Annotated in this window: 96 protein-coding genes, 5 tRNA genes and 1 pseudogene (1 of these 102 cut by a window edge); 57 read left to right on the forward strand and 45 right to left on the reverse strand. The window is 70.2% G+C overall.

Annotation, left to right across the window (positions count from 1 at the left end):
* The coding region (locus H0B54_RS19185; RefSeq protein WP_425490056.1) for a calcium-binding protein at positions 1–462 on the forward strand (462 nt) is incomplete at its 5' end.
* Between the two features lie 163 nt (positions 463–625).
* Here the strand turns inward: H0B54_RS19185 and H0B54_RS19190 are convergent.
* From H0B54_RS19190 to H0B54_RS19210, 5 genes are all read right to left on the reverse strand, one after another.
* The gene (locus H0B54_RS19190) at positions 626–1,789 is read right to left on the reverse strand and encodes an acyl-CoA dehydrogenase family protein (protein ID WP_188261668.1); all 1,164 of its coding nucleotides are present in this window, start codon (positions 1,787–1,789) and stop codon (positions 626–628) included.
* Positions 1,790–1,825: 36 nt separating this feature from the next.
* Positions 1,826–2,689 carry an HpcH/HpaI aldolase/citrate lyase family protein gene (locus tag H0B54_RS19195; protein WP_188261669.1) on the reverse strand — a complete coding sequence of 288 codons (864 nt, stop codon included), beginning with the start codon at positions 2,687–2,689 and terminating at the stop codon, positions 1,826–1,828.
* Between the two features lie 37 nt (positions 2,690–2,726).
* Entirely contained in the window at positions 2,727–3,572 is an 846-nt protein-coding gene (locus tag H0B54_RS19200) for an HTD2 family dehydratase (RefSeq protein WP_246472625.1), read from the reverse strand.
* On the reverse strand, positions 3,569–4,738 hold the full coding sequence (locus H0B54_RS19205) for a CaiB/BaiF CoA transferase family protein (RefSeq protein WP_188261670.1): 1,170 nt from the start codon (positions 4,736–4,738) through the stop codon (positions 3,569–3,571). The genes H0B54_RS19200 and H0B54_RS19205 overlap by 4 nt, the downstream gene beginning before the upstream one ends.
* Before the next feature lie 126 nt (positions 4,739–4,864).
* Entirely contained in the window at positions 4,865–5,803 is a 939-nt protein-coding gene (locus H0B54_RS19210; RefSeq protein ID WP_188261671.1) for a LysR family transcriptional regulator, read from the reverse strand.
* Positions 5,804–6,130: 327 nt separating this feature from the next.
* Between H0B54_RS19210 and paoA the strand changes: the two genes are divergently transcribed.
* From paoA to H0B54_RS19240, 6 genes are all read left to right on the forward strand, one after another.
* Positions 6,131–6,814, forward strand: a complete 684-nt coding sequence (gene paoA / locus H0B54_RS19215) for an aldehyde dehydrogenase iron-sulfur subunit PaoA (protein ID WP_188261672.1) — start codon at positions 6,131–6,133, stop codon at positions 6,812–6,814.
* A complete protein-coding gene (locus H0B54_RS19220; protein WP_188261673.1) occupies positions 6,811–7,788 on the forward strand; it encodes an FAD binding domain-containing protein in 978 nt (325 codons plus the stop codon). Before paoA ends, H0B54_RS19220 begins: the two co-directional genes overlap by 4 nt.
* A complete protein-coding gene (gene paoC / locus H0B54_RS19225; RefSeq protein ID WP_188261674.1) occupies positions 7,785–9,977 on the forward strand; it encodes an aldehyde oxidoreductase molybdenum-binding subunit PaoC in 2,193 nt (730 codons plus the stop codon). The genes H0B54_RS19220 and paoC overlap by 4 nt, the downstream gene beginning before the upstream one ends.
* 238 nt (positions 9,978–10,215) lie before the next feature.
* Positions 10,216–11,007, forward strand: coding sequence for an HNH endonuclease family protein (locus tag H0B54_RS19230; RefSeq protein WP_188261675.1), 792 nt, complete (start codon positions 10,216–10,218; stop codon positions 11,005–11,007).
* A 145-nt stretch (positions 11,008–11,152) separates the two neighbouring features.
* A complete protein-coding gene (locus H0B54_RS19235) occupies positions 11,153–12,838 on the forward strand; it encodes a GGDEF domain-containing protein (RefSeq protein ID WP_188261676.1) in 1,686 nt (561 codons plus the stop codon).
* A gap of 155 nt (positions 12,839–12,993) precedes the next feature.
* A complete protein-coding gene (locus tag H0B54_RS19240; RefSeq protein ID WP_094305106.1) occupies positions 12,994–13,254 on the forward strand; it encodes a hypothetical protein in 261 nt (86 codons plus the stop codon).
* A 17-nt stretch (positions 13,255–13,271) separates the two neighbouring features.
* Here the strand turns inward: H0B54_RS19240 and H0B54_RS19245 are convergent, their stop codons facing one another.
* The 3 genes from H0B54_RS19245 to H0B54_RS19255 form a co-directional block, all read right to left on the reverse strand.
* Positions 13,272–13,487, reverse strand: coding sequence for a SlyX family protein (locus H0B54_RS19245; RefSeq protein WP_188261677.1), 216 nt, complete (start codon positions 13,485–13,487; stop codon positions 13,272–13,274).
* Positions 13,488–13,583: 96 nt separating this feature from the next.
* On the reverse strand, positions 13,584–13,835 hold the full coding sequence (locus H0B54_RS19250; protein ID WP_094305104.1) for a hypothetical protein: 252 nt from the start codon (positions 13,833–13,835) through the stop codon (positions 13,584–13,586).
* A complete protein-coding gene (locus tag H0B54_RS19255) occupies positions 13,835–14,263 on the reverse strand; it encodes a Fur family transcriptional regulator (RefSeq protein WP_035677391.1) in 429 nt (142 codons plus the stop codon). Before H0B54_RS19255 ends, H0B54_RS19250 begins: the two co-directional genes overlap by 1 nt.
* Positions 14,264–14,701: 438 nt before the next feature.
* Here H0B54_RS19255 and H0B54_RS19260 point away from each other — a divergent pair, with 438 nt between their 5' ends.
* From H0B54_RS19260 to H0B54_RS19275, 4 genes are all read left to right on the forward strand, one after another.
* Positions 14,702–15,883, forward strand: coding sequence for a GNAT family N-acetyltransferase (locus H0B54_RS19260; RefSeq protein ID WP_246472626.1), 1,182 nt, complete (start codon positions 14,702–14,704; stop codon positions 15,881–15,883).
* Between the two features lie 62 nt (positions 15,884–15,945).
* Positions 15,946–17,151, forward strand: coding sequence for a carboxylate--amine ligase (locus H0B54_RS19265; RefSeq protein WP_188261679.1), 1,206 nt, complete (start codon positions 15,946–15,948; stop codon positions 17,149–17,151).
* Positions 17,152–17,164: 13 nt separating this feature from the next.
* Entirely contained in the window at positions 17,165–17,986 is an 822-nt protein-coding gene (locus H0B54_RS19270; protein WP_188261680.1) for a metallophosphoesterase family protein, read from the forward strand.
* A 335-nt stretch (positions 17,987–18,321) separates the two neighbouring features.
* Complete coding sequence (locus H0B54_RS19275) at positions 18,322–20,025, forward strand: methyl-accepting chemotaxis protein (protein WP_188261681.1); 1,704 nt, start codon at positions 18,322–18,324, stop codon at positions 20,023–20,025.
* A 183-nt stretch (positions 20,026–20,208) separates the two neighbouring features.
* Here H0B54_RS19275 and H0B54_RS19280 read toward each other — a convergent pair whose 3' ends face one another.
* Both H0B54_RS19280 and H0B54_RS19285 read right to left on the reverse strand, forming a co-directional pair.
* Entirely contained in the window at positions 20,209–20,385 is a 177-nt protein-coding gene (locus tag H0B54_RS19280) for a YqaE/Pmp3 family membrane protein (RefSeq protein ID WP_014197684.1), read from the reverse strand.
* A gap of 53 nt (positions 20,386–20,438) precedes the next feature.
* Positions 20,439–23,228 carry a carbohydrate-binding domain-containing protein gene (locus tag H0B54_RS19285; protein WP_188261682.1) on the reverse strand — a complete coding sequence of 930 codons (2,790 nt, stop codon included), beginning with the start codon at positions 23,226–23,228 and terminating at the stop codon, positions 20,439–20,441.
* A gap of 236 nt (positions 23,229–23,464) precedes the next feature.
* Between H0B54_RS19285 and H0B54_RS19290 the strand changes: the two genes are divergently transcribed.
* On the forward strand, positions 23,465–23,938 hold the full coding sequence (locus H0B54_RS19290) for an RT0821/Lpp0805 family surface protein (protein ID WP_137141514.1): 474 nt from the start codon (positions 23,465–23,467) through the stop codon (positions 23,936–23,938).
* Here the strand turns inward: H0B54_RS19290 and H0B54_RS19295 are convergent.
* Positions 23,935–25,344 (reverse strand): class I SAM-dependent methyltransferase, encoded by a 1,410-nt coding sequence (locus H0B54_RS19295; RefSeq protein WP_343068980.1) that lies wholly within the window; start codon positions 25,342–25,344, stop codon positions 23,935–23,937. The two genes, H0B54_RS19290 and H0B54_RS19295, sit on opposite strands and share 4 nt — an antisense overlap.
* A 176-nt stretch (positions 25,345–25,520) precedes the next feature.
* On the opposite strand from H0B54_RS19295, the gene H0B54_RS19300 reads away from it, so the two are divergent.
* From H0B54_RS19300 to H0B54_RS19320, 5 genes are all read left to right on the forward strand, one after another.
* Positions 25,521–25,595 (forward strand) — tRNA-Thr (locus H0B54_RS19300).
* A gap of 1 nt (position 25,596) precedes the next feature.
* Positions 25,597–25,672: transfer RNA gene (locus H0B54_RS19305), tRNA-Ala, on the forward strand.
* A gap of 99 nt (positions 25,673–25,771) precedes the next feature.
* Positions 25,772–25,848, forward strand: a tRNA-Asp gene (locus H0B54_RS19310).
* A 34-nt stretch (positions 25,849–25,882) separates the two neighbouring features.
* Positions 25,883–25,957 (forward strand) — tRNA-Val (locus H0B54_RS19315).
* A gap of 1 nt (position 25,958) precedes the next feature.
* A tRNA-Gln gene (locus H0B54_RS19320) sits at positions 25,959–26,032 on the forward strand.
* 137 nt (positions 26,033–26,169) lie between these two features.
* Here the strand turns inward: H0B54_RS19320 and H0B54_RS19325 are convergent.
* The 4 genes from H0B54_RS19325 to H0B54_RS19340 all read right to left on the reverse strand — a co-directional run bounded on the left by H0B54_RS19325 (position 26,170) and on the right by H0B54_RS19340 (position 32,318).
* On the reverse strand, positions 26,170–28,722 hold the full coding sequence (locus tag H0B54_RS19325) for an ABC transporter ATP-binding protein/permease (protein ID WP_211109451.1): 2,553 nt from the start codon (positions 28,720–28,722) through the stop codon (positions 26,170–26,172).
* A gap of 25 nt (positions 28,723–28,747) precedes the next feature.
* Positions 28,748–29,695 carry an ABC transporter permease subunit gene (locus tag H0B54_RS19330; protein WP_188261683.1) on the reverse strand — a complete coding sequence of 316 codons (948 nt, stop codon included), beginning with the start codon at positions 29,693–29,695 and terminating at the stop codon, positions 28,748–28,750.
* 10 nt (positions 29,696–29,705) lie between these two features.
* A complete protein-coding gene (locus tag H0B54_RS19335) occupies positions 29,706–31,277 on the reverse strand; it encodes an ABC transporter substrate-binding protein (RefSeq protein WP_188261684.1) in 1,572 nt (523 codons plus the stop codon).
* A 102-nt stretch (positions 31,278–31,379) separates the two neighbouring features.
* Positions 31,380–32,318, reverse strand: a complete 939-nt coding sequence (locus tag H0B54_RS19340) for a LysR family transcriptional regulator (protein ID WP_343068981.1) — start codon at positions 32,316–32,318, stop codon at positions 31,380–31,382.
* Between the two features lie 82 nt (positions 32,319–32,400).
* On the opposite strand from H0B54_RS19340, the gene H0B54_RS19345 reads away from it, so the two are divergent.
* A complete protein-coding gene (locus tag H0B54_RS19345; protein ID WP_211109452.1) occupies positions 32,401–33,828 on the forward strand; it encodes an MFS transporter in 1,428 nt (475 codons plus the stop codon).
* Between the two features lie 20 nt (positions 33,829–33,848).
* Here H0B54_RS19345 and H0B54_RS19350 read toward each other — a convergent pair whose 3' ends face one another.
* Positions 33,849–34,328, reverse strand: coding sequence for a VOC family protein (locus tag H0B54_RS19350; protein ID WP_188261686.1), 480 nt, complete (start codon positions 34,326–34,328; stop codon positions 33,849–33,851).
* Between the two features lie 99 nt (positions 34,329–34,427).
* Here H0B54_RS19350 and H0B54_RS19355 point away from each other — a divergent pair, with 99 nt between their 5' ends.
* Positions 34,428–34,604, forward strand: coding sequence for a hypothetical protein (locus tag H0B54_RS19355; protein ID WP_188261687.1), 177 nt, complete (start codon positions 34,428–34,430; stop codon positions 34,602–34,604).
* Positions 34,605–34,626: 22 nt separating this feature from the next.
* On the opposite strand, the gene H0B54_RS30290 is transcribed toward H0B54_RS19355, so the two are convergent.
* Positions 34,627–35,301 carry a GntR family transcriptional regulator gene (locus H0B54_RS30290; RefSeq protein ID WP_211109453.1) on the reverse strand — a complete coding sequence of 225 codons (675 nt, stop codon included), beginning with the start codon at positions 35,299–35,301 and terminating at the stop codon, positions 34,627–34,629.
* 157 nt (positions 35,302–35,458) lie between these two features.
* Here H0B54_RS30290 and H0B54_RS29915 point away from each other — a divergent pair, with 157 nt between their 5' ends.
* The 7 genes from H0B54_RS29915 to H0B54_RS19395 all read left to right on the forward strand — a co-directional run bounded on the left by H0B54_RS29915 (position 35,459) and on the right by H0B54_RS19395 (position 44,031).
* Positions 35,459–36,280, forward strand: coding sequence for an ABC transporter permease subunit (locus H0B54_RS29915; RefSeq protein WP_188261688.1), 822 nt, complete (start codon positions 35,459–35,461; stop codon positions 36,278–36,280).
* Between the two features lie 65 nt (positions 36,281–36,345).
* On the forward strand, positions 36,346–37,350 hold the full coding sequence (locus H0B54_RS19370) for an ABC transporter substrate-binding protein (protein WP_188261689.1): 1,005 nt from the start codon (positions 36,346–36,348) through the stop codon (positions 37,348–37,350).
* Between the two features lie 91 nt (positions 37,351–37,441).
* Positions 37,442–38,212 (forward strand): ABC transporter ATP-binding protein, encoded by a 771-nt coding sequence (locus H0B54_RS19375; RefSeq protein ID WP_014197869.1) that lies wholly within the window; start codon positions 37,442–37,444, stop codon positions 38,210–38,212.
* A gap of 35 nt (positions 38,213–38,247) precedes the next feature.
* Entirely contained in the window at positions 38,248–39,096 is an 849-nt protein-coding gene (locus H0B54_RS19380; protein ID WP_188261690.1) for an alpha/beta hydrolase fold domain-containing protein, read from the forward strand.
* The gene (locus H0B54_RS19385) at positions 39,093–40,079 is read left to right on the forward strand and encodes an ornithine cyclodeaminase family protein (RefSeq protein WP_188261691.1); all 987 of its coding nucleotides are present in this window, start codon (positions 39,093–39,095) and stop codon (positions 40,077–40,079) included. The genes H0B54_RS19380 and H0B54_RS19385 overlap by 4 nt, the downstream gene beginning before the upstream one ends.
* A 28-nt stretch (positions 40,080–40,107) precedes the next feature.
* The gene (locus H0B54_RS19390) at positions 40,108–41,802 is read left to right on the forward strand and encodes a methyl-accepting chemotaxis protein (protein ID WP_188261692.1); all 1,695 of its coding nucleotides are present in this window, start codon (positions 40,108–40,110) and stop codon (positions 41,800–41,802) included.
* 144 nt (positions 41,803–41,946) lie between these two features.
* A complete protein-coding gene (locus H0B54_RS19395) occupies positions 41,947–44,031 on the forward strand; it encodes an NAD(+) synthase (protein WP_211109454.1) in 2,085 nt (694 codons plus the stop codon).
* A 20-nt stretch (positions 44,032–44,051) separates the two neighbouring features.
* Here H0B54_RS19395 and H0B54_RS19400 read toward each other — a convergent pair whose 3' ends face one another.
* Genes H0B54_RS19400 through H0B54_RS19410 form a run of 3 tightly spaced genes read right to left on the reverse strand, consistent with a single transcriptional unit; the run spans position 44,052 to position 46,401 of the window.
* Positions 44,052–44,555: a hypothetical protein gene (locus H0B54_RS19400; RefSeq protein ID WP_188261693.1), complete on the reverse strand. Its 504-nt coding sequence runs from the start codon at positions 44,553–44,555 to the stop codon at positions 44,052–44,054.
* Positions 44,552–46,045 (reverse strand): carbon-nitrogen hydrolase family protein, encoded by a 1,494-nt coding sequence (locus H0B54_RS19405; RefSeq protein ID WP_188261694.1) that lies wholly within the window; start codon positions 46,043–46,045, stop codon positions 44,552–44,554. The genes H0B54_RS19400 and H0B54_RS19405 overlap by 4 nt, the downstream gene beginning before the upstream one ends.
* On the reverse strand, positions 45,970–46,401 hold the full coding sequence (locus tag H0B54_RS19410) for a hypothetical protein (RefSeq protein ID WP_188261695.1): 432 nt from the start codon (positions 46,399–46,401) through the stop codon (positions 45,970–45,972). The genes H0B54_RS19405 and H0B54_RS19410 overlap by 76 nt, the downstream gene beginning before the upstream one ends.
* 108 nt (positions 46,402–46,509) lie before the next feature.
* Here H0B54_RS19410 and H0B54_RS19415 point away from each other — a divergent pair, with 108 nt between their 5' ends.
* A complete protein-coding gene (locus tag H0B54_RS19415) occupies positions 46,510–47,265 on the forward strand; it encodes an SGNH/GDSL hydrolase family protein (RefSeq protein ID WP_188261696.1) in 756 nt (251 codons plus the stop codon).
* A 171-nt stretch (positions 47,266–47,436) separates the two neighbouring features.
* On the opposite strand, the gene H0B54_RS19420 is transcribed toward H0B54_RS19415, so the two are convergent.
* The 5 genes from H0B54_RS19420 to H0B54_RS19440 all read right to left on the reverse strand — a co-directional run bounded on the left by H0B54_RS19420 (position 47,437) and on the right by H0B54_RS19440 (position 51,102).
* Positions 47,437–48,171: an amino acid ABC transporter ATP-binding protein gene (locus tag H0B54_RS19420; RefSeq protein WP_188261697.1), complete on the reverse strand. Its 735-nt coding sequence runs from the start codon at positions 48,169–48,171 to the stop codon at positions 47,437–47,439.
* Complete coding sequence (locus tag H0B54_RS19425; protein WP_094305082.1) at positions 48,149–48,808, reverse strand: amino acid ABC transporter permease; 660 nt, start codon at positions 48,806–48,808, stop codon at positions 48,149–48,151. The genes H0B54_RS19420 and H0B54_RS19425 overlap by 23 nt, the downstream gene beginning before the upstream one ends.
* Positions 48,805–49,476: an amino acid ABC transporter permease gene (locus H0B54_RS19430; protein WP_188261698.1), complete on the reverse strand. Its 672-nt coding sequence runs from the start codon at positions 49,474–49,476 to the stop codon at positions 48,805–48,807. The genes H0B54_RS19425 and H0B54_RS19430 overlap by 4 nt, the downstream gene beginning before the upstream one ends.
* 94 nt (positions 49,477–49,570) lie before the next feature.
* A complete protein-coding gene (locus tag H0B54_RS19435; RefSeq protein WP_188261699.1) occupies positions 49,571–50,362 on the reverse strand; it encodes a transporter substrate-binding domain-containing protein in 792 nt (263 codons plus the stop codon).
* Between the two features lie 47 nt (positions 50,363–50,409).
* Complete coding sequence (locus H0B54_RS19440; RefSeq protein ID WP_188261700.1) at positions 50,410–51,102, reverse strand: GntR family transcriptional regulator; 693 nt, start codon at positions 51,100–51,102, stop codon at positions 50,410–50,412.
* Between the two features lie 267 nt (positions 51,103–51,369).
* On the opposite strand from H0B54_RS19440, the gene H0B54_RS19445 reads away from it, so the two are divergent.
* The 3 genes from H0B54_RS19445 (at position 51,370) to H0B54_RS19455 (ending at position 53,930) form a co-directional block, all read left to right on the forward strand.
* The gene (locus H0B54_RS19445; RefSeq protein ID WP_188261701.1) at positions 51,370–52,161 is read left to right on the forward strand and encodes an SDR family NAD(P)-dependent oxidoreductase; all 792 of its coding nucleotides are present in this window, start codon (positions 51,370–51,372) and stop codon (positions 52,159–52,161) included.
* A 63-nt stretch (positions 52,162–52,224) separates the two neighbouring features.
* Positions 52,225–53,397, forward strand: coding sequence for a zinc-dependent alcohol dehydrogenase (locus tag H0B54_RS19450; protein WP_188261702.1), 1,173 nt, complete (start codon positions 52,225–52,227; stop codon positions 53,395–53,397).
* A gap of 14 nt (positions 53,398–53,411) precedes the next feature.
* On the forward strand, positions 53,412–53,930 hold the full coding sequence (locus H0B54_RS19455) for a cyclase dehydrase (RefSeq protein ID WP_188261703.1): 519 nt from the start codon (positions 53,412–53,414) through the stop codon (positions 53,928–53,930).
* Between the two features lie 146 nt (positions 53,931–54,076).
* Here H0B54_RS19455 and H0B54_RS19460 read toward each other — a convergent pair whose 3' ends face one another.
* The 7 genes from H0B54_RS19460 to H0B54_RS19490 form a co-directional block, all read right to left on the reverse strand.
* Complete coding sequence (locus H0B54_RS19460) at positions 54,077–54,280, reverse strand: YbdD/YjiX family protein (RefSeq protein WP_014197888.1); 204 nt, start codon at positions 54,278–54,280, stop codon at positions 54,077–54,079.
* A 62-nt stretch (positions 54,281–54,342) separates the two neighbouring features.
* Positions 54,343–56,409, reverse strand: coding sequence for a carbon starvation CstA family protein (locus tag H0B54_RS19465; protein WP_188261704.1), 2,067 nt, complete (start codon positions 56,407–56,409; stop codon positions 54,343–54,345).
* A 144-nt stretch (positions 56,410–56,553) separates the two neighbouring features.
* Complete coding sequence (locus tag H0B54_RS19470; protein ID WP_188261705.1) at positions 56,554–56,841, reverse strand: DUF3325 domain-containing protein; 288 nt, start codon at positions 56,839–56,841, stop codon at positions 56,554–56,556.
* Positions 56,842–56,843: 2 nt separating this feature from the next.
* Positions 56,844–58,478 (reverse strand): PepSY-associated TM helix domain-containing protein, encoded by a 1,635-nt coding sequence (locus H0B54_RS19475; protein ID WP_343068982.1) that lies wholly within the window; start codon positions 58,476–58,478, stop codon positions 56,844–56,846.
* A 13-nt stretch (positions 58,479–58,491) separates the two neighbouring features.
* Positions 58,492–58,773 carry a DUF3649 domain-containing protein gene (locus H0B54_RS19480; RefSeq protein WP_188261706.1) on the reverse strand — a complete coding sequence of 94 codons (282 nt, stop codon included), beginning with the start codon at positions 58,771–58,773 and terminating at the stop codon, positions 58,492–58,494.
* The gene (locus H0B54_RS19485; protein ID WP_188261707.1) at positions 58,770–59,510 is read right to left on the reverse strand and encodes a cobalt ABC transporter substrate-binding protein; all 741 of its coding nucleotides are present in this window, start codon (positions 59,508–59,510) and stop codon (positions 58,770–58,772) included. Before H0B54_RS19485 ends, H0B54_RS19480 begins: the two co-directional genes overlap by 4 nt.
* Before the next feature lie 30 nt (positions 59,511–59,540).
* On the reverse strand, positions 59,541–62,033 hold the full coding sequence (locus H0B54_RS19490) for a TonB-dependent receptor (RefSeq protein WP_188261708.1): 2,493 nt from the start codon (positions 62,031–62,033) through the stop codon (positions 59,541–59,543).
* 593 nt (positions 62,034–62,626) lie between these two features.
* On the opposite strand from H0B54_RS19490, the gene H0B54_RS19495 reads away from it, so the two are divergent.
* The 20 genes from H0B54_RS19495 to H0B54_RS19590 all read left to right on the forward strand — a co-directional run bounded on the left by H0B54_RS19495 (position 62,627) and on the right by H0B54_RS19590 (position 93,961).
* The gene (locus tag H0B54_RS19495) at positions 62,627–70,384 is read left to right on the forward strand and encodes a hypothetical protein (RefSeq protein ID WP_188261753.1); all 7,758 of its coding nucleotides are present in this window, start codon (positions 62,627–62,629) and stop codon (positions 70,382–70,384) included.
* Between the two features lie 197 nt (positions 70,385–70,581).
* A complete protein-coding gene (locus tag H0B54_RS19500) occupies positions 70,582–71,916 on the forward strand; it encodes a TolC family protein (protein ID WP_246472629.1) in 1,335 nt (444 codons plus the stop codon).
* Positions 71,913–73,595, forward strand: a complete 1,683-nt coding sequence (locus H0B54_RS19505) for an ATP-binding cassette domain-containing protein (protein ID WP_188261709.1) — start codon at positions 71,913–71,915, stop codon at positions 73,593–73,595. The genes H0B54_RS19500 and H0B54_RS19505 overlap by 4 nt, the downstream gene beginning before the upstream one ends.
* Entirely contained in the window at positions 73,592–74,968 is a 1,377-nt protein-coding gene (locus H0B54_RS19510) for an HlyD family type I secretion periplasmic adaptor subunit (RefSeq protein WP_188261710.1), read from the forward strand. Before H0B54_RS19505 ends, H0B54_RS19510 begins: the two co-directional genes overlap by 4 nt.
* Before the next feature lie 262 nt (positions 74,969–75,230).
* On the forward strand, positions 75,231–78,314 hold the full coding sequence (locus tag H0B54_RS19515; protein ID WP_188261711.1) for an ABC transporter substrate-binding protein: 3,084 nt from the start codon (positions 75,231–75,233) through the stop codon (positions 78,312–78,314).
* Between the two features lie 14 nt (positions 78,315–78,328).
* Complete coding sequence (locus H0B54_RS19520) at positions 78,329–78,703, forward strand: hypothetical protein (protein WP_188261754.1); 375 nt, start codon at positions 78,329–78,331, stop codon at positions 78,701–78,703.
* A 1-nt stretch (position 78,704) separates the two neighbouring features.
* A complete protein-coding gene (locus H0B54_RS19525; protein WP_188261712.1) occupies positions 78,705–79,169 on the forward strand; it encodes a hypothetical protein in 465 nt (154 codons plus the stop codon).
* Entirely contained in the window at positions 79,166–79,894 is a 729-nt protein-coding gene (locus H0B54_RS19530; protein WP_188261713.1) for a hypothetical protein, read from the forward strand. The genes H0B54_RS19525 and H0B54_RS19530 overlap by 4 nt, the downstream gene beginning before the upstream one ends.
* Positions 79,882–83,154: a type VI secretion system protein gene (locus H0B54_RS19535; protein ID WP_246472630.1), complete on the forward strand. Its 3,273-nt coding sequence runs from the start codon at positions 79,882–79,884 to the stop codon at positions 83,152–83,154. The genes H0B54_RS19530 and H0B54_RS19535 overlap by 13 nt, the downstream gene beginning before the upstream one ends.
* 381 nt (positions 83,155–83,535) lie before the next feature.
* Entirely contained in the window at positions 83,536–84,051 is a 516-nt protein-coding gene (locus tag H0B54_RS19540; protein ID WP_014197918.1) for a YcjF family protein, read from the forward strand.
* Between the two features lie 42 nt (positions 84,052–84,093).
* Entirely contained in the window at positions 84,094–84,264 is a 171-nt protein-coding gene (locus H0B54_RS19545) for a hypothetical protein (protein ID WP_172428501.1), read from the forward strand.
* Positions 84,261–85,022 (forward strand): substrate-binding periplasmic protein, encoded by a 762-nt coding sequence (locus H0B54_RS19550; protein WP_188261714.1) that lies wholly within the window; start codon positions 84,261–84,263, stop codon positions 85,020–85,022. Before H0B54_RS19545 ends, H0B54_RS19550 begins: the two co-directional genes overlap by 4 nt.
* Before the next feature lie 9 nt (positions 85,023–85,031).
* The gene (locus tag H0B54_RS19555; RefSeq protein ID WP_188261715.1) at positions 85,032–86,756 is read left to right on the forward strand and encodes an ATP-binding cassette domain-containing protein; all 1,725 of its coding nucleotides are present in this window, start codon (positions 85,032–85,034) and stop codon (positions 86,754–86,756) included.
* 1 nt (position 86,757) lies between these two features.
* A complete protein-coding gene (locus tag H0B54_RS19560) occupies positions 86,758–88,074 on the forward strand; it encodes a prohibitin family protein (RefSeq protein ID WP_188261716.1) in 1,317 nt (438 codons plus the stop codon).
* A 7-nt stretch (positions 88,075–88,081) separates the two neighbouring features.
* Positions 88,082–89,746, forward strand: a complete 1,665-nt coding sequence (locus H0B54_RS19565) for an ATP-binding cassette domain-containing protein (RefSeq protein WP_188261717.1) — start codon at positions 88,082–88,084, stop codon at positions 89,744–89,746.
* An 82-nt stretch (positions 89,747–89,828) separates the two neighbouring features.
* On the forward strand, positions 89,829–90,995 hold the full coding sequence (locus H0B54_RS19570) for an SDR family oxidoreductase (RefSeq protein WP_188261718.1): 1,167 nt from the start codon (positions 89,829–89,831) through the stop codon (positions 90,993–90,995).
* Positions 90,996–91,019: 24 nt separating this feature from the next.
* Positions 91,020–91,439 carry an SET domain-containing protein gene (locus H0B54_RS19575; protein ID WP_188261719.1) on the forward strand — a complete coding sequence of 140 codons (420 nt, stop codon included), beginning with the start codon at positions 91,020–91,022 and terminating at the stop codon, positions 91,437–91,439.
* The gene (locus tag H0B54_RS19580) at positions 91,436–92,170 is read left to right on the forward strand and encodes a hypothetical protein (RefSeq protein WP_188261720.1); all 735 of its coding nucleotides are present in this window, start codon (positions 91,436–91,438) and stop codon (positions 92,168–92,170) included. The genes H0B54_RS19575 and H0B54_RS19580 overlap by 4 nt, the downstream gene beginning before the upstream one ends.
* A 43-nt stretch (positions 92,171–92,213) precedes the next feature.
* Positions 92,214–93,398, forward strand: a complete 1,185-nt coding sequence (locus H0B54_RS19585; protein WP_246472631.1) for a porin — start codon at positions 92,214–92,216, stop codon at positions 93,396–93,398.
* 140 nt (positions 93,399–93,538) lie between these two features.
* Positions 93,539–93,961: a VOC family protein gene (locus H0B54_RS19590; RefSeq protein WP_149166111.1), complete on the forward strand. Its 423-nt coding sequence runs from the start codon at positions 93,539–93,541 to the stop codon at positions 93,959–93,961.
* A gap of 16 nt (positions 93,962–93,977) precedes the next feature.
* On the opposite strand, the gene mnhG is transcribed toward H0B54_RS19590, so the two are convergent.
* The 9 genes from mnhG to H0B54_RS19635 form a co-directional block, all read right to left on the reverse strand.
* Positions 93,978–94,370: a monovalent cation/H(+) antiporter subunit G gene (gene mnhG / locus H0B54_RS19595; protein ID WP_188261721.1), complete on the reverse strand. Its 393-nt coding sequence runs from the start codon at positions 94,368–94,370 to the stop codon at positions 93,978–93,980.
* Complete coding sequence (locus H0B54_RS19600; RefSeq protein WP_094305054.1) at positions 94,367–94,648, reverse strand: K+/H+ antiporter subunit F; 282 nt, start codon at positions 94,646–94,648, stop codon at positions 94,367–94,369. The genes mnhG and H0B54_RS19600 overlap by 4 nt, the downstream gene beginning before the upstream one ends.
* Positions 94,645–95,133: a Na+/H+ antiporter subunit E gene (locus tag H0B54_RS19605; protein ID WP_188261722.1), complete on the reverse strand. Its 489-nt coding sequence runs from the start codon at positions 95,131–95,133 to the stop codon at positions 94,645–94,647. The genes H0B54_RS19600 and H0B54_RS19605 overlap by 4 nt, the downstream gene beginning before the upstream one ends.
* The gene (locus H0B54_RS19610; RefSeq protein ID WP_211109457.1) at positions 95,130–96,749 is read right to left on the reverse strand and encodes a monovalent cation/H+ antiporter subunit D; all 1,620 of its coding nucleotides are present in this window, start codon (positions 96,747–96,749) and stop codon (positions 95,130–95,132) included. Before H0B54_RS19610 ends, H0B54_RS19605 begins: the two co-directional genes overlap by 4 nt.
* 23 nt (positions 96,750–96,772) lie before the next feature.
* Positions 96,773–97,117 carry a Na+/H+ antiporter subunit C gene (locus H0B54_RS19615; RefSeq protein ID WP_014197933.1) on the reverse strand — a complete coding sequence of 115 codons (345 nt, stop codon included), beginning with the start codon at positions 97,115–97,117 and terminating at the stop codon, positions 96,773–96,775.
* Positions 97,117–100,083: a monovalent cation/H+ antiporter subunit A gene (locus tag H0B54_RS19620; protein ID WP_188261751.1), complete on the reverse strand. Its 2,967-nt coding sequence runs from the start codon at positions 100,081–100,083 to the stop codon at positions 97,117–97,119. Before H0B54_RS19620 ends, H0B54_RS19615 begins: the two co-directional genes overlap by 1 nt.
* A 115-nt stretch (positions 100,084–100,198) precedes the next feature.
* A complete protein-coding gene (locus tag H0B54_RS19625) occupies positions 100,199–100,687 on the reverse strand; it encodes a PTS sugar transporter subunit IIA (protein WP_188261724.1) in 489 nt (162 codons plus the stop codon).
* A 509-nt stretch (positions 100,688–101,196) separates the two neighbouring features.
* A complete protein-coding gene (locus H0B54_RS19630) occupies positions 101,197–102,141 on the reverse strand; it encodes a D-2-hydroxyacid dehydrogenase family protein (protein WP_188261725.1) in 945 nt (314 codons plus the stop codon).
* A complete protein-coding gene (locus tag H0B54_RS19635) occupies positions 102,141–103,124 on the reverse strand; it encodes a phosphoribosylaminoimidazolesuccinocarboxamide synthase (RefSeq protein WP_094305049.1) in 984 nt (327 codons plus the stop codon). Before H0B54_RS19635 ends, H0B54_RS19630 begins: the two co-directional genes overlap by 1 nt.
* Before the next feature lie 96 nt (positions 103,125–103,220).
* On the opposite strand from H0B54_RS19635, the gene H0B54_RS19640 reads away from it, so the two are divergent.
* Positions 103,221–103,934 carry a 4'-phosphopantetheinyl transferase family protein gene (locus H0B54_RS19640; RefSeq protein WP_188261726.1) on the forward strand — a complete coding sequence of 238 codons (714 nt, stop codon included), beginning with the start codon at positions 103,221–103,223 and terminating at the stop codon, positions 103,932–103,934.
* On the opposite strand, the gene H0B54_RS19645 is transcribed toward H0B54_RS19640, so the two are convergent.
* Positions 103,924–105,798 (reverse strand): FHA domain-containing protein, encoded by a 1,875-nt coding sequence (locus H0B54_RS19645; RefSeq protein ID WP_188261727.1) that lies wholly within the window; start codon positions 105,796–105,798, stop codon positions 103,924–103,926. The two genes, H0B54_RS19640 and H0B54_RS19645, sit on opposite strands and share 11 nt — an antisense overlap.
* Positions 105,799–105,941: 143 nt before the next feature.
* Here H0B54_RS19645 and H0B54_RS19650 point away from each other — a divergent pair, with 143 nt between their 5' ends.
* The 4 genes from H0B54_RS19650 (at position 105,942) to H0B54_RS19665 (ending at position 109,992) form a co-directional block, all read left to right on the forward strand.
* Positions 105,942–107,420, forward strand: a complete 1,479-nt coding sequence (locus tag H0B54_RS19650; RefSeq protein ID WP_188261728.1) for a D-alanyl-D-alanine carboxypeptidase/D-alanyl-D-alanine-endopeptidase — start codon at positions 105,942–105,944, stop codon at positions 107,418–107,420.
* Positions 107,421–107,513: 93 nt separating this feature from the next.
* Positions 107,514–108,146: a chemotaxis protein gene (locus tag H0B54_RS19655; protein WP_188261729.1), complete on the forward strand. Its 633-nt coding sequence runs from the start codon at positions 107,514–107,516 to the stop codon at positions 108,144–108,146.
* Positions 108,147–108,151: 5 nt separating this feature from the next.
* Positions 108,152–108,973 carry a class I SAM-dependent methyltransferase gene (locus tag H0B54_RS19660; protein ID WP_188261730.1) on the forward strand — a complete coding sequence of 274 codons (822 nt, stop codon included), beginning with the start codon at positions 108,152–108,154 and terminating at the stop codon, positions 108,971–108,973.
* A complete protein-coding gene (locus tag H0B54_RS19665; RefSeq protein WP_188261731.1) occupies positions 108,970–109,992 on the forward strand; it encodes an endonuclease/exonuclease/phosphatase family protein in 1,023 nt (340 codons plus the stop codon). The genes H0B54_RS19660 and H0B54_RS19665 overlap by 4 nt, the downstream gene beginning before the upstream one ends.
* Here H0B54_RS19665 and H0B54_RS19670 read toward each other — a convergent pair.
* From H0B54_RS19670 to panD, 3 genes and pseudogenes are all read right to left on the reverse strand, one after another.
* Positions 109,947–110,540 (reverse strand): hypothetical protein, encoded by a 594-nt coding sequence (locus H0B54_RS19670; protein ID WP_188261732.1) that lies wholly within the window; start codon positions 110,538–110,540, stop codon positions 109,947–109,949. The two genes, H0B54_RS19665 and H0B54_RS19670, sit on opposite strands and share 46 nt — an antisense overlap.
* 70 nt (positions 110,541–110,610) lie before the next feature.
* Entirely contained in the window at positions 110,611–110,853 is a 243-nt protein-coding gene (locus tag H0B54_RS19675; protein ID WP_172428500.1) for a hypothetical protein, read from the reverse strand.
* A gap of 217 nt (positions 110,854–111,070) precedes the next feature.
* Positions 111,071–111,469 (reverse strand): annotated as a pseudogene (gene panD / locus H0B54_RS19680) (aspartate 1-decarboxylase); the annotation flags it as partial.
* 308 nt (positions 111,470–111,777) lie between these two features.
* On the opposite strand from panD, the gene H0B54_RS19685 reads away from it, so the two are divergent.
* Positions 111,778–112,320 carry a chemotaxis protein CheW gene (locus H0B54_RS19685; protein ID WP_188261733.1) on the forward strand — a complete coding sequence of 181 codons (543 nt, stop codon included), beginning with the start codon at positions 111,778–111,780 and terminating at the stop codon, positions 112,318–112,320.
* On the forward strand, positions 112,317–113,725 hold the 5' portion of the coding sequence (locus tag H0B54_RS19690) for a CheR family methyltransferase (protein WP_188261734.1). Its footprint extends 40 nt past the window's final position; the window shows 1,409 of its 1,449 coding nt (coding positions 1–1,409); it begins with the start codon at positions 112,317–112,319; its stop codon lies beyond the right edge, outside the window. The genes H0B54_RS19685 and H0B54_RS19690 overlap by 4 nt, the downstream gene beginning before the upstream one ends.

Genomic DNA, 113,725 nt, shown 5'->3' on the forward strand with positions numbered 1-113,725 from the left:
GACGACACGCTCAGCGGCGGGGCGGGCAACGACACGGCGCTGGGCGGGGCGGGGCGCGACCTGATCGGGCTGGGCGCGGGCCATGACCTAGCCACCGGCGGGGCGGGCAACGACACGCTGTTCGGCGAGGAGGGCGACGACACGCTGTTCGGCGGGGCGGGCGATGACGTGCTGCACGGCGGGGCGGGCAACGACCTTCTGTTCGCCGACGGCGGGGCGGACACGCTGTGGGGCGGGGCCGGGGTGGACGTCTTCGCCTTCGGGCGGGCCTCGGGCGGGTCGGTGGTGATGGACTTCGAGGTTGGGGTGGACCGCCTGGCCTTCCACGAGGCCGGCATCGACCTGGGCGCGGTGATCCGCTCGGCGCGGGTGGAGGGCGGCAACACCACGCTCGACGTCGGCGGGGGCAACCGCATCACCATCCTCGGCCAGACCGGCAACGCCGCCGCCTGGTTCGGCTGAGCGGCGTCGCAGCGCGCTCCGCAAACGAAAGGCGGGTGCCGGAACCTTCGGGCTCCGGCACACGCCTTTTTCTTTGCGGGCGGTGGGTCAGCTCAAACCCGGAGGCGGCTTTCAGGCCACCTCCGGCACCGCTGGGGAATTGAGCCCGGGAAGACCGGTCCGGTCAGTAGGACTTCGGCAGGTCCAGGACGTGCTCGGCGACGTAGGCCAGGATCAGGTTGGTGGAGACGGGGGCCACCTGATACAGCCGGGTCTCGCGGAACTTGCGCTCCACGTCATACTCGCTGGCGAAGCCGAAACCGCCATGGAACTGCAGGCAGGCGTTCGCCGCTTCCCACGACGCCTTGGCGGCGAGGTACTTCGCCATGTTGGCCTGGGCGCCGCAGGGCTCCCCGGCGTCGTAGAGGCGGCAGGCCTCGAAGCGCATCAGGTTGGCGGCCTCGACCTCGATGAAGCTCTCGGCGATGGGAAACTGCACGCCCTGGTTCTGGGCGATCGGGCGGCCGAACACCTGACGGTCGCGGGTGTAGTCGCAGACCTTGTCGACGAACCAATAGCCGTCGCCGATGCATTCCGCCGCGATCAGCACCCGCTCGGCGTTGAGGCCGGTCAGGATGTACTTGAAGCCCTGCCCTTCCTCGCCGATCAGGTTCTCCTCGGGGATTTCCAGATTGTCGAAGAACAGCTCGTTGGTCTCATGGTTGACCATGTTGCGGATGGGCCGGACGGTCATGCCGTTGGCCATCGCCTCCTTGATGTCGACAATGAAGATCGACATGCCTTCCGACTTCTTGCGCACCTGATCGAGCGGCGTGGTGCGGGCCAGCAGGATCATCAGGTCGGAATGCTGGACGCGGGAGATCCACACCTTCTGCCCGTTGATGACGTAGCGGTCTCCCTTCTTCTCCGCCCGGGTCTTGATGCGGGTGGTGTCGGTGCCGGTGGTCGGTTCGGTGACGCCCATCGACTGGAGGCGCAGTTCGCCCGCCGCGATCTTCGGCAGATAGCGGCGGCGCTGCTCCTCCGAGCCGTGCCGGATCAGCGTGTTCATGTTGTACATCTGGCCGTGGCAGGCGCCGGAATTGCCGCCCGAGCGGTTGATCTCCTCCATGATGACGGAGGCTTCGGTCAGGCCGAGGCCTGAACCGCCATACTCCTCCGGGATCAGGGCGGCCATCCAGCCCGCCTTGGTCAGCGCGTCCACGAATTCCTCGGGATAGCCGCGCTCCTCGTCGATGCGGCGGTGGTACTCGCTGGGGAATTCGGCGCAGAGAGCGCGCACGGCGTCGCGGATCTCGTCGAAGCCCTGACCGATGCTGGTCTTCATGTCTCGTCACCCTGCTTTTTTGATTGTTGCCGCGTTTCAGGCCGTGGCGGCGCTGCGCGCCAGGATGGCCTTCGCCCGCTCGGCGACGGGACGGTCGACCATGCGCCCGTCCACCGACACGGCGCCGCGCCCCGCCGCCTGGGCCTCGTCCCACGCCGCGACCACCCGCCCGGCCCAGGCCACGTCGGCGGCGGAGGGGGCGAAGACGTCGCGGACGACGGGCAGCTGGGCCGGATGGATGCACAGCGCGCCGGTCATTCCGATGGCCCGCGCCTGCGCCACCATGGCGCGGTAGGCGCCGAGGTCCCGGAACTCGGCCAGCGAGCCGGGCAGGCCGATCGCCGCGAGACCGCGGGCGGCGGCAGCCAGCGCGATCTGGCGGCACGGCAGGGCGAGCAGCGCCTCGGTCGGCTCCACCCCCAAAGTCAGGGCGAAATCCTCGCTGCCCAGCGCCAGGGCCGCCACGCGCGGGACGGCGGCGATCCCGGCCAGCCGCTCCAGCCCCAGCGGACTCTCGATGAGGGCGACGAGGCCGATGGCGCCCGGCGTCAGGCCGCGCTCCACCTCCCACTCCGCGATCATGGCGGAGAGGACGCGCAGCGCCCCGGCGTCCTCGGCCTTGGGCACCACCAGGGCGGCCACGCCGGGGCGCACGGCGGCCTCCAGATCGGCGACGGCGTCGCGCCAGCCGCTGTTGATCCGCACGAGGACCGGCACGCCCAGCCCGTGCAGCCGGTCGATCGGCACGGACAGCCCGCGCCGGGCCTCCGGCTTGCCGGCGGGCAGGACCGCGTCCTCGAGGTCGAGGATGAGGGCGTCCGCCCCGCGCTGGTGGGCCTTTTCCAGCAGCTTGGCGTTGTCGGCGGGGACGAAGAGATAGGATTGATACGGCAGGGACATCAGACGTTTCCTCCAACCGTGTCGCGATGCGCCGACGTCATGACCGTTCGGCGTCCAGCTCGGCGGACATGGCGACGAAGCCCTCGTGGTCGGTCACCCACAGCGTGGCGCCGGTGGCGGTCGGCGCACCGCACAGGGTCAGCGGATGGATGTCGAACAGGGGCCGCTTCGCCCGGAAGCGGAAGCCGGTCACCCGAGCGCCCGGATTCTCGCGCAGGAACAGGTCCATCAGCATGGTGGCGCTGAGCGGGCCGTGGAACACCAGCCCCGGATAGCCCTCGACGTCGCGGCAATAGTCGCGGTCGTAATGGATGCGGTGGCCGTTGAAGGTCAGGGCGGAGTAGCGGAACAGCAGCACCGGATCGGGCTGGATGCGCCGCTGCCACACCGCCTCGCCCGACGGGCGCTCGCCGGGGACGGGGGCGTCGCCGGGCTTGGCGGCCTCGCGGTAGACGATGTCGTGGAATTCGGTGATGGCGACGCCGGCGGCGGTGCTGATCTCGTGCCGGACCTTCACGAAGACCATCCGGCCCGAGCGGCCCTCCTTCGGGGTGACCTCCTCGATGGTCGAGCGGCGGGTGATCGCCTCGCCGCTGCGGATCGGCCGGTGGAAGGTCAGCGTGTCGCCGGCCCACATGCGGCGGGGCAGTTCCACCGGCGGCAGGAAGCCGCCCTTGTGCGGATGGCCGTCCTCGGCGATGTCGCGCTGCAGAGCCTTCGGCAGGAAATACAGCCAATGCCCCAGCGGCGGCACCTCGCCCGCCGGCCAGGGCGGATTGTCGTGGTCGAGCGTCGCGGCCAGTCCGGTCAGCGCCACCGGCGACGCGACGTCCTCGGCGCTTTCCGACCGGCCGATCCAGTCGCGCAGATGGTCCATGCTCATGCTCCCCCCTTATTGTTCGACGGTTTGACGCCGGACGGCGTCGGTTCGAAGACTTCACGCCGGACGGCATCGGTGTGCTGGCCCAGCGCCGGAACGGCGCCGGAGGCGTAGGGTCGGCCGCGCACCTGCACCGGCGGCGCCACCACGTCGACCGGTCCGCCCGGCGTCTCGGCGGTCACGCGGCGCAACTGCGCGTGGGTGGACAGGTCGGCCACCTCGTTCAGCGAGCCGAAGGCGGTGCGCGCGCGATTCAGCCGGCGCACCGCCTCGGCGTGGTCCATGGTCCGGAAGATGGCGGCGACGAGCGCGTCCAGCTCCGGCCGGTTGGCGACGCGGCGGTTGTTGGTCGAGAAGCGCTCGTCGGTCGCCAGCTCCGGCCGCAGCAGCACGTCGGCGCAGAAGGCGGCCCATTCGCGCTCGTTCTGGATCGACAGCACCACCTGCCGGCCGTCGGCCAGGGCGAAGGCGGAATAGGGGGCGATGCTCGGGTGCATCAGCCCGACCCGTCCCGGCGCCTTGCCGCCATGGTCGTGGTGCATCAGCGGCACCATCATCCACTCCGCCAGCGAATCGAACAGGGAGACGGCGACCGCCGACCCCTCGCCGCTGCGCTCGCGCTCCAGAAGCGCCTGGAGGATGCCGGTGTAGGCGTTCATGCCGCAGGCGATGTCGGCCACCGACACGCCGACGCGCCCCGGCTGGTCCGGCGATCCGGTGATGGAGGCCAGCCCGGTCTCGCTCTGCACCAGCAGGTCGTAGGCCTTCATGTCGCGGTAGGGGCCGTCGTCGCCGTAGCCGGAGATGTCGCAGGTGATCAGCCGGGGATGGCGCCGCCGCAGCGCGTCCGAACCGAAGCCGGCCCGCTCCGCCGCGCCCGGCGCCAGATTCTGCACGAAGACGTCGGCGCGGGCGATCAGCCGCTCCAGCAGCTCGGCGTCCTCGGGCGTCTTGATGTCGAGGACGACCGACTCCTTGCCGCGGTTGAGCCAGACGAAATAGGAGCTCTGCCCGTGGACCACGGCGTCGTAGCCGCGGGCGAAGTCGCCCTCCGGCCGTTCGATCTTGATCACCCGCGCCCCGGCGTCGGCGAGGCGCGACGTGCAGAGCGGTGCCGCCACCGCCTGCTCCAGAGAGACGACGAGCAGTCCCGACAGAGGTAAAGTCATTGTGCGAAGCCTCCGCTGTGGGCCAGGGCCGATCGTCCGTGGCCGCGATGGTAAACAGCCGGACCGGCCCCGATCCAATACAGATGGGGCATGCATCGCATAACGAAGCGCTATGAGATCGAACCGCTAGGACGCCGCCGCTTCCTCGTCCAGCAGAAGGGTGCCGGGCCAGTCGCCGCCGCCGACCAGATCGCGCACCACCCGCAGGAAGGTCTCGCGCACCGCCGCCGCGGCCTCGGTCACCGGGGCGCCGCGGGGCCGGCAGAGATGGACCGAGCGGCGCAGGGACGGCGCAACAATCAGCCGGGCGGAGACCTGGCCCGCCCGCCATTCCTCCATCACCGCCGAGATCGGCAGGACCGAATAGCCCACCCCCTTGGCGACCAGCGTCTTGATCTGGGGAAGCCCGTTGATCTCCACCACCACGGTGACGACCGTGCAGGTCTCGCGCGCCACCCGTTCGATGCGGTCGCGCAGATTGTGCGGGCGGCTCGGCAGGATCAGGTCCTTGCCGGCCAGCTCGTCGAAGGCGATGTCGCCGCCCTCGCCGCCCGGCGGCCCGATCAGGTAGAGATCCTCGCGCACCAGCGATTCGGCCAGCAGGGTGCGCGACCGCGTCACGTCATAGATGCAGCCGAAATCCAGCCGGTCGTCGTTCAGCCATTCCAGGATCGTCCCGCTGAAGGATTCGACCACCCGCAGCGACACCTGCGGCAGCTCGGCGCGGACCGCCTGCACCAGGGGAACCGCCGCCACCAGCGCCACCGACGAGGTGAAGCCGACGGTCACCAGCCCGCTCGGCGTGCCCGAGCAGTTCCGCACCTGCTCGGTCGCTTGGGCGACGTGGCGCAGGATGATCTCCGCATGCTCGTACAGCCGGGTGCCGGCGGCGGTCGGCTTGACCCCATGGACGCCGCGGGTCAGCAGCTTGACCCCGAGGCCCGCCTCCAGATTGCGGATGTTGTGGCTGAGGGCCGGTTGGGCGACGTTCAGCTTCTGAGCCGCGGCCGTGAAGGAGCCTTCATCGACGATGCCGATGAAATACCGCAACTGACGCAGATCCAACGCTCACCTTCCTTTGCTCGGCCCTTTGCCAGCGGGAGCGATGAGCCTCCCGCGCCGGCCAATCATGTCGGTGCGCCGCAAGCGGATCAAGGCGAGTGGATGAAAGAAGGCGGCGCAAAGGGCGCCGGGCAAACCCGGTTCAACCATCCGCAGGGCCGCTGCGTTCCATTGATCCGTTTCATAAGCTTTATCAGGGACCGGCGGGTAATCCCCGGATCGGCACGGCCTAGCTTCTCCCCATCCGCACAAGCGGATGAACCGTCCGCACGCCTGCGCCCTGTCCCACGGGGCCGCGAGCACAGCCAGGAAGGGAAGAGGAATTCAAACATGCACCATTCCGGCGACCTCGACATGACGCGGCGCGGCCTCCTGCTTGGGACCGCCGCCACCGCCGCGCTGACGGCGGCGCCGTTCCGGGCGCCGGCGCGGGCGGCAACCGTTGGAGAGACCGCCATGCCACCTCCCGCAACCGGAGCCGACGCACCGTCCCTGTCGCCCGTCCTGTCCAAGGTCACCTTCACCGTGAACGGGCAGCGCCGCGACCTTGAACTCGACACGCGGACGACGCTGCTCGACGCGCTGCGCGAGCATCTGCACCTCACCGGCACCAAGAAGGGCTGCGACCACGGCCAGTGCGGCGCCTGCACGGTCATCGTGGACGGGCAGCGGATCAACTCCTGCCTGACGCTCGCCGTGATGCACGAGGGCGGCGACGTCACCACCATTGAGGGGCTGGGCCTGCCCGGCAAGCTGCACCCCATGCAGGCGGCCTTCGTGGAGCATGACGGCTACCAGTGCGGCTACTGCACGCCGGGCCAGATCTGTTCGGCGGTGGCGATGCTGGACGAGATCAAGGCCGGCGTGCCCAGCCACGTCACCGCCGACCTCAACGCCGCGCCCCAGGCCACGGTCGATGAGTATCGGGAGCGGATGAGCGGCAACATCTGTCGCTGCGGCGCCTATTCCAACATCGTCGATGCGATCTCGGACGTCGCACGGAGGGAGGCATGAGACCCTTCACCTACGAGCGGGCGGACTCCCCCGCCGCCGCGGCCGCCGCGGTCGAGCGCCGGCCGGGCGCCAAGTTCATCGCGGGCGGCACCAACCTGCTCGACCTGATGAAGCTGGAGATCGAGACGCCGGCCCATCTGATCGACGTCAACGGGCTGAAGCTCGACACCGTGGAGGCGACGCCGGACGGCGGGCTGCGCATCGGCGCGCTGGTGCGCAACACGGCGCTGGCCGCCGACCAACGGGTGCGGCGCGATTACGGCGTGCTGTCGCGCGCCCTGCTCGCCGGGGCGTCGGGCCAGCTGCGCAACAAGGCGACGACGGCGGGCAACCTGCTCCAGCGCACGCGCTGCCCCTACTTCTACGACACCAACCAGCCCTGCAACAAACGCCAGCCCGGCAGCGGCTGCGCCGCCATCGGCGGCTACAGCCGGCAGCTCGCCGTGGTCGGGTCGAGCGACGCCTGCATCGCCACCCACCCCAGCGACATGGCCGTCGCCATGCGCGCGCTGGACGCCACGGTGGAGACGGTGCGGGCCGACGGGACGACGCGGACGATTCCCATCGCGGAATTCCACCGGCTGCCCGGCGACACGCCGCACATCGAAACGGCGCTGCTGCCCGGCGAACTCATCACCGCGGTGACGCTGCCCAAGCCGGTCGGCGGCACCCACGTCTACCGCAAGGTGCGCGACCGCGCGTCCTACGCCTTCGCGCTGGTCTCCGTCGCGGCGGTGGTGCAGCGCGACGGCGGCGGCCGGGTGGCGCTGGGCGGCGTGGCGCACAAGCCCTGGCGCGTCGAGGCCGCCGAGGCCGAGATGCCGCGCGGCGCCAAGGTGGTGACCGCCGGGCTGCTGGCCGATGCGAAGCCGACGCACGACAACGCATTCAAGCTGACCCTGGTCGAGCGGACGCTCGCCTCGGTGCTGGCCGAAGCGAAAGGCCAGGGAGAGCGAAAGGCTGAGACACCATGAAGTTCGACACTCCCGCGACCACCAACCCGATCGACCAGCTGAAGGTGGTGGGCAAGCCGACCGACCGCATCGACGGCCCGCTGAAGACGACGGGAAAAGCCACCTACGCCTATGAATGGCACGACGTGGCGCCGAACGTCGCCTATGGCTGGGTCATCGGCTCGGGCATCGCCAAGGGGCGCATCGCGTCCATGGACCTGGAGGCGGCGCGGAAGGCCCCCGGCGTCGTCGCCATCGTCACGGCGGAGAACGCCGGACCGCTCGACAAGAGCAAGCGCAACACCGCGACCCTGCTCGGCGGGCCGGAGATCGAGCATTACCAGCAGGCCGTCGCCCTGGTGGTGGCCGAGACCTTCGAGCAGGCCCGCACCGCGGCGGGGCTGGTGCGCATCGACTACACCCCCGCGGACGGCGCCTACGATCTGGCAGCGGTCAAGGACAAGGCGGAGAAGACCAAGGACGGCGATTCGGTGGTCGGCGATTTCGCGGGCGCCTTCGCGGCGGCTCCCGTGAAGCTCGACGAGACCTACACCACGCCGGACGAGAGCCACGCGATGATGGAGCCGCACGCGACCATCGCCGCCTGGGAGGGCGACCGGCTGACCGTCTGGACCTCCAACCAGATGATCGACTGGATGGTGACCGACCTGTCGGCGACGCTGAAGATGCCGAAGGACAAGGTGCGCGTCATCTCCCCCTTCATCGGCGGCGGCTTCGGCGGGAAGCTGTTCCTGCGCGCCGACGCGCTGCTGGCGGCACTCGGCGCGCGGGAGGCCGGGCGTCCGGTCAAGGTCGGACTGTCGCGGCCCCTGATGATGAACAACACCACGCACCGGCCCGCCACCATCCAGCGCGTCCGCATCGGCGCCACGCCGGACGGCACGATCACCGCCATCGCCCATGAAAGCTGGTCGGGCAACCTGCCCGGCGGCTCGGAGGAGACGGCGACCGACCAGACGCGGCTGCTCTACGCCGGGGCGAACCGCCTGATCGGCAACCGCATCGCCACGCTCGACCTGCCCGAAGGCAACGCCATGCGCGCGCCGGGCGAGGCATCGGGCATGATGGCGCTGGAGGTCGCGATGGACGAGATGGCGGAGAAGCTGGGCATGGACCCGGTGGAGTTCCGCATCCGCAACGACACCCAGACCGACCCCGCCGACCCCAACCGGCCCTTCTCGCAGCGCCAGCTCGTGCAGTGCCTGCGCCTGGGGGCGGAGCGGTTCGGCTGGGCGAAGCGCAACCCGAAGCCGGGTCAGGTGCGCGACGGGCGCTGGCTGGTCGGGCTGGGGATGGCGGCGGCCTTCCGCAACAACCTGCTGACGAAGTCGGCGGCGCGGGTGCGGCTCGACCAGCGCGGGATCGTCACGGTCGAGACCGACATGACCGACATCGGCACCGGCAGCTACACCATCATCGCCCAGACCGCGGCGGAGATGATGGGGGTCGGGCTGGACAAGGTGGCGGTGCGGCTCGGCGATTCAAGCTTCCCAGTGTCCGCCGGGTCGGGCGGCCAATGGGGCGCCAACAACGCCACCGCCGGGGTCTACGCCGCCTGCGTGAAGCTGCGCGAGGCGGTGGCCCAGCGGCTCGGGGTCAACTCCGCCGACGCCCGCTTCGCCGACGGGCAGGTCGTCGCCGGCAACCGCAAGGTCCCATTGGCCGAGGCGGCGGGCGCTGACGGCCTGTCCGCCGAGGACGGCATCGAATACGGCAACCTCGACAAGACGTACCAGCAATCGACCTTCGGCGCCCATTACGTGGAGGCCGCGGTGGATTCGGCGACCGGCGAGATCCGCGTGCGGCGGATGCTGGCGGTTTGTGCGGCGGGCCGCATCCTGAACCCGAAGTCGGCGCGCAGCCAGGTGATCGGCGCCATGACCATGGGCGTCGGCGCCGCTCTGATGGAGGAGCTGGCGCTCGACAAGCGCGCGGGCTTCTTCGTCAACCACGACCTCGCCGGCTACGAGGTGCCGGTCCACGCCGACATCCCGCACCAGGAGGTGATCTTCCTGGACGAGGCCGACCCGGTCTCCTCGCCGATGAAGGCGAAGGGAGTGGGCGAGTTGGGCCTGTGCGGGGTGGGTGCTGCGGTCGCCAACGCGGTCCACAACGCGACGGGCCTGCGGGTGCGCGAGTACCCGATCACGCTCGACAAGTTCCTGGACCGGCTGCCCGCCATGGGGTGAGAGGCGGTGGATTGAGGAGTGCCCGGCCGGGCTGAACGGTCGGCTCCGAAAGTCCTTCAGTCTTGTGCGGCAGGGTTTGGGGCAAGTCTCGGGCTCTGCCGCTTCATTTCCACACGCTCCATGACGGTCAACGGACCCCCACCCCCTCCAGAGCCGTTGCACCTGTTTCCCAAAGCGCCATAGAACACGCCCGCCACCATATCCACGTATGGCGCACATCAGGCTGAGGGAAGCAGGCATGGCACGACGGAGAGGCGGAGCACCGCGGGGGGGCCGGCAGGGCCGTCCCCTGACTCTGGGCGGGTTGATCGCCGTTCTGCTGGTGCTGGCCGCGGTCTATGCGGCGGAGCGCTTCCACCTCGTTCCGCCCGGCACGCTGGATTCCATTTTCGGCGAGGAGAAGACCCAGCGCCCCAATCCCAGGCCCATCCCCCGCCCGGTCCCGGACGCCAGCATCGACTACGCCACCGTCGCCGCCCAGCTCGACCGCATCCAGGTGACGGAGGAACGCCGCCGCGGCTATGTGCGGGACGAGTGGCCGCACTGGCTGACCCTCGACGCCAAGTGCCTGAACACGCGCGAGCAGGTGCTGATCCGCGACTCCGCGAAGCCGGCGAAGCTGTCGGCCAACGGCTGTTCCGTGCAGTCCGGCGTCTGGAACGACCCCTACACCGGTGAAACCTTCACCGAGCCGAAGCAGGTGGACATCGACCACCGCGTGCCGCTGGAGGAGGCCTACGCCAGCGGCGGCTACGACTGGCCGCGCGAGAAGCGCGCCGCCTACGCCAACGATTTGAGCGACCCGCTGACCCTCGTCACCGTCTCGGCGGCGGCCAACCGCGCCAAGGGATCGAAAGGGCCGGAGGATTGGCTGCCCCCGCGCGAGGAGTACATCTGCGCCTATGTGGCGGGCTGGATCGCCGTGAAAGCGCGCTGGGAGCTGACCATGGACGAGCGGGAACGCGTCACCGTCGGCAACATCCTGTCCGACTGCCGTCGCACCGCGGTGGGGGATCGGCCCGCCCGCTGACCCGCCATTCCAGCAAATTCATGCGCCGGTATGCGTGGCCACGCCCCGATGTCGCTTTTGAAACCTGGCCGAACTTGATAGAACCTTCGTAAGCGGTCTTCCTGACGGAACGGCGGCGGAGTGTTGATGGGAGCTGCCGGGCGTCATGGCGAGGGAACGCGGTCTGCGGACGACGGTGGCTCTGACCGGCGCCGTTCTGGTCGTTGGCGTCTCCGTCGTGCTGGCGGGATTGACCGGCCTGCGCTCCCGCGAACGGATCGAAGGCGAGATCGGGCACTCGCTCGCGGAGGCCGCCCACAACATGGCCGACCGGCTGGACCGCTCCATGTGGTCGCGCGCCAGCGAGATCGGCATGCTGGCCAAGCTCGGCATCACCCCCGCCATGGACGATCCGGTCCGGCTGCGCTGGCTGCTGGAGCAATTCCAGGAGTTCTTCCCGACCATGTCCTGGATGGGTGTGACCGACACCAAGGGCAAGGTGCTGGCCGCCACCGGGGGATTGCTGGAGGGCGTGGACATTTCCAAGCGTCCGGTCTTCCAGAACGGGCAGAAAACACAGTTCGTCGGTGACGTGCACGACGCGGTGATGCTGGCCTTCCTGCTGCCCAACCCGACGGGCGAGGCCATGAAGTTCGTCGACATCTCGACCCCCGTGCACAACGACCGGGGCGAGGTCGTCGGCGTGCTCGCCACGCATCTGAGCTGGGAATGGACGCGCGAGATCCGCCGTTCCCTGATGGACACCATGCGGGGCCGCGCGGAGCTGGAACTGATCGTGGTCGCGGCCGACCGCACGGTGCTGCTCGGCCCCCGCGAACTGCTCGGCACCAGCCTGGACATCAAGGCGGTGCGCAGCGCGCAGAAGAACGAGAGCGGCTGGATCGTCGAACGCTGGCCGGACGGGCAGCGCTACCTGACCGGCTACGCCTACGGCAACGGATACATGAATTATCCGGGCCTGGGCTGGAGCGTGGTCGCCCGCCAACCGCTGGCCGTCGCCTACGCCCCGGCCACCGCCCAGATGGTCGAGACGGTGCTGGCCGGCGGCGCCATGGTGCTGCTGTTCAGCGCGCTCGGCTGGATGGCCGCCGGGCGGGTCACGCGGCCGCTGCGCCGCATCGCGCAGGCGGCTGAGCGCATCCGCAGCGGCGAACGCGGGGCGGAAATGCCGGTGCTGGGCGGCAGCGCGGAGATCACCTCGCTGTCGGCGACGCTGCGCGATCTGGTGGACGGGCTGACCCACCGCGACGCCGCCCTGGTGCGGCTGGAGGACATCGCCTATCAGGACCGGCTGACCGGCCTGCCGAACCGCCGCTATTTCGAGCAGTATGTGGAGGCCACGACCGCCGGCAACGGCTCCGCCGCCTTCCTCTACATCGATCTGGACGGCTTCAAGCCGGTGAACGACCGGCTGGGCCACGACGCCGGCGACCTCGTGCTGCGTCAGGTGGGTGAGCGGCTGGCCGCCTGTTTCCGCGGCGACGACGTGGTGGCCCGGCTGGGGGGCGACGAGTTCGCGGCGGTGCTGCCACAGCGGGCCGGCGCCGAGCCGCCGGACCTGGACGGGCTGACCCGCCGCATCATCGAGGCGGTGAACGAGCCCGTCAGCGTCCAGGGCGAAGCGGTGCGGGTCGGCTGCTCGCTCGGCATCGCCCTGTGGCCGGAGGATTCGCCCGACGTGGCGGACACCCTGCGCCACGCCGATCAGGCGCTCTATCAGGCCAAGCGCGCCGGCCGCAACCGCGGCATCCGCTGGACGGCCGATCTGCCGCCCTCCCCCGGCGAAGGTCAGGGCATAGACGCGGAGGCGGTGAAGACCTCGGCGTCCTAGGCCCCGCGGCCAAGCCACCGCCAAGCGGGGAACCGCGTCCGGCGGGCGTCCGGCCAGCGGTGGGTAAGGCCGTTGCACGCTGGAGCCTTGCCCCGTTTCTGCCGTTTCATGTCCATCGGAGCACGACTCGGACGGCCATGGCGGGAGATTGGAAGATGAGCCTCGACACCAAGGGACAGCGTGCCCGCATGCTGCGTCTGCTCGCCGTCGTCGAGCATTACGAGCGCAACAGCGCGGCGGGCGCGCAATTGATGCGGGGCACGCGTTATGAGCTGGCCGTTCAGGCCACCGATGTGAACGGCGACCGCTGCCTGTTTCCCGCCTGCGGCTGCGCCCAGGCCGACTGCTCGCGCCAGCCGCCCGCCGGCCCGCAGTTCAGCTGGTGCGGCCCGCGCGGCGGCTGGAAGATGCGGTAGGCATCCGCAAGAGATGATCAGTAGTGGGGCGGGGGCGGCTCGTCCTGCGGCGCGCGGGGCACGCCGGATTCCAGCTCCGCCACCCGGTCGCGCAGGCGGCGGATCTGCGCCGTCATGAGATCGATGGTCCGCCCCTGCTCGAACAGGACGGCGGACATCTCCTCAGCCATGCGCTCGTGATGGGCGAGGCGGGATTCCAGCTCGGTCAGGCGGCTTTCGGCGTCGGCGTCCATGGATGGGAATGGCCCTGCGGTGTCGCGGTAGGGACAGAGCTTTAGAACCGCTCCGCCGGCCAAGGCAAGATCAATGCGCCGTCAATGCAGCCGGTATCAATGCAGCCGGCCCTGGGCGATCACCCAGCGCTCGACGATCTGAAGCGCCTGCGGCACGTCCAGTTCCGGATGATGCCAGCGCAGCACCACCGTTGCCGCCTCCAGCGCGTGGCGGTCTGGGCGCCCGCAATCGACCAGCTCGCGGTAGGTGCGCTCCACCACGGGGCGGCAGCCACAGACAGCGGCCTCGCAGGCGGCGAAGCGCTCCGCCGGATCGCGCTCCGGCCCGGTTCTCCGTTCCGCCGCCATCAGGCCGTCTCCGGGCCTTTGCGCTGGATGCGGCGCCCGAAGATCTCCAGCCGTTGCCCGATCATGTCGAAGCCGAGATGGCGGGCAATGCGGGTGACGGCGGCCTCCAGTTCCGGGTCCTGGAACTCCACCACCTCGCCGGTCTCGATGTCGATCAGGTGATGGTGGTGGTCGCCGCGCGCCTCCTCGTAGCGGGCGCGCCCATCGCCGAAATCATGGCGCTGGATGATCCCGATCTCCTCGAACAGCCGCATGGACCGGTAGACGGTCGCCAGACTGATCCCGGCGTCGATCGCCGCCGCGCGGCGGTAGACCTCCTCCACATCGGGATGATCGGCGGCTTCCGACAGGACGCGGGCGATGATCCGGCGCTGGCCGGTCATCTTCAACCCGCGCTCGGCGCAGGCGCGTTCCAGCCGCGACGGCAGGGCTTCTTCGGGCGTGGTCACGGGGCCGGTCCTTTCCGATGCCTAACCCATGGAATCAAGAGATGGAGAGGAAAGCCCAAAAGAACAACGGTCATCCGCAAGACCCCAACGAATGGCCGGGACGAACGGCCGGCCCCCGACCCATGGCATCGGGCGGAAGGACTTCCAGGGAGCAGATGGACATCCCCATCTCGCCGTCGCATCACCGCCCGATACCCCGGATGACCCGGACGGGTTCCCCCACCGGGACGCCGCAACCCACCTTCCGCCACAGCGTTTTTCGTCTTTGTCGTCCGTACATCATGCAGACGCCGGAACACAGGAAAGAGCGGATGAGGTCAAAGTTTTCGAGACGTCGATCCAATTCCATTCTTTATACGTAGACATTCGAAGCCGCCCCTTCATCAACATCCCCCAGGGAAGACCGAGCCCATGGACATGAGGACTCTTGTTGAGGACGACGGCGACACCATCGACATCAGTTTGCAGCCTTTAGAAAATCCCAGCAAACTTGAAGAGCTTTGGACCGATCTGGAGCAACGCGCCGACGGGTCCTTCTTCCTGAGCTGGCAGTGGATCGGCAACTGGGTGGCCTCCCTGCCCCGCGGCACGCGGCCCCACGCGCTGATGGCGCGGCGCGGCGGGCAGGTCGTCGGGCTGGCGCTCCTCTGTCCGCGCACGCAATGGCGCTTCGGTCTGCTGCGCACCCGCTGCTGGCTGCTGCACGAGACCGGAGAGCGGACCTTCGACCGGCTGTTCGTGGAGTACAACGGCATCCTCGCGGACCGGCGTTGCGCGGACGCGGTGCTGGCCGCCTGCTTCGACTGGCTGGGCCGCCGCCTGACCAATTGGGACGAGCTGGTGCTGGGCGGGCTGGAGCCGGAGGCGGAAGCGGCGGTGCGGCTCGCCGCGGCCCGGCAGGGCCACGCGCTGCAGGTTCGGGTGGCCGACAGCTGCCAGTGGGTCGATCTGGAGGGCGTGCGCCGGCAGGGGGCCGGCTACCTCGCCAGCCTCGGCAAGAACACCCGCGCCGCGGTGCGCCGGGCCATGAGGCTTTATGCGGAACGCGGCCCCCTGACCTACCGCGTCGCCGCGACGGCGGAGGAGGCGCTGGAGGACTTCCACGCCATGGAGGTCCTGCATCAGGCGAGCTGGAACGCCCGCGGCCAGTCCGGCGCCTTCTCCAACCCGTCCTTCCGTCCGTTCCACGAGCGGCTGATCGCCAGCGGCGTCCCGGCGGGGACGGTGCGGCTGTGCCGGGTCAGCGCCGGGGACGCGGTCATCGGTTATCTCTACAACTTCGTCCATCGCGGGCGGGTGATGAACTACCAGGGCGGTTTCGCCTATGAGGCCGACAACCGGCTGAAACCCGGTCTGGTCGCCCACGTCCTGGCCATCGAGGACACGCTGGCCCGCGGGGAGGACTGCTACGACTTCATGTCCACCCCGGCTGGACACAAGCCGCTGCTGTCCAACACGGAGCAGCCGATGAACTGGATCGCGCTCGGCCCCGACCGGCTGAGCCGCCAGATCGACACCCGCCTGCGCCGCGTCAAGGCCGGGCTGACCGACCGGATGAGGCGGCTGATCCGCAGCCCGCTTCCCCTGATGAACCGCTGACGCCTCTAGAGCCAACGCCGCAACCGCAGGGCCGCCGACGGGGCGGCTGGAGGATGCCGAGGATGAAGAACACCCCCGCCGCCAGTAAATCCACCGCCAGTTCCGCCTTGGCCTGCGTGATGGGCGACATGGACATGGTGCGCCCTCTGGGGCTGGCCGGGCTGCGCTGCGCCGTGGTCACCCATCCCGGCGCCAGCGCCCTGCATTCCCGCTTCACCAAGGACGCCATCCTCTGGGACGACCCGGCGCGCAACCCGGACGGGCTGGTCGAGGTGATGATGGCCTTCGCCAAGGGCCAGCCGGAAAAGCCGGTCCTCTATTTCCAGGACGACACCCAGCTCCTGCTCGTCTCGCGCAACCGCGACCGGCTGGCCGAGGGGTTCCGCTTCGCCATCGCCGACGCCGAGCTGGTCGAGGATCTGGTGGACAAGGGCCGCTTCCAGGCGTTGGCCGAGCGGCTGAACCTGCCCGTCCCGGCGACCCGCCGCCTCTCCCCGACCCGCGAGTCCGTACCCGACATGGTGGACCTGCGCTTCCCCCTGATCGTCAAGCCGCTGACCCGCCGCCGGGTGTGGGACGAGGCGGACGGCTTCGCCAAGGCCATCCAGGTCGATTCCGCCGAGGAGCTGCGCGCCCTGTGGCCGCGGCTGGCGGCGGTCGGGCTGGACCTGCTGGTGCAGGAGATGATCCCCGGCCCGGAAACCCGGATCGAGAGCTACCACGTCTATGTCGACGAGGGCGGCGGCGTGGCCGGGGAGTTCACGGGGGCCAAGATCCGCACCTATCCCCTCGCCTACGGCCACAGCACCGCCCTGACCATCACCGACGCGCCGGACGTCGCGGCGCTGGGCCGCTCGCTGACCGAACGGCTGGGCCTGCGCGGCGTCGCCAAGTTCGACTTCAAGCGCGCCCCGGACGGCGCGCTGCACCTGCTGGAGGTCAACCCGCGCTTCAACCTGTGGCACCATCTGGGGGCGGTGGCCGGGGTCAACCTGCCGGCGCTGGTCCACGCCGATCTCCTGGGCCTGCCGCGTCCGGCGGCGGGCAAGGCGCGGGCCGGGGCGCGCTGGTGCCACATCACCAAGGACCGGCTGGCGGCCCGGGACAGCGGCCTGTCGATGGCCGCGTGGCTGCTCTGGGTGCTGGGCTGCGAGGCCAAGGCCATCGCGCTCGACGACCCCATGCCCTTCCTGCACAACCAGCTCGCCCGTTTCCTGCCGTCGCGCGCCCCCCACGACGCGCCCGGCGGCGCGATGAAGGCCCAATGAGGGTGCCGCCGCGATGAGGATCGGCATCCTGTCGGACATCCACGCCAATCTTGAGGCGCTGGAGGCCACGTTGGCCGACATGGGCGGCGCGGGGGTGGAGCGCGTCGTCTGCCTGGGCGACGTGGTGGGCTACAACACCGACCCGTCGCCCTGCATCGCCCTGCTGCGCGAGGCCGGGGCGGTCTGCGTCGCCGGCAACCACGACCGCGCGGTGACCCGCCAGATCCCCACCGACGGCTTCAGCGTCCGCGCCATCCGGGCCATCGCCTGGACGCGCAAGCGCCTGCCGCCGGAGGACGTCGCGTGGCTGTCCGCCCTGCCGCTGAAGACCAGCGTCGGCGACCAGCTCGTCGCCGTTCACGGGGCGCTTCATGTGGATCGGGGCTGCGAGCTGGTCCGGCTGAACAGCGAGGACCGGATGCGGCGCACCGCCCAGGCCCTGCTCGCCCATCCCTCCGGCGCCCGCGTCGGCGCCTATGGGCACACGCACCGGCTCGGCATCCACGAATACCGCAACGGCGAGCTGTGGGAGCACGATCCCGACAGCGAGGTCGCCCTGCGCGGCGGTTCCTGCTACCTGCTCAACCCCGGCACGGTGGGGGAGCCGCGCACGGAGGAGCGGCGGGCGACCTGGATGCTGTTCGACACCGGCCGACGGACGGTGAGCGTGCGGCGGGTCGCCTACGACGACCGTGCGGCCTTCGAGAAGACGCGCCGGGCGGGGATCGAGCCGCGGCGCCTGCTGTCCATTCCGGCGCCGTTGCGCGCCGCCCTCCAGGGGGGGCTGCGGCGCATGGGGATTTACGAGATGGTGCGGCGGGTCATCAACTCGTGACCCGTTTCCTCATTGAACCGTCGCCAGCATCAGCAGCGACGCGCCGAGCGGCAACAGGGCGAGCAACAGCTTGAGCATGGGTCCGGCCATCGGGGTCTCGTAAGGGGGCTTCAAACGCGCGCGACTTTAGCCGGACGGCGGGCGGTTTTCTGTGACAAATCGCACAACCCAGCCATCCCATCCCGCGTCCTAAAAAATTTTCTTTTTGATCCAATCTCTCGGAAAATCCGTATCAACTGTTTGGTGCTATCGTCGGTTCCGCCGCAGGATGGGCTATCGGCAACCGGCGGCATCCAACGAGTCTTCGACGACACGGACCGGCGGGAGTGTGGACAATGAATTGGTTCCGAAACGCCAAGGTCGGCATCCGGCTGATGCTGAGCTTCTCCAGCATCCTGGTGCTGATGGTCGCCCTGGCGGCCATCGCCATCTACAAAGTCAACAGCATCAACGACAGCCTTTCGACCATCAACGACGTCAACAACGTCAAGCAGCGCTACGCCATCAACTTCCGCGGCAGCGTGCATGACCGGGCGATCAGCCTGCGCGACGTCACGCTCCTGTCCGACGCCGCGGCGCTGAAGGCCGAGCTTGCCACCATCGACCGGCTGGCCGCCGACTACGCGCGCTCGGCCGAGCAGATGGACCGCATGTTCGCCGTCGGCACCCACATCACCGCCAAGGAACGGGAAATCCTCGCCTCCATCAAGCAGACGGAGGCCAAGACCCTGCCGCTGGCCCGCGGCGTCATCGAGGCGCGCCAGGCCGGCGACACCGACCGCGCCGTCAAGATCCTGGTCGAGCAGGCCCGCCCCGGTTTCACCGAGTGGCTGGCCCGAATCAACGCCTTCATCGACCTCCAGGAAGCCGAGAGCCAGGCGGTGGCGAAGCACGCCCGGACGGTGTCCGAGAGCTTCCAAGTCCTCATGATCTCGCTGTGCGCGGTGACCGTCCTGCTCGGCGCGGGGCTTGCCTGGTGGTCGATCCTGACGGTGCGGCCGCTGCGCCGCTTGACCGACACGACGCTGAAGCTGGCCGAGGGCGACCTGGCCATCGAAGTGCCGCAGGCAACCAGCCGCGATGAGGTCGGCGAGATCATCCGCGCCGTGCAGGTCTTCAAGGACAACATGGTCCGCGCCCGCCGCATGGAGTCGGAGAAGGAAGAAACGGAACGGCGCGCCGAGGCCGAGAAGCGGGAAGCGATGAACGGGCTGGCCGACCAGTTCGAGCGCAGCGTCGGCTCCATCGTCGAGCTGGTGTCCCACGCCGCCGCCGAGCTGGAGGGCGCCGCCCAGACGCTGAACGCCACCATGGAGCGTGCCAACGATCAGGCCGGCACCGTCGCCGCCGCCGCGACCCAGGCGACGGCCAACGTGGAATCGGTGGCCGCGGCCTGCGGAGAGTTGGCCGGGTCGGTCAGCAGCATCGGCCAGCAGGTCCGCCAGTCCGCCGACATCGCCAACCGCGCCGTCCGCAACGCCGAGGACACCCAGGCGACGGCGGAAGGTCTGGTCAGCACGTCGCAGAAGATCGGGGAGGTGGTGCAGCTCATCAACTCGATCGCCCAGCAGACCAACCTGCTGGCGCTCAACGCGACCATTGAGGCGGCGCGCGCCGGCGAGGCCGGCAAGGGCTTCGCGGTGGTGGCGAGCGAGGTGAAGAATCTCGCCAACCAGACCGCCAAGGCGACGGAGGACATCACCGCCCAGATCGCCGGGGTCCAGGACGTGACCCTGCGCACCGTGCAGTCGATCCGGGAGATCGCCCAGGTCATCGGGGAGAGCAGCCAGATCGCCGACGACATCGCCCAGGCGGTGGAGCAGCAGGGCATCGCCACCCAGGAGATCGCCCGCAACGTCCAGCAGGCCTCGGCGGGCACGGCGGAGGTGTCGGGCGCCATCGTGCAAGTCAGCGGCGCCGCCTCGCAGGGCGGGACCGCCGCGGGCCGCGTGCTGGGCAGCGCGCAGGAGCTGAGCCGGTCCGCCGCCCGCCTGCGGACGGAGGTCAGCGGCTTCCTCGCGAAGGTCCGCGCCGCTTAATCAGGCGATTTATCCCCTCTCCCCCCTGGGGAGAGGGTGCCCGCGGCAGCGGGCGGGTGAGGGTAAATGCGAGGATCAAACCCTGATCCTTGCCGGTACCCTCACCCTTCCCGCGCGTTGCGCGGGCCCCTTCCCTCTCCCGGGGCGGGAGAGGGAGCATGATGCGATTGTCTTGTCAGGACCTCACGCCGGATAGCGGTCCTTGTACTTCACGATGACGTACAGCGCGTGGATCATGCCCGGAATGTAGCCGAGCAGGGTCAGCAGCACGTTGATCCAGAACTGGGCGCCAAACCCCACCTGGAGGAAGACGCCGACGGGCGGCAGCAGAAGCGCCAGGATGATGCGTATGATGTCCATGCCGCGATAACGCTCCCGCCCCGCCCCCGGTTCCATCCGACCTTCGGTGATCCTCAGCCCAGCAGGCCGATCTGGTCGAAGGGCAGAGGGTCGAACCCGTGCTGGTACACGGCGGAGCCCGCCACCGGCGCGAAGTTGTCGTGGGCGGCGTCGGTGAATTGCGGGTCGAAGGTGAAGGACCCCTTGTCGTAACCGGCGGCCTGCCACTGCGCCAGCGTGCCGGTGGCGCCGTTCGCCATCACCTGCGGCCAGACCTGGAACAGCGCCTCGTTGGGGTCGAGGTCGGCGTAGAAGTTGCCGGTGAAGGTCCCCGCCGTCTTCGGTCCGTCAAGGGCCACCGCGCGTCCGTCGCCGGCGTCCACGATGTTCTGGGTGATGGTGTTGTTCGCCATCGGCGTGCCCTTCCAGCCGCCCCAGCCGACGCTCTGCTGCAGGCCGATCTGGGTGCCCAGATTGTCGGCCAGGATGTTGTCGGTGACCGTGTTGTTCCAGCCGCCGTGCAGGAAGATGCCGCCGACGTTGTCGTGGACGACGTTGCCCTTCACCGTGGTGCCGCTGGTCCAGTCGTCCAGATAGATGCCCCAGCTCACCAGCTTCGTCGGGTCGAGGAAGGTGGGGGAGACCTTGCCGTCCCAGGTCACGTTGCCGAAGGCGGTGGTGCCCGACACCTCGTTGTAGGCCACGGTGTGACCGGCCAGATCCTGCTGGCGGTTGATCAGGTAGATGCCGCCGCCGTCGCTGGTTTCCTGGTTGGCGCCGACGATCTTGTTGTGGGTGATCGTCGCCCGGTAGGTGGCGTCGCCCGAGGCCTGGACGGAGCCCACCGCGATGGCCTTGCCCGGCGTGTCCTCGATCTGGTTGTGGGTGATGGCGACGTCGTTGCTGCCGTTCACCCACAGCGCGTCGCCGCCGTGGTCGACGGCGCTGGCGTGCTGGATCAGGTTGTCCGACACCTTGGTGAAGTTGGACCCCGCCTTGACGTAGACGGCCTCGCGCCCGGTCTCGGCGAAATGGTTGCCGGAGACGGTGCTGTTGGCGCTGCCCTCCACCGTGATGCCGTAGCCGGTGTTGGTGACGGTGTTGTTCTTGAAGGTCAGGCCGGCGGCGTTGTTGGCGTAGACGGCGTGGCCGTCCGGCGCGCCGTCGGTCAGGGTCAGCCCCTCGATCGTCACGTTCTTCGCACCACCCAGCCCGATCAGCACGGGAAGCTGCGCCGCGACCACCTTGTGCCCGGCGACCGCCCCGCCTTCCGGCTTGAACAGGACCTGGTTGGACGCCTTGTCGAAGAACCACTCCCGCGCGGCGTCGAGCTGGTCCTTGCCGTTGAACAGGTAGAAGCGGCTGCCGGCGCCGAGCGCGTCGTAGGTGCTCTGGGCCAGCGTGATGGTGTTGCTGCCGTAGTCGATGCTCTTCACCGGCACGGTCATGTTGTCGTAGCCGTGCTGGCTGAAGACGCTGACCATCAGCCCGTCCGTGCTCGAATAGGTCGGGATCGCCCCGGCCTTGAAGCCGAACTGGGTGGAGGCGTTGGCCCCGGCCTTGGTGGCGATCAGCCAGCCGCCGTCGATGGGATGGCTGGGGTCGGCGTTGGGCGTGCGGGCCACCGTCTGGCGGTCGCCGTCCATCGACAGGTCGAGCACCGCCTTGGACCCGCCGGGAAGCTGCGCGCTGTAGAGGCCGTTGCCGCGCGACACCCAGTTCTCCACCAGCGAGCCGCCATGGAAGACCGGCTTCTCGCTGCCGTAGGCGGCGAAGCGGACGCCGCTGTCCTGGCCGTCCAGCCAGAGCATGTCCTTCATGTAGTAGTCGCCGCCGCGGACGTAGGTCACGTCGATGTTCGGGTCGGCGCGCATGGCGTCGCGGGCGGCGGTCAGCGTCGCCTTCGGCCCGTCGGTGCCGTCCGCGTTGGGGGCGGCCAGCTTGCCGGACCAGCTGTCCTTGCCGTTGGTCGCCACGAAGATCGCCGGCCCGGTCGGGGCGGGGGACGGCGTGGGATTCGGAGCGGGAGTCGGGGTCGGCGTGGCCGTGCCGGTGGCGAAGAAGCTCTTGTCGGCGTCCACCACCAGCGTGCCGTTCCACCACATCCCCGACTGGCCCTTCACCGCGTCCTTCCCGTCGAGGGCACCCTTGTCGTAGGTGACGATGCTGTCGGTGGCGGCGACGGACTTGCCGTTGATCGTGACCTTGTTGACGATCAGCGAGCGGTCCTGCCCGTTCACCACGGCGTCGTTGTCATACTGGATCTGCACCTTGTGCGCCTGATCCGGTGCCACGTTGGCGGTGAAGCTGTAGTCCTTGGCCGCGGTGCCGACCGTGCCCTCCCCCACCTTTTTGCCGTCGACCAGCAGGTTGAAATGCGCGTTGGTGCCGCCCGCCGCGATGCCCTGCGCGTTCACCACGAAGGTGGAGGTTCCGGCGACCGGCGCCACCGGGGCGGGGAAGTCGGCGGCCGGGGTGTCCACCACCAGCGTGCCGTTCCACCACATCCCCGACTGGCCCTTGATCACGTCCTTCCCATCGAGCGCGCCCTTGTCGTAGGTGACGTTGGCGTCGGTCGGCTTGTGGGTCTTGCCGTTGATGGTGACCCCGCTGACGATCAGCGAGCGGTCCTGGCCGTTCACCACGGCGTCGTTGTCGTATTGGATCTGCACCTTGTGCGCCTGCGCCGCGGTGACCGGCACCGTGAAGCTGTAGGCGGCCGGGCTGCTGGCGTTGACGGTTGCCTGGCCCACCTCGACGCCGTCGATCAACAGGCGGAAATGCGGCCAGATGCCTCCGGCGGACTGCCCATAGGCACTCACGACAATCTTGGCGTCGGTCTTGCCCGTGGTGGTCGAAGCCATTGGATGGTTCCCTCGCTCTTATGCTCAACGGACGCGAGCATGGCGGGGCGGGCCAGACATTTGTGCGCCATTTTGATAACAGGCGAGGGCCACCGGCTCCGTGCTTCTATCCGCCGCCGCCTATTACGGGAGAGGCGGTTGAACGGGAGTCATACGCACCAAAGCGCAGGCTCCCCCGGATTAAAGCGAAGCCTTACGTGTTGATGGCTTATACGGAACCAAGAGGCAGAGACCCCATGAAGAAGATCGCTGTTACCGCCTTTGTCGCCCTGTCGCTTGCCGCCTGCCAGAGCGGCGGAAGCGGCATCGGGACCAAGCAGACGGTCGGCGCGCTCGGCGGCGCGGCGGCCGGCGGCGTGATCGGTTCGCAGTTCGGCGGCGGCACCGGCAAGCTCATCACCACCGGTGTGGGCACGCTGCTCGGCGCCTATCTCGGCAGCGAGCTTGGCCAGTCGCTCGACCGCGCGGACGAAGGCTACGCCCAGCGCGCCGCCACCCAGGCCTATTCGGCGCCGATGGGCTCGACCATCCAGTGGAACAACCCGGAATCGGGCAACCGCGGCACCATCACCCCGATCCGCGACGGCCGCGACAACTCCGGTAACTACTGCCGCGAGTACCAGCAGACCGTCTATGTCGGCGGCAAGGCCGAGCGGGCCAACGGCACCGCCTGCCAGCAGCCGGACGGCAGCTGGCGCATCGTCTCCTAACTCGGGCACGCTTCCGCCCCGGGCGTCGTTTCCCCCCCAGAACCGGGGCGGCGGCCCGGGGGGGGGGCCCCACACGACGCAGGGGGCGCCAGCAGCCGGATCGCCACCTGCTTGGTGTGCGGGCTGACGGCGATGATCTCCCAGGCCGCACCGGACTCGGCCGCGTATTCCAGGAAGGCGCGATATTCGTCCTCGCGCCACGTCCGGTTCCCGATGAACTCGTCGAAGACCAGCACCGTTCCCGCCCGGAAGCGCGGCGCCAGGGCGGTCAGCACCGTCCGCGCCGACGAGTAGATGTCGCTGTCCACATTGACGAAGCGCACCGCGCCGTCATGGGCCGCCAGGAAGGGCGGCAGCGTGTCCTCGAACCATCCCGCATGCAGCACCGCGTTGTCCCGCACCGGCGGCAGCCGCCTGCCCGTGCTGAGCACACCGCGCGGCGCGTTCACCCAGCCCTCCGGCAACCCCTCGAACGAATCGAAGCCGTGCACGGTCTGCCCGGCCGCATCGGCGATCTGGTTCAGCGAGGTGCCGCGGCGCACGCCGAACTCCAGCACCAGACCGGGCACCTCCGCCCGCTCCAGCCCGAAACGCAGCAGCTCCGCCCCCACGCCGAACAGCCGCATGTCCGGAGCGAGATGCGGGCGAATCGCCGTCACCGCCTCCACCAGGGCCAAGCGCTTCGGCTGACCGGCCAGCTTCTCGCCATACAGCGCCTCGGCCTCCGCGTCGCGGCCCATCAGCAGCAGGTAGGCGCACAGGAAGCCCCAGTATTTTCCCGCCGCCCCTGGACATTCCGCGGCCCGGCGCAGGCGGCGCAGCGCGTCCTCCACACCGTTCAGGCCGAGTGCTGCGGCGTGGCTGCCGAACCACGCGGCGGCGTGCTCCGGATCGTCGGCCAGCCGCTCGTCGAAAACGGCCAGCGCGCCCGCGGCGTCGCCAAGATGGGCGAGGCTGACCGCCCGCTCATAGAGGATGTCCGCCGACCGGTTCCCGGCGGCCAGCGCCTCCCCGGTCACCCGCAGCGCCTCCTCATAGAGGGCGTCGCGGCGGTAGGCGCCGGCCAGCGCCTCGCGGAGGCCGGGGAAAGCGGGATCGGCCGCGGCGACCCGCTCCAGCCAGCGCACCGCCAGGAGGCGGTCCCCGCCGGCCAGCACGGCCTGGGCCAGATGATGGAGGGTCTCCGCATGCGCCGGCTCGCGCGCCAGGGCGCGGCGCAGCGCGGCGGTGGCCGCCGCGGCGTCGCGCCGGCCGAGAGCGGCCATGCCGGTCAGCCGGTCGCGCTCGGCCCGGTCGCGCTCGGCGGTGCCGCCGGACTCCGGCGCGGTGTCCCGCAGCAGGCGCACCGCCTGCCGGTAATGCCGCGCCGCGATCAGGCGGCGCGCCTCGGTCAGAACCTCATCCACGGGGAAAACCTGTCGGTCGGGCATGGTCGAATGGGGCACAGATGCCCAACGTCGGCGGCGGGATGCAAGCGCCGCCTGCGGCCCTCGCTGGGGTGAAAAGAAAGAAATGCCCCCTTCGATATTTTTCCCTTTGACAGGGGGCCGCCTGGATTGCTATTCACCCGCTCCCGCCGGATGCTGCCGTAGCTCAGTGGTAGAGCACTCCCTTGGTAAGGGAGAGGTCGAGAGTTCAATCCTCTCTGGCAGCACCATGGGGCCGTAGCTCAGATGGGAGAGCGCCTCGTTCGCAATGAGGAGGTCAGGGGTTCGATCCCCCTCGGCTCCACCAACTTCTTCGGCGGTTGGTTGGTTGACTTGAGTAAGTAGAGTAAGGTTGAATTTAGTGCTTGCTTCGGCGGTCTTTGTTCTTTAGAAGGTCGCCAAGGACGCGGGTGTAGCTCAGTTGGTTAGAGCGCCGGCCTGTCACGCCGGAGGCCGCGGGTTCAAGTCCCGTCACTCGCGCCACTTTCTTGTGGTTAGGTTAGGTATCTCGCGGTTTGGTCCTGTAGCTCAGCGGGAGAGCACTACGTTGACATCGTAGGGGTCACTGGTTCAATCCCAGTCGGGACCACCATTGGGGGATCGTCTAGCGGTAGGACTCCAGACTCTGACTCTGGCTACCTAGGTTCGAATCCTAGTCCCCCAACCACTTTCCTCTGATAACTCGTGACTTCAAGGGTTTGGCGTCCGCGCACACCGCGTGGCGACACCCTTTGCGCCGCCGCACAGCGCGCGCCCTGTTTCCCTCCGCTTTCCAGATATTACGGCGCATGCCCACCGTCCCCGTCAGGACGGAAGCGACGGCACGGCGGCGACCAGCCGGCGTGTGTAGGGATGCTCCGGGGCGGCGAACAGACGGTCGCCCGGCCCCTCCTCGACGATCTCGCCGGCGGCCATCACCACGACCCGATCGGCGATGGCTTCGACCACGGCGAGGTCGTGGCTGATGAACAGGTAAGTCAGCCCATGACGCTCCTTCAGCGCCACCAGGAGGCGCAGCACCTGCGCCTGCACCGACACGTCCAGGGCGGAGACCGCCTCGTCGAGAACAATGATCCTGGCCCCGGCGGCGATCGCCCGCGCGATGGCGACGCGCTGCGCCTGCCCGCCCGACAGCTCGTGCGGGTAGCGGTCCAGGATGGCGGGATCGAGATCGACCGACCGCATCAGTTCGCCCAGCCGCTCCTCCCGTTCTCCGGAGGGCACACCGGCCAGGAAGCGCAGCGGCGCGGACAGGACGCGCCGGATCGTCTTGCGCGGGTTGAGCGAGGACAGCGGGTCCTGGAAGACATACTGCACCGTTCGGCCCAAGGCCCTCGGCCCCCCGGCCGTCAGTTCGGCGAGGGGGCGGCCGTCGAGCAGGACGGTCCCGCCGGTCGGACGGTTCAGCCCGACGAGGCTGCGGGCGAGCGTCGACTTGCCGCTGCCGGACTCCCCGACGATCCCCAGCGTCTCCCCGGCGGCAACCCGCAGCGACACGGCTTTCAAGGCCGTGACCGCCGGGCGCGACCGCCCAAACAGTGATTGGCCGAACAGCGACCGGCGCGCGGCGTAGGTCTTGTCCAGACCGCGGACCTCGACCGCCCAGCCCGCCCCGGACGACTCCCGCGGCGCCGGCTCCGGGCGCCGTGACCGCCCGAGGACCGGCACGGCGGCGAGCAGACGCCGGGTGTAGGCGTGCCGCGGCCGGGTGAGGACGCTGCGGGTGCCTCCCTCCTCGACGACCGTGCCCTGGAACATCACGGCCACCCGGTCGCAGAGGCGGGCGATGACGCCGAAGTCGTGGCTGATGAAGACGACGGCGAGGTGGCGGTGTCTGCGCAGATCGTCCAGCAGGTCCAGGATCTCGGCCTGGATGGTGACGTCGAGCGCGGTGGTCGGCTCGTCGGCGATGATGAGGTCCGGGTCGTTGGCCAGCGCCATGGCGATGCCGACCCGCTGGCGCTGCCCGCCCGACAGCTCGTGCGGGTAGGCGTGGACGAGGCTGACCGGGTCGGGCAGCTTCACCGCGGCGAACAGCTCCACCACCCGCCGGTCGGCCTCGGCCCGCGGCACCGGGCGATGCGCGCGCAGAGCCTCGGCCACCTGCGCGCCGACCGGCATCAGCGGATGGAGCGTCGTCAGCGGGTCCTGGAAGACGTAGGCGATCCGCCCGCCGCGCAGCCGTTGCAACGCGCCGACCGGCAGGGCCAGCAGATCGTCCCCGCCGAACCGAACCGCGCCGCCGCGCACCACGCCCGGCGGCGAGGCGACGAGGCGCGCGATGGACAGCGCCGTGACCGACTTGCCGGACCCGGACTCGCCGATGATGCCCAGGCATTCGCCGGGGGCGACGCTCAGGCTGACGCCCTTCACCGCGTCCACCGGACCGTTCGCCGTGTCGAAGGCCGTGCGCAGGCCGGTGACCTGCAGCAGAGCGCCGGGGTCCGGCGCCGCGGTCTGGTCGCCCTCGACGGTCCGCGCCACCCGCGTGGCGGCGCCCGGCGCGCCGGGGATGCCGGAGCGCAGGCGCGGGTCGAGCGCGTCGCGCAGCCCGTCGCCGATCAGGTTCATGCTCATCACGATCAGGAAGACGACCAGCCCCGGCACCGCCGCGACGTGCGGCGCGGTGATCAGCGCCTTGCGCCCCTCGCTCAGCATCGAGCCGAGATCGGCCTGCGGCGGCTGCGACCCCAGCCCTAGGAAGGACAGGCCGGCGGTCTCCAGAATCATCCAGCCCACGGTGGTGGAGGCGGTGATAATGATCACCGGCAGGACGTTGGGCAGCACCTCGCCCAGCAGGATGCGCGCCTCGCCCATGCCGGACAGGCGCGCGGCGTCCACGAACTCCCGGCGGCGCAGGCCGGCGGTGGCGCCGCGGACGTTGCGGGCGAAGAAGGGAATGTTGGCGACCACCACGGCGTACAGCGCGTTGAGCAGCCCCGGCCCCAGCGCCGCCACGACGGCGAGCGCCAGCAGCAGGTAGGGGAAGGCCATCAGCACATCGATGCCGCGCATCAGCACGCCGTCCGTGCGCCCGCCCGCGTAGCCGGCGACGAGGCCGATGGCCGACCCGACCAGCGCCGCGAGGAGGGAGGCCGCGACGCCGACCCCCAGGCTCAGCCGCGTCCCCCAGACCAGCCGGGCCAGCACGTCGCGCCCCAGCGTGTCGGTGCCGAGCCACGCTCCGGCGCTGAAGGGCGGCAGCAGGCGCCGGGCGGGATCGATGGCGTCCGGGTCGGCCAGCGGCAGGATGGGCGCGGCGAGCGCGGCCAGGACGATCAGCGTCAGCAGGACGAGTCCCAGCGCCGCCAGCCGGTTCCGCATCACGCGGCGCAACAGGGCCAAGCCGTCCCTCACGGCGCCCCTCCCCTCACGGCGCCCCTCATGGCGCAATTCTCGGGTCGAGCAGGCGTTGCAGGATGTCGGCCAGCAGGTTGAACAGCACGTAGCTGGCCGCGACCACCAGGACGCCGCCCTGGACCAGCAGCACGTCGCGCGTCGCGATGGCGTTGACCAGCATGCGGCCGATGCCCGGCCACTGGAACACCGTCTCGATGTAGACCGCCCCACCCAGGACGAAGCCGGCCTGGATGCCGATCACCGGGATCACCGTCACCATGGCGGCGCGCAGCGCGTGGCCGAACACCACGCGGCGCTCCGTCAGCCCCTTGGCGCGGGCGGTGCGGACGAAGTCCTGGCGCAGCACCTCCAGCATGGCCGACCGCGTCAGCCGGGCGATCACCCCGGCGGCCACGATGGCCAGCGTCGCGGCCGGCAGCGCCAGATGCCACAGCAGGTCCGGCAGGTCCCCGCCGCCGTAGATGGAGACCATGCCGCTCACCGGCAGCAGGCGCCAGCGGACGGCGAAGACCAGGATCAGCAGCAGGCCGAGCCAGAAGGTCGGCATGGAGATCCCCACCAGCACGGCCAGCGTCACCAGCTTGTCGGCGAGGCCGAACTGCCGCACGGCGGACAGGACGCCGGCCAGCAGCCCCAGCACCGACGCCAGCACGAGCGCCGCACCGGCCAGCACCAGCGTGGCGGCGAAGCGCTCCGTCACCTCGTCGAGGACCGGCCGGTTGAGGCTGGAGGAGCGCCCGAGGTCGCCCGCCAGCACGTTGCCCAGCCACGTCGCGTAACGCACCGGCAGGCTGTGGTCGAGGCCGAGGTCCTGGCGGAGCCGCGCCACGTTCTCCGGCGTCGCGTAGGGGCCAAGGATCGCGGTCGCCGGGTCGCCGGGGATCAGCGCCATGATCAGGAAGACGATCACGCTGAGCCCGAACAGCACGGGGACGAGCGCCGCGAGGCGGCCGAGGATGTAGGACCCCACGGGCGCCCCCTCAGTCCTTCGACACGCGGTCGAGCAGCAGGAAGAAGGACGGCTCCAGCGCGAAGCCCCGCACCGCCGCCGTGGTGACGGCGTTCTGCTTCCAGTGCGCCACGAAGGCCCAGGGCGCGTCCTCCACGATGATCCGCTCGGCCTGCCGGTAGAGCGCCCCCCGCTCGGCCCGGTCGCCGCTGCGCCGCGCCCGTTCGAGCAGGCGGTCGAGGTCCGGATTCGCGTAGTAGCCGGAGTTGAACCCGCCCGCCTCCGGCAGGGCGCCGGAGCGCAGGGTCAGGTACGGCAGGGTGTCGGGATCGTTGGTCATCCAGGCCATCTCGGCCATGTCCGCCGCCTCGCCCAGCCCGCCGTTCACCCGCGCCAGGAAGCTGTTCCACTCGTAGGTTTCGATGGTGACGGCCAGTCCCACGGCGGCGAGGTTCGCTTGAATCGCCGTCCCCATGGCGACGGGGTCGAGCATGCCGGACCCGCCCTCCGCGACGGAAAAGGTGAGCTTCGCCCCCTCCGCCCCGGCCTCCTTCAGCAGCGCCCGCGCCTTGTCCGGGTCGTAGGGATAGCCCGTTGCCGAAGGGTCGGTGGCCCAATCGAAGGCGGGCGCGGTGGGTCCCTTGGCGGGGATCGCCGTGCCCTGCAGGATGCCGTCGGCGATGGCCCGCTTGTCGATGGCGTGATTCACCGCCTGCCGGACGCGCCGGTCCTTCAGCGGCCCGTGCCGGGTGTTCAGGATGAGGAACCAGAGGTGCGGCCCGGCCTGCTCGTGCACCCGGAAGCCGTCGCCGTCGCGGAACTGGGACAGCGCGTCGGCCGGCACCTCCACCATCACGTCCAGGCCGCCGGCCAGCATCTCCATCGCGCGGGTGTTGGGGTCGCTGACCGGGCGGAAGATCACCGCGCGCAGCTTGGCCGGCGTGCCCCAATAGTCCGGGTTGCGCTCGATGGTCAGGCGCCGGCTGCCCTGCCACTCGACGAAGCGGAAGGGGCCGGTGCCGACCGGCCGCCGGCCGAACCCCCGGCCCTCCTTCATCACGGCGGCGGGCGAGACGATCAGGCCGGTCGGGTAGGCGAGGTTGGAAAGGAAGGGCGCGAAGGGTTCCTTCAGCGTGATGCGGACGGTGAGCGGATCCGGCGCCTCGACCCGGTCGATGGCCGCGAAGAAGAAGGCCAGCGGGAAGGGGCCGGTGTCGGCGGCGGGGTGCGTCTTGTCCAGCATGCGGTCGAAGTTGAACTTCACCGCCTGCGCGTCGCAGGGCGTGCCGTCGTGGAAGGTGACGCCCGGACGCAGCGTGAAGCGGTAGGTCAGCCCGTCGTCCGAGACCGTCCACCGCTCGGCCAGAGCGGGCTCGACGTCCAGGGTTCCGGGGCGGTAGCGGACCAGCCCCTCATACAGGTTGACCAGGATGCGGAAATCGTTGGTGGCGGTGCTGACCGCCGGGTCCAGCGACGCTGGTTCCGCGATCTGACCGACGACCAGAACGTCCTTCGGCACCGGCGCCGCCCGGAGAGGCACGCCCGGCAAGGCGAGAAGGGCGCCGAGGAGCAAGCCCGCGAGCGCGCGTCGGAGTCCGGTCATCGCGTCCCAGCCGTCGAAGTCGATCCGACCGTATCAATGCCGGGAGGGCGGCATTGTTGCGTCGCTTCCGCTCCGCCGCGGCCCTGCGCCGTGTTTCGCGGGTCAGGCCGGCTCGCGGCAAGCGGCAAGAACCTGCCCGCGCAGCCAGCGGTGGGCCGGGTCGGCGTTCTGCCGGGGGTGCCACATCTGCGTCACCACGACTTCATCCAAGACGGTCGCCAGACCGGCGGGAAGCGGCAGGGTGCGCACCCCGGCCACCCCGGCGGCGAGCTGGCGTTCGGACACCAAGGCGGTCAGGTCGGAGGCGCGGACGATCGCCAGGGCCGCCGGGAAGCTCGGCACAACGGCCACAACCTTGCGGGCGAGGCCGAGGGCGGTCAGCGCCTCGTCCATCCGGTCCCGCACCAGCCCGCGCCGCGAGGTCAGCACATGGCCGCAGGCGGCGTATTGTTCCGGCGTCACCGTCTCCAGGCGGGTCAGCGGATGACCCTCCCGCACGGCGGCGACCAGCCGGTCGCGCAGCAGGCTCTGCACCTTCAGCTCCGGCGTGGTTTCCGAATGCACCCCGATGTCGAGGTCGATCAGCCCGTCCCGCAACGCCTGCGCGTCGCGGTTCCCCCGCGGAGCGAAGCGCAGCAGGACGCCGGGGGCTTCGGCGGCGACGCGGCCGACCAGCCGGGCGGCGTAGACCTCGATGAAGCTCTCGCTGGCGCGCAGGGTGAAGCTGCGCTCCAGCCGCGCGATGTCGATGGCCTCCGCCGGACGCAGCACCGCGCGGACCTCCTCGGCGAGGCCGGGCACCCGCCCGCGCAACTGGATGGCCCGCGGCGTCGGGACGAGGCCGCGCCCGGCCCGGACGAGCAGCGGGTCCCCGGTGACCTCGCGCAGGCGCGCCAGGGTGCGGCTCATCGCGGACTCGCTGAGGCCAAGCCGCCGCGCCGCCTTGACGACGCTGCCCTCCGCCAGCAGCGCGTCGAGCGCGATGAGAAGGTTGAGATCGGGATCGGCCATGGAGCCGGAGGCTAACACATGGCGTCCCATGCAGGAATAACCTGCACAGGCGGCGTCTTCCGCCATGCCAAGCGGCGAGCAAAAATGGATCCAACCCTTGTTGGAGACGCCGATGTCCCGTTCCACCATCGCCCGAACACCCGATTCCCCGCATCCCGACGGGTTGCCCATGCCCCGCCGCGCCGTGGCCGCCGCGTCGGTCATCGCCGCGATCGTGCTCGTCGTGCTCGACGGCGCCATCGCCAACATCGCCCTGCCGACTGTCGCCAACACCCTCGGCGTCGCGCCCGCCGACACCGTCTGGATCATCACCGCCTACCAGCTGGCGCTGGTGATCGCGCTCCTGCCCGTCGGCGCCCTCGGCGAGAGCCTCGGGCACCGCCGGGTGTTCACCGGCGGGGTGCTGCTGTTCACCGCGGCCTCCGCCGGCTGCGCCCTGGCGCCGACGCTGCCCTGGCTGATCGCCGCGCGCTTCGTCCAGGGGCTGGGCGGTGCGGCGGTGATGGCGCTGGGCGTCGCGCTGCTGCGCTTCGTCTATCCGCAGCGGCTGCTCGGCGCCGCCATCGGCTGGAACGCCCTGGCCATCGCCTTGGCCTCGGCGGCGGGGCCGACGATCGGGGCGGGCATCCTCGCCGTCGCCCCCTGGCCCGTCCTGTTCGCGGTCAACATCCCGGTCGGCCTCGTCGTACTGATGACCACCCGCGCGCTGCCCGCCGTCGCCGGAACCAAGCGCCGCCTCGATCCCGCCAGCGTCGCCCTCAACGCCGGATTCTTCGCTGCCCTGGTGATGGGAGCCGAGACCGTCGCGGCGCAGCCCCTGCGCGGCGGCGCGCTGCTGCTGGCCGCGGCGCTCTGCCTTGCCGGGCTGGTCCGGCGCGAAAAGGAACGCGAGGCACCGCTGGTGCCGCTCGATCTGCTGCGGGTGCGCTCCTTCCGCCTGTCGGTGGTCGCCTCCGTCCTCTGCTTCACCGGCCAGATGGCCGGCACCGTGGCCCTGCCCTTCTATCTGCAGCACGGGCTCGGCCAGGACATCGTCACGGCGGGGCTGTTCCTGGTGCCGTGGCCGCTGGCGACGGCCGTCGCGGCGCCCATCGCGGGCCGGCTGTCCGACCGCGTGGGGACGGGCTGGCTGTGCGCCCTGGGCGGCCTGCTCCTCGCCGCCGGTCTCGCCCTGGCGGCGGTCTGGCCGCTCGGGCATGACCCGCGCCCGCTGCTGGCCTTCATGGTGATGTGCGGTTTCGGCTTCGGGCTGTTCCAGACGCCCAACAACCGCAACATGCTGCTGACCGTGCCCAAGGCGCGCAGCGGCGCCGCCGGAGGGATGCAGGGCACCGCGCGCTTGGCCGGGCAGACCGCCGGGGCCGTGCTCATGACGGTGCTGTTCGCGCTCCTGACCGGCCCGGAAGCCGCGCCGCGCCTCGGCCTCGGCCTGGCGGCCGCCCTCACCCTGGCGGGCGGCCTGACCAGCCTGCTCCGCGTCCCCGCGCGCGGCGCGGCGGAGCCCATGGAAGTCGTGGAGGCGCCGGCTGCCGGCCGGTGATCCCCGCCCTCCGGGGCCCCTCAGCCGCGCCGCGCGGCCTCGATCGCGGCGACATCGATCTTCGTCATTTCCATCATCGCCTCGAACGCGCGCCTGGCTTCGTCGCCGCCGGCCGCCAGCGCCTCGGTCAGCACGCGCGGGGTGATCTGCCAGGAGACGCCCCAGCGGTCCTTGCACCAGCCGCAGGCGCTTTCCTGCCCGCCGTTGCCGACGATGGCGTTCCAGTAGCGGTCGGTCTCCTCCTGGTCGTCGGTGGCGATCTGGAACGAGAAGGCTTCGTTGTGCTTGAACGTCGGCCCGCCGTTGAGGCCAAGGCAGGGAATCCCGGCGACCGTGAACTGGACCGTCAGCACGTCGCCCGCCTTGCCGGACGGGTAGTCGCTCGGAGCGCGGTGAACGGCGCCCACCGCGCTGTCGGGAAAGACCGTGGCGTAGAAGCGGGCCGCAGCCTCCGCGTCCTTGTCGTACCAGAGGCAGATGGTGTTTTTGGCGGTCGTCATGGCGTGTCCCTTCCCTGTCGGTGCGTTGCCGATGCGCGTGAGGATACGCCCCCGCCCTTGTTGACGGGAAGGTTGCAATCCTTTTCGCAGAGGTGGCGCATGAGCGACCCGAAGAAGCCGGACGACGCCGGCATCCATCCCCCGCGCAGCTACGACCCCGACAGCAAGAAGCCGGCCAGCGACCGTGACGAGGCCGCGCCCGGCACGCCGGGAACCGGCGAGGACATCGACCCCAAGACCGGCGAGACATTCACCGAGGGCATCGGCGGCGCCTGACCAACCCTTAACCGCCCAGCCCTCATCGTCCGGCGGCTAAAGCCTGCATGGTCACGCGGGCGGCGCTGGCAATGTGCTCGTCGTAGAGCTGGCGCGTGCGCACCGTGTCGCGGGCGGTCATCGCCTCGAAGATCTCGCGGATTTCGCGGATCGTGTTGGGCAGCCGCCCCGGTTCGGCCAGCGACACCCCGCGCAGCAGCTGGATGCGGTTGTGCAGCGCCTTGAGGATCTGCGCCATCGTCGGGTTGCCGCAGCCGGCGATCAGCGTGTCGTAGAACATGGTCTTCGCCGTGCGGATGCGCGACGGCACGCCTTCCGCCGCCGCGGCCTCGAAGGCCGCCATGGCGTCGGCGAGGATCGCCCACTGCTCCGGGCTGGCCTGGGCGATGAACTCCGCCGCCGCCAAGCTCTCCAGCGCCCCGCGCACCTGATAGATCTGCCGGACATCCTCGGCCGTCAGCGTCACCACCTCCAGCCCGCGCTGGGGCACGTTGTGGACCAGCCCCTCCGCCTCCAGCTGGCGCAGGGCCTCCCGCAGGATCGGGCGGCTGACCTGCAGCGTCTCGCACAGCTCGCGCTCGACCAGCCGGTCACCGGGCGAATAGCGCCCGTCGGCGATGGCCGCGCGCAACAGGTCGATCACCTGCTGACGCAGGGGAGCGGCGACGCGGACAATATTTATCGGCAAATTTGACATAAAATTTCTCTTCTTGTCAGACAGTATGACGATCTGCTTGCGCCACACTACCACCTTCGATTAGCATACGTATCAACGACGGTCCAAGGCGGCGGCCCAGAGGGCCAAACGCCACACCCACCACACCATACCATCACCTCGCACACAGGAGGCAGGCGTGCAGCGGAGTGCACAAGCGAGCGCCGTTTCAAAAAGCGCCGGCGAGCCTGAGGCCGCGTCCGATCCCAACCGGCAGAGGCGCCGCGAGCGGCTGCTTCAAATCGGCACGCTGGTCCTGCTGCTCGCCGTCTGGGAATTCGCGGCGCGCGACGCGAACAAGCTGCTGGTCGCCGTGCCCAGCGACATTGCCGTGGCGACCTGGGAGCTGCTGCTGAACGGCGAGCTGCTCTCGGCGACGCTGGACAGCATGTCGACCTTCGTCCTGGGCTTCGTCATCGCCTCCATTATCGGCATCGTGGTCGGCTTCGCGATGGGCACGAACCGCACGGTGGAGGTGATCCTCGATCCCTACATCAACGCGCTCTACGCCATGCCGCTGGTGGCGCTGATCCCCATCCTGATGCTGTGGGTGGGCATCGGCTTCCTCGCCAAGATCACGATCATCATCCTGTTCGCGGTCTTCCCGGTGATCATCAACACGGTCACCGGCGTGAAGAACGTGGACCGGCATTACCTAGACATCGGCAAGGCCTTCATGGCCTCGCGGTTCATGGTCTACCGCCAGATCATCGCACCCTACGCCCTGCCCTACGTGGCGAGCGGCCTGCGCATCGCGCTCGGCCGCGGCATCATCGCGATGATCGTGGCGGAGTTCCTGACTTCCATCTCCGGCCTCGGCGGCCTGATCATCAACTACACCAACGCGTTCGAGACGGCCAAGGCCTTCGCCCCGGTCCTGGTGGTGGCCCTGCTCGCCAACGCGCTGACCGTCCTGGTTCAAAAGGTCGAAGAGCGTTTCGGCCGCTGGCGCCGCCGCTGACCGGCCCGTCTCTCCCGCACCACACGCGCCCCACACCACACCGGATTGAGGAAGGAAGAGGGATCATGAGCATGATGTCCCGTTCGCTGAAGGCCGCCCTGCTGGCGGGGGCCTTCTCCGTGGCGATGAGCACCGCCGCGCTCGCCGCCGACGCGCTGAAGATCGGCATGCCGGCCAAGATGTTCCTGAACCTCGTCGAGTTCGTCGCGCAGGACCAGGGCTTCTACGAGAAGAACGGCCTGACGGTGGAGCTGGTGCACATCGCCGACAGCTCCATCCCCGTGCGCTCCCTGATCGCCGGGGAGCTGGACATCAGCCAGGCCGGCATGTCGGAGACGCTGGCGGCGGCCGACAAGGGCGGCGCGCTGAAGACCATCGGCGGCGTCCACACCGGCCTGCACTACGCCTTCTACGCCAACGCCGCTTCCGGCGTGAAGGACGTCACCGACCTGCCGGGCAAGAAGGTCGGCATCTCCTCCCCCGGCTCGCTGCCGCACGTCGTCATCACCGCCCTGATGCGTCAGGCCGGCATGAGCGAGGAGCAGATCAAGTCGGTCCAGTGGGTCTCGCTGAAGGGCTCCTCGGCCCGCATCAACGGCATCCTGACCGGCACCATCGACGCGACCGTCTCCAACTACGACCCGAAGGCCGCGCACGACAAGAACGCCAAGGTGCTGTTCGTTGTCTCCAAGAAGCTGCCCAACTACGTGATGACCCCCTGGGACGTGAACGACCAGACCATCGCCAAGAAGCGCGACGTGCTGAAGCGCTTCGTCAAGGCGGAGCTGGAGGCGACCCGCTGGATCTTCGACAACGAGAAGGGCGCGCTCGACGTCGCGAAGAAGCACTTCGACTACAACGACGAGCAGCTCGCCGAGTTCTACGAGTTCTACAAGGTCGGCGGCATCTGGAACCCGAACGGCACCGTCACCGCCGAGCAGGCCAAGTACATGCAGGAGCTGAACGTCGAAGGTGGCCTGCAGAAGGCCGTCCACCCGGCCGAGAAGGTACTGGACACCAGCATCGTCCAGGAGGTGCTGGCGGAGATCGGCACCTACAAGCAGCCGTAATCCCGTCGGGGCCGGCGGCGCACCGCCGGCCCCCTCCCTCCCCGTTGCCCCATTCCGCCCGCCGTCCCGCTTCAAGACCCGGTGCCGTCCCATGCCCAAGCTGTCCGTCCGCAACCTGACCAAGCGTTTCCCGGTGTCCGGAGGGCCGTCGATGACCGCGCTCGACGGCGTCGACCTGGACGTGGAGGAGGGTGAGTTCATCGCCTTCGTCGGACCCAGCGGCTGCGGCAAGACCACGCTGCTGCGCATCATCCAGGGGCTGGAGACGGCGACCAGCGGCGAGATCCGCATCGATGGCAAGCCGGTCACCGGCCCCGGCCACGACCGCGGCTTCGTCTTCCAGCAATACGGCCTGCTGCCCTGGCTGACCGCCGCCCAGAACATCGGTTTCGCGCTGGAGGCCAAGGGCATCCCCGCCGCCCGCCACGGCGAGACGACGGAGCGCGTGCTCGCCACCGTCGGGCTGAAGGGCTTCGGCGACCGCTTTCCGCACCAGCTCTCCGGCGGCATGCAGCAGCGCGTCGGCATCGCCCGCGCCCTGGCGATCGAGCCGGAGATCATGCTGCTCGACGAGCCGTTCGGCGCGCTCGACGCGCTGACCCGCGAGATTTTGCAGAACGAGATGCTCGGCCTGACCGAGCGCATGGGCAAGACGATCCTCTTCGTCACCCACAGCGTGGACGAGGCCGTCTGCCTCGCCGACCGGGTGGTGGTCATGTCGCCCCGCCCCGGCCGCATCCGCGAGATCGTGCCCATCGACATCCCGCGCCCGCGCGCCAGCCTGGGCGAGGCGCTGCGCGACACGCCGGAATACGTCGCCAAGCGGCACCAGCTGTGGACCCAGCTGATGGATCTGGTCTGAGCACCCCCCTTCTCCGGAACCCAGGAGGCCCCATCGTGTCAGTCGTCCCTGACGATCACGAGTGGCAGTACAACCCCCGCCATTCCGTTCCCGACTTCGCGCGCCACGCCGAGCGCGCCGCGGAGCTGAGCCGGGCCGTCCGCGAGCGCCGCGCCGCGCGCTACGACATCGCCTACGGCGACAGTCCGTTGTCCACGCTCGACGTGTTTCCGGCGGCCACACCCGGCGCCCCGCTGCACGTCTTCCTGCACGGCGGCTACTGGCGCGGGCGTGACAAGGCCGACTACAGCTACGTCGCCGACGCGCTGGTGCCGCGCGGCGTCACGACCGTGGTTATGAACTACGACCTGTGCCCGGCGGCGACCCTGCCGGAGATCGCGCGGCGCACCCGCGAGGGGCTGCGCTGGATTCACCGCAACGCGGCCTCGCTGGGCGGTGATCCCGCCCGCCTCACCGTGTCGGGCCATTCCGCCGGGGCGCATCTGATCGCCATGGCGCTGGCCGACGACGCCGGGGCGGACCGTCTGGAGGATGGCACCGTCAAGGCCGCCGTCCTGATCAGCGGCATCTACGAGCTGGCGCCGGTGCTGGACATCACCGTCAACGAGACCATCGGTCTGCGCCCGGAGATGGTCGACGGGGTCAGCCCGATGCGCCACCCGCCCTCCAGCGCCACGGCCCTGACGGTCGTCGTCGGCTCGGCGGAGACTCCCGCCTGGATCGCCCAGTCGCGCGACTTCGCCACGCTGTGCCAGTGCCGCGGCTCACGCTGCACCTATCACACGCTGGCCGGGGAGGATCACTTCTCGATCATGGCACGGATGGAAAGGCCGGACGACGCGCTGTCGCGGCTGGTGCTCGACGCCGCGGGAGTAAAAGAATGATCGTCATCGATGAAAACGCCGCCCGCCGTCTGGTGTCCCCCGCCGATGCCATCGACGCCATGGACATGGCCTTCCGCGAAGTCTCCCGCGGGCAGGCGCGCAACTTCCCGGTGGTTCGCGAACGGCTGCTGCCGGGACCGGACGTCTACGGCATCAAGGCCGGCGGCGACCTCGCCATCGGGCTGCTCGGGCTGAAGATCGGCGGCTACTGGACGGGCAACCGCGCCCGCGGCCTGACCAACCACCAGTCCACCACCGTGCTGACCGACCCGGAGACCGGCTGCCCGACAGCGCTGGTCAGCTCCAACCATTTGACCGGGCTGCGCACCGCCGCCGCCTGCGCCATCGGCATCCGCGAACTGGCCCGGCCCGACGCGCGGGTGCTCGCCCTGATCGGCACCGGCGGGCAGGCGGCGCACCATCTGGAGGCGGCGCTTCTGGTGCGCGGCTTCGACCGCATCCTGCTGGCCAACCGCGACCGCGCGCGGGCCGAGGAGCTGGCGGCCTCCTTCGCCGGGCGGCTGCCCGTCGAGGTCGTGGACGCCGAGACCGCGGCGCGCAACGCCGACGTGCTCATCACCCTGACGACGGCGCGCGAGCCGGTGGTCCAGGCCGGCTGGGTCCGTCCCGGCACGCACATTTGCGCCATGGGCGCCGACACCGTCGGCAAGCAGGAGCTGGACCCCGCGATCCTGCTCGGCTCCTCCGTCTGGGTGGACGACTGGGCGCAGGCCTCCGCGCTCGGCGAATGCCAGCACGCTCTGGCGCACGGCCTGACCCGCGAGTCCATCCGCGGCACGCTGTGCGACGTGCTGGAGGGCAAGGCGCCCCGCCGCGCCCACACGGACGAGATCACCGTCTTCGATTCCACCGGCATGGGCATCCAGGATCTGGCGATCGCCGCCTGGGCCGTCCGTGCTGCCGACTCCGCCGCCGGAACCGACACCGGCTTACCCATCCACCGCATCGATTTAGCGCGCTGACCCGCAAGAGGGCGCGACCGAGGCCGACATGCAGTTGAAGAATGTGCGCATCGCCGGGAAGATTCTCGGCATCGTCGTGGTGCTGGGCACCGTTTCGGTGTCCACCGCCCTGGTCAGCGGCTACGGCCTCGCCACGCTCGGCGGGGAGCTGAACCGGGTCGAGGAGGCGGGGCGCGAGGCGACGCAGGGCGCCCGGCTGAACCGCTATCTGGTCGAGCTGAGCCGCGCCGAGTACCAGATGGGCGCCAACCCGGCCAGCGTCGCCACCATCGAGGCGGTCGTCGCCGACCGCAAGGCCGGGGTCCGCGCCCATCTGGAGCACGCCCGCACCGCCGCCGACGCGCAGCAGCGTCCGCTGCTTGACGGCATCGAGACCCAATACGCCGCATATATCAAAAGCCTGGACGCCACGGTGGAGGCGGCGAAGAAGCACGCCGACATGGGCATCACCTACGCCCGGCGCGAGGTGCTGAACAACGTCTCCGGCAGCCAGGAGCAGGTCGAGGCGTTGATCCGCGCCGTCCAGGACTACAACGGCCTCACCGTCGCCAAGACGGCGCGGATCTCCGAGGAGGCGGAAGCGCTGGCCGACCGGACCACGTGGCTGATCGCCGCGGTCGCCCTGCTCGGCATCCTCGCCAGCGGGCTGATCGGGCGCTGGCTGTCGGCGCGCGGCATCGTCGCCCCCATCGTGGAGGCGGTGTCCTGCCTGCGCCGTCTGTCCGGCGGCGACCTGACGGTGGTCATCACCGGCGCCGACCGCCGCGACGAGGTCGGCGACATCGCGCGGGCGCTCGCCGTCTTCAAGGACAACGCGCTCGACCGCCAGCGCATCCAGGCGGAGCAGGAGGCCGAGGCCCGGCACAAGCTCGACCGCGCCGAGGCGGTCGGCGCGACGATCCTGCGCTTCGACCGCGAGGTCGGCGAGGCCCTGCACGTCATGAAGGACGCCGCCGCCGCGCTGGAGGCCACCGCCAACTCCCTGTCCGCCGGGGCGGAGCAGGCGTCGGAACGGATGACCGTCGTCGGCGCCGCCGCCGAGCAGACCGCCGCCAACGTCCAGACGGTCGCCGCGGCGACGGAGGAGATGACCTCCACCGTTCAGGAGGTGTCGCGCCAGATGAACGAGGCGCGCGGCTTCGCCGACGAGGCGTCGCGGCAGGCCCAGCAGGCCCAGGAGCGGGTCGGCGCCCTGACCGAGTCCGGCCAGCGCATCAACGAGGTGATCGACCTCATCCAGGGCATCGCCAGCCAGACCAACCTGCTGGCGCTGAACGCCACCATCGAGGCGGCCCGCGCCGGCGAGGCCGGCAAGGGCTTCGCCGTGGTGGCGAGCGAGGTCAAGCAGCTCGCCAACCAGACGGCGCAGGCGACCGACGAGATCCGCAGCCAGGTCGGCTCCATGCAGGAGACCATCGGCGGCGCGGTGTCCGCCATCCAGACGATCGCCACGGTGATCTTCCGCCTGAACGAGATGGCCACCGCCGTCGCCGCCGCGGTCGAGCAGCAGGGTGCGGCCACCGCCGAGATCGGCCGCAACGCCGTCCAGGCGGCGCAGGGCACGGCGGAGGTGACCGGGACCATCGGCACGCTGCGCGTCGCCTCCGAATCGACGGCCACGGGATCGGCGCAGGTCCTGCAATCCGCCCGCGAGGTGGCCGGCCGCGCCGTGGCCCTCAAGGGCAGCGTCGACGCCTTCATCGCCGAGGTGAAGACCGCCTGATCCCTCCCCCAATCCATCGGCCATGATCAATGGGTTGAGCGACGCGCCGGCAACCGCCAGAATGCGGTGGGCGAGACGACCGGCGGCCTCCGCCGGTTTCCCTCTTGCGTGCATTACCGCAAGACCGGTTGGGAGAGGATCACGATGACGGTTGACGGCGCGGCTCGGACCTTGAGCTTTGGATCACTCTACCGCCATGGGATGGCCCGGGTCGCCGCCTGCACGACGCCCTGCACGATCGCCGACCCCATGGCGAACGCCGCGGCGGTGCTGGACAGCGTGCGGGAGTGCGACGGGCAGGCGGTCGCCGTCGCGCTGTTTCCCGAGCTGGCGCTGTCCGGCTACGCCATCGACGACCTGTTCCTTCAGGACTGCCTGCTCGACGCCGTGGAGAAGGCCATCGCCCACCTCGTGGAGCAGTCGCGTGACCTGATGCCGCTGATCCTCGTCGGCGCGCCGCTGCGCCACGCCGGACGCGTCTACAACACGGCGGTCGCCGTGCATCGCGGCCGGCTGCTGGGCGTGGTTCCCAAGGTCCATCTTCCCAATTACCGGGAATTCTACGAGCGCCGCCATTTTGCGTCCGGCGCCGGGACCGAGGGCGGCACGATCCGCATCGGCGCCCAAGACGGCGCCCTCGACGCCCCGTTCGGCCCCGACCTGCTGTTCGCGGCGGAGGATCTGGACGGGCTGGTGGTCCATGCCGAGGTCTGCGAGGACCTCTGGGTCGCCGTCCCGCCCAGCTCCGAGGCGGCGCTGGCCGGGGCGACGGTGCTGGCGAACCTGTCGGCCAGCAACATCACCATCGGCAAGGCGGAGACCCGCCGCCTGCTCTGCAAGTCGCAATCGGCGCGCTGCATCGCCGCCTATCTCTACTCCTCCGCCGGGGCCGGCGAGTCCACCACCGATCTGGCTTGGGACGGGCAGGCGTCGATCTTCGAGAACGGCGAGACGCTGGTCGAGACCGAGCGCTTTCCCAAGGGCGCCCAGATGGCCGTCGCCGACGTCGACCTCGACGTTCTGCGCCAGGAACGGCTGCGCATGGGCACCTTCGACGACAACCGCCGCCTGCACGGGACGCCCACCGGCGGTTTCCGGCGGATCGCCTTCCGCGTCGATCCGCCCGGCGGGGATGTGGGGCTGCGCCGCAGCGTTCCCCGCTTCCCCTTCGTCCCGGCGGTGCGGGAGCGTCTGGAACTCGACTGCTACGAGGCTTACAACATCCAGGTCGCCGGGCTGGTCCAGCGGCTGCGGGCCACGGGCATGCCGCGCGTGGTGATCGGCGTCTCGGGCGGGCTGGATTCCACCCATGCCCTGATCGTCGCCGCCCGCGCCATGGACCTGCTCGACCGGCCGCGCACCGACATTCTCGCCTTCACGATGCCGGGCTTCGGCACCAGCGACAAGACCAAGGGCAACGCGCTCCGCCTGATGAGCGCGCTCGGCGTGTCGCATCACGAACTCGACATCCGCCCCGCCGCCAACCAGATGCTCAAGGACATGGATCACCCCTACGCCCGCGGCGAGGCGGTGTACGACGTGACCTTCGAGAACGTCCAGGCGGGGCTGCGCACCGACTACCTGTTCCGCCTCGCCAACCAGCGGGGCGGGATCGTGTTGGGGACCGGCGACCTGTCCGAGCTGGCGCTGGGTTGGTGCACCTACGGCGTCGGCGACCAGATGGCCCATTACAACGTCAACTCCGGCGTCCCGAAGTCGCTGATCCAGCATCTGATCCGCTGGGTCATCGGCTCCCGCCAGTTCCAGGACGAGGTTCTAGACACGCTGGGCGCCATCCTGGCGACCGAGATTTCGCCGGAACTGGTCCCCGCCGACAGCGACCGCGCCCTGCAGAGTTCGGAGGCCGTCGTCGGCCCCTACGAGCTTCAGGATTTCCACCTGTTCTACACGCTGCGCTACGGCCTGCGCCCGTCGAAGATCGCCTTCCTCGCCCTGCACGCCTGGTCCGATGCGGAGCGCGGCGACTGGCCCGCGGGCTATCCGGTCGAGAAGCGCAGCGCCTACACGCTGGCCGAAATCCATTCCTGGCTGCGCGTCTTCATCCAGCGCTTCTTCGGCTTCAGCCAGTTCAAGCGCTCGGCCATGCCCAACGGGCCGAAGGTGACGGCGGGCGGCTCCCTGTCCCCGCGCGGCGACTGGCGCGCGCCGTCCGACGGCAACGCCCGCATCTGGCTGGAGGAGCTGGAGCGCGAGGTGCCGAAGGAGTAACCGCCCTACCCCGCGACCCCCTAACCCGCGGCGGTGGTCCGTTCGTTCATCACCAGCCGCCCGGCCGGCCAGGAGCGGACCAGACCGGCGGCGCGCAGTTCCGGCAGGGCGCGGGCCACCGCGTCGTGCGACAGGCCCGTCGCCTCGACCAGGGCCGGCCCCGATTTCGCTCCGTCCGCCAGGGCGCGCAGCACCGCTGCGGTCGGCGTTCCGGCCTGGGCGAGCGCCGCCTCGCTGCGGGCGGGCCGGTTCGCCCGGCCGGCGGCGACCAGCGCGGCGACGGCGCGGAGCTGCCCCAGCCGGTGCATCGCGTCGGGGCTGCGGTCCTCGCGCAGGGCCAGCGCCGTGTGGCAGCGGGCGACCTCCCGGGCCAGGGCGGCGAGATCGGCGGCGCGATCCTGCACGAGGCACAGCGCCGCCTCCTCGGCGAGGGTGTCGAGGTCCGCGTCGGCCTCGTCCCAGCGTCCGGCCGCGACGGCCTCCCGGATGTCGTCGGCCAGTGCCCGATACGCCTCCCCGCTCATGGACAGCCCTCCGTCTTCAACTCCGCCCAACTCCGCGGTTCCCAGCGCGCCGCGACGCAGCCGGGCTCCGGCGCGTCGATGGGAAGCGACAGCCGGCGGATGCGCGAACTCTGCGCCGGGTCGGCGCGCGGCTGGAAAAACAGCGCGACCCCGCAATCGGTGATGCGCTTGTCCTCCTGCCCGTCGGCGTCGCAGACACGGTTGAAGCGGTGCGAGAAGGACATGCTGTTCGCCACCACCACCCGGCACGACCCGGCGCGGGAGGACTCGTCGCCGGCATGGGCCTGCCACCGCTCCTCCGTCAGGCCGGCGTCCATCACCGGGGTGACGATCCAGTCCAGCAGCTTGGCCCGGCACAGCCACGCCGCCGGTTTCTCGCGCCCGAGATCCTCGCAGATCATCACCGCCAGCCGGCCCATGTTGGGCAGCTCGACGATGGTGACTCCGTCCCCCGGCGCGATGAACTCCTTCGCCTCGTCGAGCAGCCGGCCGTCCGGGCCTCGCACGTCGTAGGAGCGGCACTGGTCGGCATCGAGGTCCCAACAGTGCAGCTTGGTCTGGCAGAACATCTCGGCCCCCGTCCGGTCGAGCAGGACCGCCGTGCTGCGCGGCTTTCCACCCATCTCGCCATCCTGCCGGACTCCGACGAGCACGTAGCGGATCGGCCCGTCCACGGCCTGCCGCCGCACCGCCGCCTTTATGGCGCCGAGCGTCGCGGGATCGGCGGCCACCTCGGGAAACACGACGATGGTCGCGCCTTCGGCGGCCAAGGCGTCGATGGCCGACGAGGCGCGAGCGCCGAGATCACCGGGAGTCGCAGCGTACCAGTCCGCACCGTCCTTGGAAAAAGTCCCAAGGACGAGATCCTCCTCGGCCAGGGCGAGCGGCACGACGCCGACGACGGGCGCCCAATCGGGATCGCTGGGGCACTGGTCGGCGACCTCGGCGACGCGATGGAAAGCCACCGAGACGGGCCGTTCGCCGTCCTCGCCGTGGGGGCACTCCGCCGCGAGGGTCGGCGGCAGCAGAAGCAGGGTGTGGAACAGGTCGGCCGCGTCGAAGGACCCGCGCAGGGGCGTGACCTCCCGGATGTTCACCGAGCGGTCGAACAGGCCGGGCCGCAGGATGAGCTGGCCCTCGGCGGCGTCGCTGTTGAAGCGCCCGTGCCGCTTGTACCATTGCCGCGCCCGCAGACGACCATCGGACAGCGCGCTTCGCGACAGGAAGCGCGACGCCAGCGGCGCGAACCATTGATCGATGGCCTGAGCCGCCAGCACACACCGTTCCAGCGGCGTCCGCTCGTCGGACGAGTCGACCCAGGCCTTGAGAGCGTCGGTGCCGTCGCCGGCATCCAACAACTCCGCCAGACGACGCAGCACACCGCCCGCATCGTCCGGCGCGAATTCCAGGCGCTCTACGGCGCGCTCGGTCTCTTTCGGGTTTCGATCCAGTTGGTGCCGCAGCGCAACGAACAGATCAGCCAGATGCATGCCTTCAACCCCGCGAAGCGACGGGACGGGCCGGGACGGCCGTTCTGTTGAACAGCGCGACTGCGGCTTGGTCTCGCGGTTACGTTGCCAAGCGAGGGCGCCCCGCCCTGAGCCTCACGTCGTCGCGCGCCGGTTGGACCCGGCCGCAGCGCCTCGTCGGTCCGCACGATCCCGCAGGCGAGCACGACATGATACGCGCCGACCCGCAGCGAATAGGCGCCGGGAAAGCGCAGGAAGCGCGACAGGAAGAGCCGTTGCGGCGCCTGCCCCACCCACTGCGCGGCGAGTGACGCCGCATCGACGTCGGTGAACAGCAGCCAGGTGAGCTTGGCGAAGCCTCCTTTTTGACGAGGCACGAAAAGGGGTTGGCCGCCCCCTCGCTTAGCGATGCATTAACCATGACCGCCGGACCATCGCTCCCAGGCAGCGTGCCTTGACGGCGCAAACCAAGGGGAGCGTGGTTCATGACGGGACGGGTGCTTGGCGGAGTGTTGGCCGCTTGGGTCTTGTGGAGCGGTGCCGCCGCGGCGTCGGCGCTTTGCCCGGTCCCGCCCGGTGCGGATTCAGCCGCCTCCGGCTTGACTCACAGCCGGGCCGCCCTGGCCGCCGGGCGCCCGTTGACGGTCGTCGCGGTGGGGTCGTCCAGCACGGAAGGCGTCGGGGCCACCACCATCACCGCCACCTACCCCGCCCAGCTCGACGCCATTCTGGAGCAGCGTCACGCCGCCTCGGCCATCGAGGTCCTGAACAAGGGCATCGGCGGCGAGACGGCGGGGGCCAACCTCGTCCGCTTCGACAAGGACGTGCTGGCCGCCAAGCCGGATCTCGTGGTCTGGCAGGTCGGGACCAACGACAGCTTCCAGAAGGTGCCGCTCGACGCTTTCGCCGCCACCCTGCGCGACGGCATCGCCCGGATCCGCAAGACCGGTGCGGACGTCATCCTGATGAACCCGCAGTCCTTCCCCGGTGAGGCCAAGGTCGACTCCTACGCCGTCTACGCGTCCACCGTGGTCGCGCTGGGCCGCGAACTCGACGTGCCGGTGCTCGACCGCTACCGCATCATGGCCTGGTGGCTGGAGAGCCGGCACTTCGCCGCCGATCAGGTGCTGAGCAGCGACGGCCTGCACCTGAAGGACCTCGGCTACCGCTGTCTGGCGGAGTTCGTCGCCGACATGATCGACACCCCGCGGGTGGTGAGCGAGAAGACCGCGGCGCGCTGAGCGTCTCTAAACATCCCTCTCCCGCCCCGGGAGAGGGTGCCCGCGAAGCGGGCGGGTGAGGGTCGCGCGAGGATCAAGACACCAATCCTCGGCAGTACCCTCACCCTTCCCACGCCTGCGGCGCGGGGCCCTTCCCTCTCCCGGGGCGGGAGAGGGACTATCGTTCCCCAGTCAGACCACCAGCTGCGCGCCCAGGAACTGCCGGAGTTCCGGGGTGCTGGGGTTGCCGAAGACCTCCTCGGGCGGGCCGATCTCGTGCACGCGGCCCTGGTGCATGAAGACCACCCGGTCGCAGACCTCGCGGGCGAAGCGCATCTCGTGGGTCACCATCATCAGCGTCATGCCGTCGGCGGCCAGCTCCTTCACCACCGCCAGCACCTCGTTCACCAGCTCCGGGTCCAGCGCGGAGGTGATCTCGTCGCACAGCAGGGCCATCGGCTGCATCGACAGCGCCCGCGCGATGGCGACGCGCTGCTGCTGACCGCCGGAGAGCTGGTCGGGGTAGGCATCGAACTTATGGCCCAGCCCCACCCGCTCCAGCATGCGGCGAGCCATCGCCTCCGCCTCGCCCGCGGGCGTCTTCTTGACGACCATCTGCGACAGCATGACGTTGCGCCCCGCCGACAGGTGCGGGAACAGGTTGAACTGCTGGAAGATCATGCCGACCTTCAGCCGCAGCGCCTTCAGGTGGAGGTCGTCGTTGATGAGCTGGGCGCCGGCCACCATGATCGAGCCGTCGTCGATCATCTCCAGCCCGTTGACGCAGCGCAGAAGCGTGCTCTTGCCCGAACCGCTCTTGCCGATGATGGCGACGACCTCGCCGCGCTCGACGTCCAGGTTGATCCCCTTCAGGACTTCGACGTCGCCGAAGCGCTTCTTCACCTCAGTGATTGCGATGAGCGACATTGAGCTTCCTTTCCAGAATCTGGCTGCTCTTGGACAGGGGCCAGCACAGCGCGAAGTAGATCAGGGCGACCAGCCCGTAGACGGTGAAGGGTTCGAAGGTCGCGTTGGTGACGACCGTGCCGGCCTTGGACAGCTCCACGAAGCCGATGATCGAGGTCAGCGCCGTGCCCTTCACCACCTGCACGGAGAAGCCGACGGTGGGCGGGACGGCGACCCGCACCGCCTGGGGCAGGATCACGTAGCGCATCTGCTGGACGTAGCCCATGCCGAGGCTGGCCGACGCCTCCCACTGACCGCGGGCGACCGATTCCACGCAGCCGCGCCAGATCTCCACCAGGAAGGCCGCCGTCCACAGGATCAGCGCCAGCCCGGCGGCCAGCCAGGCCGGAACGTCGATGCCGAACAGGCCGAGCCCGAAGAAGGCGAGGAAGAGCTGCATCAGCAGCGGCGTGCCCTGGAACAGCTCGACATAGCCCTGGACGAACATCCGTCCGGCCCGCGCCTTGCCGATCCGCAGGTAGAGCAGCGCCATCCCCAGCAGCCCGCCGCCGATGAAGGAGACGAGCGAGAGGACCACCGTCCAGCGCGCCGCCAGCAGCAGGTTGCGCAGGATGTCCCACAGGGTGAAGGTCATCATCGCGCGGCCCTCTGCGGGAACAGCATCCGCCCGACGCCGCGCAGCGCCTGCCGCAGGGCCAGCGCCAGCAGCAGGTAGAGGCCGGTGGTCAGGAAATAGCTTTCGAAGGCGCGGAAGGTCCGCGACTGGATGAAGTTGGCGGCGAAGGTGATGTCCTCCGCCGCGATCTGCGACACCACCGCCGAACCCAGCATGACGATGACGATCTGCGACGACAGCGCCGGCCAGATCCGTTGCAAGGACGGGATCAGCACGACGTGGCGGAAGGTCTCGAACCGCGTCATGGCGAGGCTGGCCCCGGCCTCGAACTGGCCGCGCGGGGTGGCCTCGATGCCGGCGCGGATGATCTCGCCGCTGTAGGCGCCGAGGTTGATGACCATCGCCAGAACCGCCGCCTGGAACTCGGTCATCTGCACGCCGAGCGACGGCAGGCCGAAGAAGATGAAGAACAGCTGGATCAGGAAGGGCGTGTTGCGGATCAGCTCCACATAGGCGACGACCGGTGGGCGCAGCCAGCGCGGGCCGAGCGACCGCGTCCAGGCGCAGGCGATGCCCAGCGCCACCCCGAACAGCGTGCCGATCAGAGTCAGTTCGACCGTCGTCACCAGCCCCTTCAGGATGACGGGCCAGTATTCGGCGATCCACGAATAATCGAAGCGGTAGGTCATGCGGCCCTCCGGTCAGCCCCCCGTACGCCGGGGCGCCGTGGCGGCTAAAGCCACCCGCGGCGTCCCGGCCCTGTCATCGTCAGAGGTCCCTGGGTCAGAGGTCCTTCGGCAGGTCGGCGGACAGCCACTTCTGCGCGATGGCGTTCAGCGAGCCGTCGGCCTTGGCCGCCGCCAGGATGCCGTTCAGCTTCTCCAGCAGGGCCGGCTGCTCCTTGCTCAGGCCGATGAAGCAGGGGGAGTTCTTGATGAGGAACTTCAGCTCCGGCCGCTTCGGCGGGTTGCGGGCGAGGATCGCCGCCGCCACGACGTTGCCGGTCGCCACCACCTCGACCTGACCGGACAGGAAGGCGGAGATGGTGCCGTTGTTGTCCTCGTAGCGCTTGATGACCGCGTCGGCGGGGGCGATCTTGGTCAGTTCCAGATCCTCGATGGCGCCGCGGGTCACGCCGACGGTCTTGCCGGCCAGTTCCTCCGGCTTCGAGGCGGTGACGCCGGCCGGGGCGAAGACGCCGTTGAAGAAGGGCGCGTAGGCGTCGGTGAAGTCGATGACCTTCTCGCGCTCCGCGTTCTTGCCGAGGCTGGAGATCACCAGATCGACCTTGTTGGTCTGCAGGAAGGGGATGCGGTTGGCGCTGGTCACCGGCACCAGTTCCACCTTCACGCCCATCTTGGCGCCGATCAGCTTCGCCACGTCGATGTCGTAGCCGAGCGGGGCCATGTCCGGGCCGACCGAGCCGAAAGGCGGGAAGTCCTGCGGGACGGCGACGCGCAGCGTGCCGCGCTTGGTGATGTCCTGAAGGGCGTCGGCCCGCGCGGCGGGGGCCTGGGCGATGGAAAGGCCGGCGACGGCGGCGACGGCCAGGGCGAGCAGGGTCCTGCGCTTCATGTCTCTAACTCCTCCGGTTCTGGATGGAATGGGTTGCTTGAAAGGGTTCAGGCGGGGGCGCCGGGCGAGAGGATCTCGCGCAGGCCGGCCAGGGGATCGGGGGCGGCGGCGAGGTCGAGGCCGTCCTCGACGCGCCGGATGTGCTCATCCATCAGCCGCGCCGCGCCGACGAAATCGCCGTCGGCCAGCAGCGTCACGATGCCGGCGTGGTCGTCGCTGGACGCCGCGGCGTCCTGGTCGGACTGGTAGAGCATCGACACCAGCGTCGTGCGCGCGGTCAGGTCGCGCAGGATGTCGGTCAGGAAGGCGTTGCCGAAGGCGTGGGCGAGGTGGATGTGGAAGTCGCCGAGCAGGCAGGTGCGCGAGCCGACATGGCCGGTGTGCAGCGCCTCGCGCTCCTCCTCGACATGGGCGCGCAGGTGGGCGACGGCATCGCCGGGCAGCGAGCGCCCCGGCAGCGCCTGCAAATCGCGCAGCATGCCGGTTTCGATCACCCGCCGCGCCTGGAAGGCAGCCCGCGCCTCCGTCGCCGAGGGCTCGACGACGAACCAGCCGCGCCGGGCGCTGACATGGACGATGCCGCGCGTCTCCAGCCGCATCATCGCTTCCCGCACGCGGGTGCGGGACACGCCGTAGACCTCGGCCAGCTTCGCCTCGCCCAGCCTTGTGCCGGGCCGCAGTCGCCCGCCCAGGATGGCGGAGATCACGCTGTCTTCGATGCTGTCGGGAAGCTGGGTCATCAGGCTGCCGCACCAATCTTGTATACAAGACTGTTGAGCAAGAGGCGTGCCAGCCGGAACGGCGCGGAATCGCTGGGGTCACACCCTCGCCACGATCAAAAATTGGGCATGGAGCCGACCTGATTAAGCCTTATGCACTTTTCTGCGGCACCGCTTCGTTGCGCTTGCCCCCGATGGCGAAGGGCGGCCGCGGAAAAGGCGGAACCAACGGCTGCCATCTCCAGTTGGGCTGAGGGATTCTCCCGCTTCGCCAAGAGGACCGTCCCCATGGCTCGTGCAGCCACCCATTCCCTTGCCATCGTCACCGGCGCTTCCACCGGCATTGGCCTCGAACTCGCCAAGCAGTGCGCCCGGAATGGCTTCGACCTCCTGATCGCCGCCGACGATCCGGCCATCGAGGAGGCCGCCAAGGAGCTGCGCACGCTCGGCGTCACGGTCGAAACGGTGCAGGCGGACCTCGCCACCCTCGACGGCGTCGACAAGCTCTGCGCGGCGGTGAAGGGCCGACCGGTCGACGCCCTGCTCGCCAACGCCGGCCACGGGCTGGGCCACGGCTTCCTCGATCAGGACTTCCAGGAGGCCCGCCACGTCATCGACACCAACATCACCGGCACGTTGTACCTGATCCAGAAGGTGGGGCGCGGCATGCGCGACCGCAAACAGGGCCGCATCCTGATCACCGGCTCGATCGCCGGCTTCATGCCCGGCACCTATCAGGCGGTCTACAACGGCACCAAGGCCTTCATCGACTCCTTCTCCTTCGCGCTGCGCCACGAAATCAAGGCGTCCGGGGTGACCGTCACCTGCCTGATGCCCGGCGCCACCGACACCGAGTTCTTCGAGCGCGCCGGCATGGAGGACACCAAGATCGGCCAGGGCAAGAAGGACGACCCGGCGATGGTCGCCAAGGTCGGTTTCGACGCGATGATGCGCGGCGACGGCGACGTGGTGGCCGGCTGGAAGAACAAGCTGCAAACCGCCATGGCCGCCGTGACGCCCTCCGGCGTGCTGGCCGAGCAGCACCGCAAGCAGGCCGAGCCCGGTTCGGGCCATCACTGATCGACAGCCACTGATCAACAGCCGCCCGCTCCCTTCCCCACCACCCCCACGGAGGAGCCCCGTATGAAAGCCCTGGTCTGGCACGGCACCGCTGACATCCGTTACGACACCGTCCCCGACCCCGAGATCGAGCAGCCCCGCGACGCCATCGTCAAGGTCACGTCCTGCGCCATCTGCGGTTCGGATCTGCATCTCTACGACCACTTCATGCCCGGCATGGAGAAGGGCGACATCATGGGCCACGAGTTCATGGGCGAGGTCGTCGACGTCGGGGCCGAGGCCAAGAGCGCCCTGAAGGTCGGCGACCGCATCGTCGTTCCCTTCACCATCTGGTGCGGCGAGTGCGAGCAGTGCCGCCGCGGCAATTATTCGGTCTGCGAGCGCTCCAACCGCAACAAGGCGATGGCCGACAAACTGTTCGGCCACACCACGGCCGGGCTGTTCGGCTACACCCACCTGACCGGCGGCTACCCCGGCGGGCAGGCGGAGTATGTGCGCGTCCCCTTCGCCGACCGCACCCATGTGAAGATCCCGGACGGGCTGACCGACGAGCAGGTGCTGTTCCTCGGCGACATCTTCCCCACCGGCTGGCAGGCCGCGGCGCAGTGCGACATCCAGCCGACCGACACGGTGGCGATCTGGGGCTGCGGCCCGGTCGGGCAGATGACGATCCGCAGCGCCATCCTGCTGGGCGCCAAGCAGGTCATCGCCATCGACCGCGTGCCTGAGCGCCTGTCCATGGCCAAGGCCGGCGGCGCCATCACCATCAATTTCGAAGAGGAAAGCGTCGTCGAGCGGCTGAACGAGCTGACCGGCGGCAAGGGTCCGGAGAAGTGCATCGACGCCGTCGGCATGGAGGCGCACGCCACCGCCACGCTCGATTCCATGTACGACCGCGCCAAGCAGGCGCTGGCCCTGGAATCCGACCGCGCCCATGTGCTGCGCGAGATGATGTATGTCTGCCGCCCCGCCGGCACGCTGTCGATCCCCGGCGTCTATGGCGGGCTGATCGACAAGGTTCCCTTCGGCGTGTCGATGAACAAGGGCCTGACTTGGCGCATGGGCCAGACCCACGTCAACCGCTGGACCGACGACCTGCTGCGCCGCATCCAGGAGGGCCAGATCGACCCGTCCTTCGTCATCACCCACACCGTGGGTCTGGCCGACGGGCCGGGCATGTACCAGACCTTCCGCGACAAGCGGGACGGCTGCATCAAGGTCGTGCTCAAGCCGTAACAGGGAGGCGCACCATGGCGTATTACCGACGGAATTCGTCGGCGGACCGGATGGCCCGTGGTTTGGGCTGGTTCAGCATCGGGCTGGGCGTCGCCGAACTGGTGGCCGCCCGCCGCCTCGCCCGCTGGATGGGGATGGAGGAGCAGGCCGGGCTGATCCGGACCTACGGCGCGCGCGAGGTGGCGACGGGCGTCGGCCTGCTGGCGATGGGCGACGCCCGCCCCTGGATGTGGGGGCGGATCGCCGGGGACGCGCTGGACCTCGCCACGCTGGCGTCGGCGCATCACGACGGCAACCCGCGCCGGGAGAACGTCGCCACGGCGCTGGGCGCGGTCGCGGCGAGGACGGCGCTCGACGTGCTGTGCACGGCGATGCTGCACCGGGAGGAGGCGACGGCCTGGACTCCGCCCCGCGACTACAGCGACCGCAGCGGCCTGCCGCGCCCGCCCGCCGCCATGCGCGGCGCCGCCAAGGACGCCCCGATCCTCGCCGACATGCGGACCCCGGCCATCCTGCGCTTCCAGCCGGCCTGAGCGGCTCGGTCATAGCCCTCTCCCCCCTGGGGAGAGGGTGGCCCGCAGGGCCGGTGAGGGGGTTGCGCGTGGCGGTTCGTCCGGCACAAGCGCAACCCCCTCACCCTAAACCCTCTCCCCGGAGGGGAGAGGGGACAACACCCCCCTCAACAACAACCAGCCTTGCCGGCGCCGTAACGGGCCTGCAGACGGTTGTCGAGGAACTCGGTGTAGGTCATCGCCGGCTGGTCGGGGTGCCGGGTCCGCATGTGCTCCAGATAGGTGTCGTAGTCCGGCACCCCGATCATGAGCTTGGCCGTCTGTTCGAAGTAACCGCGGAACCGGCTGAGGTTGCTTTTCAAGCCGCTCATCGGTCGTCCTTTTCCACTGAAACGTTCCCTCACCCCTGGGGTGAGGGAACGTCGTGCCTCCATCAATCCCCAGCCCGCGCGGTGGCGCCGCCCGTCGGGATTTCCCGGGTGGTCGGACGGTCGCTGCGCAGCGCCTTCAGGCAGGACAGGATGCCGAAGACCAGCACCGCCAGCACGACCATCACGAACAGCGACGCCAGCGCCGCGTCCAGGTAGTCGTTGAAGATCACCTGCCGCATCTGATCCATCGAGGTCGCCGGGGCGAGCAGCCGGCCCTCGTTGGCGGCGGTGCTGAAACGCTCGGCGTGGGCGAGGAAGCCGATCGCCGGGTTGCTGTGGAAGACCTTCTGCACGCCCGCGGTCAGGGTGCAGATCAGCAGCCACGCCGCCGGCACCATGGTCACCCAGGCGTAGCGCTCCCGCTTCATCCGGAACAGCACCACCGTCGCCAGGATCAGGGCGATGCCCGCCAGCATCTGGTTGGAGATGCCGAACAGCGGCCAGAAGGTGTTGATGCCGCCCAGCGGATCGACCACGCCCTGGTAGAGGATGTAGCCCCAGGCGGCGACGCACAGACCGGTGGCGATCAGGTTGCCGGCCCAGGACGCCGTCCGCTGCAACGGCTTGAAGAAGACGCCCAGCAGATCCTGCAGCATGAACCGCCCGGCGCGGGTGCCGGCGTCGACGGCGGTCAGGATGAACAGCGCCTCGAACAGGATGGCGAAATGGTACCAGAAGGCCATCATCGCCTTGCCGCCGAACAGCTCGGAGAAGATCTGCGCCATGCCGACCGCCAGCGTCGGCGCGCCGCCGGCCCGCGACAGGATGCTCACCTCGCCGACGTCCTGCGCCGTCTGGGTGATCATCTCCGGCGTGATGACGAAACCCCAGTTGTTGATGACCTGGGCCGCGGACTCCGCCGTGGTGCCGAGCACCGCAGGCGGGCTGTTCATGGCGAAGTAGATGCCCGGCTCGATGCAGGAGGCGGCGACCAGCGCCATGATGGCGACGAAGGACTCGGTCAGCATGCCGCCGTAGCCGATGAAACGGGTGTGGACCTCGTTCTCCACCATCTTGGGCGTGGTGCCGGAGGAGATCAGGGCGTGGAAGCCCGACACCGCGCCGCAGGCGATGGTGATGAACAGGAACGGGAACAGGCTGCCCGACCACACCGGACCGGTGCCGTCGACGAAGCGGGTGATGCTGGGCATCTTCATCGGCGGTGCGACGAGCAGGATGCACAGCGCCAGCATCACGATGGTGCCGACCTTGAGGAAGGTCGACAGATAGTCGCGCGGAGCGAGCAGAAGCCACACCGGCAGCACCGACGCCACGAAGCCGTAGCCGATCAGGATCCAGGTGATCTGCACGCCGGTCAGCGTGAACATGGGCGCCAGCGTCTCGCTCTGCGCCACCTGCCCGCCGAGCAGGATCGCCGCGATCAGCAGGAAGAAGCCGATGATGGAGATCTCGCCGATCCGGCCGGGGCGGAGGAAGCGCATGTAGACGCCCATGAACAGGGCGATCGGCACGGTGGCGGCGACCGTGAAGAAGCCCCAAGGGCTGTTGGTCAGCGCCTTGACCACGACCAACGCCAGCACCGCCAGGATGATGACCATGATCATGAAGGTGCCGAACAGGGCGATGACGCCGGGGATGTCCCCCAATTCGGCCTTGATCAGTTCACCAAGCGACCGCCCGTCGCGGCGCATCGAGACGAACAGGATCATGAAGTCCTGGACCGCCCCGGCGACCACCACGCCGGCCAGGATCCACAGCATGCCCGGCAGATAGCCCATCTGGGCCGCCAACACCGGACCGACCAGCGGGCCCGCGCCGGCGATGGCCGCGAAATGGTGGCCGAACAGGACGTACTGGTTGGTCGGGACGTAGTCCAACCCGTCGTTGTGGCGCATCGCCGGTGTCGGGCGCGCCGGGTCCAGCCGCATGACGCGGGTGGCGATGAACAGGCTGTAGTAGCGGTAGGACACCAGATAGGTGCAGACGGCGGCCACGACCAGCCAAAGGGCGTTGATGGTCTCGCCGCGCGCCAGCGCGACGGTGCCGAGCGCGAACGCGCCCAACACGGCGAGAATCAGCCACGGTGCATGATTGAGGATGCGGGGCATGCGTACTCCTCCCAAACGATTCGCAATCGTCGAAAAGCACGATGAACCTGATGAAAACGATGGAGAATCATCCTCCCATCACGCCCGAACGGAAAGAGCAAACTGGCCGGTCGCGACAAAATGGGCCAAAAATAAGGCCTACCCTCAATTTGAGCGGGCAACCCACCGTTGCCGAACGATGAGGGCGCCATGGACGATTCCGGCGCCCAGGCTGGTGTGGCCGCTGAACATGACGAGGCCGAGCGCCCAGCCCTGCCACGCCACGAGGAGGCCCAGCGCCCCCAGCAGGGAAGCCGCTCCGCCGACGCGCAGGGCGGCCGTCGCGAGGGCCGGCAGGGACCGTCCGAACAGGTCGTGCTGCGGACGGTCCATCGCGACGGCCAGCGCGGCGAAGCCCGTCAGGCACAGAATGAAAGACGACAGGTGGGTCATGATCATCCCTCGCGCAGGACGGCGCCGCCGGCGGGTTCGTTGACGGTTTTGGGGGCCGGCTTACGGGCGGGCCGCAGCTTGGCCCGGTGCCGGAGCGTGCGGACCGCCAGGACGGCGTGGAGCGCCGCCAGCGCCCAGCACATCAGGTCCATGCCGACGAACACCCAGTCGCCTTCGGCCAGGCTGCGCCAGAGCGGCCGGTGCGTGGTCGCGGCGTTGAGCACGGGCAGCAGCGCCAGCAACGCCGCGGCCAGCCACAACTGCTCGACCCAGGCCTTCTTCGCCGGGCGCAGCACGCCGTGCAGCAGCGTCAGCGCCCAGACGATGAAGAAGCTGTGGATCTCCCAGTTGGCGCGGTCCGCCAGGGTTTCCGGCAGGAGGCGGTTCGCCCACAGGAAGGCCGCCATGGCGACCGACAGGCCGGCGATGCTGGCGATGTTCAGCCGCTCCACGACGTGGAAGCCGATGTGCGGCCGGGCCGGATCGGGCAGCTTCTGCCGGCGCTTCACCGTCCACATCACCAGACCGGTGCCCACCATGGCGGTGCCGGCGAGGCTGACGAGGAAATAGAGCCAGCGTGTCACCGTGTCGCTGAAGCGCCCCAGATGCAGGGCGTAGAGCACGCCGCGGGTCTCCGCCGCCGGCCCCACCCCTTCATGGACGGCCAGCAGCTTGCCGGTGGTGCCCTCGAATTCCAGATATTGCGGACTCATCGAGACGCGCCCGCCGTCGCCGCGCGCCACCGCCACCCGCGCCGCCGCGTCGCCCGGATGCGTGGCGGTGACCCGTCCGACGCCGTCGCGGCCCCAGCGCTCCTGGGCGTGGCGCACCATGTCCTCGATCGACGCGAGGGGTGCTGCCTCGCCGCTGGGCTTGCCCGGCTGGATGAAGGCGCTGAGTTCGGCGTTGAACTGCTGGCGCTCCGCCGGCGTCTTGATCCCGACCTGCTGGCCCCAGGGCATGTAGAGCGCCATCAGCGTCACCAGCCCCGTGTAGGTGATCATGGCGTGGAAGGGCAGCCCGAACACCGACAGCGCGTTGTGCGCGTCGAGCCAGGAGCGCTGCCCCTTGCCCCAACGGAAGGTGAAGAAATCGACGAAGATCTTCTTGTGGGTGATGACCCCGCTGACGATGGCCACCAGCATGAACATGGCCGCAATGCCGGCGATCCAGCGCCCCCACACCACCGGCATGTAATGGAACTGGAAATGGAAGCGGTAGAAGAAGTCGCCGCCCAGCGTCGCGCGCGACGACACCGTCTGCCCCGTCGCCGGATCGAAATTGCCCTCGCCGAAGCCGCGCTGGCCGGGAGCCGTCCCGGCGGTGCGCCAGAAGGCGTAGACGCTGTTGTTGCGGGCGTCCGGCAGGCGCAGGCTCCATTGCGGACTGCCCGGCACCAGGGCGACGAGTTCGTCGGCCACCCGCTGGGCCACCACGGCCTGATCCGGAACCCCGCTCTGCGCCGGCAGTTCGGGACGCATCCATTGCGACAGCTCGTCCTTGAAGTAGGACACCGTCCCGGTGAGGAACATCGCGTAGAGCACCCAGCCGAGAAGCAGCCCGACCCACGTGTGCAGGTCGGACATGCTCTGGCGGAGGCCGCGGCCGTCGGGGCGCGCTTCCTGATCCGTCTTCACGCTCGGCTCCCCATCACCAGACCGACCACGCCGCCAGCAACAGCGGGGCGGCCACGACAAGAAGGCCCGCCCAGGCGCGCAGCGCGCTGCGGACCGCGAAGACCCAGATCACGGCGGCGGCGTAGATGATGAAACTCGCCATCTCGCCGGTGAGCACCGCCTGCGGCGTGCTCATGGGAAGCGCCAGCACCGCCACGCTGGCAAGTGCGGCCAGCGCATAGCCGCCGAACAGGGCGGCGGCTATGCGCGAGACGAGCGGGCCGACAGAGCGGACCCGTCCGGCCACGGAGGTCATTTGTTGGGCGTCGCCGCCGGGCCGGCGGGGACCGGCGCCAGACCGTCGGGGTGGACGTAGGTCACCGTGGTGACGTAACTGACGCCGTCATACTTTTCGGCGCCGTTGGCGCCTTGGCGCTCGCCGGGGGTGCGCTCGTTCAGGCTGACCTCGGCCACGTAGGTGCCCTTCCACGGCAGGTCGAAGGTGACCAGACCCTGCTCGTCGCTGTGCGCCTCCTTGGCCCAGCCGGACTGGGTGACCAGCATCACCTTGGTCTTGGCCTTGGGCTGGCCCTGGAAGACCAGCTTGAACTGGCCGGGCTTGCCGGTGGGCACCAGATCCAGCGTCAGCTTCGGCGCCTGCTCTGCGAAGCCGGTGATCAGGCGCGCGGCGGGGTGGAACCAGTTGGTGGTCTCCTTGTCGCCCTGCTTCCACGTGTAGAGCGGGTAGAGCGTGTCCTCGGCGACGATGCTCTCCCCGTTGGCGGCCTTGAAGGGCAGCGCGAAGCCGTCGGCGGTCTTGGCGGCCTCGGCCTTTTGCTCGCCCTTGGCGGAGAGGAGGGTGCCGGCCGGCTTGCCGAACTTGTCGAGCAGGCCGGGCGAGACCTCGCGCAGATTCTCGCCGAACTCCCCGAAGCGGATCGTGGCGTTGCCCTGCTCGGGCTGCTCGATCCAGATCTGGTGGGCTTGGGCGGGCATGGCGGCGGGCATGGCGAAGCCCAGCGCGGCGATGAGGGCAAGCGACAGTTTGTTCATGACGTCATCCAAAGGAATGGCTTGGCGGGATCAGAAATCGACGGTGGCGGACAGCAGCACGGTCCGCGGCGACCCGACGGCCACGTAGGTGCCGGTGGTCAGCCAATAGTCCTTGTCGAAGACGTTCTCGACGCTGGCGCGCAGCACGACCGGCTTGCCCGACACCTCGGTGTTGTAGCGGGCGCCGATGTCGAAGCGGGTCCAGCCATCGAAGCGCAGCGTGTTGGCGTTGGTCAGGTAGGAGCCGGACGTGTAGATCACGCGCCCGTTAAGGGCGAGGCCCTCGACCCAGGGGGTGTCCCAATCCAGGCTGGCGGAGAAGGTCTTGTCCGGCACGCCGGCGGCGTCGTTGCCCTCTTCCGAGGCGACGGCGGTCTTCGTCAGCTCCGGCTTCAGGAAGGTCGCGCTGGCCATGGCGCGCAGGCCGGGCAGGACCTCGCCATAGGCGGACAGCTCCAGGCCGCGGTTGCGCTGCTCGCCGTCATAGGCCAACTCGTTGGACGCGGTGCGGATCGAGCTGGGGCGGGTGATCTGGAAGACCGCGGCGGTGGTCGTGATGGTGCCCCAATCGACCTTGACGCCGCCTTCGAGCTGCTTCGACTTGTAGGGTTCGAGCACCGCGCCGGTGTTGGCGTAGCCGGCGCCGACGATGGTGCCGCGCGTCAGGCCCTCGGCGTAGTTGCCATAGACCGCGACATTCTCCAGCGGCTTGACGACCAGACCGGCGAGCGGCGTCGTGGCGCTGGCGTCGTAGCTGCTGGTCTGCGCGCCGGTCGTCGTGCTGAAGCCCTTCACCTTCACCGTCTGGTCGCGCACGCCGAGCGTCAGCAGGATGCGGTCGTTGACGAAGGACAGCGTGTCGGCGATCGCGATGCTGCTGAGCGTCGTCTCCGCCGACTTGCGCGGGTCGGTGCGCGGCGCGGTGATGACGGGCAGCGGCGCCGGGTTGTAGATGTTCGACGCAACCGTTCCGGCGGACTGGATGTAGGCGTTGCCCTCCTCCCGCTGGAAGCCGGTGTAGCCGATGTTCAGCTGGTGGCGGACGGGACCGGTCTCGAAGCGCAGGCGCGCGCCGGCCGTGCCGCTGACCGTCTCGCTGTAGGAGTCGTAGTAGGAGTTGCGGACCGAGAAGTTGCCGAGCGCGTTCACGGCGGGGCCGGACACCGGGAAAATCTGCTCGTTGGTGCCGTCGCGGTAGCCGATGCCGGCGTAGGCGGTCAGCCAGTCCGTCACGTCGAACTCGATGTTCGAGGCGATGGTCTTGTCCTTCTGGACCAGCGTGGTGTTCGGGTACCAGTTGCTGCGCGCGTCGGGCGGCGACGGGATCGCCGTCGTCGTGGACAGGATGCTGATCTGCGGGCGGAAATTGTCGGTGTCGTCGCGCTGGATGATGCCGTCGAGCGACCAGCGCAGCCGCTCGCCCCGGTAATCCACCGCCAGCGAGCCGAGGCCGGTCTTGACGTCGCCGTCCTCGATCGAGGCCTCACCGCCGCGCAGCAGGCCGTTGAAGCGCACGCCCCAGGCGTTGTTCTCGCCGAAGCGGCGCCCGGTGTCGACATGGACGCCGAAGTTGGCGTCGCTCTGGTAGAGCCCGGTCACGCGGGTCAGCGGCTGGTCGCCGGCCCGTTTGCTGAGGATGTTGATGCCGCCGCCGATGCTGCCGCCGGGGGCGATGCCGTTCATCAGCGCGCCCGGCCCCTTCAGCAGCTCGATCCGCTCGATGATCTGCGAGGGCACGCGGTTGGAGGACACCAGCCCGTACATGCCGTTGAAGCCGACGTCACCGGACGGAACGGCGAAGCCGCGGATCTGGAAGGTGTCGTCGAAGCCGTTGCCGCCCGTGGTCGTCCGCACCGACGAATCGTTGATCAGCGTGTCCGCCGCCGTGCGCGCCTGCTGGTTCTCGATCAGCTCAGAGGTGTAGTTGGTCGTGCTGAACGGCGTGTCCAGCGTGTTCCTGGTGCCCAACAGCCCCAGAGTCCCGCCGCGCGCCACCTGACCGCCGGCATAGGGCGGCGGCGGCTCGCCCGGCAGTGCGCCGGCGTTGGCCGAAACCTGGACGGTGGGCAGCACGGTCGCGCCGGCCGGGGCGTCCACGGCCGGCGCGGCAGCCTGCGTGACGAGGCCGTAACCGGACGGCGTGCGCGCAATCTGGTAGCCGCTGCCGTCCAGCAGGCGGCGGAATCCGTCCTCGACCGTCGTCGTTCCGCGCAGCCCCTGGGAGGTCTTGCCCCGGACCTGCGCCGGGTCCACGGCGACGCTCACCCCGGCCTGGGCGGCGAAGCCGCGCAGCGCGGCGTCCAGAGGACCCGGCGGCACGTTGGCGTCAACCGTGCGGGCTGCCGCCGTCTGGGCCTGCGCGGCCGGAGCGAACGGAAGGCCACCCGCGAGGATGGCGCTGGCAAAGCAAACGGCCATGGCGACCGGGCGCAGCCCCGGCGCGAAGACATCCTGCGCGGAGCCGGCGGCACCGCGGCGGCGGGCGGTTTGGCGCAGAGCGTCCTTGCCGCAAGAGTGTAGCATAGAGCCGTTTTCCTCTACCAAAGGGTGTAGATGTGGCGCAGCGTTTGCGACCGGCACCGTGTCGGTTTCAAAAAGCCGAACGTTCTGCGCTGATCGTCATGATGCGAATGATTCTCATTCTAAGCACCTGACCGCAGGTTTCGCAAGAGGCGAACGTCGCGATCGCAGGCGATCCCGCCGCTCCATATCCCTGATTTCATTGTGGAAATTTTAAGCGGGCACCGCTCCCGGCAACCGCGGAACGCCCCCCGGAGGCTGCCACCGGGGTGGTTTACAGGCCTCGCGCAGCGACGCTTTTGAAAAGCGCGATGACGCAGCCTCGCCCAGAATCAATAAAACGGCCGTACCGCAACAAGAACACAACCGATGGTAAATTTCTTTGGCCGCTCATTCAGGCCGCGCCTGCATGCGCATGCTCTCATATAAATAACCATCAAGTCATTGTGGGAAAAACACCATCTTTCGCCCCTTCAGCGCAACAAACACTCGCCGCCACCGGACAAAAAATAAGTTTGTGTTCAGACATTTTTCAGCAAATCACTTTGTTATGAACCCTCCCGAGATGCGACCGCCGCGATGGCGAGAGGGCCACAATGCCGGACACCCAGAACGCCGCTGCCCCCCTGCTGACCATCCCCGATGCCCTCGCATCCGAAGCGGCGGCGGTGCTGCTCGGCGGCGATCCCGGCGCGCTGAAGGCCGTGCAGGACAAGCTGGCGGCGGCACTGACCGGCCAAGGTTTGCCGGAAGGCGCCGCGGGCAGCGTGGCGGACGGTTGGATGCGCGACGTCGCGGCAGGGGTCGGAGCCAGCGCCACACCCGACGCTGCCATCGCGCAGGCGAGCCGGATCGCCGCCGGCACCGCGGCGCGGATGGCCGAGGCGGCGCAGGAGACCGCGGCGCTGACCGGGGAACAACGCCTGGCCGTCGCCCTGGCCCAGGGGCAGGGACTCGGGCCGGGCGGCGCGAGCGATCCCAAGACGGCCGCCGACCTGTCGGCGGCGCTGTTCAGCGGCGTGATGGACCCGACCGCCCGTCCTGCGGGCGCCGCGGACCCGATCGCCGCCTTGTCGCAGGCTCTGACCGCTCCACCCACCGCCCCGGCGGCGGACGTCGTTCCCGTCTCGCCGTCCGACAAGCTCGCCGCGGCGCTCGCCTCCGGCGTGGGGGTGCAGGACGCGGTGAAGGCGCTCGGCCCCGCTTCGGGCGGTCACTTCGCCGAGGCGCTGGAGCAGGCCCTGTCCAGCGGCGCCGACACCGGCAGCGCCATCACCGCAGCACAAGCGCTGAGCGCCGCCGGAGCGGTCCAGACCACCGCCGTCGCCGTCGGGCAGACCGATGGCGCGCGCCTGCTCGGCGCCCTCGCCGCCGGAAGGACGGACGGGGCGGGCAGCAACCCGGCCTTCGCCAGCGTTCTGAACGATGCGTTGGCGCAGGGCGCGCCACCCGACGCGGCACTGGGGGCGTCGGCCAGGGCGCAGACGGACATGGCGGCCCGGCAGGAGGCCGCCGCTGTGCCGGCGAAGCCGGCGGACGCGCTGGTCGCCTCGCTGTCGTCCGGCCAGAACGTAGCGGCCACCGTCAAGACCTTCGCCGCCGCCGCCGGGCTCGACGGCGCGGCGGCCGGAGGCTTCGGCGAGGCTCTGGGACGGGCCCTGTCCGCCGGCCAGGAGATGTCCGGCGCGTTGGGGTCGGCCCAGCAGTCCGTGTCCACGGCAATGGCGCTGTCGGCGGAAACGGCAAAGGGCGTCAAGAGCGACGGGCTGATCGCCGCACTCGCCAGCGGGCAGAACGTGCAGCAGGCGGTCCAGGCGCTGGGCGGGTCCGGCGCTGCCTTCAACGCCGCTCTGGGTCAGGCGCTGGCGGACGGCCGCGCCCCCGGACAGGCACTCGCCGCCGCCCGCCAGACCGCGGAGACGGTGCAGCAGAACGCCCAGGGCAGCGAAGTTCCCGTTTCCGCCGAGAACAAGGCGCTGGCCAATCTCGCCAACCCGCCGCCCGCCGGGGAGTCGGCCAAGAGCGATGGCGAAAAGGCTGCCCAGAGCGCCGACAGCGCCGAGGGCAAGCCCGCCGAGCAAGTCGCCGAAGCCCCGGCCGAGGGCAAGGAGGAGGGCAAGGAAGAGGGCAAGGAAGAGGGCAAGGAAGAGGGCAAGGAAGAGGGCGGCGAAAAGGACGGCGGCGAGAAGGACGGCGCCAAGGAAGACGGCGCCAAGGAGGAGGCGAAGGGCGAAGCCGGCGACAAGGCCGCCGCCGACGCTTCCCCCGACGCGGCGTCCGCGAAGGGTGAGGCGTCTCCCGCAGCGGCCAAGTCCGGCATGGGAAGCGAACCCGCGCTCAAGGCGATCAGCTTCGACGCGGCCGGAACCGCCAAGAGCGCCGACACCGCCGCGCCCAGCGCCACGGCTCCCGCGCCCTCGGCCAGCACCACACCCGCCGCCGCCCCGTCGGTCACCAGGACGCTGACCAGCGACCCCTTTGCCGTCGCCGCGCAGATCCAGCAGCAGGTGGCCCGCGCGCTCGAAACCGCGGCCAACGCCCTGCCCGCGATGGTGCCGCCGGTCGCGGCCCCCACCTTCTCGGCCGGCTTCGACGCGGCGGCCTTCGCGAAGGCTCTGGCGATCGCCGAAGGCACCGCGGCTCCGGCCGGTTTCGCCGTCTTCCATCTGATCGAGGCGATGTTCCGGCCCGGAGAGGCCGGAAGCAACGTGGTCGGCGTCGCCGTGGTGGCAAATCCGGACTCTCCGTTCGGGGTCTGGCAGTACAGCGTGGACGGCGGCGCGTGGGTGGCGGTGGGCACGGTCGGCGACGGCTCGGCCCTCGTGCTTCCGGGCAGCGCCCTGCTGCGTTTCCTGCCCGCCGCCAACTGGAACGGCACCGCGCCGTCGCTGGGGCTGCGGGCGGTGAACAGCGAATGGGCCGAGGGCTTCAGCGGTGCCGAACACCGGCTGTTCACGCTGACCGGCGTCGGCGGCACCACCCCGCTGTCGGCCGACATCGCCCCGTTGACGCTGGAGGTGATTCCGGTGAACGGCGCCCCGGTTGCGACCGGCGCACAAACGGTCCTGGCAGCCGTCACGGAAGACAGCACCGACCCGGCGGGCGCCGGCGTCGCGGCGCTGTTCGGCGGGCTGTTCTCCGACCCTACCGACGCCGTGTTCGGCTCCGCCGGCAACGGCTTCGCCGGTGTGGCGGTGGTCGGCAACGCGGCGACCACCGCCCAGGGGCAATGGCAGTATTGGACCGGCACCGCTTGGGTCGCCGTGGGAGCGGTGTCGGACGGCAACGCCCTGCTGCTGGCCGCCGACGCCAAGCTGCGCTTCGTTCCCGCCGCCGACTGGAACGGCGTGCCGCCGAGCCTGGTGGTTCGCCTGATCGACGATTCACAAGGGGCCGTGACCAGCGGCGAGCGGGCGGACGTCACAGGCGCCGGCGGCGACAGCCGCTACAGCGCCGGGACCATCGCGCTTGATACAGCGGTCAACGCGGTCAACGACGCCCCCGTCGCCACCGGCACGGCGGCCACCCTGCCGACCATCGCCGAGGACACCGCCAACCCGTCCGGTGCCACCGTCTCCACCTTGTTCGGTCCCCTGTTCTCCGACGCCGCCGACGCGGTGAGCGGCGGGTCGGCGGCCAACGGCTTCGCCGGCGTGGTGGTGGTCGGCAACGCCGTCACCGCGACGCAAGGCGCGTGGCAATATTGGACCGGCACCGCCTGGGCCGACATCGGCGCGGCAAGCGACGCCAACGGGCTGCTGCTGGCCGCCGACGCGGCGTTGCGCTTCGTTCCCGCCGCCAACTGGAACGGCCCCACGCCCGCCTTGACCGTCCGGCTGGTCGAGAACAGCGGCGTACCGCTGATCACCGGAAACCGCATCGACCTGACCGGCGGCGTCGGCGGCAGCACGGTCTACAGCGCCGGGACCATCGCGCTGACCGGAACCGTCACCCCGGTCAACGACGCGCCGGTCGTCACCGGAACGACCGCCACCCTGCCGACCATTTCGGAAGACGCCACCGACCCGGCGGGCGCCACCGTCTCCAGCCTGTTCGCCCACCTGTTCTCCGACCCGGCGGACGCCGTGGCGGGCGGCTCCGCCGCGGACGGTTTCGCCGGCATCGCCATCGTCGGCAACGCGGCGACCGCGCAGGGTGCTTGGCAGTATTGGACCGGCACGGCCTGGGCCGCCGTGGGGGTGGTGTCGGACAGCAACGCCCTGCTGCTGGCGGCCGACGCCAAGCTGCGGTTCCTGCCCGCCGCCGATTGGAACGGCGTGCCGCCGAGCCTGACGGTTCGCCTGATCGACGATTCACAAGGGGCCGTGACCAGCGGCGAGCGGGCGGACGTGACGGGTGCGGGCGGCGACAGTCGCTACAGCCTCGGCACCATCGCCCTGACCACCGCCGTCAGCGCGATCAACGACGCTCCGGTGGCGACGGGCACGACGGCGACCCTGCCGACCATCGCCGAGGACACGACCAACCCGGCGGGAGTCACCGTCTCCGCCCTGTTCGGTTACCTGTTCTCCGATTCTGCCGACGCGGTGAGCGGCGGGTCATCGGCCAACGCGCTGGCCGGCGTGGTGGTGGTCGGCAACGCCGCCACCGTGGCGCAAGGAACGTGGCAGTATTGGACGGGCACGGCCTGGGCCGGCATCGGCACGGCGAGCGAGGCCAACGGGCTGCTGCTGGCGGCGAACACGGCGTTGCGCTTTGTTCCCGCCGCCAACTGGAACGGCACCACACCGGCTTTGACCGTCCGGCTGGTCGAGGATGGCGGCGCGCCGCTGATCACCGGCGACCGTGTCGACCTGACCGGCGGCGGCGTCGGCAGCACCGTCTACAGCGCCGGGACCATCGCGCTGACCGGAACCGTCACCCCGGTCAACGACGCGCCGGTCGTCACCGGAGCGACTGCTACCCTGCCGGCGATCGCGGAATACACCGCCAATCCGGCGGGCGCCACCGTCGCCAGCCTGTTCGCCCACCTGTTCTCCGACCCGGCGGACGCCGTGAGCGGCGGGTCCGTCGCCAACGGTTTCGCCGGGATCGCCATTGTCGGCAACGCGGCGACCACGCAAGGCGTGTGGCAATACTGGACCGGCACGGGCTGGGCCGCCGTGGGGGCGGCCTCGGACGGCAACGCCCTGCTGCTGGCGGCGAACACGGCGTTGCGCTTCGTTCCCGCCGCCAACTGGAACGGCACCACCCCGGCTTTGACCGTCCGGCTGATCGACGACTCCCAAGGGGCCGTGACCAGCGGCGGACGGGTTGTCCTGGCGAGCGTGGGCGGCGACAGCCGCTACAGCGCCGGCACCGTCGCCCTGACCACCTCGGTCACCCCCGTCAACGACGCCCCCGCGGCGACGGGCACGGCGGCCACGCTGCCGACCATCGCCGAGGACACCGCCAACCCCGCAGGCACCAGCGTCGCCACCCTGTTCGGCCACCTGTTCTCCGACGCCGCCGACGCGGTGAGCGGCGGGTCAGCGGCCAACGCGCTGGCCGGCGTGGTGGTGGTCGGCAACGCCGCCGTCGCGGCGCAAGGGGCGTGGCAGTATTGGACCGGCACGGCCTGGGCCGACATCGGCGCGGCAAGCGACGCCAACGGGCTGCTGCTGGCGGCCAACACGGCGTTGCGCTTCGTTCCCGCCGCCAACTGGAACGGCACCACCCCGGCCCTAACCGTTCGGCTGGTCGACACGTCGCAAGGTCCGATCGCCAGCGGTGCGCGGGTCGACGCGACGAGCGTCGGCGGCAGCACCGCCTACAGCGCCGGGACCATCGCGCTGACCGGCACCGTCACCCCCGTCAACGACGCCCCGGTGGCGACGGGGACGACCACCACCCTGCCGACCATCGCCGAGGACACCGCCAATCCCGCGGGCACCAGCGTCGCCACCCTGTTCGGCCACCTGTTCTCCGATCCCGCGGACGCGGTGAGCGGCGGCTCCGCCGCCAACGGCTTCGCCGGCGTCGCCATCGTCGGCAACGCGGCGACCGCCGCGCAGGGCGCTTGGCAGTATTGGTCCGGTTCCGCCTGGATCACCGTGGGCGCGGTGGCGGAGGGGACGGCTCTGGTCGTCGCCGCCAACGCGCTGCTGCGCTTCGTTCCCGCCGCCGACTGGAACGGCACCACCCCGGCCCTGACCGTCCGGCTGATCGAGGACGGCGGCGCGCCCATCGTCACCGGCGGCCGTGTGGACCTGACGGCCGGCGTCGGCGGCAGCACCGTCTACAGCGCCGACACCATCGCCCTGACCGGAACCGTCACCCCCATCAACGACACGCCGCAGATCACCGCCGGCACGACGGCGCTGGCCACGGTGAAGGGCGCGGCGGTCGCGGTCACCGGCCTGTCGGTGTCCGACGTCGATGCCGGCGCGCTGCCGATGCTGGTCACGCTGACCGCCGGCCACGGCACGCTGACTCTGGCCAGCGCCGGGTGGGACGCCGTCGTCACCGGCAACGGAACGGACAGCGTCACCATCCGCGCGACGCTCGCCACCATCAACGGGCTGCTCGGCGCCGCCAACGGCCTCCTCTACACGGCCAGCGCCTACACCGGCGCCGACGCCATCCGGATCGTCGTGAACGACCTGGGCAACGGCGGGGCCGGCGGGCCGCTGACCGCCACCGCCACCATCGGCGTCACCGTGGCGCCGCCGAACGCCTCCCCCGTCCTGATCGACACCAACCTCGACGTGAGCGTGGCGGCGGAGGCCCTGACCGCCCCCACCGCGGGCACGGTGGGCATCGCGGTGTCCAAGCTGGTCGGGCTGAACGGCAGCGGCCCGGCGAACGTCACCGACGCCGACGCGGGCGCCCTCACCGGCATCGCCCTGACCGGCGCCAACGAGAGCTATGGCCGCTGGTGGTTCTCCACCGACAACGGCGCGACCTGGAGCCTCGTGGGCGCGGTCAACGACAGCGACTCCGCCCTTCTGCTGCGCACCACCGACCGGCTCTACTTCCAGCCCAACGCCGCGGTGCCGGCCACCGTCAACGGCGCCCTGACCATCCGCGCCTGGGACCAGACCACGGGCAGCGCCGGGTCCAAGGTCGCCGTCACCCTCGGCGCCGGCAGCGCCTTCTCCACCGCGACGGACACCGTCACCCTGCATCCCGGCGTGCTGATCCCCAACGGCTCCTTCGACAAGGGGCTGACCGGCTGGAGCTACACCGGCGGCGCCACGGTGGGTGCCACGGGCGACGGGCATGAGGGAACCCTGACCTCCGCGGGCGGGCGGACGCCGACGCAGCTCGAGGACTTCCTCGGCCTCGCCCACGGTTCCATCGCCGCGGCGACCGGGACCGTCCCGTCCTTCGGCCACGCGATGAAGCTGGCCAGCACCGTCACGGTGACGAAGGACACGACGCTGACCTTCGACTGGGCCTTCATCTTCTCCGATCCCGGCTATCACGACTTCGCCTTCGTCAGCGTCAACGGCGTGGTGACCCTGCTCGCCAAGGACGCGAGCGCCAGCGGCAAGTTCAGCGTGGTGATCCCGGCCAACACCACCCTGTCGCTGGGCTTCGGCACCTCCGACACCAGCGACAACAGCGTCAACCCGATCCTGCGCGTCGACAACGTCAAGCTGACCACCGTCGCGAGCGACCCCATCGTGCTGGACATGGCCGGCGACGGGCTGGCCCTGCGGGCGCTGACTGACGGCGTCCTGTTCGACGTCAGCGGCGACGGCGTGGCCGACCAGACCGGCTGGGTCGGCAAGGGCAACGCGCTTCTGGTGCGCGATGACAACCACAACGGGCAAATCGACGACGGGCGTGAGCTGGTGTCGGAGCATTTCGGAAAAGGCTTCAACAGCAGCCTGGAGGCGCTCGCCTCGCTCGACGGCAACCACGACGGGCGCATCGACGCCGCCGACCAGAGCTTCGCCACGCTCCAGGTCTGGCAGGACGCCGACGGCGACGGGGTGAGCCATCCGGGCGAGCTGCGCACGCTGGCCGAGGCCGGGATCCTCTCCATCGCCACCACGGCCACCCCGACCGACACGACGCTGGCCGGCAACCACATCCTCGGCACCACCAGCATGACCATGGCCGACGGCAGCAGCCGTCTGGTGGCCGGCGTCGCCTTCGACACACAGGCGACCGTCGCGGCGCAGCTGCACAGCCAACCGCTGGCGCCGTCTCCGCAGGCCGATCAGGGGCGCTTCGACTACGCGGCGCTCCTCTCCTCCGGCCTGGGGCTGCCGGACACCGTTCCGGTTGTGCAAAACAGCCTGGATGCGCACAGTGGAGATTGGGCGATGGCACTTCACACCGCAGACACACACCACGCCACAACCCACGCATCGACGATTGTGCCGGTCGCAGAAAATTCATGAACGACTGACAGAATTCGACGCATTTTTAGGTATTTGGATACTGTTTTGTCCTAAATGAGTATGAGAGTTCTCGACTAAGATCATCATCGCTGTAGGCCGAACGGCCTAAACATGCGGCGATCTCCAGGACCCTCATGCACAAGTTTTGTCTTATCGCCACGGTTGCGCTTCCGCTCCTGACCGGAGCGCCACAACTTTTGATTGCGGCACCGCGCGACGAGGTGGTGGCGCTGATCGGCAAGGCGACGGAGACCCACGACCGCCTGCGCGGGGCGGAGGCCGTCGCCGACGGGGCCCGCAACGCTCTGCGGGTCAGTCATGGCGGCTGGTTCCCGACGCTGAGCCTGTCGGCCAACGGCGGGCGCGAGAGCACGACCAAGCCCGCCGGCCTGCCCAACACGGACATGAACGCCTCGCAGTTTTCGGCGCGGGCGACGCAGCTGATCTGGGACTTCGACGCGACCAACGCCGACATCCGGCGCGCCCAGGTGACGCTGGTCCGCGCCGACATCGCGGTGGAGCGCACCCGGCAGGAGCTGCTGGTGGAGGGCCTGACCGCCTACGCCAGCCTCGTCCGCGCCCACCAGCTCCTCGCCTTCGCGCGCCAGTCCGAGGACAACATCCGCCGCCAGACCGGGCTGGAGGAGGTGCGGCTTCAGGAGGGCTTCGGCTTCTCCACCGACGTTCTCCAGGCCAAGAGCCAGCTCGCCGGCGCCCAGGCACGCCGCGTCGCGGCGGAGGAGGCGACGCAGAACGCGCAGAGCCGCTTCCAGGCCTTCTTCGGCCATGTCCCCTTCCAGGTCAGCAACGCCCAGGTCCTGGCGATGACGCGCGCCAGCCTGCCCGTCTCGATGGACGCGGCGGTGGAGGAGGCGCGGCGCCACAACCCGCGCCTTCAGGAGCTGGCCCTGACCGCCGCGGCGGCGCAGGAGGCGGTGACCTCGGTGCGCGGCCGCTCCCTCTACCCGCGGATCGACGGCTTCGTGGAGCGCAACATCAAGCGCGACGTCGCCGGCCAGCCCGGGCGGCAGAACGAACTGCTGTTCAAGCTCCAGGTCACCTTCTCGCTGAACACCGGCCTGACCGCGCTCAACAGCATCCGGCTGGCCGAGGCCGACCTGCGGGCCGCCGACGCCACCTGGGCCGACCAGGAGCGCACGGTGCTGGAGACCGTCCGCAACAGCTGGAACCGCCTGGAAAGCGCCCGCGCCCAAGTCCAGTTGCTGAACGATCAGGCGAGCCTCGCCGCCGGCTTCCTCGACGTGGCGCGGTCGGAGCGCGAGCTGGGCACCCGGTCGCTGATCGACATCCTGTCGGGTGAGACAACTCTCATCAACGCGCGCAGCGACGCCGCCGCGGCGGAGACGGAGCTGGTGCTGGCCGGTTACCGTCTGCTCGCCGCCATGGGCCGGCTGAACGCCGCCGACATCCAGACCAAGCCGATGCCGAAGCTGGCCCCGATGGGCCGCGGCGCGTTCCGTGATTCAGGTCAACGAGATCCGGGCCGGCGCGGCACGGGAGACCAGCGATGAGCGGCGGCGCCATCGGTCTGCTGGTGCTGCGGCTGCGCGCCAACCTGCGGCTGACCACCCGCGTCTTCGCGGCGTCGCTGGCGGCGAACCTGCTCGGGCTGGCCTCCTCCTTCTACACGATGCTGGTGCTGAACCGGTACGTGACGCACGGCGTCGATTCCACGCTGGCGGCGCTGACCGTCGGCGTCGTCCTGTCCATCGCCTTCGAGCATCTGTTCCGCCACGTCCGGCTGGGCATCGCCGGGCGCATCGGACGGGCCGAGCACGAGCGGCTGACCACCGGGGCCTTCGGCATCCTGATGACCGCGCGCAGCGGCGCCGGGTCGGCGGAGGGCGACGCGGCGCGGCGCGAGGCACTGCGGGCGCCGGAGCAGATCGACTCCGCGCTCGGTTCCGCCAATCTGGCGACGCTGTTCGACCTGCCCTTCGCGCTCGGCTTCATCCTCGTGGTCGCGCTGATCTCCTGGCCGCTGGCGGCGGTCTGCCTCGTCTTCACGCTGCTGGCCATCGCCGCCGGGCTGCTGGCCCAGGCGGACATGCGGACGGTCGGCCGCGACCTCGCCCAGGCCGGCGCCGACGCCCAGGGGCTGGTTACCACCGCCATCGTCGGGCGCGACGCGGTCGCCCTGTTCGGCGGCGCCAAGCCGCTCCTCGGCGACTGGCAGCGCGCGGCCAAGGCGCTGCGCGTGGTCCGCGAGCGCATGTCGATGCGCCAGGGCCGTGCCCAGTCGGCGGCGCAGAGCCTCCAGGCGCTCCAGGGCGTGGCGGTGATCGCCACCGGCGCCGTTCTGGTGGTCCGCGGCGAGCTGGACGTCGGGTCGCTGATCGGCATCAACCTGCTGGTCGGTCGCGCGCTGGCGCCCTTCACCCGGCTGGCCCAGATCGGCGAGTCCCTGGCGATGGCCCGGCAGGCGCAGGCGCGGCTGGAGCAGTTCGCCCGCACCGCGGTCGAGCCGACCGGCGGCACCAGCCTGCCCCGATACGCCGGCACGCTGGAGCTGCGCGACCTGACCTTCACCCCGCCGGGCGGCGTCACGCCGCTGCTGCGCCGTCTCAACCTGTCGGTGCCCGCCGGCAGCATCCTGGTGCTGAAGGGCCGCAACGGCTCCGGCAAATCGACGCTGATCCGCCTGATCGCCGGACTGGCCGACCCGCAGGAGGGCGCGGTGCTGGCCGACGGGGTGGACATCCGCAAGTTCGCCCCCTCCTGGTGGCGCCAGCAGATCGGGCTGCTGCCGCAGGAGCCGGTGTTCCTCAACCGCACGATTCGCGAGAACCTGCTGCTCGCCAACCCGCGCCTGTCGGAGACGGAGCTTCATGCCGTCCTGCACCGCGCCGGGGCCGACCGCACGGTGGCGGACTGCGCCCAGGGGCTCGACACGCCGCTGCGCAACTTCGGCCACGAGTTGCCGACCGGCCACCGCCGCCGGCTGGCGCTGGCCCGCGCCCTGGCGGTCGGCGGTCGGCTGATCCTTCTCGACGAGCCGACCGACGGGCTGGATTCCGAGGGCACCGCCACCGTCTACCGCACGCTGATCGAGCTGGCGCGGAGCGGCCACACGGTGATCATCGCGTCCCACGACCCGCGCATCCTCCAGGGCGCCTCGCTGGTGCTCGACCTCGACCAACCGAACGGCGCGGCCGCCATCCGCGAGCCGGCGGGGCTGGTGACGCCATGAAGCCGCTTCCCCTGCTGACCCGCAAGCCCGCCGCCGGCCCCGCCCTGTCCGGGCCGACCGCCATTCCCACAGGGATCCCCACTCCCCTGCTGGGGACGGAACCCACGGACACCGAAAGCCGCTTCGGCGACGGCCTGTTCGCGGTCAGCATCGCCGCCTTCCTCGCCGCACTCGGCTGGGCAGCCATCGCCGAGCTGAACGTTTCCAGCAGCGCCCCCGGCGACGTGGTGCCGCTGTCCTACAACCAGTCGGTCCAGCATTTCGAAGGCGGCATCGTCCGCGACATCCTGGTGCAGGAAGGCGATTCGGTCACCGCGGGCCAGGCGTTGGTCGAGCTGGACCAGACCAAGATCCGCGCCGACCTGGAGGAGCTGAAGCTGCGCCTCGGCTCGCTCTCCGCCGACACCGCGCGGCTGGAGGCGGAAGTCGGGCGCCGCGACACCATCGACTTCCCCGAGCGGCTGCTCCGCGAGCGGCCCGATCTGGTGGCGCAGACCCGCGACCTGTTCCGCGCCCGGCGCGACCGGCTGGCCTCCGACCTCGACATCCAGCGCCAGGACATCGCCCAGCGCGAGCAGCAGGTGGCCGCCGTGCGGGCGCGCATCGGCGGCTCCCAGGTGGCGCAAGGGCTGATCCGCGAGCAGCTCTCCATCAGCGAGACCCTGCTGAAGCGCGAGATCACCAACCGCATGAAGCACCTAGAGCTTCTGCGCGACGACGCCCGCGTCAGCAGCGCCATCGCCGAGGACCGAGCCACCCTGGCCCAGGCCGAAGCGGCGCTGGCCGAGGCGCGCAGCAAGCTGGTGTGGATCGGCCGCAAATACGAGGAAGAGAGCCGCAACGCCCTCGACGAGGCCCGCCGCAACCATGACGAGCTGTCGCAGCGCCTGACCCGCTACCAGGACAGCCTGGACCGCAGCAGCCTGCGGGCACCCATGGACGGCATCGTCAAGACGCTGGCCGTCTCCACCAAGGGCGCCGTCGTCAAGGCCGGCGAGACGGTGGTGGAGCTGGTGCCGCGCGACGGCAAGCTGGTGGTGGACGCCCGCCTGCCGGTGCAGGACATCGGCTACGTCCGCCCCGACCAGCCGGTGGTGGTGACGCTGGCCGGCGGCGACGCCTCGCGCTTCGGCCACATCGAGGGGCGGGTGCGGACAATCAGCCCCGACACGCTGCTCGACGCCAACAAGCAGTCCTACTACAAGGTCCGCGTCGAGCTGCCGGTGACCCGTTTCGACTACGGCGGCAAGACCTACGAGCTGTTCCCCGGCGTGCGCGTGACCTGCAGCATCCTGACCGGGCGGCGCACCATCCTCGATTACGTGTTCTCGCCGGTCCTCAACGGCCTCCAGCACGCGATGCAGGAGCAATGAGGATGGCCGGACCGACTGCCATCATCGCCCTCTCCCGCCTCTCGCGCCCGCTTGCGGGCGCTGACGGCGTCAGGCGGCCTTTAGCCGCCGAGAGCCCCGGGAGAGGGAGGGGCCCCATGCGGAAGCATGGGGAGGGTGAGGGTCGCCCAACGGCGCGACCACCCGATCCTTGCATTCACCCTCACCCTTCCCGCTTCGCGGGCCCCTTCCCTCTCCCGAGACGGGAGAGGGAGACAGCCGCCCAACGCCAAACGGACACCCCATGCTGAGCTCGCTCCAGCCCCGCTCCCGGCCGCCGCTGCGCTGGTCGCACCTGACCAAGAAGGCGCGCTTCGCGCTGATCCTGGCGGCGGCGATGCTCGTCACCGTGCTGGTCTCCCTGGTCGTCCGCGCCGGCTTCCTCGGCGACAGCGCGCGCGAGCCGCTGACCGTCGCCGTCGTCGGGCCGCTCAGCGGGCCGGACGCGGCGCTGGGGCTGGCCCTGCGCAAGGGGGCGGCGCTGCGCGCCGACACGATCAACGCGGCGGGCGGCATCGCCGGACGCCCCGTGGTGATCAAGCCCTTCGACGACGAGGGCGACAAGGGCAAGTCGCTGGAGATCGCCCGGCGCGTCTCCAACGATCCCTCCGTCCTCGCGGTGATCGGCCACACGCCGGACGCCACCGACAGCGCGACGGCGATCTACGCCCAGCGGCAGATCCCGCTGATCGCCCCGCGCCCGCTGGTCCGCCCGGCCGACGCCGCGCCGAGCCCCTGGCTGTTCAGCATCACGCTGGACCGCACGCACGAGACGCGCTTCCTCGCCAACTACGTGCGCAACGTGGTGGGTGAGCCGACCGTCGCCATCGTCCGCGAGGACAGCGAGCAGGCCGCATCGCAGGCCGGGCAGTTCGACGCGATCCTCCAGCGCTTCGGCACCAAGCTGGTCGGCCAGTGGACCTTCGCGCCGGGCCGCGGCGGTGCCGGCGCCCTGCCGGCGCTGGCCCAGGCGGTGAAGGAGAAGATGCCGACCGGCGCCGTCGTCGTCATCGGGTCGGCGGTGGACAGCGCGCGCGTGGTGGTGGCGCTGCGCGACGCCGGGGTGCGCAACCTGATCGCCGGCAGCTCGGAAATGGCCTCCTCGGCCTTCCGCACCGAGATCGTCGCCCAGGCCCAGGCCAACCCGAAGGCGCTGACGCCGGAGGCCTACGGCCACGGCCTGCTGGTGTCCTCGCCCGTGCTGTTCGACACGGCCAACGAGCGGGCGCAGCGCTTCTACGGCCAGTATGTGAAGCGCTTCAACGCGGTGCCCGACTGGGCGGCGGCGCTGGGCGCCGACGGCGTCGACCTGATCGCCGGAGCCATCGCGAAGACGAATGTCACCACGGGCAAGCCGGACGGCGAGGCGCTCCGCCGCGCCATCGCCGACCACGACCGCGCCGAGACCGCCTTCCAGGGCACGGTCGGCACCTGGACCTTCGACACGCGGGGCCAGGCGACCCTGCCGGTGATGATGGCCTCCTACAACGGCCTGAACCCGGTGGCGGCGCTGACCCAGCTCCAGCCGATCCGCGAAGCCGGCGTCTCCAACTTCCTGGAGGAAGTCACCAAGGGCCGGGCGCTCTACGTCAACGACCGCTTCATGTACAAGACGGACGTCATCTACACCGGCGTCCAGCTCCACGAGATCCGCGACCTGAACCCGGACGCCAACGAGGCGACGCTGAACCTGACGATCTGGTTCCGCTACCGCGGCGCCTTCAATCCGGCGGACGTCGTCTTCACCAACGCGGTCAAGCCGGTCGAGCTGGGCAAGCCCTACCGCGAGGAGCGCGGCGAGGTCACCACCTACGTCGCCTACCGGATCGAGGGGCGTTTCGCCCTGAACGTCTTCGACCAGCGCCCGCCCTACGGCAGCCAGACGGTCGGCGTCAGCTTCCGCCACCGGACGCAGAACCGCAACACGGTGATGTTCGTCACCGACGTGCTCGGCATGTCGCTGGTCGACACCAACGACTTCGTGGAGAAGCTGAAGGCGATGGCCGCGGCTGAGACCGCGTCGGCCGCCGATCCCGGCCTCGCCGACCGCTTCCGCCGCGCGCTGGAGGGCGAGAGCGAAAGCTCCACCCTGCTCGACCAGCTCCGCGCCAAGCGGGTGCTGGCGCCGTCGCCCGGCTGGCGCCTGTCGCGCGCCTGGATCTCGCAGGACGTCGCCTCGGTCGGCAGCGAGGGCGATCCGAACTATGTCGGCTTCGGGCGCCCGCAGCCGGACTTCTCGCGCGTCGACTTCGGCGTGGTCGCCACCCCGGACGCCCCGGCGGCCCGCGACTTCATCCACCGCGACTTCTTCGTCTACATCGCCATCTTCAGCGCCGTGCTGGCGGTCTTCGCCGCCGTCATGGACCGCCGCGACCGTGGTCAGTTCTGGAAGATCCAGACGCTGTTCATGCGCATCCTGTCCTGGCCGCTGCTGCTGATGTCCGTCGGCAACATCGTGCTGGACCAGGCGGTGGCGACGCTGCCGCCGAGCGGGATCGCCATGGTGGTGAACGGCGTCAACGTGCTGTGGTGGATCGTGCCGGCCATCCTGGTCGACCGCACGCTGGAGCGCTTCGTCTGGACCCCGCTGGAGATCCGCACCCAGCGCAAGATCCCCGGCATCGTCCGCCGCTTCTCCACCCTGATCGTCTTCGGCTTCGCCGGCTGCGGCATCATCGCCTTCGTTCTGAAACAGCCGATCACCAGCCTGCTCGCCGCCTCCGGCCTCGTCGGTATGGTCATCGGCCTGGCCATCCAGGCCAACATCGCCAACGTCTTCTCCGGCATCGTCCTGAACATCGAGCGGCCGTTCCAGATCGGCGACAGCATCCAGATCACCGATCTGGTGCGCGGCGTCGTGGTCGACATGACGTGGCGCACAGTGCGGATACGCAACGTCGCCGGCTTCATCGTCGCCATGCCCAACGCCAAGGTGTCGGAGGCGACCGTCGTCAATTTCAGCGCGGTCGACCGGGTGTCGATGAAGCTCGAATACTACGCCGATGCCCGTCACGACCCCGGCCAGATGGGCGGCCTGCTGACCACCGCGTTGCAGAACGCCGACAAGGTGCTGCCCAGCGCCACCGGCGGCCCGCCCTTCGTCCGCTACGACGGCATCCGCGGCGTCAACGGCCAGTGGCTGTGCAAGTACAACATGTTCTTCTGGGTCGAGGACTACGACGCCAGCTTCGTCGTGCCGGAGCTGGTCTGGCGGTCCGTCTACCGGACGCTGGCCGAGGCCGGCATCGAGCCGACCCCGCCCGACCTGATGGAGGCCGCCGGTCCCGCCGCCGTGGCCAACGCCCAGCGCAAGGCGATTCCGGCATGAGCAGGAACACCCCAATGATCCGAACCCTGATCGCCGCGACGGCGCTGCTGCCGGTCCTGCTCGCCGGAACGGGCTGCGCGCCGCTCAACTCGTCCGGTCCCGCCGCGATCCTGGAGAAGGTGGCCGACGGCGACTACGACGTCGGCATCCGCTACCCCGCCAAGCGCGCCCGCTACGTGATGATCGTGGAGGAGGACGAGGACGGCTTCGTCGTGACCAACCGCCCCGCCGCTGCCCGCGAGGCCGACGTCGCCCCGGCCCCGGCAGCAGTGCCGCAACGGAACGACCGCGTGCTCGCCCCCTGCGCCGAGGCGACCGGCAACTGGTACCGCCACACCCCGGCGGGTTATGTCTGCGTCGGCCAGTCGGCGCCCGGCGGCGGGGGCTGACATGAAGCGCCTCGCCATGATCCTCGCTCTCACGATTGCCGGCTGCGCCGCGGGCGTCCCCGCGCCCGGTGCGGGACACGCCGACGCCCCCGTGCTGCGCATCGTCGCCGAGCCCGATGCCAACGGGCGCCGCCCGGTGGCGGTCGATGTGGTGCGGGTGGCCGATCCGGCGCTGGCCGGACGGCTGGCCGGGCTCGACGCCGCGGGCTGGTTCCGCGACCGCGAGGCGCTGAGCGCCGAGGCCGGAAGCCGCATCGCCATCGCCTCCTGGGAGATGGTGCCGGGCCAGAGCGTGCTCCTGCACAGCCTCCCCCCCTTCGCCACCCCCCCGACCCAAACCCTCGTCTACGCGCTGTACGGCGCACCCGGCACCCACCGGCAGGCCCTGGACGGCGCCGGCGCCCTGGACGTGCGGCTGGGACGGGAAAGCTTCACCGTGGCTCCGCTGACGGAGGGAACGCCGTGACCGCCCAACTCGCCCAGGTCCACTCCACCCCGGCGCCGAAGATGGCGCCCGTAGGAGCCAAGCCCGCCGGCACGCTGGCCCTGTTCCGCGCCTTCCAGGAGGATCTGCTCGCCGGCTGCGCCGACGCGCAGGCCCCGGCGGGGACGGTGGCCGACCGCCTGACCACCACGCTCCATGGAATGAGCGCCGCCGCCGTCTCACAAGGGCCGGGCGCGCACGGCACCGTGGTCAAGGCGGTCTTCGCCATGGCCATGCTGGCCGACCGCGCGCTGGCCCAGACGCGGCCCGCCGACGCCGTCGTCTCCAGCCGCCTGTTCGGCGCGAACGCCACCCTGCAAACCCTGTTCGTGCAGGCCGACGACCTGATCCGCCAGGGCGCCAAGGCCGACCGCGGGCTGGCCGCCGTCTATCTCGCCGCGCTGGCGCTGGGCTTTCCCGACGACGCCCAGGCGACCGCCCGCCGCCCCGCCCTGCACCGCATCGTCGTCGGCGAGCGCGCCGCGGCCAGCCATCCCAGCCCGCGCGCCTGCGAACCGCCCGGCGGCGCCGTGCCCGGCTACCTCGCGCCGGCCGGGCGGCGCTGGTGGGGGGCGGGGGGGGGGACCGCCGTGCTGTTCCTCGTGGGCTCGCACCTGCTGTGGGCCGGCGCCGTCGGCGGCATCCAACGCGATCTGAGCGGCGCCCGCGCCGCGGTCGAGGACATGGGGCTGTCATGGTCCTACTGATGCTCACGCTGGAGCTGGTGCTTTCCACCATCGGCTCCGCCATCGTCACTCTGCTGTCCTTCGCCGTCACGCTGGCGCCCTACGCGCTGCTGGCGCTGCCGCTCTACATCTTCTACCGCCTCGGCCGGATGGTCTGGCCGAAGCTGCGCGGCTGGCGGCGCAAGCCCGCCGCCAAGGCCGCCGCCGGCCGGAAGGTGCCCGTGCGCCGGGCCGCCCCGCCGGCGCCGCTGCGCGTCCGCGCCGAGGCGCCTCCCCCCACGAAGGCCGCCGCCGACACGCCGCCCAACGCCCGTGTCTACGGCGAGGGGCTGGACATCCTGACGCGGCAGATGCGCGGCCCCCTGCGCCGCGGCGACATTCCGTGGTTCCTCGCCTTCGGCGTCGGCGGCCCGGCTCTGCTCGCCACCGACCCGACCCATGTCCGCTGGCCCGAGGACGGCAACGGCGAGAACGGCTGCTGGTGGTTCTGCGAAGGGGCGGCGATCCTGCACGCCGGCGCCGATTCCGCCGACGGCTCCCGGCTGGGCGCGTCCTGGCCGGCGCTGGTCGCGGCGATGCGCAAGCGGCCGATGCGCCGCCCGCTGGACGGCATCCTGCTGATGGTCGGCGCCGACGAGCTGCGCGCCGCCGCCGAGCGTCCCGGTCCGCGCGACGCGCTGGCCAAGCGGGGCGCCGCCCTGCGGGAGCGCCTGCGGACCCTGCGCGACGATCTCGGCGTGGTCGGCCCGGTGCATGTGGTCGTGGTCCGCGCCGAGGCCCTGGACGGCTTCACCGACCTCTGCGCCGCCATGCCCTCCGCCCTGCTGGACGGCGTGCTGGGGTGGACCAACCCGCAGGACTGGGCCAAGCCCTTCGAGCCGCGCCGCATCGACGAGGCGTTCGAGGCCATCGCCGCCGACATCGCCGTTCTGGAGGCCGACGCCTTCGCCGCTGGCACCGCCGGGGTGCGCCTGCCACTGCTGCCGGCATCCCTGGACACCCTGCGCCATCCGCTGGCGCTGTTCCTCGACGGCGCCCTAGGAGGAGATGACCAGACCGAGCCCTTTCCTCTGCGCGGCATCGCCCTGACCGGCGCCTACGCCCCGGCCACCGGCGGGCGCCGTCCGGTCTTCGCGCGCAACCTGCTGCCGGGCCGGGCCTTTGCCGAGGCCGGCTACGGGCGGCCCTCCGACGCCGCCTACCAGCAGGCCCACAAGCGCCGCCGGATGGCCCAGGCCGCGCTCGCCGCCTCGGTCGCCGGCCTGTCGGTCGCCGCGTGGCAGGGCGTGTCCAGCGTGTCCGCGGGCAGCCCGCCGGTTGCCGCCGCCACCGCCGATCTGCGCCGGGCGCTGCTGGCGCGCGACACCGTCACCGACGGCGCTCTGGCCGGTCGGGTGATCGCCGCCACGGCGGTGATGGAGCGCAGTCCTCTCGCCACGCCGCTGCTGCCGACCTCGCTGTTCAGCACCTTCGACGAGGACAAGAAGCGGCTCGCCTCCGTCACGCTGCGCCGCTCGGTGCTGCGGCCGATCCGCGACGCCCTGCTGCCCAGCGCCACCATGGCCGACCTGCCGCCGGTCGCCAGCCCGCAGCGGGTGGAGGATCTGCCCGCCTTCCGCCGGCTCGCCGAGCAGCTCGACCGCATCGGCGGACGGCGCGACGCGCTGGAACGCTACGACCGCTTCCGCCGCAACAGCGGCTTCGACGAACTGAACGCGCTGGCCGAAAGCGTCTACGGCGCCGTCCCCCGATCGCCGATGACGGCGACGGACGGCTACATCACGCGCATCGCGGCGGGCGCCGACCTGCCCAACCTCGACGCCCGGACCATTGCCGCGGCGGTGCGCGCGGAATCGGTGCAGCTCGCCGCCCCGCTGGCCGAGGAGCTGTACGGCCGCAACCCGCTCCGCCAGCGCGCCGAGGCCCTGGCCGAACGGCTGCGCGGCCTGCCGGAGACGCCGACCGCCGAGGATGTCGACGACGTCCGCCGCCTGACCGGCGCCGTCGCCGAGGCCGTCGCTTGGCCCATCGCCGGCGCCCTGCAGGAGCCCGCCCGCGGTTTGCCCGACGCGATCCGCGTGATGCTCCAGAAGGCGGCCATCGCCGATCTGCCGGGCCGCGACACCACCGACCGCATCACCGAGGCCCTGTCCACCGCCGCGACCGGCGCCCGCGCCGCCGTCCTGTCGCTGGACGCGCCGCAGACCGGCCCCCTGTTCGCCGTCGGCGACGGCGGGGCTCTGGTCCTGAACCCGGCGGTGACCGCGCTGCCGGACGCCCTGGCCGCCGCCCTGCCCGCGCCGGTTCCGGACGCTCCACCCGCCGAAACCGTCAAGCCAGCCGAGCCGAAGCCTGAACAAGCCAAGCCCGCCGAAGCCAAGCCCGCCGAAGCCAAGCCCGCTGCATCCAAACCTGTTCTGGCCGAAGCGGAGCCGGCCAAGCCGGTCGCGGCGGCCCCTCCTCCTCCCCCGCGGCCCGCTCCGCCGCCCGCCGTCGTGGAGGAGCCGGCCGTCGTCGCGCATCTGCCGATCCTGCCAAAGATGCCGGTGGAAGCCCCGGTCCCGGACAGCGACGTCGCCCTGTCGAAGCTGTCCACCGCCTTCACGCAAACCCTTGCCGGGCGCTTCCCCTTCGTCGGCTCCGAACAGGCGCGCAACGCGCCCGACGCCGACCCGCAGGACGTCCGCCGCTTCTTCCGGCAGCTCGACGAGCACCGGGCGGCGGTGATGCGGACGGCGCCCCCCGAGGTCGCCGCCTTCATGGAGCGGATGGAGGCCGCCCGCCCGCTGCTGGAGGCCATCGCGCGCCCGGCCCCCGTCAGCGTCCGCCTCACCTACGGTGCCAACCGCGCGCAGGAGGTCGGGGCGGAGCACATCATCGACTGGTCGGTACGCTCCGGCGCCAGCGCGGTGGGGGCGACGGCCAACGGCGGGACGCTCGCCTGGACGCCGGGCCAGCCGGTCCTGCTGAGCGCCCGCTGGGCCGCCGGGTCGCCCTTCCGTCCGAAGGGTGCGCCGGCGGGCGGAACCGCCGCGGCGACCGGCGACACCATCACCCTGGCGGAGCGTGGGCCGTGGGCGTTGCTGCGCCTGCTGAAAGGCCACGCTCCGTCCTCGTCGCGGGATGGTCTGCTGCTGCGCGTCGCCCTGCCCACGCAGACCATCGACGGCGAGCCGGTGCGCGACACCGTCCTGGTGCTGGGCGCGGCGGTCAGCGCCGGCGCGCGCAACGAGCTTTCGGCGCGCGCCCTCGACCTGCCGACCCGCTTCCCGCAAAGGTAGCGGACGTCCTTACACAAAGAAAAGCTCATGATGAACTTTGTTACAATTCGCAGAATGATGACGCACGTCCCGACAAAAATACTGACGGTGGTCATAGGCATTTAATGCGTTGTTAAGTACTGAAAATGTATCAAGTCGTTGGGACATATTGGATCGTTGGCCAGTCAATCTCTGCCCCACGGCAGTCCCGAAGTCCACCGTCTAATTCACCAGCGGTAATAGGGGCAATTTTTTACCAATCGCTTAGGCGGCGGTTGATTGGCGATGCTTTGTTTCTTTCGGAATACCGAACTTGCGACGCATAACGTCCTAAGGCGTGTGTTTCAGAACACCGTTTCCACCTGAAATCAACCTCACCTGACCCTCGAAAGGTTTCGGATCATGGTAGACCGTAAGAAGCGCGCCCAGGAACTGATCAAGTATCACAGCTACGCCTCGGGTGCCTTCGGACTCATCCCCGTTCCCGGCGCGGACGTCGCTGCGGTCAGCGTGGCCCAGCTCAACCTGATCCATAAGCTCGCCAAGCTCTATGAGATCGAGTTCGCGCAGGAGCGCACCCGCGCCATCATCGGCGCGCTGATGGGCGGCGTCATGCCCGGCGCGCTCAGCTCCAGCGTGCTCGGCTCCGCCGTGAAGGCCGTTCCGTTCATCGGCACCGCCCTGGGCGTCGCCGTCATGCCGGCGCTGTCGCTGGCCGCCACCCAGGCGCTCGGCCGCGTGTTCGCGCAGCATTTCGAGACCGGCGGCACGCTGCTGGACTTCGACGTCGAGACGATGCGCGAGCATTTCCGCAAGGAGTTCGAGGCCGCCCGGAACGACGCCGCCAAGAACGAGGCCGGCGAGGCTCCCGCCGCGGCGCCGCAGATGGAAGAGCAGCCGGTCCAGAAGGCCGGCTAAGGGCAGGACGCCGGGGCGCCGGGTAAAGAGGGAAGCATCGCCGTGTTCGAGCTGATCTACATCGGTCTCTGCCTGCTGGTCGGGTTTCTAGGGATCGGCCGCCGCGGCGGCTTCCTGCTTTACGCCTTCCTGGCGGTGGTTCTGACGCCGCCCGGTGCCCTTCTCGTGATGATCCTGCTGACCACCCGCAGCAAGAAGCGGGCGAAGGCATGACGGCGGCGACCGCGTCCATCCTCCGCCCGTTTCTGCGGCTCCTGCTGCCGGTCCTGCTGGCGCTGTTCGCCGCGATCCTTCCGGCGCGCGCCGAATACTGGACCATCGCGTCGGAAGACCATTTCCCGCCCTACAACTACTCCTTCAACGGCACCCGCACGGGGATCGACACCGAGATCGTCGTCGCCCTGCTGAAGGAGCTGAACATCACCCCGGTCCACCGGCCGCTGTCCTGGACCGAGGTCGTCCGGTCGATGGACGAGAACACCGCCGACGTCGGGTTCCAGTTCATCGCCTCGCCCGCCCGTTTCGCGCAGTACAACATGATCGGCCCGTTCCGCACCGGCACGACCGTCTTCATGGTGCGCAAGGACTCCCCCATCGCCTTCGAGCGGCTGGAGGACCTGACCCCCTACCGCATTGGCGTGGTCGACGGCTTCGCCTACGCGCCGGACTTCGACGCCGCGACCTATCTGGAAAAGGTCCCGTCGAGCAGCAACGTGGTCAATTTCCGCCGGCTGATCCTGGGCCGGGTGGACGTGATCGTCGGCGACCTGCATGTGCTGAACCACATGGCCAAGCAGGACGGGCGCCTGAAGGACGTGCGCGTCCTGCCCAAGCCACTCGGCCTGATCCCCCGCTACATCGCCATGCCCAAGGCGCGCAAGGAAAAGGCGGAGCGGCTGCAGGCCGCCTTCGTCAAGCTGCGCGACAACGGCACGATCACCCGCATCCTCGACTCCTGGCTGGCGGAGTGAGGCGGACCGATGAGCAAGAGCAAGACAACCAAGCGCGTCGCGCCCAGCCGGCCCGTCTCGGCTCTGCTGCCCCTGATCGGGCTGGCTGACCGTGAGATCCTGACCCGGCTGGTGGTGACCGGCTGCGTCGCCGCCACCGCCAACCTCATCAGCCTGATGAGCCTCAGCGCCGAGTTGAACGGCTGGATGCGCGGCGAGGTGCTGGACACGCCCTTCCTGATCTTCTGCCTGTCGCTGCTGGTCTCCTACGCCTTCAGCAAGCGCTTCGTCGGGCTGGTGCTGACCACCGGCTTCAGCGCGCTGGCCGGGGTGCGGCGGCGCTTCCTGCAGACCGTCACGCTGGGCAACCACGCCGACATCCTCGACATGCAGGCCCGGCGCTCTTTCGACCTCGGCAACCACCACTTGGAGCGCATCGCGGCCCTGCTGCCCAACCTGTCGATCGCCGCCAACATGATGCTGGTGGCGGTCGTCGCCTACCTCTACCTGTGGACGCTGACCACGGTGGGCGCGACGCTGCTCCTGGTGGCCGGCGCGATGATCGGCGGCTGGTACGTGCGCGAGGCGCAGCGGACCCGCGCCCTGCTGGGCCAAGCCAAGGAGTCCGAGGTGCGGATGCTCCAGGGCTTCTCCGAGATCGTCGGCGGCAACGCCGAGATCAAGCTGGGCAAGGCGCGGCGCGACGAGCTGGCACAGGCGGTCGAGGCCGACGTCGCGCAATGGGAGGATCTGAAGCGGCGCCACGGACGCAATCTGGGCGAGCTGTTCTCCTGGATCGCCACCATCGTCATCGGCTTCTCCGCGGTCTTCGTCTTCATCTTCCCGCGCATGGGCGCGCTGTCGGCGGCGGAGCTGCCGCTGGTGACCTCGGTCATCCTGTTTCTCGCCCGGCCGCTGTCGAAGTTCCTCAACGCCGTGCCCGACTACATCGCGGCGGAGGATGCGGCGAACCAGCTCACCACCCTCCTCGCCGCCATGCCGGCGGCGGAGTACGCGCCGTCGAAGCTGGCCCGCGCGCCGCGCCGCTTCTCCGCCATCGAACTCCGCAACGTGCGCTTCGCCTACCGCGCCGGGCTGCGGCCCGAGCCCTTCGTGATCGGTCCCATCGACATGACCATCCCGGCGGGCAGCGTCGTCGGCATCGTCGGGGCCAACGGGTCGGGCAAGTCCACCCTGCTGCGCGTCATCCCGCTGCTGTTCCGCCCGGACGAGGGGCAGGTGCTGCTCGACGGGCAGGCGGTGGAGGGCGACCGGCTGGAATCCTACCGCGACCTGTTCTGCGCGGTGTTCCAGGACCACCACCTGTTCACACGCCTGCCGCAGGGGCCGACCTTCGACGCGGAGCTGTTCCGCGAGATGCTGGCCTATCTGAAGATCGACCATCTGGTTCCGGAGACCGGCGACGGCCTGCTGAACCGTGACCTCTCCAAGGGCCAGCGCCGCCGCGTCGCCCTGGCCGTCGCGGTCGCTGAGGGGCGTCCGATCATCATTCTCGACGAATGGACGTCCGACCAGGACGCCGAGTTCCGCACCCGCTTCACCAACGAGATCATTGGCAAGCTGCGGGCGCTCGGCCGCACCGTGATCTTCGTGTCGCACGACGGCAACGCCTCGTCGGTCTGCGACGTGACCATTCACATGACCAACGGCCAAATGACAAACGGGCAGATGGACACGCCGGCCGAAAAGGCCGCGTCCCGCCCCGCCACGGCTTTGCTCCAGGAGACCGCGTGACATGGCTGACCAGGCCTTCACCTACGACGACGCCGACGCGACGCCGCAGCCGAAGTCGCGCCTGCGCGCGCTGCTCGGCAACTGGTACGAGGAGCACCGCCGGTCGCTGCTGTGCACGCTGCTGGTCGGCATTCTGATCTTCCTCTACTTCGCGCCGTCGATCGTCGTCTTCATCCCCGCCGGCCACGGCGGCGTGCTGTGGAAGCGCTTCCACCAGGGCACCCAGATGGGTCCGGCCCTGGCCGAGGGCGTGCACGTCATCTTCCCCTGGGACAAGATCGAGGTCTACGACCTGCGCCTACAGGAGGACACCCGCTCCTACTCGGCCATCGCCAACGACGGCCTGAACGTCAGCATCGAGATCACGGTGCGCTACCGCCCGTACGCGGAGATGCTGGCCGCCCTGCACAAGAACGTCGGACCGAACTATCTGGAAGTGCTGCTGGTGCCGGAGGTCGGGTCGGTCTCGCGCGAGATCGTGTCGCGCTTCAAGGCCGACGAGCTCTACGCCCACCGCCGCCTGCGCGTTCAGACCGAGACCTTCGAGCAGGTCGCCGACCGCGTGATGTACGCCCAGATCATCGGGGCCGAGGACACGCCGAAGCCGGACGGGCGGACCAAGACCGGCTACCTGCTGATCCAGGACATCCTGATCCGCAACGTCTCGCTGCCCGAAGCGATCATGGTGTCGATCGAGCGCAAGATCCAGCAGGACCAGGCCGCCCAGGAGTACCAGTTCCGCCTGCAGCGCGAGCTGTTCGAGAGCCAGCGCAAGCAGCTCGAAGGACAGGGCATCCGCGCCTTCCAGGAGACGGTCCAGGCCAACCTGACCGAGAACTACCTGCGCTGGCGCGGCATCGAGGCGACGCTGGAACTGGCCCATTCGCCCAACGCCAAGATCGTCGTCATCGGCAACGCCGCCAGCGGCGGGCTGCCGCTGATCCTCGACGCCGCCTCGGGCGGGGGCGCCACCCTCCCGATGCCGGGCACCCCCGCCCCCGGCGCGCCGCAGGCGGGTGCCGCAACGGTCACCATGCCGAGCGGCCTGCCGGTGCCGCCGGCCGCCCAGCTCCCCTCGCTGAGCGGCGAGGGCACCCCCGGACAGGTGCCGGTCGCCCAGATGCCCAGCCTGAACCAAGCGGGCGCCGAACCCGCGCCGTCCGCCGCGGGCCACGCGCCGGCGGCGCCGGTCCCCGGCGTCAAGCCCCAGGCGGCAAGCGGCGCGGCGGGTGCTGCAAAGGACGGCAAGGCCGCGTCGGCCCCCATCCTGTCGACCATGTCGCCGTCCCGCCTGCTCGACCTCATCCAGCCCAAGTGAGCCGGCGATGGATCTCTGGCGCATCCTGAGACGCGACGCCCTGCGCAACATGCAGCCGCTGATGCTGCTGGCGGTGCTGGCGGCGGCCCTCAACCTCGCCCTGCTGACCTCGCTGAACAGCGCGCTGGTCATCATGGACGATCCGGAGGGGTTGCAGCGTCTGCTGTTCATCTTCCTGCTGTCCGCCTTCTCCTGGCGGTTCGCGCAGGGCTGGATGATGAGCGCGGCGTCCAAGCGGATGCAGGCGGCGCTGGCGATCCTGCGCGTCGACCTGCTGCGCCGGGCGGTGGCCGCCGACCTGCCGGACGCCATGGCGGTCGGTTCCACCCGCCTCGCCCAGGTCGCCGGGCCGGAGCTTCAGCTTCTCGCCCAGGCGGTGCCGACGCTGGTCATCAGCTTCCAGTCGGTCGCGGCGATCATCCTCTGCCTGCTCTACCTCGCCACGCTGTCGAACGCCGCGGTGCTGATCGTGCTGGCCTTCCTGACGGTCGGCGGCATCCTGATCACCCGATCCGTCCTGCGGCTGGAGCGGCTGTCGGAGACGATCCACGAGGCCGAGGGCGCGCTGTCCGAACGGTCGGACCACATCCTGCAGACCCTGCGCGAGTGCAAGCTGAACCGCCGCCGCGCCGCCAACGCGCTGTCCGACGCCACCGCCTGCGCCGAGGCGCTGCGCAAGGAGCGCCACCGCTTCGGCGCCGAGTACAGCCACTACTTCACGCTGAGCGAGCTGACCTATTACGCGGCGCTGGCCGGGATCATCTTCCTGCTGCCGGCGGTGACCAGCACCGACATCGCGACCGTCGTGCTGGCCGGCCACGCCGCCGCCTTCATCGCCTACCCGGTCATCACCATCGTCGCCTCCTACCCCTCCTACATCAGCGCCGAGACCGCCGCCCGTTCCTATCTGGCGGTGGAGGCGGAGCTGAAGGCGCCGCCCCGCCCTGCTCAGCGCCGGGCCAAGGACGCGCCGCCGACCGGCTTCGCCGACTTCGCCACCATCGCGCTCGACGGTGCGGCGTACCGCCACCCCGGGCGCGACGGCACCGGCTCCTTCACCGTCGGCCCCATCGATCTGACGGTGGAGCGCGGCGACGTCGTCTTCGTCACCGGCCACAACGGCGCCGGCAAGAGCACGCTGATCCACATGCTGCTCGGCCTCTACCCGGCGCAGCGCGGCAGCCTGACGGTGGACGGCGCGGTGGTGACGGCGGACACGCTGGGCTCCTACCGCGACCTGTTCTCCGTCGTCTTCTCCGACAACCACGTCACCCGCCAGCTCTACGGCGCGGTGTCGCTGGAGGACGGCTTCGCCGACGAGCTGCTCGACCTGCTGGAGATGTCCGACAAGGTGGCGGTCGAGGACCGTGCCTTCACGACGGTGGACCTGTCGCAGGGGCAGAAGAAGCGCCTCGCGCTGGCCGCCGCCCTGCTGGAGCGCAAGCCCGTGCTGGTGCTCGACGAATGGGCGGCCGACCAGTCCCCCTATTTCCGGCGGAAATTCTACCGCGAGATCATTCCCTGGATGAAGGCGCGCGGCATCACCGTGATCGCCGTGACCCACGACGACGCGTACTTCGACGCCGCCGACGTGCAGATCCAGGTGGAGCAGGGCGGTATCCGCCGGCTCGACACCCCGACCCTTCCGGCTCCCGACCTGCTGCCCGCCTGATCCAGACCAGCGGATCGGGGCCAGCGGATCGGAGCCACCAACCGACCCCTCCCCTCCCCCAGACGCGAGACCGAGGCACACCATGATCCTTCTCACCGGCGGCACCGGCTTTCTCGGTGGTTCCTTCTACCTCGACGCCGTCAAGAACGGGACCGCGGCGGACTGCCTGCTGCTGATCCGCGGCGCCGACGAGGCCGCCTGCCGCGCCCGTCTCGCCACCAACCTGTCCCGCTGCGTCGACCGCGCCAAGGCGCAGGCCTACGCCGATCTCTGCCAGATCATCCCGGGCGACCTGCAATCGCTGGCGACCAGCACCGACCCGCGGCTGGACGCGGTGACCCACATCGTCCACATCGCCGCCGACACCTCCTTCGACAGCCGCCATTCGGTCTGGCAGATCAACGTCGACGGCACGCTGGCGCTGGCCGCCCGCGCCCGCCGCATGAAGCACCTGCAGCGCTTCCTGCACATCGGCACCGCCTTCTGCTGCGGCGAGACGCCGTGGCTGGAGATGGTCGAGGAGGCCCCCGCCCCCGGCCACGACACGCCGCACATCGTCGAATACACCCGCAGCAAGGCGGCGGCGGAGCGCGCCCTGGCCGCCGGCTTCCCCGACCTGCCGATCGTCGTCTGCCGCCCGTCCATCGTCGTCGGCCACACCACGATGGGCGTGCGCCCGAGCGCCAGCATCTTCTGGTTCTTCCGGCTGGTCGACCGCACCGGCGTCCTGCCCTGCTCGCCGGACGGCTTCATCGACATCGTGCCGGTGGACTGGGCCTCGGCCCGGCTGCACGACCTGCTGCGCAAGCCCGACCTGAAGCACACCCTCTATCACATCTCCGCCGGCCTCGGCAGCCGGACCATGTGGAGCGACTTCCAGGCCGCCTTCGCCGCGCACGGCCATGAGGGCACCCGCCCCTACAGCTTCTTCGACCCGAAGGGTCCGGAAGGCTGGAAGCCCTTCGATCGCGCCTTCCGTCTGGCCTTCCCGCAGCGCGACATCCTGCACCGGACGATGATGGCGGGCGGGCGCAAGTACCACCGCTTCACCGCGCAGGACATCGCCTTCGACAACAGCCGTCTGCTGGCCGAGGGCTTCACCCCGCCGCCGCGCTTCGCCGACTACATCGGCGTCTGCCTGACCAACCCCGGCACGACCATCGCCGAGCAGTTCGTCGACGATGCCGCCAGCTTCGAGTTCGACGAGTCGCTGGCCCCGGCCGGGTCGCCGGCGACCGCCGCCGCTTAAGTCTCATCGCCGGAGAAGGAAGCCATGCCGCTCCTCATCGCCACCCGCCTCGCCTCCAGCCCGATCCACGGGCTGGGACTCTTCGCCGAGGAGGCGGTCGCCGCCGGCACGCCGGTATGGGCGTTCGACGCCCGCATCGACCGCCTGTTGGAGCCCGACGACGCCGTGCTGGCGGAGTTTCCGCAGGTCGCCCGGCTGGTCGACTTCCACGGCTGCGTGATCGAGGGGATCGGCGTCCTTCTGCCGGGGGACGACGCCCGGTTCCTCAACCATGCGGACGGCCCGTCCATCGGGCGGGCCGATCCCGGCGACTGGCGGCGCTTCGTCGCCCGCCGCGACATCGCCGCCGGGGAGGAGATCACCTGCAACTATGAGGACATCTGCGCCGACGTGCGCGAGGCCGGGGCGGCGCTCTATCTGACCGGGGCCGGAACAGGGGAATGACCACGCCCGCGGCGCGCCCTCCCCTGCGGACCAGCTTCGTCGCGCCGGCGGCCCTGACGCCGGAGCGCCGGGCGGCGATGTTCGCCCTGCTCAGCGTCTGGTTCGAAGGCTACGGCGAGGACTATTTCAACGAGGAGCTGGAAGACCTCGATCACTGCGTGCTGCAGGAGGACGCCGGGACCGGGGAGCTGGTCGGCTTCGCCACCGTCTACCGGCAGGCGACGGAGATCGGCGGCACCGCCGTCGGCGCCTTCCACACCGCCCATTGCATCCTGGAGCGCCGCTTCTGGGGGTCGAACGAGCTGGTGCGCTCGATGGTCGCCGAGATGGTCGCCCGCGCCCGCGCCGACCGTTCGGGACGGCTGTGGTACTGGAGCTACAGCGCGGTCGGCTACCGCTCCTACCGCTACATGCCGATGCTGTTCGTCCGCCACACGCCGCATCCGGACCAGCCCCCCGACGCCCTCGACCGGGCGGTGCGCGACCACATCGGGCGGGAGTGCTTCGCCCAGTACTACGACGCCGACACCGGCACCGTGGACTGGCAGTGGCAGGGCTACGGCCTGACCGAGGAGGCCCGCGCCATCAGCGAGGCCAAGCTGGACAGCCCGGCGGTCACCCAGTTCCGCCGCATCAACCCGCGCTGGGCCGACAGCGTGGAGATCCTCTGCCTCGCCCGGCTGCAGGACGACAACCTCACCGCCTTCGGCCGGCGCTGGTTTCCGGCCTGAAGTCCCTTTCCGTCACCCCGCTTTTGCAAGCCTCGACCCTGGAATGACCACGCCCATGAACGCCTTCTCCCTTCGCGCTGCCGCTCTCGCCGGCACCGCCTTCGCCGCCCTGACGTCGGCTCCGGCCCTGGCCGAGCCGAGCTTCGACCTGATCCTCGGCGGCGACGCCTATTTCCAGGGCGCCTACATCCGCCAGCAGCAGGACGAGGGTCTGCGCTCGCGCGAGTTCGCCAACCGCTACCGTCTGGTCGTCACCCCGACGGCGACCGCTGACAACGGCCTGACCTACGGCGCGCGGCTGCGCATCGTGGCGGGCAACGGCGATCCCACCGTCTCGACCCGCAACATCGAGAACGACCGCGCCTTCCTCTTCGCCAACGGCGCCTTCGGCACGATCCAGGCCGGCGTCATCAACGGCCTGTCGGACGAGTACGGGATGATCGGCCCGAACGTCGAGGGCGTGGCCGGCAGCCCGGACAGCAACGGCATCCTGTTCCTGAACGGCTCGACCACCTTCGGCGCCCTGCCGTTGGCCGCCACCAGCCTGCGCACGCTGATCGCCTACGACACCGGGACCAAGTTCGTCTACATCACGCCGAGCTTCGGCGGCCTGTCGGCGGCGGTGTCCTACATGCCGCGCAGCGGCGACTCCAACAGCTCGATCAACCGCCGCACGACCGACGCGCTGGGCGACCTGCTGTCCTTCCGCGACGTGGTCGAGGCCGGTGCCGCCTTCCAGACCGCGGTCGGCGACTTCAGCGTCGAGGGCAGCGCCTTCTACGCGACCGGCCAGGCGGTGCGCCAGACCGACGGCGTCGTCAGCCAGTCCTTCGAGGACCTGAACTCCGTCCATGTCGGGGCCAACGTCGGCTACGGCCCGGTGAAGGTCGGCGCCAGCTACGCCTACAGCGGCGACAGCGGCTACGCGGAGGGACTCGCCCAGACGCGGGCGCAGCAGAACTGGATCTTCGGCGCGCAGTACACCGCCGGGCCGCTGCTGTTCGCCGCCAACTACCTGCGGGCGCTGGGCAACGACAGCGCGACCATGTCCACGCCGAGCAAGGCGGACATCTGGCAGGGCGGCGTCACCTGGACCGTCGCCCCCGGCTTCACCGCCGGGCTGGAGTACGACTACGTGCAGTCCACCTTGCAGGCGGGCCGCCCCGACGGCGGCGACCTGAAGGACCGCGCGCACATCGTGATGCTCGACACCCGTCTGGCCTTCTGACCACGCTGACCGCTGCGGCCTTTGGAAAGCTCCAGGGGCCGCAGCGTTTTCGCGCAATCGACCCCCGCTGAATTCGTTTGTTGGCGCCACGGACCGCGGTCTACCCTGACCACCCGAACCAACGTGAAAAGGGTGTGCCGGTGTTCGCGTTTCATCTCGCCTTTCCCATCAGGGACATCGAGGAAACCCGCCGTTTCTACGTCGATGTCCTGGGCTGCCGCGAAGGGCGCTCCACCGAGCGGTGGATCGATTTCGACTTCTTCGGCAACCAGATTTCCGCCCACCGCTCGTCCGAGCCGCGCTCGACCGAGACCAGCATGGTCGACGGCAAGGCGGTGCCGCTTCATCATTTCGGGGCGGTGCTGCCGCGCCCGGTCTGGGACGCGCTGAGGGAGCGGCTGGAGGCCGCCGGCGCGACCTTCCTCCTGGAGCCGCAGATCCGCTACCCCGGCAAGCCGTCGGAGCAGGGCACCTTCTTCATCCTCGACCCCTCCGGCAACGGGCTGGAGTTCAAGAGCTTCACCAGCGAGTCCGGCATGTTCGCCCAGGTCGAGGCAACCTGACGCGCTGAGGGACGGTCTACACCGGCGGGGCGGTGTCCTGGGCCGACGGCGCACCCGTCTGGACCGGCGGCGCCGCCGGCACGTCGTCGCTGCCCTCGCTGCGGTCGCGGTAGAGGGCGGCGCGGGCGAGCAGCATCAGCGTGATCGGCGTCGTCACGATCATGAAAACGGCGATCAGGATCTCGTGCAGAACCAGCCGCGACTGCAGCACGGTGAAGCACAGCATCGAGGCCAGCAGCACGGAGCCGATGCCCATGGTGGTGCCCAGCGTCGGGGCGTGGACGCGCTCGTAGAAGCTGCGCAGCCGCACGAACCCGATGGACCCGATCAGCGCCAGCGAGGCGCCGAGCAGGAGGAGCAGCGCCACTGGGATCGCCGCCCAGACCGGCAGGTCGGCCAGATGCGTCATTCGATCACCTCTCCGCGCATGAGGAACTTCGCCAGCGCCGCCGTCGCGACGAAGCCGAGCAGCGCGATGATCAGCGCCGCCTCGAAATAGAGCGTGCTGCCGGTGCGGATGCCGAAGGTCAGCAGCAGCATCGTGGCGTTGACGTACAGCGTGTCGAGCCCGAGCACGCGGTCCTGCGCCCGCGGCCCGCGCAGCACGCGGAAGGTCGCGCAGGCCATCGCGGCGACCAGCAGGATCTGCGCCAGGAAGATCGACCAGAGCAGCAGCGTGGCGGTCATTCGAAGATCTCCATCAGGCGCTTCTCGTACCGTCCCTTGATGGTGTCGATCCAGGTGCTCTCGTCGACCAGATCGAGGATGTGGAGAAGGATGGTGTTGTTCGCGGAGTTGTACTCCACCCAGATCGTCCCCGGCGTCGCGGTGATGATGCAGGCCAGCGTCGCCAGACCGTAGGGTGCCCGCATGTCGAGCGGGATGTGCAGGAAGCCGGACACCCGCTCCGTCTTCCGCGGGTTGAGGATGATCTTGACGACCGCGAGGTTGGAGCGCGCGACATCGCCCATTACCAGCGCGGCCAGCGCGACGGCAGCGCGCGGCCGCTTCAGCCGCCCGCCCGGCGGGTCGAGCGCCGCGAAGCCCCAGACCGCGACGGTCGCCAGGACGCCGCCCATCAGGAGGGAACCGAGCGCCACGCTCTCGGTCAGCAGCAGCCACATCGCCACGAGCGCGGCGGTCAGCAGCGGATAGGGCAACCAGCGCTTCATGGCGCGACTCCCTTGCCGGTCCCCGGCGCCGCGGGCGCCATCACCCCCTGGACGTAGCGTTCCGGCCCGTGAAGCGAGCGGGCGGTGTCCTCCATGTAGCGCATCACCGGACCGGCCTGGACGGTCAGCGCCACGCTGAGCGCCAGGAGCATCATGACCGGCGCGAGTTCGACGAGGCGCACGCGCGGCAGATCGCCCGCCGGCGACGCCCAGAAGACGTCGATGCCGGTGCGGCTCATCGCGACCACCGTCGCCAAGCCGGACAGGATCAGCGCCGCCATCAGCGCCCAGGTGGTGAAGGGAAGCCCCTCCGCCCCCTGCGCCAGCATCGGCGCCAGGATGGCGAACTTGGCGAGGAAGCCGGACAGCGGCGGCAGGCCGGCGAGAAGCAGCGCGCAGGCCATGAAGGCGATGCCGAGGATCGCCATGATCGCCGGGATCGACACGCCAATGGCGTCGTCGTCGTCGGACTCTTCATCCTCGCCCTCGCCGAAGGCCTCGCGCGTCACGGCCAGCACGTCGGCGCCGACCATGCGGCCGCGCTCGACCAGCTCGATCAGCAGGAACAGTCCGGCGATCGCCAGGACGGAGCTGGTCATGTAGAACAGGGCGCCCCCAGTCACCGCCACCTGCCCGGCACCGACGGCGGCCAGCAGCGTTCCGGATGAGACCAGCACGCTGGCCCCGGCCAGCCGCGCCAGATTCTGGGTCGCCAGCACCGCGATGGAGCCGAAGGCGATGGTCAGGACCCCGCCGATCAGCAGCCAGTGCCCGCCGAACCCCGCCGAGGTCCCGGCGCCGTCGCCAAAGACCAGCAGCCAGATCCGGATGATGGCGTAGATGCCGACCTTGCTGAGAATCGAGATGATCGCGGCGGACGGCGCCCCGACCGTGGTGTAGGTGTTCGGCAGCCAGAAGCCCAGCGGCCACATGCCCGCCTTGATGAGGAAGGCGACGCCGAGGATCGCCGCCCCGGCCTCCAGCAGCCCGCGGTCCTCCGGCGCCACCCCGGCGATGCGCACGGCCAGCTCGGCCATGTTGAGCGTGCCGGACACGCCGTAGATCATGCTCACCCCGATCAGGAAGAGCAGGGACGCCGCCAAGTTGATGGCGATGTAATGCAGCCCGGCGCGGACGCGGGCGAGGCCGGAGCCGTGCAGGGCCAGCCCGTAGGAGGCGGCCAGCATGATCTCGAAGAAGACGAAGAGGTTGAACAGGTCGCCGGTCAGGAAGGCCCCGTTCAGCCCCATCAGCTGGAACTGGAACAGCGAATGGAAATGCGCCCCCGCCTTCTGCCAGCGCGCCAGCGCGAAGACCAGGGCGGACAACCCCAGGATGCCGGTCAGCACCAGCATCATCGCCGACAGCCGGTCGAGCACCAGGACGATGCCGAACAGCGACGGCCAGTCGCCCAGCCGGTAGACGCGCACGGTGGCGTCTGCCCCGGTGGCGGTGTGGTCCGTCAGACAGAGCAGCAGCACCGCCAGCGCCAGCAGCGCCGACGCCGACGCCACCCCAAGCGTGGCCTTCAGCGCCCGCCGCCGCTCGTCGATCAGCATCAGCAGCGCGCCGACCAGCAGCGGGATGATGATCGGCGCGATCACCAGATGATTCATCCAAGCGCTCATTGGCCACCCGTTCACCGGGACTTCTCCTTGCCATCCACATGGTCGGTTCCCGTCAGGCCTCGCGCGGCGAGGAGCAGGACGAGGAACAGCGCCGTCGTCGCGAAGCTGATGACGATGGCCGTGAGGACCAGGGCCTGCGGCACCGGGTCGGCGTGGGTGGCGAGGCTGCCGGCCATGCCGCGCTCCAGCACCGGGGCCGCCCCCGTGCGCAGGCCACCGGTCGAGAAAATGAAGAGGTTGACGGCGTAGGAGAGCAGCGACAGGCCGATGATGACCTGGAAGGTGCGGGGACGCAGCAGCAGCCAGACGCCGGAGCCCGTCAGCACCCCGATCCCGAGGGCGAGGATAAGTTCCATCAGTCGTCTCCGGTTGCGGCGGTCGGGGCAGCGGTTGCCACGGGAGCGGGCGCCGCGGGGGCGCTCGCCGCCGGGGCGCGGGGTGCCGCGGCGCGATGGCCGCGGACCGACTGGCGGGCCAGCGCGATCAGGGTCAGCATGGTGGCGCCGATGACCAGCGCGAACACGCCGATGTCGAACAGCAGCGCGCTGGCCGTCGGAATCTCCCCGATGAGCGGCAGGTCCGCGTAGGCGAAGTAGGTGGTCAGGAAGGGCCGGCCGAACAGCAGGGCGGCCAAGCCCGTGCCGGCGGCCAGCAGGAGCCCGAGGCCCATCCAGCGCAGCGGCAGGACGCGCAGCCGCGCCTCCACCCACTGCGTGCCGCCCAGCATGTATTGCAGGATCATGGCGATCGAGCCCATCAGTCCTGCGGCGAAACCGCCGCCGGGCAGATCATGGCCGCGCAGCAGAAGGAACAGCGCGACCATGCCGACCACCGGGAACAGCAGCCGCGCGATCACCGACGGGATCAGCAGCCAGTCGGCCACGGTGTCGCCCTCCCGCCGCTCGGGCCGGGCGATGTCGTAGGCGCTCTGGTCGCGCTGCTGCTCCGGCACGTCCACGCTGTCGGGGGCCGGGCGGAAGCGGCGCAGCAGCGCGTAGGCGGTCAGCGCCACCACGCCCAGCACGGCGATCTCGCCCAGCGTGTCGAAGCCGCGGAAGTCGACCAGGATCACGTTGACGACGTTGGTGCCGCCGCCCTCGCTGTAGGCGCGCTCCAGGAAATGCTGCGCCAGGATTTCCGGCGGGAAGCGGGTCATCACGCCGAAGGCCAGCCCCGCCATGCCGAGGCCGGCGGTGATGGCGATGGCGAGGTCGCGCAGGCGGCGCCCCGTCCGCATCACTTCCGACGTGCCGGTGCCGGGAAGCCGCTTGGGCAGCCAGCGCAGGCCGAGCAGCAGCAGGATGGTGGTGACGATCTCGACCAGCAGCTGGGTCAGCGCGAGGTCGGGGGCGGAGAACCAGACGAAGGTGATGCAGGTGACCAGCCCGGTGCCGCCGAGCAGGATCAGCGCGGCGAGGCGGTGGAACTTGGCCTGCCACGCGGCCCCCAGCGCGCAGGCCGCGCCGATCACCCAGATCAGGGCGAGCACGGGGTCGATGCCCTGCGGCACCAGATTGCCGGGGCCGAGCCCGCGCCGGTAGACCGCCCAGCCCGCGGCCAGGATGGCGACGCAGACGACCAGACGGAGCTGGGGCTGCAGGCGCCGGGTGCCCAGCAGCCCTTCCAGCGACCGGGCGAGCCGCCAGGACAGGAAGACCATGCTGCGCTCGAACATGCGGCGACCTTCCAGGCGGCTGATGAAGGGCGGCCCGTCGATGTTGTTCCGGAACAGCGGCTGCAGCAGGAAGTAGAGCGTCACGCCGGCCGCCAGGGCGAGCAGGCTCATCACCAGCGGCGTGTTGAAGCCGTGCCAGACCGCCAGGCTGTATTCGGGGGTCGCGGCACCGAGCGCGGCGTGGGCCGCCATGTCCAGATAAGGTCCCACCGTGGCCGCGGGCAGCAGGCCGATGATGATGCAGGCCAGCGCCAGGATCTCGACGGGAAGCCGCATCCAGGCCGGCGGCTCGTGCGGCAGGTGCGGCAGGTCGACCGGGTCGGGGCCGAAGAAGGCGCCATGGATGAAGCGCAGCGAATAGGCCACGGCAAAGGCACTCGCCACCATCGCGGCGAAGGGCAGGATGTCGAGCAGGAAGGTCACGGACCCCTGAGCCGACAGCGTTTCGGCGAAGAACATCTCCTTCGAGATGAAGCCGTTCAGCAGCGGCACGCCCGCCATGGCCGCCGCCGCCACCATCGCCAGCCGCGTCGTGAAGGGCATGAAACGGTTCAGGCCGGACAGGCGCCTCAGGTCGCGGGTTCCCGTTTCATGGTCGATGATGCCGGCGGCCATGAACAGCGACGCCTTGAAGGCGGCGTGGTTGATGATGTGGAAGATCGCCGCGACCATGGCGAGTTCGCTGTTGAGCCCGAGCAGCAGCGTGATCAGCCCGAGATGGCTGATGGTCGAATAGGCCAGAAGTCCTTTCAGGTCGTTCTGGAAGATCGCCACATAGGCGCCGACCAGCAGGGTGGCCAGACCGGCGCTGCCGACGATCCAGAACCACGCGTCCGTACCCGCCAGCACCGGCCACAGCCGGGCCATCAGGAAGACGCCGGCCTTCACCAGAGTCGCCGAATGCAGGTAGGCCGAGACCGGTGTGGGGGCCGCCATGGCGTGCGGCAGCCAGAAATGGAACGGGAACTGAGCGCTTTTGGTCAGGGCGCCCATCAGGATGAGGACCAGCGCCGGCAGGTAGAGCGCGTGCTCGCGGATCTTGTCGCCCGAGGCCAGAACGACGTCGAGGTTGTAGCTGCCGACGATGTGGCCGAGCAGCAGCACCCCCGCGAACAGGCACAACCCGCCCGTCGCGGTGATGGTCAGCGCCATGCGCGCGCCGTCGCGCGCCGCCGCCGTGTGGTGCCAGTAGCCGATCAGCAGGAAGGAGAAGAGGCTGGTCAGCTCCCAGAAGAAGGCGAGCTGGATCAGGTTGCCCGAAAGGACCACCCCCGTCATCGACCCCATGAAAGCCAGCAGGAACGCGAAGAAGCGCGGGACCGGGTCGTCCGCCGACATGTAATAGCGTGCGTACAGAACGACGAGCGCGCCGACCCCGAACACCAGCCCGGCGAACAGCCAGGCGAAGCCGTCCATCCGCAGCACCAGATCGAGGCCGAGCGACGGCATCCATGCCATCGAATGGCGGATCACCCCGCCCGCCGCCACCGTCGGGTAGGCCGCCCACACCAGCCCCAGCCCGACCAGCGCGATCACGCCGGCCAGCCACGCCGCGGTGTTGCGCGCGTGCGTCGGCAGCATCCCGGCGACGATCGCGCCGGCGAACGGAAGGCCGGTGGCGGCCAGGAGCAACAGGGCGTCGGACATGGTCTGTGACAATGGGGTCTCGGGCAATCGGAGGGGCCAAAATGCTGAGAACTGTCGGCTTTACGAATATAGGAAGGATGGAAGTCCCTCGCCGCGCCGGCCAGAAATCGTCCGGTCAGAAATCGTCGTCGTCAGGCTCCCGTTCGGTGTTGGGAGGAAGCGCCTGCCGGACGAGTTGCACCACCGCGTCGGGCGTTTCCGCCTGACGGAGCCTGCGCAGGGATTGCGGGTCGCGCAGGGCCTGGCAGATCTCGCCCATGACGGGAAGCAGGCCCTTGCGGGTCGCGGTCGGCCAGAGGACGAGGAAGAAGAGATCGACGGGCTCGTCGTCGCGGGCCTCGAAATCGATGGGTTTGCGCAGCCGCGCGAACAGCACCAGCGGACTCTCGGTCCCGCGCAGTTCCGTGTGGGGAAGCGCCACGCCCTTGCCCAGCGCCGTGGAGCCGATGTGCTCCCGCGCCTGCAGGGCCTTGAGAATATCCTCCTTGGGGGTCCCGATGCGGCTGGCCGCCTCGGTGGCCAGAAGGTCGAGCAGGGTTTCCTTGTTGGCCGGCCCTGCATCGAGGATGACGTTGTGTGCGGACAAGAGGTCCGAGATGTTCATTCCTGTCTCCATGGGTGGCAAACCTTCAATCTCCTGTCCTGGAAGACCGCGTTCCGTGCCGGGCTGGCCGTGAACCAACAGGCTTCCAATCAAATTCGGCCAATCAAATTCGGCCAATCAAATTCGGCACGTCCTGTCCACAGCGCCGATCGCCGCTGGGATCGGTGGCCGGTCCACCCCACGGACACGCAGCCCCGGCATGGCCCACGCATCGCAACAAACCTCGTCCATGTCCGCCCTTGCCGCAGGTTCCACACCCATTCTGGGAATGGAATCGCGCCCCACAAGTGGCGGGGCTGCCTTCCATCTACGTCTTGGCCGCGGCTGTAATCCCACATTCCGCGAGGCGGGGGCGAAAAACGGACGGGCAAAGCCGGCCCGCCGCCGCATGGAGAATTGATGCGGGCAAGGTCTGGGACTTTGGAAAAGTTCTAAGGGCTTGCGCCCATGCGGGACGCCCCGCCCTTCCCCACGCCATGGGAAAAGGGCGGGGCGGGATCGTCCCGTCCTTACGCGAGCATCCGCACCGGCTCGCCCGCGTGCCACGCGAGGATGTCGTCCAGCGCGTCGCGGTAGAAGACTTCGTAGTTCTCGCGGGTGACATAGCCCAGATGCGGCGTCAGCACCGTGTTCGGGGCCTCCAGCCAGGGGCTGTCCACCGGCAGCGGCTCCACGGGGAAGACGTCCAGCCCGGCGCCCGCGATGCGGTGTTCGTGCAGGGCCGCCAGCAGGGCGTCCCCGTCCACCAGACCGGCGCGCGACGTGTTCACGAAGAAGGCGGAGGGCTTCATCGCGTCGATGTCGTCCGCTCCGACCACGCCGCGCGTCCGCTCGCCCAGCACCAGATGAACGCTGATGATGTCGGAGGTGGCGAACAGATCACGTTTGTCCAGCCGGGAAACGCCGGCCGCCGCAGCCCGCTCGTCGGTCAGGTTGGGGCTCCAGGCCGCGACCTCCATCCCGAAGGCTTGGCCGACCCGCGCCACCTGGGTGCCCAGCTTGCCCAGCCCGACCAGGCCGAGGCGCTTGCCGGCCAGCCCCTGCGTCAGGCCGGCCTGCCAGCGCCCGGCGCGCAGGCCGCGCTCCTCCTGCGGGATGCGCTTGACCAGCGCCAGGATCAGGCCCCAGGTCAGCTCCGCCGTCGGGGTGCCGACCATGCCGGTTCCGCAGACGGTGATGCCGCGGGCCTTGCAGGCCTCCAGGTCGATGGCGTTGTTGCGGCCCCCGGTGGTGATCAGAAGCCGCAGGTTCGGCAGCGCGTCGATCAGCGACGCGGGGAACGGCGTGCGCTCCCGCATGATCACCAGGACGCTGTAGGGGGCGAGCGTGCCCGCCAGCTCCTCCGCCGGGATCGGCCGTTCGAAGACCGTCAGCGCGCTGCCGTTGGGCAGGCGATGCCATTCCGCCAGATCGCGCGCGACGTTCTGGTAGTCGTCGAGGATGGCGATCTTCATCACGGCTTCGCGAAATAGGGCGCCAGGTTGGCCCGGATGCGCTCCACCGCCGGCGTGACCTCCGCCGGGACCTGGAAGGTCTGGCCGGTGATGGTCTCGAACGCCTCGATGTAGATGCGGGCGGCCTCAAGCACGACCTCCGCCGGGATTTCCGGGATGGCGTCCTTGTAGGGGTCGCAGCGCTGGGTCACCCAGCTCCGCACGAAGTCCTTGTCGAAGCTCTCCGGGCGCTGCCCGGCCTCGTACCGCTCGGGATAGCTGGCGGCGAACCAGTAGCGGCTGCTGTCCGGCGTGTGGATCTCGTCGGCCAGGATGATGTTGCCGGCCTCGTCGAAGCCGAACTCGTACTTGGTGTCGACCAGGATCAGGCCGCGCGCCGCCGCGATCTCGCGCCCGCGGGCAAACAGGGCCAGCGCCTTCTCCGTCACCTCGTCCCACTGGGCCTGGGTCAGCAGCCCGCGCTCGACGATCTGGGCGGCGGTCAGTTCCTCGTCATGGCCGGCGTCGAACGCCTTGGTCGTCGGGGTGATGATGGTGTCCGGCAGCTTCTGGTTCTCGCGCAGCCCGTCGGGGAAGACGTGGCCGTACATCTCGCGCCGGCCCTTCTTGTACATCGTCCACAGCGAGGTGCCGGTGGTGCCGGCCAGATAGTCGCGGACCACGATCTCCACCGGCATGATGGTCAGCCGCTTGGCGACCACGACGTTGGGGTCCGGGTATTCCAGGACGTGGTTCGGGCAGAGGTCCTTGGTCGCCTCGAACCAGTAGCGGGCGATCTGGGTCAGCACCTGCCCCTTGAAGGGGATGGCGGTCAGGATGATGTCGAAGGCCGACAGCCGGTCGGTGGCGATGATGACGCGCCGCCCGTCGGGAAGGTCGTAATTCTCGCGCACCTTGCCCCGGTAGTGGTTGGGCAGCTCGGGAATGGCGGCGTCCTTGACGACGTTGGACAGATGCGGAGCAAGCTGAGCGGTATCGACCATGATTCCAGATCCGGCAAAAGGGAGGCGCATGATAGCGCAATCGCCGCGCGGGGCCAGCGCGGTTATAGTCCCGAATCCGGGGAATGGGGACATCCGATGCGGAAAACGGGAGAAATTCAGCTCTGGTATGCCGACCTGCGCGGGCTGGCGCACCGTTTGGATGCGTTCCGCGCCCTGCTCTCTCCGGACGAGGCGGCGCGGGCCGCCCGTTTCGCGACGGAGGCGCTTCGCACCCGCTGCGCGCTGCGGCGCGGGCTGCTGCGTCATCTTCTCGGGCGGGTGCTGGGCCGCGACCCGGCGACTCTGGCCTTCGCCTACGGGCCGATGGGCAAACCCGCCCTCCCCGGCGGCCCGGCCTTCAACCTCGCCGACTGCAAGGACCACGTGCTGATCGCCATCGCCCCCGTCGAGACGGTGGAATTGGGCGTGGACGTCGAACGGCTGCGGTCCGTGCCGGACGCCGCCGGAATCGCCGAGCGCTTCTTCGCGCCGGAGGAGCGCGACGCCTTCGCCGCCCTGCCCGACGCGCTGCGGGACGAGGCGTTCCTGAACGGCTGGACCCGCAAGGAGGCCTTCATCAAGGCGACCGGCCAGGGCCTGTCCATGCCGCTCGACCGCTTCGCGGTGGAGCTGACGCCCGGCCGCCCCGTCCGCCTGCTGGGCCTGGACGGCGCGCTGGAGGCCGGGAGTGCTCTGGACTGGTCGCTGTTCGACCTGCGCCCGGCGCCGGGACTGATCGGCGCGCTGGCGGTGCGCGGCGAGGGCTGGCGCCCCGCGCTGCGTCCATTGGACGAGGCGTTCAGCGCTTGACGATTTCCCAGGCGATGCGCGCCGGCTCCTCGCCCAGTTCCGCGGAGCCGATGACGATCTCGCCCCGCGGCGGGAGCGGCAGCGGTTCGCCGGGCTTCAGCCGCCGCGGCTCCGCCACCCCCGGCACGGCGATCTGGGTGCCGTTGCGGCTGAGATCCTCGACCACGAAGACGCCGTCCTGACGCGACACCGCGGCGTGCCGGCGCGAGGCCGAGGCGATGTCCAGGACGAACTGGCACTGCGACGACCGCCCGATGACGATCTGCGTCCCGTCCTCCGGGATCGCCCGGGTCTGGCCGCGCCAGAACAGCACCAGCCGCTCCGCCGCCGCCTTCGGGACGTCGATCAGGACCGTCTCCTCGGTCGCCCGCGTCACGGCGCCGACTCCCGGAGCGGCCAGCAGGGGCAGGCCGAGCGACCGTTCGCCGTCCGGAATCGCGGCGATCTTGGCGATCAGCCCCTCGGCCAGCGCGCGTGGGATGCCAGCGGCGCGCAGGCGGCGGCCCAGGCCGCTGCGCACGTCGTCCGTGCTGACGCCGGGCGCGACCAGCTCGCGGGCCGAGGTGATGCTCTCGAACTCCGTGGCGACCTGCCGGATCAGGACGCTGAGCTTGTTGCGCCCGAAGGGGCTGGTGGCGAGGTCCAGCAGATAGCCGATGCGCTGGGCCGGCGCCGGCAGGCGGGTGGCCAGACGCTGCACCGCCATGTCGAAGGACGCGTCCTGCCCGCCGGAACTCCACACCGACTTGGCGCGCCGGGTCAGCGCCTCCGCCATGCCGGCGCCGCCCAGGAAGCCGTCGAAGTTGGTCAGCCGGTCGACGATCATGCCGAAGGCCTTGCCCTCCGCGGCGGAGCCGGTGCGGGTCAGCGGGGTCAGGCCGGCCAGACCGCCCTGGATGCGACGCAGCAGCGCCTTGCGCGTCTCGTCGTATCCGCCGCCGCCCAGCGCGTTGGACAGGGCCAGCAGCTCGTCGGTGTGGGGCAGCCGGTCGTCGAGGTCGCCGTGCACCGCCGCCACCAGGCTTTGCAGCGCCGCCCCCAGGTCGGGCGCGTAGCCGATCAGCGCGCGCACCGGCTCCCGCCCGTCGACCGTTTCCGCCAGCATCTGGTCGAGCAGATGGCGGTTCGCCTCCTCCCCGTCCTCGCGGTGGAAGCGCAGCAACGCCTTGACCTTGCCGGGCCAGTCGCGGCAGGGCTCCAGCACCGCGGCGAAGGCGTGGGTGACCAGCCGGTCGCGCTCCTCCGGCGGACGCTCCGCCGCCGCCGCCAGCAGGCCGCCCATCCCGCCGCGGACCAGCGCCGCGTCGAAGGGCGCCAGCGTGTCCGACGCCTGCGCCAGCTCCTTCAGCTTGGTGAACATCCGCATGAGCTGGTCGTGCCGGTCGAACGGCTTCACGCCCAGCAAGGGCGCCTGAAGGGTGGCGAGCCGGCTGACCGCCGGGTTGAACAGCAGGGCCTCCCGCTCGAAATAGCGCAGCGGGTAGTAGCGGTGGAGCTGCTCGGCCGGAATCACCGCCTGATCGTCCCAATAGCCGCGCAGCAGGCGCAGCAGCAGCATCCGGCTCTCGAAGGAAAAGAGCTGGAGCGCGTCGGTGCAGAGGCTGGCGGGTCCGACGTCGGTCTCGTCGATGGGGGAAATGGTGGTCGGCTTTCCGCCACCGGAGGTGGACTTCTGAAAGATGACTTCTTCCTTGCCCGCCTGATTCACCTTTAAAATTCGGACAACCGGAAATTTCGCAAGACGAAGCAGATAGGCCGCGCGCTCCCGCGCTGCGGCCTCGTCAGGAAAGACGCCGTCGATGTTGGGTTTTCCGCCCTGCTCGACGACCACCTCGAACGTGACGCTTCGGCGCCGTGACATCATGGGCTTTGCAGCTCTTTCCCAAAGGCGTGGCGTCGTTTGAGGCCATCATCGTACGGTAAGCGGATTGTCTGCGCAGCAAGATTCCCAAACCGCCCCCGGATTGACGAAGAAGCGGACCGGGGCATTGCGCTAGACTGGCCGTCATGCGGATCCCGACCTTCTCCTTCCTGCTCCTGCTGGCCTGCGTCACCGCGGTGTCGGCCTGCGCGTCCCCGTATGACGCCACCGGTCCGGACGACCGGGCGGCGATCGCCCGCAACGGCTTTTCCGCCGGCGACGTCGGCTACGTGCTGTTCGATCCGGACAGCGGCGCCGTCCTGGCGGAGCGGCAGCCGGCCAAGCCCTTCGCCCCGGCCTCGGTCGCCAAGCTGCCGGCGATGGCCGCCGCCCTGGCGGTATTGGGGCCGGAGCACCGGTTCGAAACGACGCTGCACGTCAGCGGACGGTTGGAAAACGGCATTCTGGACGGCGACTTGGTCCTGAAGGGCGGCGGCGACCCTTCGCTGTCCACCGAGGGGCTGACGGCGCTGTTGCGCGACCTCGGCGCGCTGGGCGTCACGCGGGTGACCGGGCGTTTCCTCTACGACACCTCCGCCCTGCCGGAGATGCCGGAGATCGACGCCGGGCAGCCCTGGACCGCCGGCTACAACACCGGTGTCGGGGCGCTGTCGCTGAACTTCAACCGCTTCCGCTTCGACTGGGCGCGCCCCGCCGCCGCGGGCCAGCCGGTGCGGGTCAGCGCCTGGTCGGTGTCCGACGGGGGGCGCGTGCCGCTGGACAGCGTGACGGTGCAACTCGCCACTGGGATGGGGGCCGGGGCGGGAGCCGCCTTCACCCCCCTCGCCGCCGCGGATGGCGAACCGGCCAACGGAGAACCGGAGGGCGAGCGCTGGCGCTTCGCCCCGCAGCCGGGAATGGCGGCCAGCCTGTGGCTTCCGGTCACCCGTCCCGGTCTGGCGGCGGCGCAGGTCTTCCGCCGTCTGGCCGCGGAGGCGGGGATCACCCTGCCCACCCCGGCCCCCGGCGCGGTGCCGCCGACCGCCACGCTCGCCGCCCTGCACCGCAGCGAGCCGCTGGAGGTCCTGGCCCGGCAGGTCCTGCGCTATTCCAACAACCTGTCGGCGGAACTGATCGGGCTGGCCGCCGCCCGGCGCCTGGACCCGGCGGTGCAGACGCTGCCGCAATCGGCGGCGGTGTTGACCGCGCCGGCGATGCTGGCGGACCCACGCACCGACTGGACGGGGCTGCGGCTGCTCAACCATTCGGGCCTCAGCGCCGCGTCGCGGATCACCCCGGCCCAGACCATGGCGCTGATCCGCGGCGCCGGTCCGGCGGTGCTGGCCCTTCTCCCCGGCGAGGACGAGGGCAAGGTCCTGCCACCCGGCGTGCGCGCCAAGTCGGGCACCCTGGCCTACGCCAAGGCGCTGGCCGGCACGCTGACCACGGCGAACGGGCGCACGCTGGGCTTCGCCTTCTTCGTCACCGACGAGCCGCAGCGCGCCGCCATGGACCGGACGATGGACCGCCGCATCGCCGAGATCCCCCCGCAGGCCCGCGCCTGGCTGGCCCGCGCCCGCAAGCTCCAGGCCGACCTGCTGGAGTTGTGGATCGCCGGCTTGTGAGAGCCGCCGATTGCAGGAGCCCTTGACCGCGACGCTTGGCGGAGGGCGAGGGACGGTTGTACACTGCGACTGAATGTCCCACCGAGGTCCTGGATGCCGATCAGCCCGCGCGCACGCCGACACCAGCAGGGTTCCGACACGCCGGACATCGCGGCCAACCGCTACCATGACCGGCAGTTGGGTGCGGAGGTGGTCAACATCGTGGTCGGCGGCTGCGTGGTCAGCGACGACCCGAACGTCGTCATCACCACCACGCTGGGCTCCTGCATCGCCGCCTGCCTGTTCGATCCCGTCGCGGCGATCGGCGGGATGAACCATTTCCTGCTGCCCGACCACAACGGCGACCGGCTGTCCATCTCCTCCCGCTACGGCAGCGCGGCCATGGAGCAGCTCATCAACCGGCTGCTGGCGGCGACCGGGCGGCGCGACCGGCTGCGCGCCAAGATCTTCGGCGGGGCCAGCGTGAACGGCGCCCCGCGCAGCGCCGGCATCGGCCAGCGCAACGTCGAGTTCGTCATGGAGTATCTGGCGGCCGAAGGCATCCCGACGATGAGCTGGGACGTCGGCGGCACGGCGGCCCGCGCGGTGCGCTTCTACCCCACATCGGGCCGCACCCAGCGCCGCCTGATCGGGGAGGAGACGGTGCGGGACATCGCCCGGTCCGAGACCTCCTTCATGGACCGGCTGCGCAAGACCGGGATCGATGGCGACGTGGAACTGTTCTGATCCCCATGCTCCATGGATTGTCCCGCCTGCTGCCCGCCATCGCGGACCAGAACCTCGACGAGGCCGCCGTCTACCGGCGGGAGTCGCTGTACGAGCGCCCGCGCTACGAGCGCGCCCGCGGCCTGACGCCCGCCGCCGGCCCCCTGCTCTGCCCGCTCTGCGGGCGGGAGGCGGCGCGCTTCCTGCCCTTCGGCTTGGGCGGACGGCGCAACGCCCGCTGCCCGGACTGCGGGTCGCTGGAGCGGCACCGCTTCCTGTGGAGCTTCCTGGCGGAGCGGACGGACGTGCTGCGCCGGTCTCTGCGCATCCTGCACACCGCTCCCGAGCCCTGCCTGGAGCCGCTGCTGCGGGCGCGGCACGGCCGGCGCTACGTCACGCTGGACCGCTTCAACCCGGCCGCCGACGTGCAGGCCGACCTGACCGACCTGCCTTTCCCGGACGGCCGTTTCGACCTCGTCCTGTCCAGCCACGTGCTGGAGCATGTCCCCGACGACCGCGCCGCCCTGCGCGAGATCGCCCGCGTGCTGAAGCCCTCGGGCCGCGCCGTCCTGCTGTTCCCCTACGACCCCAAGGGGCCGACGCGGGAGGACCCGGCGATGGACACCCCCGCCAAGCGGCTGGCCGCCTTCGGTCACCCCTATCACTACCGGATTTATGGTACCGACACCCCCCAGCGCATGGCCGAGGCCGGGCTGGACGCCATGCTCGTCGCCTCCACGGCGATGCTGAGCGCGCACCGGCGGCGCCGGCGGCGCATCAACCGCAACCATCTGTTCCTGGCGCGCCCACGCGCCGCGGCAGGCCGGGCGTCCGGGGAGGGGTCATGAGCCGCAGCATCCGCATCGCCACCTTCAACCTGGAAAGCCTGGACGACACCGGCGACCTCTCCTTCGAGGAGCGCGCCGCCGTTCTGCGCCCGCAGTTGGAGCGGCTGGACGCCGACATCCTGTGCCTTCAGGAGGTCAACGGCCAGCGCGCGGCGAAGGGGGAGCCGCGAACCCTGCGCGCTTTGGCCCGGCTGCTGGAGGGCGGCCCCTACGCCGATTTCCACCGGACCTCCGGCGGCGAGGGGACCAAGCTGGCCGACCGCCACAACCTCGTGCTGGTGAGCCGCTGGCCGATCCTGGCGGCGCGGCAGTACCGGCACGATCTGGTGCCGTCCCCGCAGGTCCGCATGGTCACCGCCGACCCGGCCCAGCCGGGCGGCGAGGCCGTGACCTGGGACCGCCCGGTGCTGCATGGCGAAATCGAGCTGCCCGGCGGGCGGCGGCTGCACGTCTTCAACCTGCATCTGCGCGCGCCGATCGCCGCGCCGGTGCCGGGGCAGAAGAAGAACGCCTCCACCTGGAAGAGCGTCGGCGGCTGGGCGGAGGGCTTCTATCTGGCCTCGATCAAGCGGGCCGGGCAGGCTCTGGAGGCCCGGCTGGCGGTGGAACGGGTGTTCGACGCCGACCCGCAGGCGCTGATCCTGGTCGCCGGCGACCTCAACGCGGAGATCGAGCAGACCCCCGTCCGCATCATCCGCGCCGACCTGGACGAGACCGGCAACGGCCATCTCGCCGGGCGGTCATTGGTGCCGCTCGAACGCTCCGTCCCGGAGGAGCGGCGCTTCACCGTGCTGCACGGCGGCGACGCGGTGATGCTGGACCATCTGCTGGTGTCGCGCGCCCTGCTGGGCTGGTTCCGCTCCGCCGAAATCCACAACGAGGCGCTGGGCGACGAACTGGTCGCCCACGCCACGGTCAGCCATTCCCCGGAAAGCTACCACGCGCCGCTGGTCGCCCGCTTCGAGCTGCCGGATCAGACGGTGACGGAAACGATGGCGCCCGGCGAACCGGCGCCATAGGACCCGGCGACACGGGGAACGGTGGCGGGGCTGGCGGCCATCGGACCGGCGCCCGCTGCGGGCGGCGTTGCGGTGGACGGCAATCCGGTGGACGGGGCGCCGCTCGACAGGGTGGCACCGTATCCCGATCCAGCGCTCCGTTCGGCGCCGCCCGGTGTGGCAGCACCACCGGAGGCCGCCGTCCCTTTGCCCGGGCCATGGCCTTCCGCCGCCGCGTCGGTCGGGACGCCCAGGCGGCTGGCGGTGCGGCGGTACTCCTCCACCACCTGCTGCGCCGGGATCTGGTTCTGGGTTTCGCCCGACGAGCGGTCGCGGAAATAGATGACGGCCAGCCGGGCGCTCTGGTCGTAGCGCAGGACCGGGCTGATGTAGCCGCCCGCCACCACCACGGGATCGGACGGGGATGCCGCCGAGTTCGATTGGTCCGCAGCGCTGGACGCGGTTTGGGAGGTCTGTGCCGCGGCATCGGCCACGGACGGCGGGGTCGAGACCGCCGATGCCGGAGTCGGCCGGTTCGCCTGGATGCCGGAAACGCTTCGGATGTCCATGGCTGGCCGCCTTTCCCCTGCGGGCCCTGCCTCGGACCAGCCGGGCGGGCCCCGATTGGACGACGCGCGATCAGACCGTGATGTTGAGGTTCTGTCCGCGGGTCGGGGTGGTGTTGCCGCCCGACGACAGGGCCTGCTGGCTCTGCTGCGCCTGCTGATCCTGGGCCTGGATCTGCTGGCGGCGATCCTCTTCGGCCTTCTGGGCCTGCTGGTTCGGATCGGTTCCCCGAGTCTGCTGCAGGGCCGCCGGCCCGCTGCTTAACGGTGTCGTGAAAGGCTGCTGCTGATAGCCCCCTATGCCGCCGACGCCCATGACACGCACTCCTCGCTGTCCGCACTCCCACTCAGGTAGAGTAGGCAAAAATTGCCGCGCGTTCAAGTGGGACTCATGACCCATCGCTCGCAAGACACGCGCAGGTCGCCGAGCCGCTCGCTTTGCGCGCGGACTCGCTCAGGAGCGCTTCTTTTGTTTGCGGGAATTCGGGACCGGCGGGTCAGGCCGGTTCCGGTTCCAGGAAGGCGCCCTCGCGAATCGCGAAGTCGAACCGCCCGCCGTCCAGCGCCGTCACGTCGTAGGTCAGCGACCGGTCGATGCTGTTGTCGGCGTTGAAGGTCAGCACCCGCGGCCGCAGCGTCGCCAGCTCCGTCGGCTGGCAATACCAGGAAGCGGCGATGATGACCTCGTCCCCCGGCTGGCAGCTCCGCGCCGCCGAGCCGTTCAGCACGCAGCAGCGCGAGCCGCGCTCGCCGTAGATCACGTAGGTGCTGATCCGCGCGCCGGAATTCTTGTTCCAGATCTCCACGAATTCCAGCGGGTAGATCCCGACCGCCTCGCAATGCTCCGGATCGAGGGTGATCGACCCCTGATAGTTCAGGTTGGCGTCGGTGACGCGCAGGCAGTGCAGTTTCGCTCGGACAACCTTGATCATAAAGTCCCTCCGGTCGGTGGCGGTTGGTCGGCGGCAGCGGGGCCGGACGGCGGCCGGGGAATGTTTGTAACCGCAACTGCGAAAACAGCAAGCCTTCCGGAGCCCGCGATATGACCGGCGTCATACCGCTACCTTGGGCTGAGGCTTTTGCCTTTGGTGGTATTTCCATCCCGGGTGCGATGCGGCATGTTCTGCGCCGGTTTCAAAGCCCCCCGGCGCCACCCGATAATCGGGTCCAGGGTCCGGCTGCTCTTTTCGGAGCCGGCACCTGCGATAGGGCAACTGCGATAGGAAGGTGTGCGCCCGCGATGGCTGCGACGGCATCCGCGACACGGTACGTGATCTTTTCCGTCTCCGGCAGGGCATTGGCCCTGCCGGCGGACTCCGTGCGCCGGTTCCTTCCGCTGCCCCGCCTGGATCGCCCGCCCGCCGCACCCGCCGTGGTTGCCGGGCTGTTCCGCTACCAGGGCCGCGCCGTCCCGGTCCTGCGGCTGGATCTGCTGTTCGGCTTCGACGCCGCGCCTCCGGAGCTGTACGCGCCGCTGTTCCTGACCGACTGGGACGGCCGTCCGCTGGCCCTGCTGGCCGAGCGGGTGTTCAACATCCTGGCCATCCCCGACGCGGAGCGGACGGCGGCTGACGCCGGCCTGACCTTCAACGGCTGCGCCGTGGCGACCATCCCCCACGGCGCCGGCACCGCCACGGTGATCGACCCGTCCCGCCTGCTGACCGAGGCGGAGGGTCGGCTGCTCGCCGCCTTCCAAGCGATGGCCGACGAGCGTCTGGCCCGGCTCGGCGCCCCCGAAGCAGCGGACAATCCAGCCGAAGGCGCCGGGGAGGCGGCCCGATGAACCGCATCGACGCCATCCTGCGCGACCCCGTCTTTCCCCGGATCAAGGCCGCCGTCATCGGGGCGACCGGCCTCGCCTACTACGCCGACAAGGACGCCGCCCTGGCGGAGCGCATCAACCGCCGCCTGTCGGACAAGCCGACCCTCGGCCTTGCCGCCTATCTGGCGCAGCTCGCCGCGGAGGGGCCGGCCGGGCCGGAATATCAGGCGCTCATCAACGAGCTGACGGTCGGCGAGACCTTCTTCTTCCGCTACGCCGAGCAATTCGAGGCGCTGTGCGCCGTCGCCATTCCGGAATGCCTGCGCCGCAACCGGGAGAGCCGCCTGCTGCGCATCTGGAGCGCCGGCTGCTCGATCGGGCCGGAGGCTTACACGCTCGAAATCCTGCTGAAGCGACATTTCGCCGACCGGCTGCGCGATTGGCAGGTCAGCATCGTCGGCACCGACCTGAACGCCAGCTTCATCGAAACGGCGCGACGCGGCGTCTACGGGAACTGGGCGGTGCGCGGGCTCGACCCGGCGGTCCTGGCGGAATGCTTCGACCGGCAGGGCGACCTGTGGGCGGTCAAGCCGCGCTTCCGCGAGTGGACGAGCTTCTCCGTCTTCAACCTCGTGGACGGGCCGCTGCCGAACTACCCGCGGGGCCTGGGCGCGCTGGACGTCGTGCTGTGCCGCAACGTCATGATCTATTTCGACGAGCCGACGCGCACCCGCCTGCTGGAAAACCTCCACGAGGTGCTGGTGCCCAACGGCTGGCTGGTGGTCGGCCATGCCGAGACGGGGCAGCAGGTCAACAGCCTGTTCACCCCCGTGCCGGTTCCCGGCGCCACGATCTACCGCAAGCCGCGCCCCGGCTGCGCCCCCGCAGCCGCTCTGCCGGCGGCCCTGCCCGCCTACATGCCATCCATCGCCGTCGAGCCGCCCCCCGCCGAAGCGAAGCCCGCCGAGCCGAAGCCGGCCAAGAAGCGGAGCACGGCGACGGAGTCCGTGGCACGGCTGCGCGCCACCGCGGCAAAGCCGACGCCCGCCTCCCTGCCCACCCCGCAGCCGGCGGTTCCTTCCTCCGCCGGCCCCTCCGTGACCGCCTCCGACGGCGACCGGGCGGCGGCGCTGGACGCCTGCATCGCCCTGGCCGAGCGCAACCGCCTCGACCCCGCGGTCCATTTCCGGCTGGGCCTGCTGGAGGAGGAGCTGGGCGTCGGCGACCCGATCGCCGCCTTCAAGCGAGCGCTGTATCTGGATTCCGACTTCGCGCTGGCCGATTACCACTTGGCGCTCGCCTATTGGCGGCGCGGCAAGCTGGCCCCGGCGCAACGCCATTTCCGCAACGCCCGCGCCACCGTCGCCACACACGACGCGACGGAACTGGTGGCCGAGGGCGGCGGCCTGACCGTGGCCGAACTGCG

Source organism: Azospirillum tabaci (assembly GCF_014596085.1).
Lineage (GTDB): Bacteria > Pseudomonadota > Alphaproteobacteria > Azospirillales > Azospirillaceae > Azospirillum > Azospirillum tabaci.

Bases quoted from the DNA above. Each gene is read 5' to 3' on its own strand.
- H0B54_RS19190 (WP_188261668.1), bottom strand. From the start codon at position 1,789: ATGAAGACCAGCATCGGTCAGGGCTTCGACGAGATCCGCGACGCCGTG.
- H0B54_RS19195 (WP_188261669.1), bottom strand. From the start codon at position 2,689: ATGTCCCTGCCGTATCAATCCTATCTCTTCGTCCCCGCCGACAACGCC.
- H0B54_RS19200 (WP_246472625.1), bottom strand. From the start codon at position 3,572: ATGAGCATGGACCATCTGCGCGACTGGATCGGCCGGTCGGAAAGCGCC.
- H0B54_RS19205 (WP_188261670.1), bottom strand. From the start codon at position 4,738: ATGACTTTACCTCTGTCGGGACTGCTCGTCGTCTCTCTGGAGCAGGCG.
- paoA (WP_188261672.1), top strand. From the start codon at position 6,131: ATGCACCATTCCGGCGACCTCGACATGACGCGGCGCGGCCTCCTGCTT.
- H0B54_RS19220 (WP_188261673.1), top strand. From the start codon at position 6,811: ATGAGACCCTTCACCTACGAGCGGGCGGACTCCCCCGCCGCCGCGGCC.
- paoC (WP_188261674.1), top strand. From the start codon at position 7,785: ATGAAGTTCGACACTCCCGCGACCACCAACCCGATCGACCAGCTGAAG.
- H0B54_RS19230 (WP_188261675.1), top strand. From the start codon at position 10,216: ATGGCACGACGGAGAGGCGGAGCACCGCGGGGGGGCCGGCAGGGCCGT.
- H0B54_RS19235 (WP_188261676.1), top strand. From the start codon at position 11,153: ATGGCGAGGGAACGCGGTCTGCGGACGACGGTGGCTCTGACCGGCGCC.
- H0B54_RS19240 (WP_094305106.1), top strand. From the start codon at position 12,994: ATGAGCCTCGACACCAAGGGACAGCGTGCCCGCATGCTGCGTCTGCTC.
- H0B54_RS19245 (WP_188261677.1), bottom strand. From the start codon at position 13,487: ATGGACGCCGACGCCGAAAGCCGCCTGACCGAGCTGGAATCCCGCCTC.
- H0B54_RS19250 (WP_094305104.1), bottom strand. From the start codon at position 13,835: ATGGCGGCGGAACGGAGAACCGGGCCGGAGCGCGATCCGGCGGAGCGC.
- H0B54_RS19260 (WP_246472626.1), top strand. From the start codon at position 14,702: ATGAGGACTCTTGTTGAGGACGACGGCGACACCATCGACATCAGTTTG.
- H0B54_RS19265 (WP_188261679.1), top strand. From the start codon at position 15,946: ATGAAGAACACCCCCGCCGCCAGTAAATCCACCGCCAGTTCCGCCTTG.
- H0B54_RS19270 (WP_188261680.1), top strand. From the start codon at position 17,165: ATGAGGATCGGCATCCTGTCGGACATCCACGCCAATCTTGAGGCGCTG.
- H0B54_RS19275 (WP_188261681.1), top strand. From the start codon at position 18,322: ATGAATTGGTTCCGAAACGCCAAGGTCGGCATCCGGCTGATGCTGAGC.
- H0B54_RS19280 (WP_014197684.1), bottom strand. From the start codon at position 20,385: ATGGACATCATACGCATCATCCTGGCGCTTCTGCTGCCGCCCGTCGGC.
- H0B54_RS19285 (WP_188261682.1), bottom strand. From the start codon at position 23,228: ATGGCTTCGACCACCACGGGCAAGACCGACGCCAAGATTGTCGTGAGT.
- H0B54_RS19290 (WP_137141514.1), top strand. From the start codon at position 23,465: ATGAAGAAGATCGCTGTTACCGCCTTTGTCGCCCTGTCGCTTGCCGCC.
- H0B54_RS19335 (WP_188261684.1), bottom strand. From the start codon at position 31,277: ATGACCGGACTCCGACGCGCGCTCGCGGGCTTGCTCCTCGGCGCCCTT.
- H0B54_RS19340 (WP_343068981.1), bottom strand. From the start codon at position 32,318: ATGGGACGCCATGTGTTAGCCTCCGGCTCCATGGCCGATCCCGATCTC.
- H0B54_RS19345 (WP_211109452.1), top strand. From the start codon at position 32,401: ATGTCCCGTTCCACCATCGCCCGAACACCCGATTCCCCGCATCCCGAC.
- H0B54_RS19350 (WP_188261686.1), bottom strand. From the start codon at position 34,328: ATGACGACCGCCAAAAACACCATCTGCCTCTGGTACGACAAGGACGCG.
- H0B54_RS19355 (WP_188261687.1), top strand. From the start codon at position 34,428: ATGAGCGACCCGAAGAAGCCGGACGACGCCGGCATCCATCCCCCGCGC.
- H0B54_RS30290 (WP_211109453.1), bottom strand. From the start codon at position 35,301: ATGTCAAATTTGCCGATAAATATTGTCCGCGTCGCCGCTCCCCTGCGT.
- H0B54_RS19370 (WP_188261689.1), top strand. From the start codon at position 36,346: ATGAGCATGATGTCCCGTTCGCTGAAGGCCGCCCTGCTGGCGGGGGCC.
- H0B54_RS19375 (WP_014197869.1), top strand. From the start codon at position 37,442: ATGCCCAAGCTGTCCGTCCGCAACCTGACCAAGCGTTTCCCGGTGTCC.
- H0B54_RS19385 (WP_188261691.1), top strand. From the start codon at position 39,093: ATGATCGTCATCGATGAAAACGCCGCCCGCCGTCTGGTGTCCCCCGCC.
- H0B54_RS19390 (WP_188261692.1), top strand. From the start codon at position 40,108: ATGCAGTTGAAGAATGTGCGCATCGCCGGGAAGATTCTCGGCATCGTC.
- H0B54_RS19395 (WP_211109454.1), top strand. From the start codon at position 41,947: ATGACGGTTGACGGCGCGGCTCGGACCTTGAGCTTTGGATCACTCTAC.
- H0B54_RS19400 (WP_188261693.1), bottom strand. From the start codon at position 44,555: ATGAGCGGGGAGGCGTATCGGGCACTGGCCGACGACATCCGGGAGGCC.
- H0B54_RS19405 (WP_188261694.1), bottom strand. From the start codon at position 46,045: ATGCATCTGGCTGATCTGTTCGTTGCGCTGCGGCACCAACTGGATCGA.
- H0B54_RS19415 (WP_188261696.1), top strand. From the start codon at position 46,510: ATGACGGGACGGGTGCTTGGCGGAGTGTTGGCCGCTTGGGTCTTGTGG.
- H0B54_RS19420 (WP_188261697.1), bottom strand. From the start codon at position 48,171: ATGTCGCTCATCGCAATCACTGAGGTGAAGAAGCGCTTCGGCGACGTC.
- H0B54_RS19425 (WP_094305082.1), bottom strand. From the start codon at position 48,808: ATGATGACCTTCACCCTGTGGGACATCCTGCGCAACCTGCTGCTGGCG.
- H0B54_RS19430 (WP_188261698.1), bottom strand. From the start codon at position 49,476: ATGACCTACCGCTTCGATTATTCGTGGATCGCCGAATACTGGCCCGTC.
- H0B54_RS19435 (WP_188261699.1), bottom strand. From the start codon at position 50,362: ATGAAGCGCAGGACCCTGCTCGCCCTGGCCGTCGCCGCCGTCGCCGGC.
- H0B54_RS19440 (WP_188261700.1), bottom strand. From the start codon at position 51,102: ATGACCCAGCTTCCCGACAGCATCGAAGACAGCGTGATCTCCGCCATC.
- H0B54_RS19445 (WP_188261701.1), top strand. From the start codon at position 51,370: ATGGCTCGTGCAGCCACCCATTCCCTTGCCATCGTCACCGGCGCTTCC.
- H0B54_RS19450 (WP_188261702.1), top strand. From the start codon at position 52,225: ATGAAAGCCCTGGTCTGGCACGGCACCGCTGACATCCGTTACGACACC.
- H0B54_RS19455 (WP_188261703.1), top strand. From the start codon at position 53,412: ATGGCGTATTACCGACGGAATTCGTCGGCGGACCGGATGGCCCGTGGT.
- H0B54_RS19460 (WP_014197888.1), bottom strand. From the start codon at position 54,280: ATGAGCGGCTTGAAAAGCAACCTCAGCCGGTTCCGCGGTTACTTCGAA.
- H0B54_RS19465 (WP_188261704.1), bottom strand. From the start codon at position 56,409: ATGCCCCGCATCCTCAATCATGCACCGTGGCTGATTCTCGCCGTGTTG.
- H0B54_RS19470 (WP_188261705.1), bottom strand. From the start codon at position 56,841: ATGACCCACCTGTCGTCTTTCATTCTGTGCCTGACGGGCTTCGCCGCG.
- H0B54_RS19480 (WP_188261706.1), bottom strand. From the start codon at position 58,773: ATGACCTCCGTGGCCGGACGGGTCCGCTCTGTCGGCCCGCTCGTCTCG.
- H0B54_RS19485 (WP_188261707.1), bottom strand. From the start codon at position 59,510: ATGAACAAACTGTCGCTTGCCCTCATCGCCGCGCTGGGCTTCGCCATG.
- H0B54_RS19490 (WP_188261708.1), bottom strand. From the start codon at position 62,033: ATGCTACACTCTTGCGGCAAGGACGCTCTGCGCCAAACCGCCCGCCGC.
- H0B54_RS19495 (WP_188261753.1), top strand. From the start codon at position 62,627: ATGCCGGACACCCAGAACGCCGCTGCCCCCCTGCTGACCATCCCCGAT.
- H0B54_RS19505 (WP_188261709.1), top strand. From the start codon at position 71,913: ATGAGCGGCGGCGCCATCGGTCTGCTGGTGCTGCGGCTGCGCGCCAAC.
- H0B54_RS19510 (WP_188261710.1), top strand. From the start codon at position 73,592: ATGAAGCCGCTTCCCCTGCTGACCCGCAAGCCCGCCGCCGGCCCCGCC.
- H0B54_RS19515 (WP_188261711.1), top strand. From the start codon at position 75,231: ATGCTGAGCTCGCTCCAGCCCCGCTCCCGGCCGCCGCTGCGCTGGTCG.
- H0B54_RS19520 (WP_188261754.1), top strand. From the start codon at position 78,329: ATGATCCGAACCCTGATCGCCGCGACGGCGCTGCTGCCGGTCCTGCTC.
- H0B54_RS19525 (WP_188261712.1), top strand. From the start codon at position 78,705: ATGAAGCGCCTCGCCATGATCCTCGCTCTCACGATTGCCGGCTGCGCC.
- H0B54_RS19535 (WP_246472630.1), top strand. From the start codon at position 79,882: ATGGTCCTACTGATGCTCACGCTGGAGCTGGTGCTTTCCACCATCGGC.
- H0B54_RS19540 (WP_014197918.1), top strand. From the start codon at position 83,536: ATGGTAGACCGTAAGAAGCGCGCCCAGGAACTGATCAAGTATCACAGC.
- H0B54_RS19550 (WP_188261714.1), top strand. From the start codon at position 84,261: ATGACGGCGGCGACCGCGTCCATCCTCCGCCCGTTTCTGCGGCTCCTG.
- H0B54_RS19555 (WP_188261715.1), top strand. From the start codon at position 85,032: ATGAGCAAGAGCAAGACAACCAAGCGCGTCGCGCCCAGCCGGCCCGTC.
- H0B54_RS19560 (WP_188261716.1), top strand. From the start codon at position 86,758: ATGGCTGACCAGGCCTTCACCTACGACGACGCCGACGCGACGCCGCAG.
- H0B54_RS19565 (WP_188261717.1), top strand. From the start codon at position 88,082: ATGGATCTCTGGCGCATCCTGAGACGCGACGCCCTGCGCAACATGCAG.
- H0B54_RS19570 (WP_188261718.1), top strand. From the start codon at position 89,829: ATGATCCTTCTCACCGGCGGCACCGGCTTTCTCGGTGGTTCCTTCTAC.
- H0B54_RS19575 (WP_188261719.1), top strand. From the start codon at position 91,020: ATGCCGCTCCTCATCGCCACCCGCCTCGCCTCCAGCCCGATCCACGGG.
- H0B54_RS19580 (WP_188261720.1), top strand. From the start codon at position 91,436: ATGACCACGCCCGCGGCGCGCCCTCCCCTGCGGACCAGCTTCGTCGCG.
- H0B54_RS19585 (WP_246472631.1), top strand. From the start codon at position 92,214: ATGACCACGCCCATGAACGCCTTCTCCCTTCGCGCTGCCGCTCTCGCC.
- mnhG (WP_188261721.1), bottom strand. From the start codon at position 94,370: ATGACGCATCTGGCCGACCTGCCGGTCTGGGCGGCGATCCCAGTGGCG.
- H0B54_RS19600 (WP_094305054.1), bottom strand. From the start codon at position 94,648: ATGACCGCCACGCTGCTGCTCTGGTCGATCTTCCTGGCGCAGATCCTG.
- H0B54_RS19605 (WP_188261722.1), bottom strand. From the start codon at position 95,133: ATGAAGCGCTGGTTGCCCTATCCGCTGCTGACCGCCGCGCTCGTGGCG.
- H0B54_RS19610 (WP_211109457.1), bottom strand. From the start codon at position 96,749: ATGAATCATCTGGTGATCGCGCCGATCATCATCCCGCTGCTGGTCGGC.
- H0B54_RS19615 (WP_014197933.1), bottom strand. From the start codon at position 97,117: ATGGAACTTATCCTCGCCCTCGGGATCGGGGTGCTGACGGGCTCCGGC.
- H0B54_RS19620 (WP_188261751.1), bottom strand. From the start codon at position 100,083: ATGTCCGACGCCCTGTTGCTCCTGGCCGCCACCGGCCTTCCGTTCGCC.
- H0B54_RS19625 (WP_188261724.1), bottom strand. From the start codon at position 100,687: ATGAACATCTCGGACCTCTTGTCCGCACACAACGTCATCCTCGATGCA.
- H0B54_RS19630 (WP_188261725.1), bottom strand. From the start codon at position 102,141: ATGAAGATCGCCATCCTCGACGACTACCAGAACGTCGCGCGCGATCTG.
- H0B54_RS19635 (WP_094305049.1), bottom strand. From the start codon at position 103,124: ATGGTCGATACCGCTCAGCTTGCTCCGCATCTGTCCAACGTCGTCAAG.
- H0B54_RS19640 (WP_188261726.1), top strand. From the start codon at position 103,221: ATGCGGAAAACGGGAGAAATTCAGCTCTGGTATGCCGACCTGCGCGGG.
- H0B54_RS19645 (WP_188261727.1), bottom strand. From the start codon at position 105,798: ATGATGTCACGGCGCCGAAGCGTCACGTTCGAGGTGGTCGTCGAGCAG.
- H0B54_RS19650 (WP_188261728.1), top strand. From the start codon at position 105,942: ATGCGGATCCCGACCTTCTCCTTCCTGCTCCTGCTGGCCTGCGTCACC.
- H0B54_RS19655 (WP_188261729.1), top strand. From the start codon at position 107,514: ATGCCGATCAGCCCGCGCGCACGCCGACACCAGCAGGGTTCCGACACG.
- H0B54_RS19660 (WP_188261730.1), top strand. From the start codon at position 108,152: ATGCTCCATGGATTGTCCCGCCTGCTGCCCGCCATCGCGGACCAGAAC.
- H0B54_RS19665 (WP_188261731.1), top strand. From the start codon at position 108,970: ATGAGCCGCAGCATCCGCATCGCCACCTTCAACCTGGAAAGCCTGGAC.
- H0B54_RS19670 (WP_188261732.1), bottom strand. From the start codon at position 110,540: ATGGACATCCGAAGCGTTTCCGGCATCCAGGCGAACCGGCCGACTCCG.
- H0B54_RS19675 (WP_172428500.1), bottom strand. From the start codon at position 110,853: ATGGGCGTCGGCGGCATAGGGGGCTATCAGCAGCAGCCTTTCACGACA.
- H0B54_RS19685 (WP_188261733.1), top strand. From the start codon at position 111,778: ATGGCTGCGACGGCATCCGCGACACGGTACGTGATCTTTTCCGTCTCC.